The organism is Arthrobacter sp. AG367 (assembly GCF_007828995.1).
In the GTDB taxonomy this organism is placed as follows: domain Bacteria; phylum Actinomycetota; class Actinomycetes; order Actinomycetales; family Micrococcaceae; genus Arthrobacter.
Genome location: NZ_VIVE01000006.1, coordinates 57,672 through 172,007, shown reverse-complemented (window position 1 = coordinate 172,007; position 114,336 = coordinate 57,672). Strand labels below are relative to the sequence as shown.

Below are 114,336 nucleotides of genomic sequence, written 5' to 3'. Positions count from 1 at the left end.
GTGGGCGGAAACCCTGCAGTGGGCCGTGGAACCGCAGGACGCCGGGTTCATCCGCTCCATGGTCGACCAGGGCTTCGCCTCGGAGGACCAGACCATGACGCACCGCGGGAACCTGGTGTGGAAGGACGGCGCTGCCATCCGGCCGCCGGAGGAGATCGAGGCCAAGGCGCCTGCGCGGCGCATGCTGTTCCAGTCGGTCCCGGAGGGAAAGACGGTGAAGAACCGGGTGCACTGGGACGTCAGGCTGGACGGCCGGGACAAGGACGAAGTGCGGCGCGAGCTTGAGGCCCGCGGCGCGTCCTTCCTGTGGTCGGCGCGGCAGGGGCCCCATTCCTGGCACACCATGGCGGACCCCGAGGGCAACGAGTTCTGCATCAGCTGATGCCGATTACTAGACTTGGACAGTGAGCAACCAGATCCCCGCCCCGGTGTCCGACGTCTTCGATCCCACGCGCTGGCGGGTGGTCTCCGGCTTCGAGGACTTCCAGGACATGACCTACCACCGGCAGGTGGAGCGGGATTCCGACGGCGGCTGGGTGCGTGACCTGCCCACGGTCCGCATCGCATTCAACCGGCCCGAGGTCCGCAACGCGTTCCGGCCGGGTACCGTGGACGAGCTCTACCGCGCCATGGACCACGCCCGGATGACCCCCGACGTGGCCACCGTGCTCCTCACCGGCAACGGCCCCTCCCCCAAGGACGGCGGCCACTCCTTCTGCTCCGGCGGCGACCAGCGGATCCGGGGCCGGGACGGCTACCGGTACGCCGACGGCGAGACGCAGGAAACCATCGACCCCGCCCGCGCCGGCCGGCTCCACATCCTGGAAGTCCAGCGGCTCATGCGCACCATGCCCAAGGTGGTCATCGCGGTGGTCAACGGCTGGGCCGCCGGCGGCGGACATTCACTGCACGTGGTCAGCGACCTCACCATCGCCTCCCGGCAGCACGGCAAGTTCAAGCAGACAGACGCCACCGTGGGAAGTTTCGACGCCGGCTACGGCTCCGCGCTGCTGGCCCGCCAGGTGGGGCAAAAGACAGCCCGGGAGATCTTCTTCCTGGCCCGCGAATATTCCGCAGAGGACATGGTTCGCATGGGTGCAGTGAATGAGGCCGTGGACCACGCGCGGCTCGAGGAAGTGGCGCTGGAGTACGCCGCGGACATCGCCCGCCAGTCCCCGCAGGCCATCCGCATGCTGAAGTTCGCCTTCAACCTCGCGGACGACGGCCTGGCCGGCCAGCAGGTGTTCGCCGGCGAAGCCACCCGCCTGGCGTACATGACGGATGAAGCCGTGGAGGGCAAGGAGGCCTTCCTGCAAAAACGCGACCCCGACTGGTCACGCTTCCCGCACTACTTCTAAGGCAGGACGGCAATGAACAGCGAAGCAACACCGGCGCCCGTCCCCACCGGGCCGCTGAATATCGAACCCGCCCTGAAAGCCCTCGCGGCCGCCCTCCATGGTGAGGGCCCCGCCGTCGAACTGTCCCTGGGCCCGGACGGCAGCCTGGTCGTGGGCCACGTGGAGACGCCGGGCTGCGACGACGCCGTAGCCGTGGTCCGCACGTCAGGTTCCACCGGCACACCCAAGGCAACAGTGCTGACCGTGGAATCCCTGGCGGCCTCCTCCATGGCCACCGCCCTGCGGCTCAAGGGCGAGGGCCAGTGGCTGCTGGCGCTGCCCGTTCAGTTCGTGGCCGGCATCCAGGTGCTGGTGCGCTCCCTGTTCGCCGGCACCCGGCCCTGGGTCATGGACATGTCCGGCGGCTTCACCCCGGAGGCGTTCACGGCCGCCGCGCTGGAACTGACGGACAAAATCCGGTTCACCTCCCTTGTTCCCACCCAGCTGCAGCGGCTCCTGGACCACCCGTCACCGGACACGCTCGCCGTGCTGCGCCGCTTCAATGCCATCCTGCTGGGCGGCGCCCCGGCCCCGCCGGCCCTGCTGGCAGCCGCCCGGGACGCCGGGGCCAGGGTCATCACCACCTACGGTTCCGCAGAGACCTCCGGCGGCTGCGTCTACGACGGCTACCCCCTTGAAGGCGTCTCGGTCCGCGTGGCGGAGGACGGCCGGATCCTGCTGGGCGGGGACACGGTGGCCGCAGGCTACATCGAGGCGCCGGACGAGGAAACCGGGACGTTCTTCGAGGAGGCCGGCGTGCGCTGGTACCGCACCAGCGACCTGGGCTCCATTGACGACGACGGCCGGCTCACCGTGCTGGGCCGGGCCGACGACGTCATCATCACCGGCGGCGTGAAGGTCTCCGCCGGTCACGTCCAGGAGCAGCTGGAACAATCCGACGCCGTCGCCGCGGCTTTCGTGGCCGGTGTGCCGTCCGCGGAGTGGGGGCAGGCCGTGGCCGCCTACGTGGCGCTCACCCCCGAAGGCGCGTCCGGGCAGGAAGCCGGGGACGCCGCCGTCGTGCTCCAACAACTGTGGCAGCAGCAACTGGGCGTCCTGGCGCCCAAGACCGTCCTCACCGCACCGGCCCTGCGGATGCTGCCCAACGGCAAACCGGACCGGCTCGCCATGACCGCCGAACTCAGCGCCCTGCACGGGGGAAAGTAGAGTTGGACCTGCACCACCGCGGCGGGTGCGCACGTTCCATCCTGCCGTCTTACCGAAACAACACGAGGTACTAACCGTGGCAACAGCCGCCCAATGGATCCAAGGCGCCCGACTCCGGACGCTGCCGGCAGCGATCGCGCCAGTGCTGATCGGCACCGCCGCCGCCTACGAAATGGACTCGTTCCTCCTGCCCAACGCCATCCTTGCGGCTCTGGTGGCGCTCCTGCTCCAAGTGGGCGTGAACTATGCCAACGACTACTCGGACGGCATCCGCGGGACCGACGACGACCGCGTGGGTCCGCTGCGGCTGGTGGGCTCGGGCGCCGCCAAGCCTGAACACGTCAAGTGGGCGGCGCTGGGAACGTTCGCCCTGGCCATGGTGTTAGGCCTGGTCCTGGTGGTCCTCACCCAGGCCTGGTGGCTGATCCTGGTGGGGCTCGGCTGTGTGATGGCCGCCTGGGGCTACACCGGCGGCAAGAACCCCTACGGCTACATGGGCCTGGGCGACCTGTTCGTCTTCGTCTTCTTCGGCCTGGTGGCCACCCTGGGCACCACCTACACGCAGGCGGGCCACATCAGCCTGTCCGCGGTCATCGGAGCGATCGGCACCGGCCTGATCGCCACGGCGCTGCTCATGGCCAACAACGTCCGGGACATCCCCACCGACATGCAGGCCGGCAAGAAGACCCTGGCGGTGCGGCTGGGCGACAAGCATGCGCGGGAAAGCTACGTGCTGATGCTCGCCGTCGCCATCCTGCTGGTGGTGATCCTGGCACCGGGCCGGCCGTGGATCCTGATCGTGCTGCTGCTCATTCCGGCCTGCCTGATGCCGGCCTGGCTGATGATCAACGGGCGCAAGCGCAAAAGCCTGATCCCGGTCCTGAAGCAGACCGGCCTGATCAACCTTGGCTACAGCGTGCTGTTCTCACTGGGGCTGATCCTCAGCCACGGGTTCTAGCGCTTGTTGTTGTTGCTGCCCTTGGCGTTGTTGATGGTGATGTCCGGGTTGGCGTCCAGCAGGGCGTCCTCGGCGTTGGCGTCCTGGACTTCGCCGGCGGAGCGCAGCGGCTTGGCCTTCCCGGAGAAGCGGTGCTGCAGGGCCGCGGCGGCAGCGTCGCGCTGCTTCTGGAAGAACAGGTAGCTGATGGCAAAGGCAATGAGCGCGGCGCAGATCACGGACATCAGCACCCCCACCTGCAGAAGCGCGAACAGGGCAAACAGGGGCACGAAGATTGCCAGCCGGATCAGGGAATATTTCAAAAAGGCCACTATTCAAGTTTAGCCGCCTCCGCCAGCGGCCCCTGCGCGTCCTGACGATAGACTTAATGGCATGCTCTTCCGTGTGGCTTTGGCCGTCGCAGTCCTCGTCATCTTCGTGTATGGCCTGGTGGACGTGATTCGCACTGAGGGCCGACTGACCCGCGGGATTTCCAAACCGGCCTGGATCATCGTCCAGATTGTCCTGCCCGTCCTGGGAGCCATCCTGTGGCTGCTGATTGGCAGACCGCGCGGTACTGAGCAGCCCCGGCCCAGCTACCCGCATCCCGTGGCTCCGGACGATGACCCGGACTTCCTCCGCAACCTTGAGGCACGGCGCCGCAAGCAGGCCGAAACGGAGCGCCTCAAGAAACTCCGGGACGAGCTGGACGCAAAAGCCAAGGAGGACGGCGGCAAAGGCCAGCGCGGCACCGATGAACACGATACCGACGGACTGAAATAACGCTTATGGCGTTCCAACCCGGCGGAGAAGAGCGGCGCGTGCCGGCTCCCCCACCGAGGCCCGGCCTGTCCTACTCCGCGCCGCCGCCCATCCCCGTCACTCCCCCGGTACCCCAGGTTGTCCGGACGGCCCGCACGCTCTGGATCTTGAGCTTCGTGGCGGGCCTGGCCGTCCTGCTGGGATCCTTCGTGGCCCGGGATTCCAACCTGCAGCGGCTCCGTGGCGTAGTGGCGGACATGGCTGCGGGCAGCGACGCCGGGTCGGTAGGGACCGCGGCGGAGATCGTCTTCTGGGGGAGCATCGGCGCCCTGTTGCTGGTGACCGTGCTTGAAGCTGCTGTCCTGGCCGCGGCGCTGGGCCGCAAAAACTGGGCCCGCTGGGTCCTGGTCCTGCTGCTGGCCGCCCACCTTCCCGTCCTGCTCCTGGCATCCGCCTTCCTGGTCCCAAACGGCGCCGACGGCAGCTACGTGGTGATGCTGTGGGGTGCCGGCCTGCTCCTGGCGTTCGCCGGGCTGGTGCTTCTGTTCCTGCCGTCCGCCGGCTCCTGGCTGAAGCGGGAGGCCACGCAGGCCTGAGCCCTACGCTGACTGCGCCTGGGCGTCCCTGGCTGCGAAATCCGCAAGGACACCCTCGCAACTGCGGATCACCACCCGGCACGTTTCAACAGCGGACCTGGCCGTCAGCGGGCTTTCAGCGACCCTGCGCCACCGCGCCAGGCAGCGCCGCGCCTCAGCGGCCAGCACGTCCGGACCGGAGTCAGGCGCCATGCCGAGCCGCAGGGATGCCGCCGCGCCGCGGCCGCCAATGAGCCGTTCAGCTTCCGCCGCCAGTTCGGGAGCCAGGTCCACTCCGGCAGTGCGCAGGGCCGCCAGCAGCCGGAGTTCGCGGAACTCATGCGCGTTGGCCTGGACGCGCTCCAGGGACGCCGCCAACTCTTGCGTTCCCTCGCGGGGGCGGCTGTCCAGGAGGTTCCCCACCGCCACCAGCACGGTCCTGGCCTTCAACGCTTCCGCCCGCGCCTGGAACTGCCGGTCCAGCACCTCCAACAGCGGATCCAGGCCGCTGCGCCGGGCCAGCTCATGGGCCAGGGGCGTTGGCTCGGGGTAGCCATTGCGGATAAGGACCACGGCCAGCCGGATACCGAAAAGCCCATAGCGCTCCAGCAGTGAGGACCGTGCCTCTTCCGTCAGTGCCACGGGTTCCCCGGACCGGCGGAACCTGTCGGCGGACAGCAACATCCGTTCGCGCGCGGCCCGGTCCAGGGTGGCCAGCAACTGGAGGGCCTCAAAGTCCGGCTGGCGCAGGGTGCGGGCACTTTGGGCCAGGAGTCCGGCCACCGGGACAACGCCCAGTGCCAGCTTCCGGAGGTTGGGGTCCCGGCTGTACCTTTCCGCGATGCTGCCGGCGGACAACAGGGAGTCGATCCGTCCGGCTCCCACCTCGTCGGCACGGGACAGCACCGCGATGGCGTTGACCGTACCCGAGCGGCCCGCCGCGGTGTCGCGGAAGGATTCCAGGAACCTCAGATCGGACGCGTGCATGTGGCGCATCAGGTAGATGACGGCATCAGCTTCCGACGCCGAATCCTCCGGAGTCAGGAAACGTATGGACCGTGCGGACACGTCCTGGGACACGGAAGCGATGCCGGGGGTGTCGATCAGCGTCATGGCCTGCAGGGCCGGCGCAGGCCATTCGACGTCGAGCCGTTCCACTTCCTCCGCCTCGACGCCGTCGAGGGCGAAGACCAGGCGCCCGTCCACGCGTTTCAACGGCAGGTTCCGGGGCTCCCCAGTGACGGGGTGGAGCGTGATGCGGGGAGTGTGGCCGTGCCGGTACCAGGTGACGATCCGCGTGCATTCGCCGGTGTCCGTCGGCGCGATCTCCTCACCAATGATGGCGTTGAGGAGCGTAGACTTTCCTGCCTTCACCATGCCGGCAATGGCAATCCGCAATGGCTCGGCAAGCCGCCGCGCGTAGCCGCGCAGCGCTTCGGCAGCCTGGGTGTCGTCGCCGTAGACCTCCAGCGCTTCCCGGATCAGTCCGGCTGCCCCGGCCGTGGTGGACGGCGTCATCCAACGCCCGCCCCGGCACGGGTCCCGGCGGCCATGACCTCCGCGGCCACGGCTTCCGCGGCCCGGTGCAGCGCATCCACTTTTTTGAGTTCGGCCCTGATCTCCCGGATCCGCCCTTCCCTCTCCTCGGCATACGATTTGGCGGCCTTCTGGGCCGCGGCCACCGAATCCGACAATGACCTGTGGTACTCGTCCGCGATGTCGGTGAAGTGGTCCCGGATGGTCCGCTGGACCAGGCGCAGCCTGTCCTTGAGCTGCTTTCCCACCTGGAACGTCACGTCGTCGAGCTGGCGCCTCACCAGCGCCTTGGCCTCGCCCTGGCGCCGCTTGAGCCGCGTTTCCTTGTCCTCCCGGTAGGCCTTGCGCCCCAGCAGCAGTCCGGCGCCCACCGACAGGGGATTTATCAGGGCCATCCCGAAAATACCTGTGAGGAGGCCAAACATCAGAACGCCGCCATAGGAGCCGCGCATGCCGATCAGGACTTTCTGGATTGGGTTGACCCGGCCCGGGTCCAGTTCCGCCATCTGGTCGACCGGATCCAGCGCGTCCCCTGAATCGGCAACGTGCAGGACGGGCAGCGATACTTCGTCGGCAGCGAAATGTTCCGCCACCTGCGCCGCCAGCCACTGCGACCGCTCGCTGGTCCAGACAAAGGTGTCCGACACCGCCGCGGCGGCGCAATCTTCGAGCCACTGGGAAAATTCCGTCCAGACCGGCCCGGGATCGCCCTGGTCGATGGCCGACTCGGCTTCCCGTTGGATCCGGCGCAGGCGGTCCCGGAGGTCGTATTCCATGTCGGCAATGAGGTCGTTGATGCCGTCGCTGAGGGTCAGCTGCCAGCGCGCAGACCGTTTCCGCATGTCGTCCGCCTCTGTTTTCGCCTGCTCAAGGTCCGCGAGCATCTGCGGCGTACCCGCAGGGTTCTCCAGGGCCTCAAGCTCGGACTGCAGGGACAGCCGCAGGTTGTCCGTCACGGACAGCAGGTCCTGGCTGACGGAGCGGCGCTGGATGCGCTGCGCCTTGCCCACCACATCGTTGCGCAGATGGGCCACCAGGCCGGGAAAGCCCGATTCCGCGTTGAGCTCGCTGTCCTGGAGCCGGGAGGCCTCAAGGCGGAGGTCCGCGGAGACGGGAAACAGGGGAATGTCCGGTGCCACCTGGTCCAGGTGTGTCCTGTCCAGTTCCCCTACGCGGCGCCAGTCCGGGTAGAGGTCCGTCTTGGAAAGGACGGCTGCAACGCTGGGCGTAATCCGCATGGCCTGGCGCAGGAACCGCAGTTCCGGTTCCGTGTATTCCTGGGAGGCGTCCGAGACCAGCAGCATGGCATCCGCGGTGGGAAGGGCGGTAAGGGTGGTGAGGGTGTGGGTGGAGCCCATGCCGCCCACCCCAGGGGAATCGATGATGGTGAGCCCACCGGTGAGGATCCGTCGGGGCAGGCAGACCTCCGCGGCCGCAAGCTTCAGGCTGTTTCCCGGATTGCCCTGCTCCGAGACGAGGGCCGGCAGTTCTGCCAGGTCGACGGGCCGGCGCTCAACGTTTCCTTCCCGGCCGTCGGCGGCAGCCTCCCCGGGCGCCTTTTCAGCTGCCGGGACCAGCACGGCGGCCGAGGCCGGTTCACCATAGCGGACGATGGTGGGAACCGAGGTGGCAATATCGTCATCCACCGGGCACACCGGCGCGTTCACCAGGGCATTGATGAGCTTGCTCTTCCCCTGTTTGAACTCCCCCACCACAATCACCCGGATGCTGGGATCCTGCAGCCGTGCCATGGCCTGCTCCAGCCTCCTGCGCAGGTCCGCACGCTCCCCGCCGCCCACCAGCTGCAGGCCCTCGTCAACAAGCCTCACCAGCTGGCCGGCCGTCATGGGCCCCGCTGCCCTTGCCGGTCCTGCTTCTGCCACAGCGTGCCCCTCGTTCCAGTGCGGAAAATGTGTCCAGTGCGCCTTCGGTAATACGGGAAGAGCCCGGCAGAAGGTGGGATGCCTCCTGCCGGGCGGTTCGCCTCCCGGAAACAGCGTGTTACAGGACGGTGGAGTCGTCAACCACTGAATCGTCGATGGTGGTGTGGTTGTCCTGGTCGATATCGGTGTGGCTGGAATTGTCCTCCGTGAAATCGAACTGGTTGTCTGCCACCACCACGTTGTCCTCCACGATGCTCGTGGCCGAATTGTCCTGGAAGGAGTCCTCCACGTTGACATCCACTGTGCTGGCGGTGGAGTTGTCCTGGTTGAACGAATCTTCCAGCGTCGTGGTGCTGGAGCTGTCCTGGTTGAAGGAGTCCTCCACCTCCACCGAGGCCTGGGTGGAGTTGTCGGAATTGTCGTTGAACGAGTCGCGGACATCGAGGTCAGTATCGGTGCTGACGGAGTGGTCCGAATGGTCCGAGTAGTCGGAGTTGTCCGAGTTGTCGTTGAAGGAGTCGTCAACATCCAGGCCGACGTCGGTGTTGAAGGAGTCCGAGATGTCAGTCTCCTCATTGCCGATGCCGACGTCCCCGCCGGCGTGGATGGAGTTGTCCGTGGAGTTATCCGTGGAGTTATCGGTGTTGTAGGAATCCCTGATGTTGTTCGAGTCCCTGAGATCGGCGTCATCGCCGGCGGCGACTGCCCGGTCCCCGGTGGCCACCACGGCGTCGTTGTCGAACCACTGCTCCACGTCTCCGTGCGCCCAGATGTTCTGGTTGACGGACTGGTCGGTCATGGTGTCCCGGTCGTCAACCGTGGTGGTGCTGGTGGTGTAGGAGAAGTGGTTTATCACGTTGTGCAGTTGCTGTACTGCGTGGGCGTGGTCGTCCTGGTCGTAGTTCGGGATGCCATGTACCATTCCTTGGCTTCCGGCGTGGATGGCTGTTGCGCCCCCCACAGAACCCGCTGACACAGAGCCAGCCGACGCACCTGCGCCCGCCCATGCGCTGCTGCCGCCTGTGTTGTATTCGCGTTCGAACGACGAGGCGTTGACGGTGATGGGAGCGTAGTCGAGGACAACAGGCATTGCAGCGTCAACGTCGGCCAAGCACACGTTGCCCAGGCCGTGTTCGGCCAGCGTCTTCTCCGGGTTGTCCAGGAACGCCTGGATTGCCTTGCGGCTGCCAAAGAGGTGCATCAGGAATTGAACAAGGTCGTTTGCGAGTGTTGGCATATGAGTGGTCCTCACATCTTCGTCGAGTTGCGGATCATCCGGCGGAACGTGTCTGGCTGCTTCAAAACTAGGTTCGCTGCCGGAGACTGGGCATCGGGCGCATTCCCCCTACCGGTGGAAGCCGTACCGGGGTGCTCCCGGGTCCGCGGCTAGGGGCATTAGGGACTACTCCTGTTGCGGGTTCATGTGCTGGGAATTCTCAACGCCCAAGGCCACCCGTAAACGGGCCAGCAGGTCAGACCGGTTTTCAGCGCCCAGGCGGCGGCGTATCCGGGCAATGTGGTGTTCTGCCGTCCTGGGCGAGATGTAGATGGCCTCACCGATTTCCCGGTAGGTTTTGCCCTCAAGCACCAGCCTGGCAACTTCCTTTTCCCGCTCACTCAGTCCGGAGCCGTCCGGCTGGTGCGCCCTGCCGCCGTTGTCGGCGGGGGTTCCTGCCTGGATGGCGGCCCCTGACGCGGCACCGGCCGGGTTGCCCTGCGGGTGGAGGTCCCGGGCGCAGGACAGCAGGCGCATCATGTCCCGCCGCTCGTCAGCACGTGCGGCAGCGTGGCCGGCCAGCCTTGCACCCTCCCAGGGCATTCCTACAGCGCCCAGCAGCCGGGCCGCGCCCTCCACGTCGGCAGTACGGAAGCGGCCGGCGAGCACCGAAACCCAGGCCTTTCCCGCGGTGGCCAAGACTGCGGCAAGCTGGCTGTGGACGGAGGCCCGGGCCAGTGCAGTGGCATGCGGAGCAAGATCGGCGGGGCTTTCATTCAGCAGTGCGGCCTGGACGCCGGCCCAGTGCAGGGGAACGGCCCACAGCGCGGGTTCGTCCAGGCGCCCCAGCAGCTTCCAGGCTTCTTCCAGGTAGTGCGCCACGCGCCGCGTTTCGCGCAGGCGGGCAGCAGCAATCAGCATTTCCCCCCACGGCAGGAGGTTGTAGAGGTCCACCGAGGTATGGAGCATGGCCTCGCGGGCCCGCTCCCACGCCCTGAGGAGCTCCGGCACGTCACCGTTCCGCCGGGCTAGCCCCACCTCAAGTGCAGCGCACATGAACTCGTCGCGCGGGACCAGCGGCCAATGGTTGGCCTTGGCGGCTTCCGTGGCGGCAAGCCGGGCATCCTCGAGTTTGTCCTGCATCATGTCCGCCCAGGCCTGCAGCAGCAGCAGCCTGGGTTGTGCGGCATTGCCTCCCTGCCCGGCAGCGGCCGCTGCCCGGCAGACGGTTTCCGCCAGGTGCGGCTCACCGGTGTGCAGGGCCAGCAAGGCTGCCAGCGCAGCCGGCGTTTCCGGCAGCGGAAGCGATATGCCTGCCGAGTTCAGCATGTCCGAGGCATGGATCAGCACGGAGATGCCCTGTTGTGGTTTCTCCCCCAGGGATGCGAAGACCCCCTGCCCCGTCTGGACCAGCGTGGCGGCAAGAAGGGTGGGGGAAGCTGCCGGCGCGGCGGGCTGGAAGAACGCCTCCGCCCCAGACCGGTCTCCGACTCCTATCAGGACAACGGCGGCGAGGGGCGCTGATACGCCCACACGCTCGGGGCCCAACCAGTTGTAAACATCGGCCCCGCGGGCCAGCATGCCCCTTTGCGCCCACACGGAGGCGGCCACATCCGCACCCCGGCGCACATCCCGCGGGTCGGCGCTGACCAGGAGGGTGTCAATGATGCGCGCAGCCGCATCAAGCTCACCATCACCGGCCGCCGCCTGCGCGCGGCGGGCTGCCGTCGCTACCGGATCGGCGCCCGCCAGGAGGGCCTCCTCGTAAAGCTGCGATGCGAGCCGGGGGTTATGCTCCAACGCACTGTCCGCGGCCAGCTCCAGTTCAGCAGCCACCCGGGGGTCGGTGAGCCCGCCGCGGGCAAGCTCGCGGGCAAGGTTACCCAACCGCTGTCCGGCGGCCGTGTAGACGCCCACGAGCTCACGCTGGAGCGCGTGCACCTTGGCAATGGGTGTGGCAGCCAGCAGTGCGTGTTGCGCGGTCCCCACCACGGTGCCGTCCGGCCCAAGCAGTCCCGCGGCCTCGGCCCGGTCCACCAGGACATCCAGGTCCTCCGCCCCGCCGCTGCCGAACTTTTGCTGCAGGTCCGCAGGCAGCGGCCCCGGCAGTGCGAAGCCCACCGAGAGCGCCAGCAGCAGTTCCCGCACCACGGCGTTGGCACCCTTCAGCTGCTTGGCCATCTGCTCGGCAGCGTGCAGCGGGTGCCCCTGGTGGTCCGGTCCCGTAGACGCCGCCCCGGGTTGTTCCTCCCGTTGGAATTGTCCGTCCTGAAGCTGCCCGTCCATCTCAGGCCCCCGGAGCGGCGGTCGTGGCCGTTTCAACGGCGGCTGCGGCGGACGTGGTTTCGGGTTCAAGCGGTGTTACTTGCGGCGCTGGGCTGCCGGTAGCTTCCACGGCCACCTCCGTTGGTGTCATCGAGGGATCCGGGGCAGTTGTGGCACTTGGGCTCTCTGTCTGCGTGGGCTGGCTGGTGTCGTCCTGTGTAGGCGATTCAGTTGCCGTGGGCGAATCAGTCGCCGCAGGAGTCGTCGGGTCAGCCGTCCCGGAGTCGGTGGGCGTTGGGGTGCCTTCACTCTGTGTGGGGTCGGCGGAACCGCCCGCCTGCGGGGTGTCGGAAGCGGGCGTGGGAACCACCGTAACGGCCTCGGGAGCAACGCCTGACCCACCCGTTGTCCCCCCGGAGCCGGCAAGCGCATCGGGGACTGCCGCCGCTGCGACGACAGGCCCGTCAGCAATCGCGCTGCTTCCAGCCGCCGGCCCGTCGTTGCCGGCCGCCTGCCCGCCGGGGGGCGTGGCAGATGCTTCCAGTCCGGTCCCTGGAGCAAGGGGTTTCCTGGCGCTGGCCTCGATGCCCGCGAGTGGTTGGGCCACCGCGGCCGGGGTTGCTGACTCCCCTGCACCGGCGGCGTCCGAACCGCCCGCATCGGTGCCGGCGGAGCCTCCCGTGGTACTGGCACCGGCCTGCGGCACGAACATGGCAGTCAGGCTTCCGAAACCGTCCGGGCTTTGCGCGGCCGTTGCCGTGAGGACCGTCAGGACCGCAGCAGCCGCGGCCACGGCGGTCACGCGGACGGTGGGCTTCGGCGCGTGCGCGCCCCGCGCCCCGCGCCGGGCACCGCGGACGGCGACTGGCCCTGCCGGGGCGCCTGCCGCCGTCGTATATTTCCGCGACCAACTGGGCCTGCCCGGGCCGGTTGGAGCGGGCGGCACGTCGGAGGGTACGACGGCGGCCGGCGCCTCCCGGGCGGCCGCTTCAGTTTCTGCCGGGTCAGCTGCTGCCGCCACTGCGGCCGTGCGGGCGAGGACGGCTGCCACTGCCGCCCCCAGGCAGATGGAGGACTTGGGATCGGCATCCACAGCGATAGGCCGGTCCAGCTCCTCCGACACCACCTGGGCCACCAGGGGGATCCGGGACGATCCCCCGATCAACAGCACCGTGGACAAGTCTGCCGGAACCAGGTGGAGCTGGGCCAGGGAGTGCTCCAGCGCCTCCACTGTTTCCCGTACAGGCTCTTCGATCAGCGCCTCGAATTCCGAACGGACCAGCCGGATCTGCTGCTGGATGCCGGGCAGGAGCACCGGAATGGTGGATTCGCTGTCCGCGGAGAGTGCTTCCTTGGCCTCGACGCATTCGCGGCGGAGCCGGGTGAGGGCCCCCAGCACCGCCGGGTCACCAGTGTCCAGATCGTCCAGGGCGTTCCCGGTGTGCGCAGCCACGTACCGGAACACTGCGGCATCAAAGTCGGCGCCGCCCAGGTCCTCGATGCCCTCCGGGTGCCCCAGGAGCTCAAAGCGGCTGCTGCCGCACTTCCTCAGCACGGCGGTGTCGAACGTGCCGCCGCCGAGGTCGTACACGGCGATGGTGCTGCCTTCCTCCACGCGCACCTGGGAGGCGTAATGCAGGGCTGCGGCCTCGGGTTCGGCAAGGAGCGTGACGTTCTCCAGGCCATGCGCGGCGAGGGCGTCGCGGACGACGGAAAGCCGGTGGTTGCCCCAGGCTGCGGGGTGGGTCAGGAAAATGGCCGACGCCGGGCCCCCCTCACGCTCGGTGGCCCGGTCCGCCACCCAGCGGGCAACGGTGGCATAGACGTCCTCCGGCCGCAGGACCAGGGTGCCCAGGACGAAGGGTACGTCGTCGCCAATCCGGCGCTTGAATTCCCGGACCACGCGTTCCGGAGAGTCCAGTCCTCGGCGTTCTGCCGCCTCCCCCACCAGGACCGCGCCTTCCTCCGGGTAGTACACCACGGAGGGCACAGACGCTCCACGCGTGCCCAGGGGCAGGCATTCGGGCACGGCGTTGGGACCTTGGTTAAAGCGCACAACGGCAGCTGCCGTGTAACTGGTCCCGACGTCAACGGCGAGAGCGTAGCTCATTGGGGTACCTCGAAAGGCTGGTGGTCCACCTGCAAGCTTCATCACAGGGAACGTCACCAACGTAGCATTTCCGAAGGACCGGGGAACACCCCTGTTGCTACATCGAATGGTTATTTATCGGACCGTTGCCGTCTCTCGACTGCGCCCCCGGTTTTAGGACCCGGAAACCCCCGTTTTAGGGGCCGAAAGGCCCTTGTTTAAAGGCCGGAGTAGGAGTGGAGTCCGTTGAAGAACTGGTTGACGATGGTGAAGTTGAAGATCACGCAAAGGTAGCCCACGATCGACAGCCAGGCGGCCCGTGTTCCGGTCCAGCCGCGGGTGGCCCGGGCGTGCAGGTAGCCGGCGTAGACAACCCAGATCACGAAGGTCCAGACCTCCTTGGTGTCCCACCCCCAGAACCGGCCCCAGGCCTTTTCCGCCCAGATGGCACCGAACATGAGGGTGAAGGTCCAGCCGATGAAGGCGATGGCGTTGATGCGGTAGGACAGGTTTTCCAGGCTCAGCGCGGAGGGCACCAGGCGCATGAAGCCGAGCTTGTCGGCACCGCCGGCGGCCACGGTCTTCTGCCGGTGGGTCTGCACCAGCTGCAGTGCGGACATCGCGAAGGTCAGGGTGAACAGCGCCGAGGAGAGCACGGCGATGGAAACGTGGATGACCAGCCAGTAGCTCTGCAGGGCGGGAACCAGGTGTCCCACGGGGGTCCAGAACGCCACCGAGGCAGCCACCAGCATGATGATCACCAGGCCCACCACGAAGGTGCCCAGGAAGCGGAGGTCGCGGCGGATCAGCGAGAGCAGGAACACGGCCGCCACCAGGAAGGCGCCGGTGGTGAGGAATTCGTACATGTTGCCCCACGGCACCCGGCCTGCGCCCAGGGCCCTGGTGACCACGCCGGCGCCGTGGATGACGACAGCAAGGGTGGTCACGGCCACCGCAACACGCGCCGGAACCCGGCGCTCGGCGGCGTACTTCATGTCGCCGTCGGCAGTCATGAAGCCTCCGGTTCCTGCACCGCTGGCTTTGGCGGCGGACGACGACGGGCGCTCGGCCCGTCCGGCCGGCCCGTCCAGTCGGGCCTCAACACCGCGGGATCCTTCGCGCGCCCCTGCTCCGGCAGCAACGCCGGCGGTTACGGGGACCTTGGCGGCAGCACCGGCCTGCGCGGCCCTGAGGTCCACAGCGCGCAGCGCCTTGCTGCTCTTGGCCAGGTCCCAGGCGAAGGCGATGAAGGCCACCGTGTAGGTACCCGCCGCCAGCAGCATGAAGAGTTCGCTGTACTGGCCCATGGTTTCATTGATTCCAAATGGCATTACTGGTCCTTTTCGGGCCCGGTGGGGCCTGCTGGGGTGGTGACGGAGCCTGCGGCATTAGCGGCGGAGCCTGCGACATTATCGCTCCGCCGGCTGGGAGTTTGCTGGGACTGGCCAGTGTCTTCGGTGTCTTCCGGCAACTGCCACTCGGCGGAGAACAGTTTCCGGAGCGCTGCCGCCTCCCCGGCGAGGCGGTGGTCCTCGCCGCGGGCCAGGAGTCCGTATTCCACCATGGTGCGGCCGTCCGCGGCGGTGCCCGTCCGCACCCAGACGCGCCGGCGGTTGACGTAGAGCGAGAGGATCAGGCCGGCCACGGCCAGCAAAGCGAAGACCAGGGCGTAGACCTGCCCGGGGTTGTGGTGGATGTCCACGCCGATGTACCGCTTCACGCCGTCGAAACTGATGGTGCCCTTGCCGTCCGGCAGTGTGAAGGTGGAGCCGGGTGCCAGCGTAATGCCGCCGGCCGCCAGGTTCCTGGCGTTGAGCGGCGTCAGGTTCTTGACATCCAGTTCGAAGACGTTCTGCGGGGCACCGGTGTTCAGGCCCAGGTCCCCGTAGTAGGAGTTCAGGGTCAGCTGGGGGTTGAACAGTTCGGGGTCGGCACTGAACGAAACGTTCTTGTCCGTCACGAACGCGGTGGGGAGGAAGAAGCCCACGAACCCCAGCTGGTCCGGCTGGGCGTCCGGAACCTTGATCACCACGGACGAGTAGTAGTTATCGCCCTGAAGCTTGGCCACCACCGGGCCCTGCATGGCCACGTTGCCGGCGCCGTCCCGTACGGTCACCACCGGTGCGTAGCCGTTGCCGGTGAGGTAGATGCTGGTGCCGCCCAGGGTCACGGGATCGTTGACCTTCAGGATTTCCTGCTTGGCTGGAGCGTCCGGGTTTTCCTTGGTGGTCACCGTGGCGGCGAAGTCGATGGGCTGGCCGAACTTGCCCTTGGATTCGCGGTCGAACGTGATGTTGAACTTGTCCAGCTGGAGCGAGTACGGCTGCAGCTGGCTGGACTGGAAGTTGGTGCCCGGGTTGAACTGGTCGTAGCCCACCAGGGTGTTCACGAACGTGTCGCCTTCCACCAGGATGCGCTGGCCGCTGTAGCCGAACAGGCCGCCTGCGGCCACGGCCACCAGCACGCCGATGAGCGAGGTGTGGAAGACGAGGTTGCCCACTTCCTTCAGGAAGCCGCGCTCGGCCCCCAGGGACGGGCGGTTGCCGTCGGCGTCCCTGACCTCCACCCGGTAGCCGCGCTTCCGCAGCAGTCCGGCCGCACTGTTGATGGCCTCCGACGCGGGGATGCCGGTGCGGGCGGGAATCACCAGGGTGCCGTATTCCGGCAGCCGGGACAGGCGTTGCGGCGTCCGTGGCGGCTGGGAGCGCATGGCCTTGTAGTGGGCGATGGCACGCGGCACCACGCAGCCGATCAGCGAGATGAACAGCAGGAGGTAGATCGCCGAGAACCAGGCCGAGGAGTAGACGTCATAGAGCTGCAGGGAGTCCAGCAGCTTGCCGTAGTCCGGATGGTCCTTGATGTACTGGGTCACCACGGCCGGGTTGGCGGGCCGCTGCGGGAACAGGGATCCGGGGACGGCGGCGACGGCGAGGAGCAGCAGCAGGAACAGCGCGGTGCGCATGCTGGTCAGCTGGGTCCAGGCCCACCGCAGCATGCCCTTGGGGCCCAGGGCCGGAAGGGCGGCCTGGGCTTTTGCCTCCGCTACGGGGGCGGATTGCTTCTTCTTTACGTTCACACGCTCGCTCATCAGATCGGCAACTTCACGTCGGTTTGGAACCAGTACTGCAGCCCGGTCACCCAGGCTCCCCATACGCCGGTGGCCATCAGCAGGCCCAGCACCACCAGGATTCCGCCGCCGGTCCGCTGGATGGCAACGCGGTGCTTGCGGAAGAACGCCATGACGCCCATTCCGCGGCGCAGGGCCAGCGCGATCACCAGGAACGGAATGCCCAGTCCCAGGCTGTAGACGAATGCCAGGAAGGCGCCCTTGGCGGCCGAGGAGCCGCCGGAAAGGCTGAGGAGCTGCACGGCCGAGTAGGTGGGGCCGATGCACGGCGCCCAGCCCAGGCCGAAGGTCAGGCCCAGCAGCGGTGCTCCCCAGAGCCCGGCGGGCGGCTTGGCGTGGATCTTTGCGTCCCGCTGGAGCCAGCTGAAGCCGCCCATGAAGACAATGCCCATGATGATCACCAGGACCCCCAGGAGCTGGGTGATCCAGGCATTCTGGCTGCCGGTAATGAGGGTGCCCAACTGGCCGAATGCGCCGCCCAGCAGGACGAAGATCACCGAGAATCCCAGGACGAAGAGCCCGATCCCGGCCAGCATCCGGCCGCGCTTCTGCTTTTGCAGGTCCACGCCGCTCAGGCCCGTGACGTAACCCAGGTAGCCAGGAACCAGGGGAAGGACGCAGGGGGAAAGAAAGGAGACCAGTCCGGCAAGCAGTGCCACCGGAATGGCCAGCAGGATGGAGCCGCTGAGGATGGCTTCGGCGAAGGGGCTGTTCATGGTCCCGGCCCGCCCTACTCGGCCACGGCGGCGGTGATGAGGGCTTTCAGGGTGCCCTTCTCGATCTCGCCGAGGACGCGCGAGGCCACCCGTCCCTGCTTGTCCAGGACCAGGGTGGTGGGCACGGCGCCGGGCGGTACCAGGCCGGACACGGACAGCAGGACGCTTCCGTCCTTGTCGTCAAAGCTCGGGTAGGTCAGGTTGAAGGTCTTTTCGAACGCCTCCGCCGTGGGTTTCTCGTCCCGGAGGTTGACGCCGAAGAACTGCACGCCCTGGTCCTTGAACTCCTGGTGCAGCGCTTCCAGGAGGGGAGCTTCCACGCGGCACGGCGCGCAGGCGGCGAACCAGAAATTCAGGACGCTCACCTTGCCCTGGAAGTCGGCCGGGGTTACCGCAGTGCCGTTGAAAAGCGCACCCTGGATCTGCACGGCTTCCTTGCGGTCCCCGGCGGCGAACTCTGTCACGGAGCCGTCGCCGGCCACATAGTTCTTGTTGTCCCCCGCCTTGGCCTGCTTGGCCAGCGCATCCTCCTGGGCACAGCCGGAGAGGCCCAGGGTCAGCGCGGTCAGGGCCATGCCGCCGGCGGCGAGCATGCTGCGGCGGGAGGGGAGGTTGTTGTTGCTCACTTCTAGGCTCCAGGGGTGCTGGCGGCACCGGGAAGAAGGGACGCCGCGGGTTCGCTGTACTCGACCCGCAAAAGCGAGCCGTCGTCGTCGAACACCAGGGACGTGACGGACGTCAGGGTGCACTCGCGCTTGCGTGGGTCGTGCCACAGGGGCCGGCCTTCGGCGCTGAGCCGGGCAGCCCAGATCGGCAGTTGGTGGCTCACCAGGATCGCCTCGGGGCCGTGGGCACCGAAGTCGCCGGCAGCAAGCTCGATGGCCCGCAGCCGGGCGTCCTGCGCCGCGGCCGCCACCCTCGCGGCCTGCTCCTTGTACGGTTCGCCCCAGGAGGGGCGCAGCGGGTTGACCAGGTGCGGCCAGTGCCTGGGCCGGCGGAGTTCGGCCTTGGTGACCTTCATGCCCTCAAAGTAGTTTTCCGCTTCGATGATCCGCTCGTCGGTGTGGACCTGCAGCTGCAGGGCTTCCGACGTCGGCCGCGCCGTTTCCTGCGCGCGGTCCAGTGGGGAGGCGGCCAGGTAGGTGATGCGGGCGCCGCGTTCGGCGCGCTGCCGGAAGTATTCGGCGAGCGTCCGGGCCATCTCCTGCCCCAGTTCGGAGAGGTGGAATTCGGGAAGCCGTCCGTAGAGAACGCCCTCGGGGTTATGGACCTCGCCGTGGCGGAGCAGATGGACAGTGGCTTGGGGCATGTTTACCAGTTTCTCAAAGATGGCGTGCGATCCGAAATCTCGGGCCGCTCCTTCTACAAAGAGTAGAACTTAAGTTTTTGAAGAAATGTTCCGTGGACGGGAACAAAACATGCAAACGCATGTTTATACTGGATGCAGCAAGTTAGTTGAGGCTTCAACAGATGAAGGTTCAACGGCAGGACCTCAGTACATACACCTTTACAAGGAGCAACATCATGGCACTTCCCGCAGACGTCACCACCGGCACCTGGACCCTGGACAACTCCCACAGCGAGATCGGCTTCACTGTCCGGCACGCCGGCATCAGCAAGGTCCGCGGCCAGTTCAAAGAGGCCGCTGCCACGCTGGACCTGGGCCAGGATGTGGCTGAGTCCAGGATCAACGCCACCATCCAGACCGCCAGCTTCGACTCCGGCGACGCCAACCGCGACGGCCACGTCAAGGGCGAGGACTTCTTCGATGTGGAGAAGTTCCCCGAGATCTCCTTCGTATCCAACGGCCTGGTGGCCAAGGGCAACAGCTACGAGCTCACCGGCGACCTGACCATCAAGGGTGTCACCCGCCCGGTGACCCTGGAAACCGAATTCAACGGTGTTGCCGTTGATCCGTTCGGCAACACCCGCGCCGGCGTCTCCGCCGAGACCACCATCAGCCGCAAGGACTTCGGCCTCACCTGGAACGCCGTCCTGGAAGCCGGCGGCGTGCTGGTCAGCGACAAGGTTGCCATCAACCTCGAACTCGCCTTCATCGCGCCCGCAGCGTAGTTCCGCCCGCCAGGGCACAACCCCGGCACCAGGCCTCCCCGGCCTGGCGCCGGGGTTCCCTGTTTAACGGCAACCACCTGCGCCAATACCCGCTGAATCACCCACAACGCCGCCCGCCGGGGGTACGGTGGACTTAAGCCATGCTGGGGGAAGGCAGAGGACTGATTCCCGGCAGCCTACCCGGATCCCGACCTGCAGAAGGAACGCCATGAGTACTCCTCCCGTCCCGCCCCCGTCGCCCCAAGACCCCAGCAACGACCAGCCGGGGCATGAACAGGCCGGCAGCCCCCAGTCCGGAGACCAGCAGCAGCCCCGCTACGGGCAGAATGCGCCGCAGTATGGCCAAAACGCCCCGCAATATGGGCAGAACGCGCCCCAGTACGGCCAGAACCAGCCGCCGGCAGCGCCGCAGTACGGCCAAAACCAGCCCCAGTACGGCCAGAATGCGCCGCAGGCCCCGGGCTACGGCCAGAACCCGCCGCAGTATGGCGCCCAGTTCGGGCAGAATGCACCCCAGTACGGCCAGCCGCCCTACGGGCAGTCCCCCTACGGCCAGTACCCGTCGGAACAGCCGCAGCCGGCCGGAGGCAACGGCGTCCCGCAGCTGGTGAACATCTCGTTCTGGCTGTTGATCGCGTCGGCAGTGATCTTCGTGATCTCCCTGCTGACCGGGCTGACGCAGCTGGATGATCCGGTGTTCCGGCGGACATTCGAGGACCAGATGGCGGCCGGAGGCGCCAGTGGAGTCACCTATGACGACATTAAGGGGGTCATCGCCGGCACCCTGGTGGTGTTCGCGATCATTGGCGTGGCCCTCTACCTGCTGGTGGCCTTCTTCGTCCGAAAGGGCAAGAACTGGGCCCGCATCCTGGGAACGGTCTTCGCTGCACTGTCCGTCTTCGGACTCTTTGGTCCCCCCAGCTTTGCCACCATCGGAACGCTCCTGGGAATTGCGGCCATCGTGCTGCTCTACCTTCCCGCAGCCGCCCCGTACTTCCGGAAGCAGCAGCCTTTCGCCAACCCCTATTCGGGCGGCTTCGGCAACCCCTACGGGCGGTAGCCACTCCGCCCGCTGACACTGCCCGCGGCCCGGGATGCATCATTCGCATCCCGGGCCACCTGCTTTAACGGGTCCGCCAAAACTTGGGCCGGGGGAAAACTTCCAGGGAAACCCTAGGCCGTCTGCCCGGGCGTCTGGGCCCGCTGGGCGTGGTAGGCCAGGATCTGGAGTTCAGTGGCCATGTCCACCTTGCGAAGATTGACCCCTTCGGGAACCTGCAGCATCACGGGTGCAAAGCTCAGCACGCTGCGCACGCCTGCCGCCACCACACGGTCGCAAACGCCCTGCGCGACGGCCGCGGGAAGGGCCAGGACCACCATGTTGGCCCCGGTGCGGTGCAGGACGGTCTCCAGGTCTGCCACGTCGCTGACGCGCAGCCATCCCACCTCGTTGCCCACCACCATCTGGTCTGCGTCGAAGATGGCCACCACATCGAACCCGCGCGACTCAAAGCCGCCGTAGCGTGCCAGCGCCTTGCCCAAGTTGCCGGCGCCCACAATGGCCACTTTCCAGTCGTGGGTCAGTCCGAGCGCGGCGGCGATGTGGCGGCTGAGGTACTGCACCTCATAACCGACGCCCCTGGTGCCATAGGACCCCACATGGGACAGGTCCTTGCGGAGGGTTGAAGAACTGACGCCGGAGGCTTCTGCCAGGGATTCGGAGGAAACGCGCTCCACGCCCTCGGAGAGCAATGTGTTCAGGGCACGGAGGTAGATGGTGAGCCGGGCCACGGCGGCAGGAGGTATCTGCTTGGTCAGTGCGCCCGTGGCATCCGGAAGGTCCGGGACAGACTGGGGCGAAGAACCCAGGGATGTCACCCGCACCTCCCTTGCGTCGCGTTGTGAGTCCACTCTAGGTCCCTGCCGCTCATGCCTTCAAAACCAGGACCATCAGAAACTGCCGCCACTTCCCTACCGGCCCATGGCGCGCTGCAGCACGCGTGCCAGCCGGACCTCGTCGATCTTCCAGAAGTCGCGCTGCACGCCGTCCACCAGGACCACCGGGATCTCTTCGGCGTAGCGCTCCCGCAGTTCAGGCTGGTTGTCCACCAGCTCTTCGCTCCAGGTAAGGCCCAATGAGGCAGTGACCCGGCCGACGGCGTCGCGCGCCTCCTCACAAAGGTGGCAGTCAGCTTTGGTGACCAGGACGACGCGGGGTGTAGCCATGGCTTAACGGTATCGCCGTTCCCGGCGTGAGGCTGACGCCGACGGCGGCGGGCCAGTGGATTGACTAGACTCAACTCCATGCCCCAGGAGAAATACGTCGCCGTAGTCACACGGCCGGTTGCTGCGCCGCAGCCCGGCGAGGCGGCGTTCTTCGATGTGGACAACACCCTGATGCGGGGTGCCAGCCTGTTCCATGTGGCCCGCAAGATGCACCAGCGGGGAGCCTTCACCCTGAGGCAGGCGGCGGGTATGGCCTGGAAGCAGTTCAAGTTTGTGGCCCGCGGCGAGAACATGGACGATGTCCATGCCGTCCGGGACTCGGCCCTGACCCTGGCCGTGGGCATCAGTGTGGATGACATCAAGGCGCTGGGCGAAGAAGTCTATGACGAGATGATCGCGTCCCGGATCTGGCCCGGCACCAAAGCGCTGGCGCAACAGCACCTGAGGGTGGGCCGCCGCGTCTGGCTGGTGACAGCCACCCCCATCGAAGTGGCCACCGTAATCTCCACCCGGCTGGGACTGACCGGAGCCCTGGGGACCGTGGGGGAGGTCTCGGACGGCCTGTACACCGGGCGGCTGGTGGGAGACATCCTGCACGGCTCGGCCAAGGCCGTGGCCGTGCAGGCCATCGCCGACGATGAGGGCCTGGACCTCAAGCGCTGCTGGGCCTACAGCGACTCCTACAACGACGTCCCGCTGCTGTCGCTGGTGGGCCATCCGGTGGCCATCAATCCGGACGCCAGGCTGCGACGCCACGCCCGCGACCGCAACTGGCCGGTTTACGATTTCCGCGCAGGCCGCCGTGCCGCGACATTGGGACTCAAGGCGGCCACCTTCGGCGGGGCCATCTACGGCCTCTGGAAGGGCTTCGCCCGCATCCGCGGCCCGCGGGCATAATTCTTACCTCTTGCCGGTAAACGAAATGCCCGCCGCCTTGGAAGGCGACGGGCATTTCCACGCTGCTTGAAGTATCGCTACTTCTTGTTGCGGCGCTGGTGACGGGTCTTGCGAAGCAGCTTGCGGTGCTTCTTCTTGGCCATACGCTTGCGACGCTTCTTAATAACTGAACCCACGAAAGTTCCTTACAAACTAGATGCAGTACCTGTCTGATGGAGAATGTCCGTGGACAAAGCTACGAACTGAACAACTGACAGATTCTTACAATGACGTAAAACGTTCCTTAACAGGGTACCGCTTATCGGGAGCCGCTCAGGACAGGCAGCCTCAGGCGGTTTCGGTGTGGCCTTCCACGACAGCACCCCTGAGGTACTGTTCGACGGCGTTTTCGGGGACCCGGTAGGAGCGGCCGAAGCGCACCGCCGGCATTTCGCCGGAGTGGACCAGCCGGTAAACAGTCATTTTGGAGACCCGCATGACCTCGGCTACTTCAGCCACGGTCAGGAACTTCGCGTTGGAGAAGTTCTGTTCTGCCGACATTTCCCTATTTTCCTTTGCTGACGGATGGACAACAGTGACCCCAGGTACGTGCCAATGCGGTGTTACGATGCTGAGCCATCCACCAACCACCTAAAAAGATACTCTAGATGTTCATGTGGCAGATGTGAAAGTAGTGCTTCCCCTATTTCAGCCCCTAATCTGACTGCCGCCGCTTCCGTGCCGATGCCGCCAGCTGCTCAAGGACGGACGCGGAAACGTCCCAGTCCATGCACGCATCCGTGACGCTTTGCCCGTACACCAGCTCCGCGCGTCCGGCCGCGTGCTCGGCAACATCCAGGTTTTGCGCGCCGCCCACCAGGAAGCTTTCCAGCATCACGCCGGCCACGGCCCGCGCGGCAGCCCCGCCCTGCTCCAGCTGCGCGCCAATCTCCAGGGCCACCTCAGCCTGCCGGTGGTGGCTCTTGCCGCTGTTGGCATGGCTGGCATCCACGATCAGCCGCGGGTTCAGCCCCTTGCCTGCCAGTTCACCGGAGGCGCGTTCCACATCGGCCGCTGAGTAGTTGGGTCCCTTGCGGCCGCCGCGCAGGATCACGTGGGTGTCCGGGTTTCCAGCCGTTGCCACCAGCGCAGCCCGGCCGTCGCCGTCGATCCCCAGGAAGGCCTGCGCCGCCGCCGCGGCACCGCATGCATCGATGGCCACCTGGAGGCCGCCGTCGGTCCCGTTCTTGAAGCCGATGGGCATGGACAGCCCGGAGGCGAGCTGCCGGTGGATCTGGCTCTCGGTGGTGCGGGCACCGATGGCACCCCATGAGATCAGGTCCGCCATGTACTGGGGGCTGATCGGTTCCAGGAACTCCGTTGCCGTGGGGAGGCCCAGCGCGGTGACCTGCTGCAGGAACAGCCGGGCGGTGCGGAGGCCGGTGACCATGTCATGGGTGCCGTCCAGCCGTGGATCGTTGATCAGGCCCTTCCAGCCCACGGTGGTGCGCGGCTTTTCGAAGTACGTCCGCATGACGATCAGCAGGTCTTCCTTGTGCTTCTCCGCCTGGCTGACCAGCCGGCGGGCGTATTCCAGCCCTGCCTTGGGGTCGTGGATGGAGCAGGGACCCACGATGACCAGCAGGCGGTCGTCCACGCCGTCCATGATGGCGCGCACTTCATCGCGGCCGCGTTCGACGACGGCAGCGGCCCGGGCGTCCAGCGGCAGTTCCGCGAGGAGGTCGGAAGGAGTGGGCAGCGGAGTGAACTCGCTGACGCGCAGGTTGGACGTGGACTTGGTGTCGCTGGCGCGCTGGTTTGAGGTGGTTTGTGCCGGTGCTGTTGCGGTGCTCATGTTCGGGTCCTGTTCCAGATGGGAAGCGGGCCCGGATTTCAGAACCCGCCGGAGAAACGGCGAAGGGCAGAGAATAATCTCTGCCCTGTTGGCTCTGAAGGAATGCTGGATGCGTGTCAGTTAGACGCGGGCCCCTCCAGAGCCAACGAAAAATACGCATACCAACGGTTAGTCATGGAAAAGACCATAAACCCGGGCCGCCGCGGGAGCAAAATCAGCTTCCGTCACATTCCATCCCGGGCTTGTTCGCGGATCCGGACGCACAAGGTGCGGATCCGCGAACAAGCTTAGGCTTTACCGGCCCGCTGCCCGGGCTCAGCCGAGGAGTTTGCGGAGGTACTGGAGCTGCCGGATCCAGTGATGTTCCTGGCCGCCTTCATGGTTGTTGAACCGGTACACCTCGATCTCCTTGTCCGCCCCGCTGGCGGAGGAGGCGCCCGATCCGGAACCGTAGGCGTTGAAGCTGGCGAAAACGGTGGACGGCGGGCAGATGTCGTCCATCAGCGCCGCGGAGTACAGTGCCGGGGCGGTGGCGCGGCGGGCCAGGTTGACGCCGTCGAAGTAGTTGAGGACGGCAAGGGTGGACTCATAGCGGTCCCGGTGGCGTGCCAGGAACTGGGCAATCTCCGGGTACGGCCCGCGCGGGGTGATGTCGATGGCGCGGGGAAAGTCCTGGAGGAAGGGGACGTCGGGCAGCGCGGCGATGACGCCGTCGAGCCGTCCCGCGGTAAGCCCTGCCGTGGCCACCACCAGGCCGCCGCCCTGGCTGACTCCGGCCAGCACCACCTTGGACGGATCGACCGCGGGGTGGGCCTGGGCCGCCTCCACCGCCCGGAAGGCATCCACGTAGACCCGGCGGTAGTAGTAGTCCTCCCGGGCCGCGATGCCCCGGGTCATCAGGCCTGCGTGCGCCACATCCCCCGCCGAGGGGTGGGGATCCGCGGTGTGGCCCAGGGTGCCGCCGTACCCCTGGCCGCGGGTGTCCATGATGAAGTGCGCGTACCCGGCCTGCGCCCAGCGCGTGTCCTGGTTGACCAGGCCGCGGCCACCGGAATAGCCGATGTAGTTCACCACCACCGGTAGCCGGGCCCCCTCGTCCCGGTTGGCGGGAAGGTGCAGCCAGCCCTTGACCGGTGCCCCGCCGAAGCCGGCGAACGTGACGTCGAAGGTGTCGATCAGTGCCAGGTAGTTCTCCACCGGCTCAAACGCGGGGTTCAACGGGAAGGCACGGGCCTCCGCCAGGGTGGCATCCCAGAACGCATCCAGGTCTTCCGGCGGGGTGACGTCGGAGGTGTAGCTGCGGAGCTGGGCCAGGGGTAGGTCGAAGAGGGGCATCGTTGTCCGTCCTGCTTTCGGTTGTTGGCGCCCCAGCGGGACGCTCCTCTATTTCTAGCGCACGATGACGGCATCCTGCCGCCTGGGCCTGTGGACACCCAGGAGTTCAATTCCTGGCGGCGTTCAGTGTCAGCTCCTGGGGTTCGTACCGTCGAAGGTCCGTTCCGGCGGCGATGATTCCGCGCAGGAGTGGCAGGCCCCCGGTGGCAGCCCCGGCGGCGCGGGCCTGGATGAGCACGTTTCCCAGGGCGGTGGCTTCGACCGGACCTGCGATGACCGGGCGGCCGGTGGCGTTGGCGGTGAGCTGGCAGAGCAGGGTGTTCTGCGAGCCGCCGCCCACCACGTGCACCACGTCCACCTCACGGCCTGCCAGGCGTTCGGCCGTGGTGATGGTCCTGGCATAAGCAGCTGCGAGGCTGTCCATGATGCAGCGGGTGATCGCCGCGGGCTCGTTGGGCAGGACGTCCCCGGTTCGCCGGACTGCTGCCCGGATGCGCTCGGGCATATCGCCCGGGGCGATGAAGTAGGGGTCGTCGGCGTTGACCTGGGGACCGCCGGCAGGCAGGGCTGCGGCAGCGGAGAGCAGCGCGGCCAGGTCAGGCTGGAAACCCTCGCCCGCCCAGGTCCGCTGGCACTCGCTCAGGAGCCAGAGTCCGCCCACGTTGCGCAGGTAGCGGATGGTGCCGTCCACGCCGCGTTCGTTGGTGAAGTTCGCTTCCCGGCTGGCCTCGGTCAGGACGGGCTGCTGCAGCTCCAGCCCCACCAGGGACCAGGTGCCGGAGGAGATGTAGGCAAAGTTTTCGCCCTGCGCTGGGACTGCGGCGACGGCGGACGCAGTGTCGTGCGAACCTACCGCCACCACCGTGGTTTCACGCGGCAGTCCCAGGGCCGCGGCGATGTCCGGCAGGAGGTACCCGTAGGGTTCCCCGGGCTGGATCAGCGGCGGGAACAGGTCCTTCCGCAGCCCGAGGGCGGTGAAGAAATCGGTGGCCCACTCCCCCGCGACGGCATCGAACAGCCCTGTGGTGGAGGCGTTGGTGGCCTCGGTCCGGCGCACCCCGGTGAGCAGGAACGCGATCAGGTCCGGGATCAACAGGGCCTTCAGCCCGGCCAGGTTACGCTCGGCGGCCAGCTGGTAGATGGTGTTGAACTGGAGGAACTGCAGCCCGGTGGTCCGGTAGAGCCGTGCAGGGTCCAGCTTGGCGTGCACCGGCGCGACGGCGGCCCTGCTCCGGTCATCGCGGTAGCTGAAGGGCTGTGCCACCAGCTCGCCGGCCTTGTTCACCAGGCCGTAATCCACGGCCCACGTGTCGATGCCGATGCTGGCAATTGTTTCGCCCTGCGCCGCCGCCGCCGTAGCCGCGGCGCGGAGGCCCGCAAGGACCTCCGCGAACAGGGCGTCGAACTCCCAGCGGAGGCCGCCGTCGAGCTCCACTACACCGTTGGGGAACCGGTGGACGGTCTCCAGCGATACCCCCGAGTCCGGGGAGACCCGGCCCAGCATGACCCGCCCGGAGGAGGCACCGATGTCGACGGCGGCAATCACAGCCGCACTCATCGGAGGAAGGCTGCGGCTACTCCGGCGTCCACGGGGATGTGCAGGCCGGTGGTGTGGGACAGTTCGTTGCTGGTGAGGACGGCGGCCGCGTTGGCTACGTGCTCGGGCAGGACTTCACGTTTGAGCAGTGTGCGCTGGGCGTAGTATTCGCCCAGTTTCTCCTCGTCAACGCCATAGACCGCTGCGCGCTTGGCGCCCCAGCCGCCGGCGAAGATGCCGGAGCCGCGGACCACGCCGTCGGGGTTGATGCCGTTGACGCGGATGCCGTGCTCCCCCAGTTCGGCCGCGAGGAGCCGGACCTGGTGGGCCTGGTCTGCTTTGGTGGCGGAGTAGGCGATGTTGTTGGGGCCGGCGAACACGGAGTTCTTGGAGGAGATGTAGATGATGTCCCCGCCCAGGCCCTGGGCGATCATCACCCTGGCGGCGGCCTTGGCCACCAGGAAGGAGCCCTTGGCCATGACGTTGTGCTGCAGGTCCCAGTCTTTTTCGGTGGTTTCCAGCAGCGGCTTGGAGATGGACAGTCCGGCGTTGTTGACTACCAGGTCCACGCCGCCGAAGGCCAGCACGGCGGCGTCGATCGCCGCGGCGACCTGGGCTTCGTCGGTGACGTCGGCCTGGACGCCGACCGCGACATCCGGGCCGCCGAGTTCCTCAGCGACCTTCTGCGCGTTCTCCAGGTTCAGGTCGGCGATGACCACGCACGCGCCTTCCGCGGCGAGGCGCTTGGCGATGGCCTTGCCGATCCCGGATGCCGCGCCGGTCACCAGCGCAATGCGGGTGGCGTGCGACTTGGGCTTGGGCATCCGGGCCAACTTGGCTTCCTCCAGCGCCCAGTATTCGATCCGGAACTTCTCGGATTCCTCGATGGGTGCGTAGGTGGAGATGGCCTCGGCGCCGCGCATGACGTTGATGGCATTGATGTAGAACTCGCCGGCAACCCGGGCGGTCTGTTTGTTGGCACCGAAGGAGAACATCCCCACGCCGGGCACGAGCACGATGGCCGGGTCGGCGCCGCGCAGCGCCGGCGAATCGGCATCCGCGTGGCGGTCGTAGTAGGCCTGGTAGTCCTCGCGGTAGCCGGCGTGGAGCTCCTGCAGCCGGGCAATCGAATCCTCAATGGAGGCGTCGGCCGGAAGGTCCAGGATCAGCGGCTTGACCTTGGTGCGCAGGAAGTGGTCCGGGCAGGAGGTGCCCAGGGCGCCCAGGCGCGGGTGCTCGGCGGCTTCGAGGAAGTCCAGGACGACGGCGTCGTCACTGAAGTGCCCCAGCTGCGGCTTGTCCGTGGAGGCCAGGCCGCGGATCACAGGCGCCAGGGCTGCGGCCTTGGCGCGGCGCTCAGCTTCTGGCAAGGCCGCATATCCGGGCAGCTTGGCGCCGAAGGGCTCGGCCGTGCCGTTCTCTGCGATGTACTTTTCGGCCTGTTCGATGATCCACAAGGAATTGGCTTCCGCTTCTTCGCTGGTAGCGCCCCAGGCGGTGATGCCGTGGCCGCCCAGGATGGTGCCGATGGCCTGCGGGTTGGCGTCCTTGATGGCGGCGATGTCCAAGCCCAGCTGGAATCCGGGACGGCGCCAGGGAACCCAGACCACCTTGTTGCCGAAGATCTTGGTGGTCAGTGCTTCCCCGTCAACGGCGGTGGCAATGGCGATGCCGGAGTCCGGGTGCAGGTGATCCACATGCGCGGCGTCCACCAAACCATGCATCGCCGTATCGATCGACGGAGCGGCGCCGCCCTTGCCGTGCAGGCAATAATCGAAAGCCGCCACCATCTCGTCTTCACGCTCAACACCCGGGTACACGTTCTTCAGGGCGGTCAACCGGTCCAACCGGAGCACCGCCAGGTTCTGTGCCTTCAGCGTGCCCAGGTCACCACCGGAACCCTTGACCCACAAAAGCTGTACATCCTCGCCCGTGACCGGGTCCTTCTCCGTGCCCTTGGCGGAGGTGTTGCCACCGGCGAAGTTGGTGTTCCGTTTGTCCGCACCCAGGCGGTTGGAACGGGAAATCAGGTCTTCAACAGTCTTGTTGCTCATGGCTGGTTATGCGCCCCATCCGGCTTGCTGGCCGCCAAGGCGGTCCTCGTTGATCTGTTTCTGGTAGCCGCTGGCCTTGAAGGCAGCGATCGGGTCCGCGGGCAGGCCGCGGGATTCACGCCACTCGGCAAGGACCGGGCGGACGTCGGTGTAGAACGCATCGTTGAAGATGCCGTTGGCGGCCAGCACATCGCCGGCGCGCTGCGCCTCGGCCAGCGCCGCGGTGTCCACCAGCAGGGCGCGGGCGGTCATTTCCTGGACGTTCAGGACGGAACGGATCTGGCCAGGAATCTTCTCCTCCAGGTTGTGGCACTGGTCCAGCATGAGGGCCACACCGGAATCCTTGCCGAAGCCGCCACCGCGGATCACCTCGCACATGATGCGGAAGAGCTGGAACGGGTCCGCAGCACCCACGATCAGGTCGTCGTCGGCATAGAAGCGCGAGTTGAAGTCGAAGGAACCCAGCTTGCCCAGGCGCAGCAGCTGCATCACGATGAACTCGATGTTGGTGCCCGGCGCGTGGTGGCCGGTGTCGAGGCAGACAAACGCCTTCTCACCCAGGGCCAGGGTCTGGGCGTAGGAAGTGCCCCAGTCCGGAACATCGGTGTGGTAGAAAGCCGGCTCAAAGAACTTGTACTCCAGTACCAGCCGCTGCCCATCCCCCAGGGCCGCGTAGATTTCCTGCAGGGACTCGGCCAGCCGGTCCTGGCGGCCGCGCATGTCGTCCTGGCCCGGGTAGTTGGTGCCGTCCGCCAGCCAGATCTTCAAGTCCTTCGAACCCGTGGCGTGCATGATGTCGATGCAGTCCAGGTGGTGGTCAATGGCCCGGCGGCGGACCGACTCGTTGGAGGAGGTCAGTGAACCGAATTTGTACTCATCATCCTGAAAGGTGTTGGAGTTGATGGTGCCCAGCCCCACCCCCAGTCCGGCGGCGTAATCCTTCAGTGCGGAGTAGTCGTCCACCTTGTCCCACGGGATATGCAGGGCCACGGTGGGAGCCAGCCCGGTCAACTCGTGGACCTTCGCGGCGTCGGCCAGCTTTTCCTGGACCGTCCGCGGCGTACCGGGTGTGCCAAACACCTTGAACCGCGTGCCTGAATTTCCATAAGCCCACGATGGGACCTCGATGGCAAGCTCCCCGAGCCTGCCCAGCGCCTTTGCTACGTCATTCATGATGGTTCTTTCCGGTGTCTGAGCGTCTGTCTGATGCGTTGTGGATGGGTGCCCCGCTGCTGGAGCCGTGCTGGTGGTGGTGCCCGACGGATTCGACGGCGGGCTGCCTGCTTCAGCCCGTCAGCCCGCCGAGGGCTGTGCGGCCAACTGGCTGTCAAGGTTGAAAACTTCTTCCAGGACCTGGAACCCTTCGTCGGGCGCCTGGCCGGAATCTGCAAAGAGGGTTGCCATTTCCGCCTGCCAACGGGCGTTGACTTCGGTCAGGGCCATGCGGGCGCGGACGGCGTCAAAGTCGTCGCACTCCACGTAGCCCACCAGGAGGCCGTCCTCCGCCAGGAAGAGGGAGTAGTTATGCCATCCCGCTTCCTTGAGCGCATGCAGCATCTCCGGCCACACCGCGGCGTGCCGGCGACGGTATTCATCGATCAGCGCCGGCTGCACCGAGGAACGGAAGCACACCCTCATTGGGACTCCTTTTTCAAACGTTGATCTTTGAATCGTTTCATTAATACGATTCAAAGTACTCTTGGACTTGAGCAGCTGTCAAGCAATGACAGGAACTTTTGATCTCCCGCACGGAACCTCCTGCAGCGGGCAAGTCAGCACGGAGAATCGATGAACCGCACAGCCAGTATCAAGGACGTGGCCAACCATGCAAGCGTGGCCGTGGGGACGGTGTCGAACGTCCTGAATTATCCGGACCGGGTGTCGGCACGGACCAAGGAACGGGTCCTGCGCGCCATCGATGAACTTGGCTTTGTCCGAAACGACGCCGCCCGGCAACTCCGCGCGGGCCACAGCCGCACCATCGGACTCATTGTCCTGGACGTCGGCAACCCCTTCTTCACCTCCGTGGTCCGCGCCGCCGAGGACGCCGCCGCACTGCAGGGAAGCGCCGTCCTGCTGGGCGACAGCGGCCACAACGCCGGCCGGGAGGCCAATTACATCGACCTCTTCCAGGAGCAGCGTGTCCAGGGCCTGTTGATTTCGCCGGTGGGGGACATCACGGAGCGGCTGGACCTCCTCCGCGAGCGCGGGGTGCCCACGGTGCTGGTGGACCGGCTGGCTGACGAATCAAAGTTCAGTTCAGTCGCTGTGGATGACGACGCCGGCGGGTACCTCGCAGCCCGGCACCTGCTGGACACCGGCCGCCGCCGGCTCGCCTTCGTTGGCGGCCCCACCTCCATCCGGCAGGTGGCGGACCGCCTCCAGGGTGCCCGGCGGGCCGTGAAGGAGGAGCCGGACGCCACGCTGGAGGTGCTGGATTCAAAGGGGCAGACGGTCCTTGCGGGACGCAGCGTGGGCGACATGCTGGTGCAGCGCGGCCGGGCGGAACTGCCGGACGGGATCTTCTGCGCCAACGATCTTCTGGCCCTGGGTGTCATGCAGTCACTGACCATGACGCACACGTTCCGCATTCCTGAGGACGTAGCCTTGATCGGCTACGACGACATCGATTTTGCCGTCTCCGCCGTGGTGCCGCTCTCCTCCATCCGCCAGCCCACCGAGCTGCTGGGCCGGACAGCCATCGAGCTGCTGGCCGAGGAAGTGGAGTCCCAGAACCCCGTCCACCGGTCAGTGGTCTTCACGCCTGAGCTTGTCATCCGGCAGAGCACGGCACCGACCGCCGGCTGACAACCCCACCGGCCAGGCTAGTTTCCGCCCTGCTGCAGCCACTTCATGGACTCATCCCGCGAAGTGAAAAAGCGGGTGGGGCAGGGTGGAATATGGACTCCCAGGAAGAAGTTGGCGATGATCCGGTCCACCGGACTTGCCCCGAGCAGCGCGATGCGGTTGGCCGCACATGGAATGGAGAAGACCGACCGCGCATCCCTGCTGACGGCCTCCGTGGTGGCCATATCCACCAGCATGGGGTAGCTGCCATCCCCGGCTATCCGGTTCACCGTCGCCATGGCCGCCTGCGCATCCTGGAGTTCTATCCGGACACGAGGTTCCCAAATGAGATGGATGATGCCATCGGTGCGCAATTCCACGGTGCCCTTGCCACCGTCGACCGTTACGGGCTCCATGACGCCGCCTCCCTCCAGTGGGCAGTTGCTGAACCCCTCTATCTTGCCCCACGCATGGACAGCCAGGCGCGCGCCACTCCCCGGACCACGGGCCTGCCCTCCGGCGGGCTTGACTGATCAGCATGCTTACTAATAGGTTGGTCGACGTGCCCGTGGCCTGGATCACCAGTCAAACGCCACGTGTCGCGGCCCGTCGAGGCTGCATTTGAAATGAACTGCATTTGAAATAAACAGTTCCGCCGGGGTTCTCCATGGGGGCGGAGCCTCGGAGGATTCATTGCGCCGCCACCCGGCGCTGAAAGGATTTACCGAAAATGCGAACCAAGGTCTCAGCTTCAATCACCGCTCTCGCCCTCTCCGGCGCCATGCTCTTTGGCATGGCAGGCCCGGCCACGGCAGCAGCACCCGCGGCTCCTTCTGCCGCCTCCCAGTCATCAAAGGTTGCCGGCGTTACGGGCACCATCAACCAGACCATCGAGGGCGTAGGCAGCTTTGCGGGCTCCTTCACTCCCACCGGCTTCGATGCCCAGGACGGCCAGCTCATGGTGACCGGCCTGGTGCAGGGCACCTTCACCGACCTCGCCGGCAAGGCCACCCAGGTGAACCAGACGGTAACCACAACCGCCGCTGCTGCACCCACCACCATGGCCGGCGGTGGCGGCTGCGACGTGGTGAACCTTGTCCTCGGCCCGCTTCACCTCGATGTCCTGGGACTCAACGTCGACCTGAACCAGGTGGTATTGGACATCGTGGCGCAGTCCGGCGCAGGCAAGCTGGTGGGCAACCTCCTGTGCGCCATCACCGGACTCCTGGACGGCGGGACCGGCCTGAGCGGCCTGGCCAACCTGCTCAACCGGGTCCTGGGACTGTAGTCTGCCAGCACTCCAACAACCAGGTATTGCCAAGAGCGGGCGGCCCTTCGAGGCCGTCCGCTTTTGCGCTGTCCCCCCAAGTTTTTGCGCTGTCCCTAAAGCCTCTCCACCACCAGGTTCCGGTAGGCAGCCCGGAGCGGAGCCATCTGCCGGAAGCCGATCCGGCCGCCGCCAAGCACCCTTCCCGAGGGATCGTCCCACTCAAAAAGGAGCAGGCCGTTGATGGAGAATGCCACCCGGGGCCCGTCCTTCACCACCTCCAGCCGGTAGAAGCCGGCGGCATCCTCCGCGGGCGGCAACGGGTCCGCACCCTGCGCCACCAGCTCAAATCCCGCGCTCTTGCGCAGGTTGCAGGTACGGAAGGCACGCTCGGACGGGTGCTTGTGCCGGAAGTAGGAGACGTGCAGGGTGTTGATGTCGCCGGAGTGGTACTGGGGATAGAAGCCCGTCCGGGTCGCAAGGGCCGGGCTGAACAGGTCCAGCCCGGCCTGTCCTGTGGCTGCAAAGAACAGCATGGCCAAGCCGGGCTCCGCGAGCGGCCGGAAGTCCCAGCTGATGCGGATGCCGTCCGGGAAGTCCCGGGGGCACCAGACCGTCCAATGCGCGTGGTCGCCGAACTCCTGGTCGTCCAGTGCGCCGGACAGCTCCAGGGCTCCTTCATGGCTCCCCATCCGCAGCGGCCCTTCCGCCACCCAACCGGCCACGTCATCCGGTCCTGCCAGCGGGTTGCTGTAGAGGATGCCCGTCTCCAAGCCCGTCGTGCCCACCTAGCCGCGTCCCGCCGTCGTACTTAACTCTTTGGAGCCGGCCGCGCCGTATCCCAGCGAACCAAGCTGCCGGGCCACTTCCCCCGCCACCAACGCAGCCCCGGACTGGGAAAAATGGGTGTTGTCCGCCAGGCCGCCAGGCCAATGTGCGTGCTCCCCGGGCCCGAAGTGGCAAAAGAGCTCCCGGGATCTGTCCGGCCCCAGCCGGCGGTACAGGCGCCGGGTCCAGGCGTTCAGGTCCACGACGGGGACCGCCAGCTCCAGGCCGAGTTCGCGGACCACCTCCGGATAGTCCTTCAGGCTTTCCGCCAGGACAGCGTCCGACGACGGCGCGTCCAGGAAGTGCCGCCGCTCCACGGAGGTGCACAGCACCGCAGCCGCGCCCCGGTCCCGGACCTCCCCCACCATGGCGCGCAGGTTGGCCGCGTAGCCGGTCCGGGCGGCCAGGTGCTGCTTCTTCTGGTCGTTGTGGCCGAACTGGATGAGCACCGCGTCGCCTTCACCGGCCTCCGCCAGCAGCGCCGCCCACAGCCCGTCATCGCGGAAGGACTCCGTGCTGGCCCCGCCCTTGGCGAAGTTGTGGACCGCTCCCCACCTGTACGTGAGCGGAGGCAGGTGTGCACCCCAGCCGCTCATGGGGAACTCATGGGTGGGACAGTTGGCCACGGTGGAATCTCCGGCCAGCAGGATCTTCATGGTGTCTTTCCTCAACGGGCGGATCAGCCTTTCACGGAACCGATGAGCATGCCCTTGGCGAAGTGCTTTTGCAGGAACGGATAGAAAATAAGGATGGGCAAAGTAGCCACGACGATCACGGCGAACTTGATGCCCTGTTCCGGCGGAATGTAGTTGGGGTCCACGTTGCCGGTTCCCAGCAGGTCCGAGGCGGCGGTGACCTGGCGGAGGTACATCTGGAGCGTCCACTTGGAGTTGTCGCTGAGGTAGAGCAGGGGCGACATGAAGTCATTCCAGATGCCCACGGCGTAGAACAGCGCGAACGTTGCCAGAACCGGTTTGGACAGCGGCAGCAGGATCCGCCAGAGAATCCCAATCTCGGTGGCGCCGTCCATCTTGGCTGATTCCTCAAGCTCCGCGGGGAGTTCCTGGAAGAAGTTCTTGATAATGATCAGGCTGAACGGGTTGATGGCCGCGGGCAGGATCAGGGCCCAGTAGGTGTTGAGCAGGCCCAGGTCCTTGACCAGCAGGAAGGTAGGGATCATGCCGCCGGAGAAGACCATTGCGAAAACCACCAGGGACAGGATGACGTTCCTGCCGCGGAGGGTTTTCTTGGCCAGCGGGTAGGCCATGGTCACGGTGAAGGCCAGCTGGACCAGGGTGCCCACCGCGGTGACCAGGATGGTGGTCACCAGAGCGCGGATGAACGCCGGGGTGGCAAAGATGTATTCGTAGGAGCCCAGGGTGAACTGCTCCGGCCACACGAAAAAGGCCCGGCGGGTGATCTCGGCTTCGTTGGCGAAGGACCCGGCGAAGACGTAGACGAACGGCAACAGCGTGATGATGCCGATCAGGGACAGGAAGACGTAGTTGACGGCATCGAAGACGCGGCCGCCGCGGGTGTTGTGGATTTTCATGGCTAGAACAGTCCGCTCTGGTTGAATCGCTTGGCCAGGGCGTTGGTGCCGAAGATCAGCAAAATGCCCACCAGGGATTTGAACAGGCCCACCGCGGTGGAGTAGCTGTAGGCACCCTGGGTGATGCCCACGAAGTAGACGTAGGTGTCAAAGACATCCGCCACTTCCCGGTTCAGGGCATTGGTCATCAGGTAGATCTGCTCGAAGCCCGTGTTGAGCATCTGCCCGATGGCCAGGATCAGCATCACGATGATCGTGGAACGGATCGCGGGAAGGGTGATGTGCCAGACCCGCCGAAACCGGCCGGCGCCGTCGATGATCGCCGCCTCATACTGGTCCTGGTCCACGGTGGACAGAGCCGCCAGGAAGATGATGGTCCCCCAGCCCGTGTTTTTCCAGATTTCCTGCAGCACGATCAGGGGCCGGAACCACGCGGGGTCGGACAGGAAATCAATGTGGGTGCCCAGGACGTTGTTCAGGAGCTGGAACAGCGGGCCAATATCCAACGCGAACAGCAGGAAACTCAGCGATGCCACGATGGTCCAGGACAGGAAGTGCGGGATATACACCAGCGTCTGGACCGTACGCTTCAGGATGGACAGCCGGACCTCGTTGAGCAGCAGCGCCAGGATGATGGTCAGCGGGAAGGCCACGCCCAGGTTCAGGAAGGCCAGGATCAGGGTGTTGCCCAGCAGCCGGGGAAAGTCGGGGTTCGCGAAGAAGTCCTCGAAGTTCCGGAACCCCACCCAGGGGCTGCCGTTCACGCCAAGGAACGGGACGTAATCCTTGAACGCGATGGACACCCCGTACATGGGGGCGTAGCGGAACACCGCGAAGTACACCACACCGGGCAGGAGCAGCAGGTACAGCCACTTGTAGTGGGCGAAATGGACAGAGAACCTGCCCCCGGTCCGGGGAGCGGTGGCATTCCCGCGCGTCTGCTCCCCGGCGAGGGTGTCAATGACAGGGGCTGCCATTTACTTGTTGTCCTGCCACAGCTTGTTGATCTCTTCCTTGACCTTGTTGCCGCCGCTGGTGCCCCACAGCTTGATGGCGTCCTTGAGGCCCTGCTCATCGATCTGGCCGGCGAGGTACTTGATGCGCGCATCGGCCACAATGTTGTCCAGCTGCGCACCCTTGGCAACGTAGGTTTCTGAGACGTAGGGGGCGGCCGGGTTGTAGACGGCGCTCTTCAAGTCTTCCGCCATCACTTCGGTGCGCTTGTCGAACACCTGCTGCTCGTAGTCGGTGGGCTGCTTGACCGGGTAGAACTGGTTGCCCGCCACATTCATGCCAAGCTGCGCGTAGCTCTTGATATCGGTGGTCACAGCCTTGCCCTCAGCGGTCTCGGGCTTGATGGTGGCCGCTTTGCCGTCCTCCACCGTGAAGTTCACGCCTTCGATGCCGTTGTTCAGCAGGACGGCCACGTCCTTGCCGTTCATGGTGTTCAGGAACTGCAGGACCTTGTCCAGCTCGGCCTCGCTCTTGACACTGGCCTTGGGAATGGCCAGGAATCCTGAGTAGCCGTCGGTGGGGTGCGCGTGCAGTTCGCCGTCGGGTCCTTCGAGGTTGCCCACGAAGCCCACCTTGTTCTGGAAGTTGTTGGGGTCTGCCTGCTTGAACAGGTTGATCAGCACGCTCACCCGGGAATCGACGTCGACAATGATGCCGCCCTTTCCGTTGAAGAACGGTTCGTTCCACTTGGTGCTGTCAAAGGTGGCGAAGTCCGGGTTGATGAGTTTTTCGTCCACCATCTTCTTGATGAACCGGTCCGCCTCGAGGAATTCGTCCGTTTCGAAGCTGGGGATGAGTTTCCCGTCCCGCTCCGTCCAGCGGTTCCCCGCGCCGTACCACTCCTCAATCACGTCGTAGGGGCTGTTGGTGCCCAGCGCACCCCACTTAGGGATGGTGATGCCGTAGGTGTCGTTCTGGCCGTTGCCGTCCGGGTCCTGTTCGGTGAAGGCCTTGGCCACCTTGTACAGGTCCTCCACGGTCTTGGGCGGCTGGAGACCCAGCTTGTCCAGCCAGTCCTGCCGGAACATGACGGCCGTACGCATGGGGGCGCGGCCCCGGAATACCCCAAAGACCTTGCCGTTGACGCTGGCGTTCTTCTGGATGTCCGGAAGAGTTGTCTTGAGGTTGGGGTACTTGTCCAGCTTGTCCGTGAGGTCCCAGAAGGCGCCGGCCTGGGCGTTCTTCACAAAGCCGGGTGTCTTGCCCTGGATCACCATGACCTGCGGGATGTCGGATCCGGCCAGCGTGATGTTGGTCTTGTCCTCATAGGAGGCGTTGGGGGCCCAGTTGATCTTGACCTGTTTGCCGGTCAGTTCTTCCAGCTTCTTCTGGACCGCGCCGTCCGCTGCTGGCGGCTGCGCCTCCAGGAACGGGGCCATGATGGAGACCGAGGTGAGGTCCGCAGCGGGAGTGTTGCTCCCGCTGCAGGCCGTGAGACTCAGTGCCGTGGCGGTGACGACGGCGGCGGCCAGGGAAAGTTTCCTGCGGATCATATTCTTCCTTTTCCACTTCGTTGGGGTACTTGGGGGTTGTTCCGCCCCTTGTTGATACGTTTCAGTCACATGTCCGGGCAGGTCTGGGCCACATCAATGCAAGCGGCCGGCTGCCCGGGGGAAGTCAGGCAGTCGAGGCCTGCTGGAGGGCTGGCGGGACGGCTGGTTCCGCCACAGCTGCTACGGCCGCGTCATTGGCGGTGAAGAAGCGGTCACACAACCAGCCGGTGAGGTAGAGCCAGACGCCGATACTGAAGAACGGGATCAGGCCCGGAAGGCTGCCGCTGGCGTAAACCACCGCGGCCGAAACAAAGAGCAGGATCACCGTTCCCGCCAGGTGCCGCACCGCAAACCGGGAGGACACCAGGAGGTACTGCGCCATTGGGAGCTCATACCGCGCATACATGGGGAACACGTAGCAGGCGGCACCGGCCACGAAGATCGCCGCAACGAAAATGCCGGCCGCCATGAGCTGCGAAAAGAGGCCTGCGCCCCGGGAGAAGTAGTTCCAGTTCAGGACAAGCGCCGCTGCGATGGCCATGACCGGGAGTGAAAGCATGTTCGCCCTGGGGAAGCTCCGGAAGTATGCGGCGGTGAAGCCACGCAGCAGAGGAGCGGCGTCCCCAGCGGCCCGCTTGCGCACCGCAATCTGGGCGGCGGCAGTAGCCGGTCCAGCACCGAAGACCCCCAGACCCAGAACGGTGAAGGCGATCCACAGCAGATTGAGGCAGGCTATCCATACGAGCGTGTCAAAAAATGAGTAGGCGCGCGCACTCAAGGTTCCGGACAGCATGCCGCAATCCCCCTTCTCCATCGTTGCAGAGGCGAAGCGGAAAGTGGTCCGCATCACGCCAGTAATCGGTTCCTCGAAAATCTAGCCCCCCCTCCACACCCGGGTCAAGCGGAATTTTGAATCGTTACATAGCTGGACGGGGGACGCCTGCATACCGCACACTAAAAGGTGGAAAGCGCTTGCTGGACTGCTGCGCACCTCGATGCTGGTACCCGCAGGCCGGTGCCCGGGCAGAACGGAGAACCATTGGGAACAGCAACGGAAGCCGCCGGCGGCGGCGCCGGGACAGTCGCCGCACCTGCTGCGGCAAGGATTGCCCTGGTGGGGGTGCACGGCTTTGGCACCCATCACCTTCGGAACCTCGAACGCCTCCAGGCGGCCGGGAGCGTTGAACTGGTGGCCGTGGCGGACCCGCAGCCGCCGGCACCCGGCGCCGTCCCGCCGTCGGCCGCTGTTTACCAGGGGCTCGATGACCTCCTCGAGGCGACCCGGGACCTGGACCTGATCATTGTGGCTACGCCCATCCAGACCCATGCCCCGCTGGCCCTGGCCGCCCTCTCAACGGACGCTGAGCTGTACCTGGAGAAGCCTCCCGTGGCCTCCCTCGTGGACTTCAACCGGCTGTGTTCGGCGGCATCGCAACCGCGCCGGGAGGTACAAATCGGCTTTCAAAGCCTCGGCTCGCACGCCCTGAAAGCCATCGAAGAACTGGTTGCCGCCGGAACCATCGGAACCCTGGAAGGCATCTCCGCCACCGGCCGCTGGGTGCGGGACAAGGCCTACTTCAAGCGCTCCGGCTGGGCGGGAAAACGGAGCATCAATGGGGTGGACGTGGTGGATGGTGTTGCCACCAATCCACTTGCGCACGCCGTGGCAACCGCGCTGCGGATTGCCGGGGCGCGCACCACCGCGGACCTCGCTTCCGTGGAGACCGACCTGTACCGTGCCAACGACATCGAGTCGGATGACACGTCCTTGATCCGGATCCGCACCGCTACGGGCCTGCCGATCACCTGCGCCCTGACCATCTGCGCGTCGGAATCCGTGGAGCCCTATGTCACCCTTCAGGGCTCGGCCGGCAGTGCGGTGTTCCACTACACCGAGGACCGGCTCACCATAGAGACGGCGTCCGGGCGCACGGAGGAGACCTACGGCCGCGACGACCTGACGGAGAACCTCCTGGCCCACCGGGCCCACGGCGTTCCGCTGATCAGCAGCCTGGTGGACAGCGGGGCGTTCATGCTGGTGCTTGAGGCCGTCAGGACAGCACCGCGTCCCGTTCCCATCGATCCAGCGCATGTCCGGTGGGAAGGCGAAGGCGATGCAGCCCATGCCGTGGTGGTTGGCATCGAGGACGCCCTGGAGCGCGCGGGCCGGCAGCATGCCACGTTCAGTGAGCTTGGCCTCCCCTGGGCTGCCGCCAAACCAACTTCCTTCGAAATCCCGGCTTCATGAGGGGCGTGGAGGAAGCCCCAGACCGCGAGGCCGCAGCGATTTCGGAAGACGCAGGGCAGCTCCACGCCATCAACCTCCTGACGGACGGGCTTGCCTCGTGCCTGACCGCCGCACTGTCACCTCAGTTCAGCTGGCAGCTGGGGCAGGACGACGACGGCGATCCCGCCCTTGCGCGGCAGACCGGCTACGAGCTTGAGGTCCAGGATGCCCCGGGCGCCGTGCTGTGGAACTCGGGGCAGGTGCCGGCCTCCTCCCAGCGTGGGGTTCCGTACGGCGGTTCCCGCCTTGACGAGGACACCGACTACGCCTGGCGCGTGCGCATCCGGGACGCCACCGGTGTCCCCGGTCCCTGGTCCGCCCTCCAGCCCTTCAGCACCGGCCTCACGGACAGTTCGTGGCGGGCCGGCTGGATGGGACGGGCCCCGGGTGGACGGGCCCCGCTGGAAGTGCTCGACCACGCACTCCGGGTGGCAGGTTCCCCCTTCCTCCCTGTTCCCTGCCCTGCGCTGCCCAGCTTCCGGCTTGAGGCCCGGGTACGCCCCGTGATGGGCCGGGCCGGCCTGCTCCTGCGCAGCAGCTGCCCCGGAACCGGCCTGCTGCTGGAACTGGGTGCCACGGGGGAAGTGGTGCTCCGCCACGCCCCGGCATGGGAGATCCCCTCCCCCGCGGCTCCGGAGACGGCATTAATAGCCAGCGCCCAGGCCACCAACGCGGCGTCCGGCGGCGCCTGGCGGAACCTTGCGGTCAGCGATGATGGCCGGATCATCCGCGTCGCCGTGGACGGCGCCGAACTGCTGGCGGTTGACCTCCCTGTTGACGAAGGCGGCGCAGCCATGCTTGCGCTGCACCAGGGCCCGCGGAGCCAGGCCGAGTACGCCTCCCTGCGCGTCGCCGGGACGGCCGGTGGACGCGAAAACCTGCTGCTGGACCACCGTTTCGACACGGACGCTGACCAGGCCCTGGCATGCCTGGCGCACTGGCCCCGAACCACCCTTCACCGCCAGCCGGATGAGTGGACCCTGTTCCGGACCACCTTCACACTCGGCGGGACCGTGCGGCGTGCCCGGCTCTACGCCGCAGCCCACCATCACGCCCAGTTCTCCGTGGCAGGAACGCACTGCCTCAGCACCACCTCGTTCGGCTACCCCGGCGAGGGCTATTACGACGCCGCCGACCTTACGGAGCTCCTCGCCGGACACCCCACGGACACGCCCGTGCCGGTGACGGCCCTGCTTCACTGGTACGGCCCGGGCCAAGGCCGCGCCGCCGGCATCCCCGGCCTCCTGATCCGGCTCACCGTGGACTACGACGACGGGCGCCGGGAAATCCTTACCTCGGGCCCTGGCTGGTCCGCCGGCGAGGCGCCGTACCGCCAGGCCGGCTACCGCAACGACGAGGGCGATCCCGTCGAGCACCTCGACGGACAGGCAGCCGCGTCCCTTGACGCGGCTTTTGACCTGCCGCCCGCCATCCCCATTGCCGGCCACCCGTCGTCGGACTTTCCCCGGCTGCACCCCCGCAGGACCTTCCTTGCCGGCGGGTTCGTGGCGCCACGGCAGTTCCTGACGGCCGACGACGGCACAATGGTTGCCGACTTTGGCCAGGTCATCGCCGCGCGGCCGGAGGTGGACTTCCTGGACGGGGTGCCCGGGCGCACCGTGATGCTCCGGGCCGGCTACGTCCTGCGCCCCGATGGCAGGGTGGACGCCGGGAAGACCGCCAGCCAGAACACCGACATGTCCTTCCCCTACACCCAGGCTTCCGGGCCCCAGCAGTACCGGGCCTCAGTGCATCTGGGCTTCCGCTACCTGGAGCTTCCCGGCGTGGATGCCGCGGAAGTCTCACGCGTTGGCGCCGCCATCGTCCATGCCAGCCACCCCGCCGAGGGCAGCTTCAGCAGTTCGGACCCAACCCTGGACGCGGTGTTCGGCCTGCTCCGCGATTCTGCGCTGCATGGCATCCAGGAACAGTTCGTGGACACTCCCACCCGGGAAAAAGGCCAGTTCCTGGCCGACGCCGCGAACATTTCCTATGCCACCATGGCGTTGTTCGGCGAACACGCCTATACGGCGCAGGCGCTCCGGGAGTTCGCCTGGTCAGCCTGCCGCTATTGGCATGACGGGGAGGAGAAGGGGCGCTACAACGCTGTCTATCCCAACGGCGACGGGAAGCGCGACATCCCCGATTTCTCCCTGATGCTGCCGGAATGGGCGGAGGAGTATCACCTGCGCACGGGTGACCTTGCCCTGGTCCGGGAGTTGCTGCCGCACCTGCGCGACACGGCCGACTATGCGCTCCGGTACATTCCGGCGGAGGGCCCGACGGCGGGACTGGTCACCAGGCTGGGCGGCGGCTCCGGACCCTACCTGCACGGCATCGTCGACTGGCCGGCGCCCGGCCGGTTCGGCTACGACATGGACTGCGCGGCTAAAACCACCGTCAACGCCCAGGCCTACTCGGCCCTGGTGTCCACCGCCCGGCTCTGCGGCGCGGCCGGCGAACGGGACGCGGCGGCCCACTATGCCGGCATGGCCCGCACCCTGGCCGGCGCGATCCGCAGCCGGCTGCGCGTTGGCGGGGTGATGGTGGACGGGCTCCACGAGGACGGGACACCCAGTTCCCACGCTTCCCAGCACGCCACGTCCTTCCCGCTGTCGCTCGGCATCACTGACCCCGCCTATGCTGCTGCGGATGCCGCCCGGATTGCCGGAATGGGAATGCGGCAGGGACCCATGACGGTCCACCGGCTGGTCCGCGCGCTGGTGGACCAGGGCATGACGGACGCCGTGCTGGACCTGCTCACCGGCGAGGGGCAGCCCGGCTGGGCACGGCTCCTGGACCGCGGGGCCACCTTCACGTGGGAGGCGTGGGACCTGGTTGACGGCAGCGACTACAGCCAGTCGCATGCCTGGTCCGCGTCCGTGCTCAAGGAGATCCTTGAGCACCTGCTCGGCATCCGGTACGCCGTGGCCGGCGGCACCGAAGTAGTGGTCGAACCACCGCTCTGCCGGCTGGAGCATGCCCGCGGCAGCGTCCCTACCGGCAACGGATACGTTCAGGCCGGCTGGCACCGGCGCGGCGGCCTGGTGGAACTGGAATGCACCATTCCACCCGGAACCACGGCAATCGTCCGGCTGCCCGACGGCGCCTACGGGGTGAAGGGGCCCTCCGCGGATGCCGTCGTCGTACCTTCCGTCCCGTTGCTCGCAGCGGCCGGCGCCGCCAGGGAATTCCGCGTGCACACCGGCACCTGGACGTTTACGGCCCGGTAGTTGCCACGGGAGGACGGGTGCGCCGCCCGTGCCGCCAGAGCAGGAAGCCGATGACCACGGCGGACAGCATGCCCAGGCAGCCGGTGACCACCAGCCCGGCCCGGACACCGAACTGCTCGGTCAGCCAGCCGGCCAGGAGGCCGCCGCAGGCATGCCCGCCCAGCAGGAGCGGCAAATACAGGGCCATCACCCGGCCGCGGATAGCGGGACCGGCTTCGAGCTGGACGGCCGTGGCGGCGGAGGTCAGGAACAGCAGCGTCATCACACCCACCACCAGCAGCATCGCCACGAACAGCACCAGGGTGGGCATGAGCGCGGCCACCAGCTGGGACAACCCGAAGAGGGCCGCCGCGGCCACGATGCCCTTTCGGCCCATGCTGCCCAGCCGTGCCGCCAGGAGTGCGCCTGCCAGTGCGCCCAAGGCGCTGACCGTGTTGAACAGGCCAAAGCCTTCCACCCCGTTGTGCCACACCCGCTCGGCAAAGGCGGCAAGGACCACCGGCCCGTTCATGCCAAAGGCGCCCAGCAGCCCGGCCAACACAATAAGGAGCAGCAGGCGCGGCCTCTCCCGGACATACCGGAAGCCGGCAAGGACCTGGCCCCGGCCCCTTTCGGCCGGTGCGCCGGGGTGCAGTTCGTGCAACCGGATGCCGGCAATCAGGCCGAGCACCACAACCCCGATCAACGCATTCAAAGCGAACGCGGCCGCCGGTCCTGCCTGCGCAATCACGATGCCGCCCAGCGCAGGCCCGGCCATGGCGCCCAGTTGGGACAGGGCGTTGTTGAGTCCGATCGCCGGGCGCAGGGCGGCGTCGCCCACCACTTCATTGACGAAGACCTGCCTGGTGGGCTGGTCCACTGCGGCGGTGACGCCCAGGGCGATACAGCTGCCGTAGACCACCCAGACGGTCAGGGTGCCGCTTGCCGCCCATGCCGCCAGCCCAAGGCCCAGGAGCACGATGACGGACTGGCACACCATCATGATCCGGCGCTTGGGGAAGAGGTCCACCACCAGTCCGGCCAGCGGGCCCACCACCAGCATGGGCAGGAACTGCAGGGCGACGGCGGCCCCCACCGCCGCGGGGCTTCCGGTCAGCTGCAGCACCAGCCAGTCCTGCGCCAGCCGCTGCATCCACACGCCAAGGCTCCCGGCCAGCTGCATGGCCAGGAACAGACGGTAATTGTGTTGGCTGAGGGGGTGGTACCAGCGGGCCCGGGTGGTACCGGGACTGGGGGCGGTTCCGGAACGGGTTCGTCGGGAAGGCACAGCTACCGGAGGGTGCGGTGGGAACGGAGTTTGACTGCGGCCGCGGCGAGGATCAGGGTGCCGGGGACTACCACGAAGAGCGCCGCAAGCATCCAGACGAACACCACGGCGCAGAACAGCGCGGCCGCGAGAAGCAGCGAACCGGTCCAGTCGCGCAGGGAGATGTCCTTGCCGGTACGGAGGGCCTGGTGCCACATGTTGTTGCCGGTGGCGCCGGTGGGCTGTCCGTCGGACCAGGCGGAGGCGGTGCGGAGCAGCACGATCGCCGCCCCGGCCGCCAGGACCAGGGTGGCAGGCAGCACCACACCACGGCCGGGAAGCTGCCCCACCCAGGCCAGCAGGAGGTTGAGGACAATCACGACGGCGGCAGCCGCCGTCGTGAGGCCCAGCTTCCAGCTGCCCGGCAGGGCCTCCTTGAAGAGGCTCCAGAGTCCGCGGACCGAATCATCCCGGCCCGCCAGGTGGCGTTTCAGGTGGGCGATGCCGGCGGCGTAGGCGGCGGGGATAGTGACCAGCGGGATGGACAGCACCAGCACCAGCAGTCCTGCCAGGAGGGTTTCGGAGAACAGGGCAAACCTGTTCACCGGGATGGGCTCGTGCTGGTGGGCTGCCGGTGTGGTGCTGTCCATGATGCTCATTTTTCTCTCCGTTGACCGTTAGCCCTTGAGGCCCTGGGTGGAAACGCCTTCGACGATGTACCGCTGGAAGATCAGGAAGAAGATCAGCACGGGGAGCAGGGCCAGGACGGACATGGCGATCATGGCGCCGTAGTCCGAAGACTGGGTTTGGTCCACGAAGAGGCGCAGGGCCAGGGGCAGCGGGTATTTGTCGGGGGTGTTCAAGTAGAGCAGCGGGCCCAGGAAGTCGTTCCAGCTCCAGATGAAGGAGAAGATCGAGGTGGAGATCAGGGCCGGTTTCATCAGGGGCAGCATGATGGAGGTGAAGATCCGGACGTGCCCTGCGCCGTCGATGCGGGCTGCTTCGTCGAGTTCGGAGGGAAGGTTTCGCATGAACTGGACCATGAGGAACACGAAGAACGCGTCTCCGGCGAGGAACTTGCCGATGAGCAGGGGAACGTAGGTGTCCACCAGTCCGAGCTGCTGGAAGATGATGTACTGCGGGATGATCACCACGTGGAACGGCAGCAGCAAGGTGGCGATCATCATGCCGAAGAACACGCTGCGGCCGGGGAACTTGATCCGGGCGAAGGCGTAGGCGGACACGCTCGCTGAGAGGATGGTGCCCACGACGGCGCCGACGGCCAGGATCAGCGAGTTGGTGAAGAACTGCAGGGTGGAGACCCCGCCGATGCCGTCCATCGCGGTGGCGAAGTTGTCAAGGCTGAAGTTGTTGGACCACAGCGAGGTGTTCTGGCCGCCGATTTCCGAGTTGGGTTTGAACGCGGAGGCGATCATCCACAGGGCCGGGTAGAGCACCACGCAGGTCAGCACGAGCGCTGCGGCGTGGAAGATGGTGCTCTTGGCGCGTTTTGCGCTGCTGGATTCGGATTTCGGGTTGTAGGCCGGGGCGGTGGCGCCCGGGGCCGGCTGGACGGGGGTTGCCGTGGTTGTCATTTTGCATCACCGCTGTAGTGGACCCAGGACTTGGACGTGCGGAAGAAGATCAGGGTGATGATGCCTACCACGATCACCAGCAACCACGCCATGGCTGAGGCGTAGCCCATCCGGAAGTCGCTGAAGCCCCGCAGGTACAGGTAGAGGGTGTAGAAGAGGGTGGATCCGGCGGGGCCGCCTTCACCGTTGGAAATGATGTAAGCCGACGCGAAGATCTGGAACGCGTGGATGGTTTCCATCAGGAGGTTGAAGAAGATCACCGGGGAGAGCATGGGCCAGGTGATGTTGAAGAACTTCCGCACCGGACCGGCACCGTCCATCGATGCTGCTTCGTAGAGTTCGCCCGGGATCTGCTTCAGGCCGGCCAGGAAGATCACCATCGGGGCGCCGAACTGCCACACGGTCAGCAGGATCATCATGGGCATGGTCATGGACGGATTCCCCACCCAGCCGCCGATGTTGATCCCGAAGAAGGACAGGCCCTGGTCAACGGGTCCGGAATCGCCGAACATGGCCTTCCAGACGATCGCGATGGACACCGAGGCCCCAATCAGGGACGGGGCGTAGAAAGCCGACCGGTAGAAGCCCTGGCCGCGGCGCTTGCTGTTCAGCAGCATCGCCACCGCCAAGGCCGCGGCGAGCTTGAGCGGGGTGCCGAAGACCACGTAGGACAGGGTCACGCCCACGGACTGCAGGAACCGCTCGTCCTGGAAGAGGGTGGCGTAGTTGTCGAAGCCGATCCACTTGGGCGGCTCGAACAGGTTGTAGTTGGTGAACGACAGGTACAGCGAGGAGATCATCGGCCCGACCGTCAGGGCGATGAAACCCAGCAGCCAGGGCAGCAGGAAGGTGTAACCGGCGCGGGCATCCGCCCCGCGCTGCCGCGACTTGCGCGGCAGCGCGGTACCGGAGTGCCCCTGGCGCCTGCTCAGGGTTGGGCTTTGAGTCACGAGTTCAATCCGTCAGTCGTGAACACTCGATCGGCACTGGCCGGATCAGGCATTCTGCTTGATGAGGTCTTCGGCTTCCTTGAACCACGCGTCGACGGCACCGTCAACGGTGAGCTTGCCGTAGTTGAGGTCGGAGGCGATCCGGCCGAACGACGCTTCGAGCGTGCCGAAACCGACGATGGGCGGCTCGGGTGCGTCCTTGAGGTACTGCTCGATGGACTTCTCGTAATCAACCACCAGCTTGTCGGCGCCATCGAACGTGGTGCCGTCGCGCTGGGTCTTGGAGGCCGGAACGCCGCGGGAGGTCTTGAAGATCTGGCCCACCTCGGGGTCGTTGACCATGAAATCGATGAAGCGTGCGGCAGCGTCCTTGAACTTGGTCTTGGCGCTGGCCACCATCAGCATGGACGGCTTCAGGAACAGGCCCAGGTTGTTCGGGTCGTCCGAGGGTACCGGTACCAGCTTGAGTTGCTTGGCACCGCTGTCGGCCAAGTATCCGGCCATGAAGTTGTCCCAGGTAACCTCGGCGGCACTGACGTTGGAGCCGAACGGCGACTTGGGCTTGAGCTGGGTTACCCGGTCTTCCGGCACGAGGGCCTGGGTGCCGCGCAGCTTCGAGTTGAGGTTCCACCAGGTCTTCAGGTCGTCCTTGCTGAATCCCAGCTTCCCGTCGCTGGTGAAAGCCTGGATGTTCTTCTGCCGGAGCCAAATGTTGAACTGCCACCACACGCCGGTGAAGTCCGTGGAGCCGTACAGGGTGCCGTTGCCTTTGCCCCCAACTTCCTTCAGGAATGCCTGGAATTCGGACCAGGTCCACTTACCGGTGGGTTCGGCGATGCCCAGGGAGGCCAGCTTGGCGGGATCGTAGTAGACCGCGAAGGCGTTGGTGCTGGTGGGGATGCCGTAGGTCTTGCCCTTGATCTGGCCGGACGGCAGGAGTGATTTCTCGAACGCGGAGGTATCGATCTTCACTGTGCCCAGGTCCAGGAGCTGGTTGCGCTGGCCGTAATCGCGCAGGTAGGACAGGTCCCACTGCATCACGTCAGGCAGGCCGCCGCCTGCCGCTTCGGTGGCGCGCTTCTGCCAGTAGCCGGCAAAGTCCGTGAAGTTGCCGTTGACCTTGATGTCCGGGTTCTTCGACTCGAACAGGGCGATGGCTTTGCGGGTCCGCTCGGCGCGGTCGTCGTTGCCCCACCAGGTGTAGTTGATGGTCACGGGTTTTTCAGCGGATCCGGTCTGGCCGGACGAGCTGCCTCCGTTCCCACAGGCTGCCAGGGCTGCGGCAGATGCGGTGCCGATGGCCACGGTTGTGAGGAAATGCCTTCTGTTGATCACGGGAGCCTCCTTGCTCTACGGGTGCCTGGCCTGGCTCGGTCTACAACGTAAGTAGTGAGCTGGCTAACATGGCGTCTGAAACGATACAATAGCTGCATTCGGATCATGGGCAAGCGTTTTCCAGGCCCTCAGGCAAGCGTTTTCCAAGAAAGCGTTTCCTTACTGCAAGGCAGCACCTCAGTCGACAAAGGAGTCCCATGACACAGCAGGAAAGCACCCGCCCGCCCAAAGTTTGGAGCAACGTCGGGGGCATCGCATTCGGGGGCGACTACAACCCCGAGCAATGGCCCGCGGGTGTCCGGCTGGAGGATCTGGAACTCCTGCAGGAAGCGGGCGTGAATTTCCTCAGCGTCGGCATCTTCTCCTGGGCCCTGCTGGAACCCGCGGAAGGGCACTACGAGTTCGGCTGGCTGGACGAAGTCATGGACAACCTCGCCGGGGTCGGCGTTAAAGTGGCCCTGGCCACCGCCACCGCCGCGCCTCCCGCCTGGCTGGTCCGCAAACACCCGGAAATCCTGCCGGTAACGGCTGACGGGACCGTGCTGGGACCAGGCTCACGGCGGCACTACACGCCGTCGTCGGCCGTGTACCGCCGCTACGCCGCCGGGATCACGCGCGCACTCGCCGAACGGTACAAGAACCACCCCGCGCTGGCGCTGTGGCACGTTGATAACGAACTGGGCTGCCACGTCTCGGAGTTCTACGGGGAAGAGGACGCAGCCGCCTTCCGCGCCTGGCTCGAACGCCGGTACGGGAGCATCGATGCCTTGAACGCCTCCTGGGGCACGGCATTCTGGTCCCAGAACTACGGCTCCTTCGACGAAATCCTGCCGCCCGCCGTCGCCCCGTCCACCCTGAACCCGGGCCAGCAACTGGATTTCCAGCGGTTCAACTCGTGGGCGCTGATGGACTACTACCGGGAGCTGGTGGCCGTCCTTCGCGAGGTGACCCCGGACATCCCCTGCACCACCAACCTGATGGCCTCAAGTGCCACCAAATCCATGGACTACTTCAGCTGGGCCAAAGACCTGGACGTCATCGCCAACGACCACTACCTTGTGGCCGCGGACCCGGAACGCCACCTGGAACTCGCGTTCAGCGCGGACCTCACCCGTGGTATCTCGGGGGGCGACCCGTGGATCCTGATGGAGCATTCGACGTCGGCCGTTAACTGGCAGCCGCGCAACCAGCCCAAGATGCCCGGCGAGATGCTGCGCAATTCACTGTCGCACGTGGCACGCGGGGCCGACGCCGTGATGTTCTTCCAGTGGCGGCAGAGCTATGTGGGCTCCGAGAAATTCCATTCAGCGATGGTCCCGCACGGCGGACGGGACACGCGGGTGTGGCGTGAGGTGGTGGAGCTCGGCGCGGCACTGAAACGCCTCGAACCCGTGCGCGGTTCGCGGGTCCAGTCGCGTACCGCCATTGTGTTCGACTACGAGGCCTGGTGGGCCACTGAGATCGACTCCAAGCCGAGCATCGACGTGAAGTACCTGGACCTGCTGCGGGCGTTCCACCGGTCGTTGGTCCTGCGCGGAGTCTCCGTGGACCTGGTGCATCCGTCAACGTCACTGCAAGGCTACGACCTGGTGCTGGTGTGCACGCTGTACGCCGTGTCCGATGAGTCCGCTGACAATGTCGCCGCTGCGGCCGACTCCGGCGCAACGGTGCTGGTCAGCTACTTCAGCGGGATCGTGGACATGCAGGACCATGTGCGGCTGGGCGGCTATCCGGGCGCCTTCCGTGAGCTCCTGGGCGTAAGGGTGGAGGAGTTCCATCCGCTGCTGGCCGGGGCGCAGCTGAAGCTGGGCGACGGCACTGTGTCATCCGTCTGGAGCGAACACCTGCACCTTGCCGGCGCCGAGGCCATCCAGACCTTCACCGAATACCCGCTGGAGGGCGTCCCTTCCCTCACCCGCCGGCCCGTGGGTTCCGGGGCTGCCTGGTACTTGGCCACGTTCCCCGATGCCGACGGGATTGAGGCCCTGGTTGACAAACTGCTGGCCGAATCAGGCGTATCCCCCGTTGCCACTGCCGATCCCGGGGTGGAAGTGGTGCGACGCCGGTCCGCCGACGGGCGCAGCTTCCTCTTCGCGATCAACCACACGCGGGCGGATGCCGCCGTCACAGCCGCCGGTGTGGACCTGCTGACCGGTGAGCAGTTTCCGGGTACTGTTCCTGCCGGCGGCGTCGCAGTGGTGGCTGAAAGCCAGGCGCAGCAAGCCGGCAGCCGTACAACTGCGCTTTAAACAACTCCGCCCCGGAAAGGAACCATCGGTTCCCGCCGGGGCGGAGCTGCCACCCGCCGTCGGACATCTGGGTGGGGAGGCACCCACCCATGTTGTCCGGAGCCGTGTTGGCGGTGTGGAGTCCTACTTGCTGATGGCCGACTTCATCTCGTCGGTGGCCTTCTTGCCGGCATCATCCGGGGACAAGCGCTCGAAGAGGACCTCAGAGGTGTAACGCTTGATGATCTCCTGGATGGCACCGGCTCCCTTCGGCGGCGGCGCCGGCGCCTCGCCGAGCTCGTCTTTGATCTGGTCGATGAACTTGACCACCTTGACATCGGCCGGGGTGAGTTTCGGCTGGATCGCGGCCCGCACGTCGGAGTTGGGGTAGACACCCCGGTCAGCGAGGAGGGCCTCGCCGGCTTTGACATTGTTGGTCAGGAAGTTGATGAACTTGGCCGTTTCCTGCGGGTGCTTGGTGCGCGAGGAAGCTGACCAGAACTGCGACGCTTTGTACCAGAGGCCTGCATCAGCGGCAGAGCCGGTCTTGGTGGGGAACCGCAGGATCTTCAGGTCCCCGCCGCTTGCCTTTTCCAGGGCCGGCGCCTGGTTGGACCACCAGAAGGCCATGCCGTTCTTGCCTGTTGCCAATCCGCTCTGGTCAAGCGGGGCAGCCTCGGCTTCCACTACCTCGGACGCGGATGGGACTGCTTTCTTCTGGCTCAGCTGCTTCAGGAATGCCCACCACTCGGCGATATCGCTCGGCTCGAAGCCCAGCTTTCCATCGGAGGTATACAGGGATTTGCCGTTCTGCCGAAGCCAGACACCCAGGGACGCCTCGTCAGTTCCGTAGGCTGCAGCGCCGTAGGTCCCCTTGGGCGACTTGGCGGTGATCTCAGCGGCAATGCGGCCAAAGTCGTCCCAGGTCCACTTGCTATCGTCCGGGAGCGGAACCCCGGCAGCCTGGAAGACGGCAGGATTGGCCAGGATGGTGGCCGCGTTAATGCCGGCGGCAATCCCCGTCAGCCCCTTCTCGCCCTTGCCTGCGTTGAGTGCTGCCTCGTCCAGCTTGGAGGTGTCGATGTCGTACTTGGACAGGTCAAGAAGGGCGCCGCGGCTGGAGTACTCCGTGATGTACTTCTCGTCCATCTGAATGATGTCCGGGGCATCGTTGGCTGCCACCTGCGTGGCCAACTTGTCCCAGTAGCCGCTCCAGTCCCCAAACTCCGGCTTGATCTTGATCTTGGGATTTTCGGCTTCGAACTGCTTGATGGCTTCCTGCGTCAGTTGGGCGCGTTTGTCGCCGCCCCACCAGGAGAAGCGAAGCTCAACGGTTCCGTCAGCGTTCTGCGGAGCGGCTCCCCCGCCGCAGGCGCTGAGGGCAAGGACGGCGGCGACGGCAGCGGCGACCGCACCTGCTGTACGGGTTCGGCGCAATGGGCGTGAAGGTGGTACCCCTGCCGGCTGCTTGGCAGCGGATGCAGGACGGGGAAATAGCGGCACTGTGTAACTCCGATCTTCTTTGATCCAGGTGCGGTGATGTTGGGGCTGGCCGGTGGCATGGCCGTCGAGGTTTCGAAGGCCGGCCACAGTCCGCGAAAGCGCTTTCTGTACCTAATGCTACAAGTTCATTACTTGTATTACAAGATGCGGACGAAATGCCCCCGTCCCGTGACGCACGAACGGCCCGTCGCTGGCGACGGGCCGTTCGAACAGGTAGTGCAGGGTGGTACCGCGGCGACGGGCGAGGCCTGCCGTTACTTGATTCCGGTGGTGGCGATGCCCTTGATGAGGAACCGCTGGCCGAAGAGGAAGACCAGGAAAACCGGCAGCAGGGACACGATGGACATGGCAAACAGGGAGCCCCAGCTCGTGGCCGACTGCGAATCCACGAAGGCCCGCAGGGCCACCGGAACCGTGAACATGTCCGGGTCCGTGAGGTAGATCAGGGCGCCGAAGAAGTCGTTCCAGGTCCAGATGAAGGTGAAAATGGTGGTGGTGGCCAGGGCCGGCACCATCAGCGGCAGAATCACGCGAAGGAAGATGCGCGGGTGGCCGGCTCCATCGATTCTGGCGGCCTCGTCAAGCTCCTTGGGGATGCCGCGGATGAACTGCACCATGAGGAAGACGAAGAACGCATCCGTGGCGAGCAGTTTGGGGACGATCAACGGCCAGAAGGTGTTCACCCAGCCGATCTGCGAAAACAGGATGTACTGCGGAACGATCACCACGTGGAACGGGAGCATGATGGTCAGCAGCATGATGCCGAAGAACAGCTTCTTGGCGGTGAACTGCAGGCGGGCGAACGCGTAGGCAGCCATCGAGCATGAGACCAGGTTGCCCAGGATCGATCCAATCACGACGATCGCGGAGTTGATCATGTAGTGGCCGAACGGATGGGTCAGGGCCGACCATCCGGACGTGTAGTTGCTCATTTCCAGGCTGTTCAGCCACAGGCCCGGTTCACGGAAGATCATCTCGTTCGGGCGCAGCGAGGACACCACCATCCACAGCAGCGGGTAGATCATCAGCGTGCCGGCGAGGATCAGAATGCCGTGCTTCATCAGCGATTTGCTGCGCTGGGCACGGCTGAAGGCCAGGGTTCCCCGGGACTCGCGGACCCTGGGCTTGCGGTTCGTAGGCTTGCCGGCGCCCCCGGACTTCTTCTCCGGGGTGGGCAGCGTCTCAAGCTTAGTCGTCATAGAAAACCCAATACTTAGAAGCGATGAAGTTGATGGCGGTGAAAACGCCGATGATAAGCAGCAGCACCCACGCCATGGCTGAGGCGTAGCCCATGTCGAACTGGCCGAAGCCCTTTTGGTAGAGGTACAGGGTGAAGAACATCGTCGAGTCGGATGGTCCGCCGTTGCCGCCGGAGACGATGAACGCCTGGGTGAAGGACTGGAACGAACCGATGATCTGCAGCACCAGGTTGAAGAAGATAATCGGGCTCAGCATCGGCATGGTGATCCGCCAGAACTGCTGCAGCGTGGTGGCACCATCCACCCTGGCCGCCTCATAGTACATATTTGGGATCTGTCGCAGCCCCGCGAGGAAGATGATCATGGGAGCGCCAAAGGTCCAGACGTGCAGCAGGATGATGGATCCCAGGGCGGTGCTGGGATCCGAGATCCAGCCGGGACCCTGGATCCCGAACATGGCCAGCACCTGGTTGACCAAGCCCGTGGTACCGAAGATCTGCTTCCACAGGATGGCGACGGCCACCGAACCGCCCAGCAACGACGGAAGGTAGAACACCGAGCGGTAGAACGGAAGGCCGCGGAGCCCCTTATCCAGGACGAGCGCGATCAGCAGTGCAACAGCCAGCTGCAGTGGAACACCCACCAGGACGTACGTGAACGTAACCCGCAACGAGTTGTGCAACCGGGCATCGCTGAGCATCCTGGTGAAGTTGTCCAGCCCCGTCCATTCAGGCGGCTGCAGCAGGTTGTAGTCCGTAAAGGACAGGTAGAGGGACATCAACATGGGGCCGATGGTGATGGCCACCAGGCCCACCAGCCACGGGAGCAGGAAGATGTAGGCGGCCTTGTTGTCCCGCCTGTTGGCCTTCTTCTCCTCAGCGGTGGCTTTGCCCTTCCGCCGGCTCAGCGAAGACAGTTCGCTGATGGCGCTCACGGTTGCTGCTCCGTCACGGACAGCAGGCACGCTGCGGCCGGCAACTGGGCCGGACGGCGCGTCCTGGGAATATGTTTTGCGGCCATGTGGTCTCCTTCGGTCATCGTGGCCTCCACGTTTCGGTCATCGCCAGGCGATGGGGGATCGGGACTCCCTTTGCGGGCCCGCTGCATGCCCGCCAGGGCTGGAGCGGTTCCGCCCGCCGGGAGCGTCGTTTTAGAAAGCGGCTCCGTACCAAAGTAAACGGTTTCTTGACTCCTGTACAGCCCTTTGTTAGTTTTTGAGAAAACGTTTTCTGTTACATGTGGCAGGGGGACGTGACTACCAAATATGAGGGGACAACAATGAGGTTTGGTCTCAGGAAATCGGTAATGGGAATCACCGGCGCCGCCGCCGCACTGGCTATGGTTCTTACCGGCTGCGGCAACAGCCCGCAGGCCGGGAAAGTAGGGACTGCGGAGGATCCCGTCACGATCCGGTTCGCATGGTGGGGCAACGACTCCAGGGCAAAGACCACCATGGAGGTCATCAAAGCCTTCGAAGCCGCCAACCCCACCATCAAGGTCCAGGGCGAGAACACCGAATTCAGTTCCTACTGGGACAAGATGGCCACCCAGATCGCCGGCGGAACCACCCCGGACGTGATCGCCATGAGCGGCGCCTACCCCAGCGAATACTCCAGCCGCGGCGTCCTCCTGGACCTCGACAAGGTCAAGGACCAGATCGACACCTCGAAGTTCGCCGACGGGACCGTTGACCTGGGCAAGATCAACGGAAAGCAGTACACCATTACGGCGGGCGTCAACTCCATGTCCATGGTCCTGGACCCCAAGGTCTTCGAGGCCGCCGGGGTGCCGCTGCCGGACGACGAAACCTGGACCTGGGACGACTACGCGCGGATCGCCGCGGAAATCACCAAAAAGTCGCCCGCCGGCACCTTCGGCACGACCCCCATGGCCAACGACTCCTTCCTTGCCGTCTGGGCGCGCCAGAATGGCCAGGAGCTCTACACGGACGACGGCAAGAAAATGGGCATCAGCGAGGACACGCTCGCCAAGTGGTTTGAGCTCAACAAGAAGCTGATGGAAACCGGAGGCGCCCCCTCCGCGTCCCAGACCGTTGAGGACGGTTCCGCGCAGCCGGAACTGACGCTGATGGGACAGGGGAAACAAGGCATGAAGATTTCCTGGAGCAACCAGATGACGTCCTACTCGGGTGCACCCCTGGTCATGGCCAAGCTGCCGGGTGAGAGCAAACAGCCCGGCGCCTGGCTGCGGTCCTCGATGGAATACGCCATCTCGTCCAAGTCCGCGCAGCCCAAGGAAGCGGCCCTTTTCATCAACTACCTGGTCAACAACATGGATGCAGCGTCCAAGATCAAGAGCGACCGGGGCATGCCTGCCAACACCGAGCTGAAGGCGGGCATCACTCCCCTGCTCAAGGAAACACAGCAGAAGGAGGCAGCGTACCTGGACCGCATCGCCGCCCTGAAGGTCGAGGCCCCCAAGCCGTTCCCGGCAGGATCATCCGCAACCCTGGAAGTTTTGAACCGTTACAACACGGATGTACTCTTCGGGAAGATCTCCCCAAGGGACGCAGCCAAGGGCATGATCTCCGAGGTTAATCAGAACCTCGCGTGAACCGGACCGACCGCGCTGTAATAGCAGAATCACCGCCGAAAGGAGGCAGGCTGGATGACCCCGACAGCACGCCCCAGTGCCATTGCCGGCTATGAAGACTGGCCTGCCTACGTCCGGAACCATCCACGGCATCAGGCCTCCGCCCCTCCTGCGCAGGAGTTCTCGGACGCCTTGGGTGTTCCCGGCGCATGCGCACCTTCCGGACTAACCGTGCACTGGGAGGAAACGCACGACGGCGCCACCACCTCCCAGCTCAGCTGGCAGTTGGGCTTCGGCCCACGGACCACGGGCTGGCTGATCCGGCCGGCCGGAAGCTCCGGGCCCCTGCCGGGGGTCCTGGCGCTGCACTGCCACGGCGGCAACAAGTTCGGCGGCGCCGACCGGCTGGTGGAACTGCCGGACAACCATCCGTCGGCGGCGGCAGCCCGCGCCGGCCACTACGACGGCCACGCCCTGGCCACCGACACCGCTCGCCGCGGCTTCGCTGTGCTGGCCCATGACTCTTTCGCCTGGGGCAGCCGCAAATTCGACCTTTCTGCTCCCCCCTGGCGCACTTCCGCCGCACTGGACGCGCGGCGGGCACAATGGCGGGACGACGGCGTCGTACCTTCCGACGCGGACGATTACAACGCCGCTGCGGGCTTTCACGAGGACACGGTGGCCAAGGCCGCAGGGCTGCTCGGCAGCAGCCTGGCAGGCATGGTGGCACACGACGACCTCGCCGCGCTGGACATCCTGGCGTCCCTGCCGGACGTCGACCAGGACAGGCTGGGCTGCATCGGATTCTCCGGCGGCGGCGGCCGTTCCCTGGCCCTGGCAGTCCTCAGTCCGCGTATCCGGGCCGCCGTGGTGTCCTGCATGATGACCACCTTCGAGTCCCTGCTCCCGGCCTACCTGGACGCCCATTCGTGGCTGCTGCAGACTCCCGGGCTGTGGAAGCTGGGCGACTGGCCCGAACTCACCGCCCGCGCAGGAGCCGCCCGGTTCCTGGTGCAGTACGCCCTGGCCGACGATCTCTTTCCGGAAGACGGAATGCGCCAGGCGCACCGGATACTGGAATCCCTGTACGGGGGCACCGACAGGTACACGGGCAGCTTTTGGCCCGGCGGGCACGTCTTCACCGCGCCCATGCAGGACGAAGCCCTTGAGTTCCTGGCCAAGACGCTGGCCTTCTGACCCTCTTCCACAACCTCCCCAAGGACCCACGTGACCACACAGCATTCGGCGGAATCCACACACCGGCAGCCCCCGTCCACAGACCTCCCCAGGGTGGCCCTGGTGGGCGTGCACGGCTTCGGCGAGCGGCACCTTGCCAACCTGGCCCGCCTTGAACAGGCAGGCGCCCTTGAACTGGTGGCCGTCGCCGATCCCAACCCGCCGCAGCCCGGCAGCCTGGCCGGTTCGGTGGCTGTGTACCCGGACATGGACGGGCTGCTGGCCGCCCAGCCGGGCGTCGACGTCGTCATCATTGCCACCCCCATCCAGACCCATGCTCCCCTGGCCCTCGCCGCCCTGTCAGCGGGCAAGGACGTGTATGTGGAAAAGCCGCCGGTAGCATCCCTCGCCCAGTTCCAGGACGTGCTGGCAGCCGCCGGGAAAGCGGGCCGCCTGGTCCAGGTCGGCTTCCAGAGCCTGGGATCGCACGCCCTGCCCGCCATCAGGGACCTGGTGGCCGCCGGGGACATCGGCACCGTCCTGGGCATCAGCGCCACCGGCCAGTGGCTCCGGACCACGGCATACTTCAAGCGCTCGCGCTGGGCCGGGAAGCGCAGCCTCGACGGCGTGGACGTGGTGGACGGCGTGGCCACCAATGCCCTGGCTCACGCAGTGGCCACCGCCCTGCATCTGGCCGGGGCACACACCCTGGCGGACATTGCCTCCGTGGAAACGGACCTGTACCGGGCCAACCAGACCGAAAGCGACGACACCTCCGTGCTGCGCGTCCGCACTTCCCAGGGAACCACGCTGCTGTGCGCCCTCACGCTCTGCGCCCCGGAACAGCTGGACCCCACCGTGACCGTGCACGGAACCCTGGGTGACATCACCCTTTCCTACACCAGCGATGAGGTGGTCATCACCACGCCCGACGGCGAGCGCCGGGAGACCTACGCGCGGACGGACCTGCTGGAGAACCTGCTCGAGGCCCGGGCCACGGGGGCTCCCCTGCTCTGCGCCCTTGAGGACACCGGCGCGTTCACTGCCGTCCTGGAGGCCATCCGCACCTCTCCGGCACCGGCCCCGATCGACGCCCGGTACGTCTCCTGGGAGGGCGGGGGCGACGACGCCCACCCCGTGGTCCCGGGCATCACCGACCTGATGGCCCGCGCCGTCAAGGCGCAGGCAACCTTCGCCGAACTCGGCGTCCCCTGGGCCCGCCCGCTTCCGCCGGTCCGGACGCTGACCGTTGGGGGCCGACCGGTGGCGGACTACCAGGACGGCAGCCATATCCGGGCAGTATCCTCCCCGCGCCCCTACCTGCACCCGGTGCGCACCCTCAACGGCACCGTGGTGACGGACCACCAGCCGCTGGACCACGTGTGGCACCTGGGGGTTGGGGTGGCGCTGCAGGACGTGGACGGGGTGAATTTCTGGGGCGGCCGCACCTATACCCGGGAAGCCGGGCAGTACGTCTGGCGTCCTGACCATGGCAGCATCGTCCGCACCGCCACCACGGCGGCGCAGGCCGACGCCGGCGAAGGGCGTGCGGGCAAGCTCCAGGAAACCCTGGACTGGAACGGGCCCGACGGTGCCCCCATCCTAGTGGAGGAGCGCTCCTGGGCGTGGTCCGGCGTCGCGCCCTCCATCTGGCGGCTGTCCCTCGACTTCGCGCTGTCCCCCGCCGGTGACAAGCCGGTCAGCCTGGGCAGCCCGGGATCGAACGGACGCTTCGAGGGCGGTTACGGTGGCTTCTTCTGGCGCCTGCCCCCTTGCGGTGACGTCGCGGTCTGGACGCCCGCCGGTTCCGGCGAGGCGGAGACCCACGGAAGCGTCACGCCCTGGCTCGCCTGGTCAGGAAAGTTCGACGGCGGGCCCGCCACCCTGGTGTTCGTCGCACCGGAAGGGTCCACGGATCCCTGGTTTGTCCGGGTGGACGGCTACCCCGGAGTGGGCCAGTCCCTGGCATGGGACGCCCCCGTGACGGCCCGGCCGGGCAGTCCCGTGCGGCGGCGCGTCACCGTCTTTGTGGCCGACGGAATCCTGTCCACAACCGACATCGAAGATTTGACCAACCAGCAGGGGGAGCCGTCATGAGCCAAACAACAACATCAGCCGTTTCCGGGCGGGAGGCGCGGGTGGCTCCCGGCTCCAGGACGGACCGGGCCATCAAGCGCCAGCGTGTCCAGGACATTCTCGACGCCGCCGGGCATGACTCCGTGCTTCTCACCACGAACACCGCTCTGACGTGGTACCTGGACGGCAGCCGCGTCCACATCAGCCTGGCCGGCGATCCCATCGCCGCCCTGCTGGTGGACCGGGACGGCGACCACCTGGTCACGTTCAACAACGAAGCCGGCAGGATCGCGGCCGAGGAGCTTCCCGGCGGCGTCAACCTGCACACCGTGCCCTGGTACGGGAACCTGCACCAGGCCGCGGCCGCCGTCGGAAACGGCTCCCGGCCGCTGGCGGAAGCGGACGTCTCTTCGCAGCTGCGGGCCGCCCGCCAGCGGCTCCTTCCCGCTGAAAGCGCCCGCTATTCCACCCTCAGCGCGGAACTGGCCGCCATGATGACCGATGTCCTGTCTGCCGCCCGCCCCGACACCACGGAATTCGAGCTGGTTTCGGCCCTGGCGGGCCGGGTGGTGGCCGCCGGCGCGGAGCCGCTGGTCCTGCTGTGCAACGGCAGCTCCCGCACCACCTTCCGGCACCCGTTGGCCACGCACTCCCCCCTCGGCAGGCGTGCCATGGCCGTCGTGTGCGCCCGCCGCGACGGCCTGGTTGCCAACATCACCCGCTGGATCAGGTTCGACGCCGGCACCCCGGAAGAGCGCGACGCCGAGGCGCGCATCGCGGCAGTGGAAGCGGATGTTTTTGACGCCACCGTCCCGGGAGTCGGGCTGGACAGGATTTTCGCCGAGATCCAGGCATCCTACGTGCGGCACGGTTTCGGGGCGGACCAGTGGGAGCAGCACCACCAGGGTGGTCCGGCCGGCTACGCGGGCCGTGACCCGCGGGTGACATCCGAAGCCACCGACACTGTGGTGCTGGACCAGGCCTTCACTTGGAACCCTTCCGGCCCCGGCGTCAAGATCGAAGACACGGTACAGCTCACGGAATCCGGACTTCGAGTGCTCACCGTGGACCCGCGCTGGCCTGTGGCCACCGTGAATGGGCTGGACCGGCCGGTGACGCTGCAGCTGTAAGGCGCTTCTGCAGGCATCACGTAAGCCCCGGGACCTTGCGGTCCCGGGGCTTAGTTGATGGTCCTGCCGGCCCTTGGCTTACGGAAGCTGCAGTTCACCGTCCACGCGGCGCGGGATGCCCAGGGGGTTGTCCTCACGCAGTGCCGGGTGCAGCGCTGCCTCCGGGGCGTCCTGGTAGGCCACCGGCCGCTGGAACCTGCGGACCGCCGTCGCGCCCACCGAGGTGAACAGTGACGTGGTGGCCGGGTACGGGCCACCGTGCTGCTGGGCCCAGTTGACGGCCACGCCCGTGGGCCAGCCTTCGAACAGGACGCGTCCTGCAAGTCCGGACAGCTGCTCCACCAGGCCTGCGATGTCCTCACCGGGCTGGGCGTGCAGGGTGCCGGTCAGGCTCCCCGGGACCTTGGCCAGGACGGCGGACAGTTCGTCCTGGCCCGTGTATTCGATGAGGATGGTGGTGGGGCCGAAGCACTCCTCCAGCAGCTGCTCCGGGCGTTCCAGCACCTTGGCGGCGGTGGTGGAGAAGACCACCGGAGCGGCGCCGTTGGCGGCCGCGTCCTGGTCCACTGTGCCGCTGACCACCTCCACGCCGTCGACTGACGCGAAGGCGCGCAACCCGTCCGGGTAGGCTTCCGCGATCCGGCTGGTGAGCATGCCCAGGGCCGGCTTGTCCTTGCTGGCCTCCGCCACGGCCCCGGCAAACTGCGTCCCCGCGGGGATGAACACCAGGCCCGGCTTGGTGCAGAACTGGCCCGCCCCAAGGGTGAAGGAGCCTGCCAGTCCGGCGGCGAGTTCCGCGGAGCGTTCCTCCAGTGCCGCCGCGGTGATGACCACGGGGTTCAGGCTCCCCAGTTCCCCGTAGAACGGGATGGGGTCGGGGCGGGAGGTGGCAAGGTCGAACAGGGCCCGGCCGCCGGGGATGGACCCGGTGAAGCCCACGGCCTTGATGGCGGGGTCCTGGACCAGGGCTGTTCCCACTTCACGGCCGTGGACCAGGGCGAACAGGCCGTCCGGTGCACCCGCGCCGCGAAGCGCCTCCGCCACGATCTCCGCCGTGCGTTCGGACAGCCGCAGGTGGCCTGAGTGTGCCTTGACGATGACCGGGCACCCGACGGCGAGGGCCGAGGCGGTGTCACCGCCTGCCACGGAGAAGGCAAACGGGAAATTGGAGGCGGAAAAGACGGCAACAGGGCCGATGGGCTTGAGGATCCTGCGGAGGTCAGGCCTGGGCGGGGTGGCAGCGGGATCCGCGTGGTCGATGATGGCTTCAAGATAGGAACCCTCGGTGATCACCCGGGCGAACAGGCGCAGCTGGCCGGTGGTGCGGGCCACCTCCCCCGTGAGCCGCGGGGCACCCAGGCTGGTCTCGGCGTCCGCGATGTCCACCAGTTCAGCAGCATTGGCGTCCAGGGCGTCAGCCACCGCGTTCAGCCAGCCGGCGCGCTCTGCGTCAGGGGCTGCGGCCGAGATCCTGGCTGCTGCTGTGGCCGCAGCGGTGAGCTCTGTCAGGGAAAGCGTTGCAGTTGTCACGTCAGGTACCTGTTCGTCGTATGGAAGTTCATGGCTGCGGGGTTTCCCGGAAGCGGAAGCCCAGTCCGGGCCGGTCCGCCAGGGCCACCCTGCTGTTGGCGAACCGCACCGGCGACGGGCCGGCCAGGATCCCCAACTGTTCGAAGGATGCCTCCTCGACGTCCTCCACCATGGTGGGCTCCGCCAGGGTCAGGGCCAGCTGCCCGGACAGTTCGGGCAGCAGGTGCGGCATGACCTTGATGCTGTTGGTCCGTGCCAGCTCAACGATCCGCCGGAACGGGGTAATGCCGCCCACCCGGATGATGTTGGGCTGGATGATGTCCACCGCCTCCGCCTCTATGAAATCGCGGAACCGGTAGATGGTGTGCAGGTTTTCGCCAAGGGCGATGGGCACGGGCGAGTGCTTCCGGAGCCTGCGGTAGGCCCAGAGATCGTCCGCGCGGATGGGTTCCTCCAGCCATTCCAGCCCGAATTCGGCCAGCACATCGAGGGCCCGGAAGGTGGTGGGCAGGTCCCACCGCTGGTTTGCGTCGATCATGAGCCTGCGGTCCGGGCCCAGGACGGAGCGGACGGCGGCAACGCGTTCGCGGTCCTCGCGGAGGTCCGGTTTGCCCACCTTGATCTTCACTGCCTGGTGGCCGGCGGCAACCCAGCGTTCAGCCTGTGCCACCAGCTCGTCCAGGGTGTAGTGCAGGTTCACGCCGGAGCCGTAAACCTCGGCTGATTCCTGCCGCTGGCCCAGCAGGCCGGTGACCGACGTCCCGGCACGGCGGGCCTGCAGGTCCCACAGCGCCAGGTCCACACCAGCCATGGCGATGGTGGTGAGCCCTCCGCCGCCGGCCTCGTGCAGCCGCTTCCAGAGCACGTCCCACACCCCCTCGGGGGTGGCGGGCAGACCGGCGATGAAAGGGGCGATGTCGTGATCAAGCAGCGCCTTGACTGCCTGGGGACCGATGGTGGGCGTCCAGGAGAAACCAAAGCCCGTGCCGCCGTCGTCCGTGTGAACCTCCGTGGCGATCACGTGGTTCTCCGGCGCCTCTGCGCCCCAGCTGCGGCGCAGCGGAACGGTGAGGAGCCGCGTCGACAGGCCGGTGATGCGCGGAACGGTACGGACGGCTTCGGCCGCCGGTGCGCCCATCAGTGCCCGGCCAGCTCGTAACCCTTGGCCAGGATGGCCTTGAGCTCCACGAGCTGTTCCTCCGTGGGGTCCACCAGCGGCGGGCGGACGGAACCCACCGGCATTCCGCCCAGCCGGAGGCCCGCCTTGATCAGGGAAACGCCGAAGCCGGGGGTCTGGTCCCGCAGGCGTACCAGGGGTGCGTAGAAACCCTCAAGGAGGGCGTTGCGCCGTTCCTCGTCTCCGGCAGCGTAGGCGTCATAGTAGGCCTTGGCGATCTCCGGGGCCATGGCGAAAGCCGCCGAGGAGTACAGCGGGATGCCCAGACCGCGGTACGCGCCCTGCGTCAGTTCGGCGGTGAGCAGGCCGTTGAAGAAGGCGAAGTCCTTGCGGCCCGTTGCCTTGACCGCGGACACGATTTCCTGGGCGAGGCCCACGTCGCCAAGACCATCCTTGAAACCGATGACCTTGGGGTTGGCGGCGAGCTTGGCCATTGACGCCGCGGTGAATTTGGCGTTGCCGCGGTGGTACACGATGACCGGCAGGCTGCTGGCGTTGGCCACGGCCTCGATGTAGGCCACCAGCCCGTCCGCGGGGCCGGTGACCAGGTACGGCGGAAGCACCAGCAGCGCGTCGGCGCCTGCTTCCTCGGCAGCCCGGGCGGCTGCGAGGGCGTGGCCCAGGGGTCCGCCCGCACCGGCCACCACAGGGACTCGTCCGGCAACGACCTCGACGGCGGCCGCCACCACGGTGCGGACCTCCCCGATGCTGAGGGCGTGGAATTCGCCGGTGCCGCAGGCGGGGAAGACGCCGCCCGGGCCGAAAGGCAGCCGGGAGCTGATGTGTTCCTTGAGCAGTTCCACGTCAACGGCACCTTCGGCCGTGAACGGGGTGACGGGGAAGAACAGTACGCCGTCAAATTTCATGATGTCTCCTTGCCTCCGGCGCTGGCGGTAACCAGCGTGGAAGCCTCGTCGTTGAGGGTTGGGTGGGACTTGAGTTCTGTGCGCCAGCTGCGCTTCGGCTCCCAGCCGAGCAGTTCCCGGGCCTTGGCAATGGAGAACGCCGGGTTGGTTCCGGTGAGGCCGGCGCTGAGCGCTTCGCTTCCCGGCAGGAATTTTGGCATCAGCTCCGCCAGGGGCGCGGTGGCCAGTGCGTCGGCTGCCCCTACGAAGAAGGTTTCCCCGTTCGGAATGTCTGCCATTTTCTGCAGCAGCAGGTCCAGGAAATCAGCCACATCCCGGGCGTCCACGTAGTTGAACAGCGCCGGAGCGGAGAGGGCGGGGTCGGCCAGGCGTTCGGCGAGCGTGTGCCCCTGCTGGGTGGGGGCACCGTCCCATTCCTCCGGCGAGATGACAAAGCAGGGACGAAACGCCGCGTACCGGATCTTCTCTCCCTGCGCCGTGGCGAACATCTGCATGGTCTGCTCGGCGATGAGCTTGGACAGCGCGTAGGCGTTCCAGGGCTTGGGCGGCGTGCGCTCGTCCAACGGGAACGACGGCGGCAGCCACCCCGCCGGGCATCCGTAGCCCAGGACCGTGGGGCTGCTGGCGGTGACGATTTTGCCAACGCCCAGTTCCGTTGCGGCGCTGATGACCGCGAAGGCGAGCCGGGTGTTGGTGGCGAAAATGACGTCCTCGGGTGCGCTGAACGGTACCGCGATCGCCGCAAGGTGGATGACGGCGTCGGGCCTTGCATCCCGAAGGAGGCGCAGTGCCTCGCCCGGCGCCAGGAGGTCCGCGGTCTCCTGGACGACGCCGGCCGGCAGGAGCCCTGCGGGGACGGCGTCACGGTCAACCGAGACCACCTCATGGCCCGCCTGGGCCAGCCCCGCCACCACGCTGCGGCCAAGGCGGCCCGCGCCGCCGGTCACGAATATCCTGCTCATGGTTTTTCCTCTACTTGGCGCGGCGAAGATCGACGCCGAGGTCCAGGTCCTCGACCCGGACGGGCAGGGACGATTCCAGGGAGCGGTTGCCTGCGATGCCCACGGACACTGAACGCAGGCCGTCCAGGTAACCGGAGGGACGGCCCAGGGGGTCCTCGCCCGGTCCGTTGAAGAGGTCCGACAGCAGCAGTTCGTCACCGCCGCCGTGCCCGCCTTCGCCGTTGACGATCGGCACCTCGTAGGCGGCCTCCCAGTGGCGCTGGACCACCAGCCGCTCGCCGTTGCGGCGCACGGCGTCCTCTTCCTCCACCGGGGTTGCGGAAGGGTCCACGACGGTTTTCTGGTCGGTGCTGTGCAGGACGGCGGCGCGTTCCACCACTTCAAGCTCCGCCCGGCCCTCGGTGCCGTTGACCGCCACCCGGTAGCCTTCCCAGGGGCTGTGCGCGTTCAGCGAGTAGCTCAGGCGCGGCCCACCCTGGTACTCCACCACCAGGGCCAGGTTGTCCTCAATGGTGATGCCGGCGGTGAAGACATCCTGGTCGCGGCGGTAGCGGTCGTAGTGTTCGTTGTCCAGGAACAGTGCCTTGAGCCGCTCGTCCTCGCGCAGGTCCAGCGCGAAGGGGTCCTTCGCGCCGGCGGGGGCATCGGCGTCGGGCGTTCCCCGTTCCGGGCGTGGGCCAAGGCCGCGCTCGGCAGCGTTCTTGTCGCCATAGAACTTCAGGCCACCGGAAGCGAAGACCCGCTCCGGGACGTCGTCGATCCACCAGTTGACCAAGTCAAAGTGGTGCGACGCCTTGTGGATGAGCAGCCCGCCGGAGTTCTTCTTCTCACGGTGCCAGCGGCGGAAGTAGTCCGCGCCGTGGACGGTGTCCAGGACCCAGCTGAAGTCGACGGACGTGACTTTGCCGATCACGCCGCTCTGGATGATTTCCTTGAGCGCGCTGTTGCGGGGCGAGTAGCGGTAGTTGAACGTGACCACCACGTTCCGGCCGGTTTCCTGGACGGCCTGGGTGATGCGGCGGCAGCCTTCGGCATCGATGGTCAGTGGCTTTTCGACCACGACATCCGCTCCGGCACGAAGACCCTCAACAATATAGTCCGCATGGGTGTAGTCCGGGGTGGTGACAATAATCCGGTCGATGCCGTTGGCCTGGATAAACGCTGTCAGGTCCGCGGGATCAAAGGACGCCACCGGTCCCGGCGCGCCCAGTTCCTGGATGAGCTTCTGGTAAAACTCCACACGTCCGGGATTCACGTCGGAGAACGCCACCAGTTCGGCGGTATCGGCGTGCTTGCCGAAGATGGCCCGGATGTACATCTCGGAGCGGCCACCGGTGCCGATCAGGGCGATGCGGGTCTTCCCGCCGTCCTTGGCAGTGGCCTGCGCGGCAGCTGCGGCCGACGTCGTCTCGGCTGTGTTGACCATGGGGGTCCCTTTCGAAAGCTCATTAAACGGCCGTGGGAACGGCGGCTGTGGATCAGCGGCGGCACTCTGCTGCCCCCGTTGGAAAAGCAGGCGAGAAAGCGTTTTCTCGGTTGTCTATAAAAGTTGTACCAACCCCGTGGGGCATTCGTCAACCATTTCCCGCGCTGAGGGAAAGCGCTTTCTTCGCTCCCGGCGCAGGACATCTGCCGGCGGTCCGGGAAAACGGCTGGGAAAAGCATAGAAATCGCTTTCCTGCGCCCGTATATGCTGTCTTTCAAAGCAGGTTGCCATCACGGCCGGCCGCCCGGGCACCAACCGGTCGCGGCAGCTCCGGCGGATGGCGCAAACGAAGGGTTGCCCATGGCCAGGAAATCGGCAAGCGGCAGGATCGGCATCGCAGATGTCGCCGTGAAGGCGGGAGTCTCCCATGCCACCGTTTCGCGTGTCATGAACGGAAACTTCACCGTGGACCCGGACATTGCCGCCAGGGTCCGTGCAGCGGCCGCCGAACTGAAGTACCAGCCCAATCCCGTGGGCCGCAGCCTGGCCCTGGGCAAGACGGACACCATCGGCATTGTGGTGCCGGACCTGGCCAACCCCACCTTCCAGGCGATCCTCCGCGGCCTGAGCCGGGCAGCCGCCCAGGACGGTTACCGCGTGCTCATCGCGGACTCATTCGAAGTGTCCAGCGAGGAGTCCATCCTCGCGGGCGAGGCGCGCCGGCGCTGCGACGGGCTGGTCCTGTGCGCCCCGCGCATGTCCGATGCGGAACTGGAGGAGATCGCACCCTCGCTGCACCCGCTGGTGCTGATCAACCGCACCACCTCCACGCCGAACGTGCCCAGCCTGGTGGTGGACTACGGCCAGGGCGTCCAGGACATCGCGGGGCACCTTGTGGAACTGGGCCACACCCGCCTGGCCTTCCTCGCGGGCCCGCCCCGCAGCGCCTCCAATGAGATGCGGCTCAAGGGCCTGGAGGCCTTCAGGGCCGCCCACCCCGAGGTGGAGGTGACCATGCTGGAGGGCGGCTCCGACTTCGACACCGGGCACGAAGCGGTGGATGCCGTCCTGGCGAGCGGGGCCACAGGCATCCTGGCCTTCAATGACCTGGTGGCAATGGGCCTGATGAGCGGACTGCATGAGCGCGGCCTGGACGTCCCCGGGGACATTTCCGTGACCGGCTTCGATGACATCCCCTTCGCCAGGTACACGACGCCGGCCCTCACCACCGGCGCGGTCCCCATCACCGAACTGGGCGAGCAGGCCTGGCACCAGCTCCGGGCGCTGATCCGGAAGGAAGGCAATGCGTCCACGGGCAGCCGCTACCAGCCGCGGCTGGAAGTGCGGGCCAGCACCGGGCCGGCCAAGGCGCCGCGCAGCACGGTCCACGGCTGAGCCTTTCTGTACGCTCCGCCCAGGCTTATCCCGCGCCCAGCCCGGCCTCTTTGTAGAATCCCTCGATGTGGGCCGCCACGAGTTCCGCGGCCCGGGCGCCGTCGCCATTCCTGACCGCAGCGAGGATGGCGTGGTGTTCGGTGCGCAGGCGCGACGCTGTGGCTTCCCAGTCCGGCAAGGTGGCCGTGAGTTCGGCAGCGTAGCCCTGGATGGCTTCCCGGAGCGACCCCATCATGGCACTGACCACCGCATTGCCGGCGGCGTTGGCCAGGGCCAGGTGGAACCGGACATCGAGGGCCAGGAAATCGCTGGCCGAGAGTCCGTCCGGGGCATCCATGGCCGCCAGGAGCGCGGCCGCCCCGTCAAGTTCGGGTGCGTCCTGCGGGGCTTTCGCCGCAGCCCATGACTCCAGCAGGACCCGCGTTTCCACGATGTCCGCCACGGGCAGGTGCTGGGTGGCCACGTGCAGCCGCAGGGCGGAGCCCAACGCCGCGGTGGGGTCCGAAATCACCACCGTCCCGGCTTCCGGCCCGGACCCGACGCCCGCGCGGACCACTCCCATTGCCTCCAGAATCCGGATCGCCTCGCGGACCGATGTGCGGGAGACCTTGAGCTGTTCGGCCAAGGTGCGCTCCGCCGGCAGCCTTCCGCCCACGGCCAACCGGCCGGCCGAGAGTTGGTCCTCGATCCAGGACAGGACCAGCTGATGGGTACGCATAGGCCAATGGTACTTGATGTGGTTGGACCACATCACCTAGAGTGTGGTTGGACCATAGGAGGACCCATGACGCATACCATCCAGCCCAACAACCCTGAGGCGACCCCGGCGCCGGACACCACCGACATCCCCGCAGCGCCGGCACCCGCCCCGGCACCGTCGTCGTCCGCGCTGCCCGCAGCCCTGAAGCGCCGCATTCCCAAGTACTCGGACCTGGCGCCGCTGATGCAGTTCAAGAAGCCGGAGTTCAGCAAGGAGGCGCGGCTGAAGCGGGCCAGCACCATCTGGGAACTCCGCGACATCGCCAAGCGCCGCACCCCCAAGGCGCCTTTCGACTACACCGACGGCGCGGCTGAAGAGGAGATCACGCTCCGCCGCGCCCGCCAGGCCTTCCTGGACATCGAGTTCCGGCCGGGCATCCTGCGGAACGTCTCCGCCATCGACCTCAGTACGGAGATCCTGGGAAAGCCCTCGCGGCTTCCCGTTGGCATCGCACCGACAGGGTTCACCCGGATGATGCAGTCCGAGGGCGAATACGCAGGGTCGCAGGCAGCGGAGGCCGCAGGCATCCCCTACACCCTGTCCACCATGGGCACCGCCTCGATCGAGGACGTCGCCGCTGCCGCACCCAACGGGCGCAACTGGTTCCAGCTGTACCTGTGGACGGACCGGGACCGGTCGCTGGAACTGATCGAGCGCGCAGCCAGGGCGGGCAACGACACCCTCATGGTGACCGTGGACACTGCCGTGGCCGGCGCCCGCCTGCGCGACGTCCGCAACGGCATGACCATCCCGCCGGCGCTCACGGTGAAGACCGTCCTGGATGCCTCCTACCGGCCGGCCTGGTGGTTCAACTTCCTCACCCACGAGCCGCTCACGTTCGCCTCGCTCTCCCGCTACACCGGCACCGTGGCCGATCTCATCAACTCCATGTTCGATCCCACCCTCACGTTCGAGGACCTGGACTGGCTGCGCGAAACCTGGAAGGGCAAGCTGGTGGTCAAGGGCATCCAGACCGTTGAGGACGCCCGCAAGGTAGTGGACCACGGCGCCGACGGCGTGGTCCTGTCCAACCACGGCGGCCGCCAGCTGGACCGGGCCCCCATCCCGTTCCACCTGCTGCCCGGGGTCAAGGAGGCCTTCACGGCGGACAACACCGACGCCGCCATCATCCTGGACACCGGGATCATGAGCGGCGCGGACATCGTGGCCGCCCTGGCCCTGGGCGCGGACTTCACCCTGATCGGCCGCGCCTACCTCTACGGCCTGATGGCCGGCGGACGGGCGGGAGTGGACCGCACCCTGCAGATCCTCGAGAAGGACATGGCGCGGACCATGGCGCTGCTGGGCGTCAGCAGGGTGTCCGAACTCACCCCGGACCACGTGCGCCTGCTTGCCAAGTAGGCTGCGCTGCGCTTACCGCTCCGCGGGGATTACTTCTTGCGGCCGAACTTAGGGAGGTTGGGCAGGTTCGCCAGCAGGTCGGCGGCCTTGGTGGCAGCGCGGCCGACAGTCCTGCCGATCTGCTGGGGCACGCTGTCATCGCTCAACGGGGCGGCCGTCCCGCCGGGAATCACGACGGCGGGGCTCAGCTCGGCGCCTTCGCGCACCAGGACGGGCGCCGGGACTTCCTCCCGGGTCTGCGACGTGCCTGGCCCGGCAGCGCCGGCGGCCCGGGACAGGGAGGGGGCCGCGGCGGCGACGCCTTCGGTCAGGTGGGCAGCGCCCGCTGTGGCACTGCCCGCCTGGGCCGGGACTGCCTGATCCGGGATTTCCTGATGATGGCCACGCGGTGCCGTGGCGGCTTTGGCTCCAGGGCCGACGTCGAACGTCTCCAGCCAGCTGGCGATGCCCTCCAGCGGCCCGCGGTTCAACGCGTAGTACCGCTTCTGGCCTTGGGCCCGCATGCTGACCAGCTGTGCTTCACGAAGGACTTTCAGGTGCTTGGAAATGGTGGGCTGGCTCGCCGCCAGTTCCTCCACCAGCTCCCCCACGGCTTTGTCTCCTGCCCGGAGGGCCACCAGGATATCCCGCCGGGTGGATTCCGCTATGACGGCAAATACGTCGTCTGTCACCATGCCTCCCACCCTAGCGACATATGCCCCGAAAGGCATCAACTATTTCGGCCGCCAGGGAACCTAGTCGAACCAGGGGTCCAGCCCGTGCAGCGGGAACACTGCCTTGCGGGTGGCCATGACAGTGCGGTCCACGGCGTCGTTGGGGTCGAAGCCCACTTCCCAGGACCGCCACCACAGCTCCACGTCATCCCCCATGAGGGCCGGCGCCTCCCTGCCGAACTTCTCCGTCACATACTGCCGCCAGTCCCCGGGCACGGGCGTCCGCAGCGGCACGGGCCGTCCGGCGGCGATGGCCACCAGGTGGCTCCAGGCCCGCGGCACCACGTCCAGCACGTTGTAGCCGCCGCCGCCGGTGGCGATCCACCGGCCACCGCAGTAGCGCTCGGCCAGATGCCCGACGGCGTTTGCTGCCTCCCGCTGCCCGTCCACGCTGAGATTGAGGTGCGTCAGGGGATCGCTGCGGTGTGAATCGCAGCCGTGCTGGCTCACGACCACCTCGGGCTCGAAGGCGCCCACCAGTTGCGGCACCACGGCGTAGAAGGCGCGGAGCCACCCGGCGTCACCGGTGCCCGCAGGCAAGGCTACATTCACTGCGGTTCCTTCTGCCGCCGGGCCGCCGATCTCGTTGGCGAACCCGGTCCCGGGAAAGAGGGTCAGCCCTGTCTCATGCAGCGAGAGGGTGAGGACCCGGGGATCATCCCAGAAGATGTTCTGGGTGCCGTCCCCGTGGTGGGCGTCGACGTCGATGTAGGCCACTTTGCGTACGCCGCCGTCGAGCAGCTTCTGCACCGCAACCGCTGCGTCGTTGTAGATGCAGAATCCGCTGGCACGGTCCCGGGACGCGTGGTGCATGCCGCCGCCGAAGTTGACGGCGTGGACGGCCGACCCCTCCAGCACGCGCGATGCCGCCAGCAGGGAGCCGCCGGCCAGGCGTGCCGCGGCCTCATGCATGCCGGCGAACGCGGGATCGTCCTCAGTTCCCAGCCCCCGGGACTCGTCCGGCCGGGAGGGGTCCGTGCTGACACGGCGGACCGCCGCCACGTATTCCGGCGAGTGAACGGACTGCAGGTCGGCGTCCGAGGCCACCTCCGGCGCCGCGACGTCAACATGGTCCAGGTCGAACAGACCCAGGCTGCGGGCAAGGCGGGCCGTCAGGTCCATCCGCTCCGGCGCCATGGGGTGGCCCGGACCAAAGTTGTAGGCTGTCATGTCAGGACTCCACGCCACCATCGTTGGCGGCGCGGGCTGGCTGAGGCCGGGCAGGTATGTCATCAATCACAGGCTACCCGAGCCCGCACGGCCGCCCACCCGGCCATGACGCGGGCTTTAGTGGTTTACTACTGGGGGAAGCCGTTACAACCGAGGAAAAGCCACACATGACCCAGAGCCAGTCGAGGCCCCGGACGCCGGCCACCTGGCACCCCCCGGCGCAGGAGCGGGAGGGCCTCCGGGTCCTCACGCGGCTGCGCGACTTCATTGACGACATTGCCAACACCACACCCGCACGGCTGGCGCTGACGGCGTTCGCCGCCGTCTGCACGGTGTTCACGTTCCTGCTGTCCCTGCCGGTCTCCTCAGCTGACGGAACCCCCACGCCTATCCACCAGGCGCTGTTCACCGCGGTCTCTGCGGTGTGCGTCACGGGGCTCACGGTGGTGTCGACGGCGGTCCACTGGTCCTTCTTCGGCCAGCTGGTGATCCTGGTGGGCATCTTCATCGGCGGCTTGGGCACCTTGACGCTGGCGTCGTTGCTGGCACTGATGGTGAGCAAGCGGCTGGGTGTCCGGGGCAAGATCATCGCGGCGGAGTCCATGAACAACGCCGGGCGCCTGGGCGAGGTGGGCACCCTGCTGCGGATCGTCATCACCACGTCCGTGGTCATCGAGGGTGTCCTGGCGCTCGCGCTGGTCCCCCGGTTCCTCACCCTGGGTGAGCCCTTCTGGCAGTCGGTGTGGCACGGTATTTTCTATGCCATCTCGTCGTTCAACAACGCCGGCTTCACGCCGCACTCGGACGGGATCGTGCCCTACGAGACGGACCTCTGGATCCTGATCCCCCTCATGCTGGGGGTCTTCATGGGCAGCCTGGGATTCCCCGTGGTGATGGTCCTGCAGCAGAACGGCCTGAACTGGAAGAAGTGGAATCTCCACACCAAGCTCACCATCCAGGTTTCCCTGATCCTCCTGGCGGCAGGGGCGTTCCTGTGGGCGCTGATGGAGTGGGACAACGCCCGGACCATCGGCACCATGAGCGTGGGCGACAAGATCACCCACGCGCTCTTCGCGTCCGTGATGACGCGTTCGGGCGGATTCAACCTGGTGGACCAGAACCAAATGGACTCCACCACCATGCTGCTGACCGATGCCCTGATGTTTGCCGGCGGCGGCTCCGCCTCCACGGCCGGCGGCATCAAGGTGACCACCATCGCCGTCATGTTCCTGGCCATCGTCGCCGAGGCCCGTGGCGACGCCGACGTCAAGGTCTACGGCCGGACCATCCCGCAGGGCAGCATGCGGGTGGCCATCTCTGTGATCGTCGCCGGCGCCACCCTGGTTTCCGTGTCGGCTTTCCTGCTGTTGCACATCAGCGGCCAGTCACTTGACCGTGTGTTGTTCGAAACCATCTCCGCGTTCGCCACGGTGGGACTCAGCACCAACCTCAGCGCGGAGGTGCCGCCCGCCGGCGTCTACGTCCTCACGGCGCTGATGTTCGCGGGCCGCGTGGGTACCGTTACCCTCGCCGCTGCCCTGGCCCTGCGCCAGCGCAGCCAGTTGTACCACTATCCCGAAGAGAGGCCGATCATTGGCTAGTTCCACAGACGCCCCCCGGCGCCCCGCCCACAATGCCCCTGTACTGGTGATCGGGCTGGGCCGCTTCGGATCATCCACGGCTGAACAGCTGGTGAAGCAGGGCCGGGAAGTCCTCGCGATCGAACGGGACCGGAACCTGGTGCAGAAATGGGCGCCCCTCCTGACCCACGTGGTGGAGGCGGACGCCACCAACATCGATGCGCTCCGCCAGCTCGGCGCCCAGGAGTTCAGCTCCGCCGTCGTGGGTGTGGGCACCTCCATCGAATCCTCCGTGCTGATTACCGTCAACCTGGTGGACCTCGGCATCGAGCACCTGTGGGTGAAGGCCATTACGCCCTCCCACGGCAAGATCCTGACCCGCATCGGCGCCAACCACGTGATCTACCCGGAAGCCGACGCCGGTGTCCGCGCCGCGCACCTGGTCTCCGGGCGCATGCTGGACTTCATCGAGTTCGACGACGACTTTGCCATCGTGAAAATGTACCCGCCGCGCGAAACGGTGGGTTTCACCCTGGACGAGTCAAAGGTCCGTTCCAAGTACGGCGTGACCATTGTGGGCGTGAAGTCCCCCGGCGAGGACTTCACCTATGCCCGGCCCGAGACCAAGGTGTCCTCCCGCGACATGCTCATCGTCTCCGGCCACGTGGACCTGCTCGAACGGTTCGCCGCGCGGCCCTAGCCGAGCTGCCTGGTAATCTCCGCTGCCCGGTCGGCTGCCGCGCGGGCACCGGCCGCAATGATGGCCGGGATGCCCTGTTCGTCGAAGGTGGCGATGGCGCGTTCGGTGGTGCCGTTGGGGCTGGTCACGGCTTTGCGCAGCGCTGCCGGGTCCGCTCCGGGCTGGGCGAGCATGAGGCCCGCACCGGCAACCGTTTCGCGCGCCAGCAACAGGGACAACTCCCGGTCCAGGCCCAGTTCCTCCCCGGCGGACGCCATGGCCTCTGCGAGGTAGAAAGCGTAGGCCGGGCCGGACCCGCTGATGGCGGAGAGCGCGTCCACCTGCTCCTCCGGGACCTCCACCACGGTGCCTGCTCCCTGGAGGATGTCCTTGACCTTCTGGAGCTGCCCAGGGCTGCAGTGGGTTCCGGGCGAGACGGACACGACGCCGCGCCCCAGTTTTGCCGGCGTGTTGGGCATGGTCCGGATGACCGGCTGCCCTTCCGGGAGGGCTGCCTCGAGTTGGGCGATCGAGACCGCGGCGGCGACGCTCACCACCACGGTGTCCGGCGAAAGTGCCGGGCTGATCTCCCGGGCAAGGTCCGCGATGCCCACCGGCTTGACGCCAAGGATGACGACGGCGGACCCCTTGGTTGCTTGCCTGTTGTTGTCAGGTTCCTCCTCGCCGGCAATGGCAGTGATCCCCGGGTAGCGCTCGGCCAGCTCGGATGCACGCTCCGCGCGGCGGACCGTGGCCACCACATCCCCGGGATCCGTCCCTGCCTCCAGCAGGCCGCCAAGAATGGCCTCGTTCATGGATCCACAGCCAAGGAATGCGATTCGGTTGCTCATGCCTCCATCATTGCAGGAGGCATGCATTCACAGGCAACTCCCATCTTCACCGCAGGCAGCACACAACTTGCGGTCCTAACGTAGTTATTACCTCATTGAGGGTGCGAGTGATGCGGCAGGCATGGGGATGCCTGCCAGGGCACCGGCGGCGCGGCGACAGGTTTTCCCCCATTTTCCTGTTGCCCGCCCCGGTGCTTCCGCTTTTAACGGCCGCGGCAGCGGGGGCGTTGGGCCCCTAGACCGGTGCTTCCACCGGCCGGGAAGCGGCCACATGCGGTGCCGGCTCCAGCGGACCGGAAAATACCAGCTGGTCCAGGCGCCGGAGGATGAGGCCTTCACGCAGTGCCCAGGGGCAGATGCGGAGCTTCTTGAACTTGAACATCTCAAGGGCGGCTTCGGCCACCAGCGCGCCGGCCAGGAGCTGATGGGCCCGCGCCTCGGAGACGCCGGGAAGGTGCAGCCTGTCCTCCGAGCTCATGGCCGAGATCCGCTGGGTCCAGATCCCCAGGTCCGAGGCGTGCAGTTCCCGTTTGACGTACGGGCCCTCAGCGCTGGGGGCAGCCCCGGCGATTCGGGCCAGGGAGCGGAAGGTCTTGGAGGTGCCGGCCACCACATTGGCCCGGCCCAGGCCGTCGAACCCGCGGACGGCGGGCTTGAGCGTCGCCCTGATATAGCGCCGGAGTTCCTTGACGCTTTTGGCCGATGGCGGATCCTCGGCGAGCCAGTCCCGGGTGAGGCGGCTTGCGCCGAGCGGCACGGACGTAGCCACTTCGGGGAGCTCGTCCTGGCCGAAAGCCATTTCGAAGGAACCGCCGCCGATGTCCAGGTTCAGGATGGGTCCGGCGCCCCACCCGTGCCAGCGCCGCACCGCGAAGAACGTCATGGACGCTTCCTCGCTTCCGGTGAGTTCCTGGAGGGTCACCGTGGTTTCGTGCTTGACCCGGGCCAGCACTGCCGGGCCGTTGGTGGCCTCGCGGATGGCTGACGTACAGAAGGCCAGCAGGTCCTCGGCCTTGTGCCGGGCAGCAAATTCCCACGCTTCCAGCACGAACTCGGTCAGCTCGTGCTGGCCCTCGTCGCTGATGCTGCCGTCCGGCTCCAGGTACTGGACCAGGGACAGCGGCCGCTTGTGGGACGCGAACGGGACCGGCTGCGCACCGGGGTGGGCATCCACCAGGAGCAGATGGACAGTATTGGAACCGATATCGAGGACGCCTAGACGCATGGGGACATTATTGCTCGTCAGCGCGCTTGAAGTCGCGCCTGATGTTGGCCACGCCTTCGGGGTTGATCTCGAAACCATAGGCAGCACCGGGGTTGATCACCATGCCGAGTTCATCGCCAAGGTTGGCGATGATGGCGGCGCCCTGGGTGCCCAGCACGTTGGGTGCAGCTTCCAGGTACTGCTGTTCCACCCGGCTCGGGTGCGAGAACACGGCAAGGACGGGGTCGCCGTCGGCGTTGGCAAGGACCAGGGGCTCCACCTGGGAGTCGATGCCCTCAACGGTGTCCGAGCTGATGATGTAGACCTCGCTGTTCAGGAACGACAGGATGACGTCCACAGGGTTCGCGTCGGGTTGTCCGCCGGTGGCGAGCTTCTCTTCGAGGTCGTTGAGCGGCTGGAGGTCCGTGTGCGCTGGCTGTTCAGTCATACGACTAGCCGATCACGATCCGGTGGCCGGCGCAAACGCGCCGGCCACGGGCTACTTCTTCGCCGTTGCCTTCTTCTTGGCCGGAGCCTTGCGGGTGGTGGTCCGCTTGACCGGACCCTTGGCGCGTTTCTCGGCCAGGAGTTCCACGGCCTGTTCGCGCGTCAGTTCCTCGAGGGACGTGGCCCGCGGAACCGTGATGTTGGTGATCCCGTCGGTGATGTAGGGGCCGAACCGGCCTTCCTTCACCACGATGTTCTTCTCGGACACCGGGTCCGGGCCGAACTCTGCCAGCGGCGGAACCGCGGCGCGGGCGCCCCGCTGCTTGGGCTGGGAGTAGATCTCCAGCGCCTGCTCCAGCGTGATGGTGAAGATTTCCTCTTCCGAGCCGATGGACCGGGAGTCGGTTCCCTTCTTCAGGTACGGGCCGAACCGGCCGTTCTGCACCGTGATGAGGTTGCCCTCGGCGTCCTCGCCCAGGACGCGGGGCAGGCTCATGAGCTGCAGCGCCTCGTCCAGCGTGACCGATTCGACGGTCATGGATTTGAACAGCGAACCGGTGCGCGGCTTGGCCTTGACCGGCTTCTTGGGCGGCTTGGGCTTGCCGTTCTTGTAGTACTCCACCGGCTGCGCCGCAATTTGTTCCTCGGTCATCTCCGGGATGATTTCGGTGACGTAGGCGCCGTAGCGGCCGTTCTTGGCAACAACGGTGTGGCCCGTGTGCGGGTCGGCGCCCAGCACGCGTTCCTCCGGCGCCGCCGTCTCCATCAGTTCGATGGCCTTGGCGGCGGTGAGCTCGTCGGGGGCCAGGTCCTCGGGCACATTGGCGCGCGCCGATTCGACGATTTCGCCGGTCTTCGGGTCCACCACTGCCGCCGAGCTTTCCAGGTAGGGGCCAAACTTGCCCACCCGGAGGGTGATGTCGTCGGTGATGGGGATCGAGTTGATTTCCCGGGCATCGATCTCGCCCAGGTTGTTCACGATGCTCAGCAGGCCGGGGTCGGAGTCCTCGCCGAAGTAGAAGTGCCGCAGCCATGACGCGCCGGCTTCCTGGCCGTTGGCGATCTTGTCCAAATCGCCTTCCATGTCGGCGGTGAACTCGTAGTCCACGTAGTCGGAGAAGTGCTGCTCCAGGAGCCGGATGACCGAGAAGGCGATCCAGCTGGGCACCAGCGCGGAGCCCTGCTTCCGGACGTAGCCGCGGTCCTGGATGGTGGAGATGGTGGAGGCGTAGGTGGACGGGCGGCCGATGCCCTTCTTTTCCAGTTCCGCGGTCAGGGATGCTTCGGTGTAGCGCGGAGGCGGGGAGGTCTCATGGCCCACGGCCTGGATGTCCGCAGCGGTGAGGGAGTCGCCCTTGGCCACGTTGGGCAGGCGGCGCGCTTCGTCGGAGTCGTCGTCGCCGCGCGTCTCGTCCTTGCCTTCCTCGTAGGCGGCGAGGAAGCCGGGGAAGGTAATCACGGTGCCGGAGGCGGAGAATTCCGCGTCCCGCCCGTCGGTGGCCACGGCACCCAGGCGGATGGTCGCCGTCGAACCCTTGGCGTCGCCCATCTGGGAGGCGACGGTGCGCTTCCAGATCAGTTCGTACAAACGGAATTCGTCGCCCGACAGCTGCTTGGCCACCTGGGCCGGGGTGCGGAACGAGTCGCCGGCGGGGCGGATGGCCTCGTGTGCCTCCTGCGCGTTCGCTGCCTTGCCGGTGTACACGCGCGGTGACTGCGGGATGTACTCGGGGCCGTACAGCTCCGAAGCCTGCCGGCGGGCAGCGGTGATGGCTTCGTCACTCAGCGCGGAGGAGTCCGTACGCATATAGGTGATGTAGCCGTTTTCATACAGCCGCTGGGCGATCTGCATGGTGCTCTTGGAGGAGAAGCGCAGCTTCCGGCCCGCCTCCTGCTGCAGCGTGGAGGTGGTGAACGGCGCCGCGGGACGCCGGGTGTACGGCTTGGTGTCAACGGAGCGGACCCGGAACTCCGCATCCTGCAGCCCTGCCGCCAGGGACGTTGCCAGTTCCTCGTTGAGGTGGGCCACGTTCCGGGAAGTGAGTTCGCCGTTGTCGTTGAAATCGCGGCCCGTGGCCACCTTGGCGCCGTCAACGGCGGCAAGCTTGGCCTTAAAGGAGCCGGAGTCGGCACCGAACTGGCCGGTCAGGTCCCAGTAGGAGGCTGCCTTGAAGGCCATGCGTTCGCGTTCACGGTCCACCACCATGCGGGTGACCACGGACTGCACGCGCCCGGCGGACAGTCCCCGCGCCACCTTGCGCCACAGCACGGGGGAGATTTCGTAGCCGTAGAGCCGGTCAAGCACGCGGCGGGTTTCCTGGGCATCCACCAGGTCCTGGTCCACGTCGCGCAGGTTGCCCATGGCGCGCTGGATGGCTTCCTTGGTGATTTCGCCGAACGTCATCCGGTACACCGGGACCTTGGGCTTCAGCACTTCCAGCAGGTGCCACGCGATGGCTTCGCCTTCGCGGTCCCCATCGGTTGCGAGATAGAGTTCGTCGGCGTCCTTGAGCGCAGCCTTGAGCTCGGTCACCTTTTTCTTCTTGTCCGGGGACACCACGTAGTACGGCTTGAAGTCGTGCTCAATGTCCACGGCGAACTTGCCCACCGAGGTCTTCTTCAGCTCGGCAGGGAGTTCGGACGGCTGCGGCAGGTCGCGGATGTGACCAATGGAGGCCTCAACGATGAAGCCCTCGCCGAGGTACTTGGCGATGGTCTTGCTCTTGGCCGGAGACTCCACAATCACGAGTTTCTTGCCGGTTTTGGCCTTGCTTGGCACTGTGCTCCTACAGAAAAAGGTTGCTGGGGCAGATGAGCCCATGTTCGCCTAGTTCACCATATTTTGGGGAATCGTGCGCATTCATGTGGAAAAGACGGGGTTCCGCCGAGCGTCTTAGGGGCCTCCCGTCAGGCTGGGCTCCCTGCCGGAATGAGGAAGCCGTCGCGGACCAGGTTGGCCACGTCGGCGAGCAGCGCACCCTGGAAGGATCCGGCGTCAAACCCTTGCTCCCCGTCCCCGCCGGCGTCCAGGGCCCCACCCAGGAGGGCCTCCAGGGCACCGGCGATCTGACCGGCGGTGAGGTCGCCGTCGCACGCGGACACGAAGCCCGCCAGCTCGGTGCTCATCAGGTTGGTGCGCCGAAGCCCGGCACCCTGCCGGAGCAGGATCACGCCCGGGTGTTCGGCGCCGGGGCGCTGGTGGCGCTCCTCGGTGACGTCGTCGGCCACCAGCAGGTGCGTGCCGGCAAGATCATGCGCGGCCAGCCAGTCGCTGCGTTCGACGGCGGCACCCAGGTGGGGTCCGATGGGCTGCTCGATGGGGTAGCTGATTTCCTCGAACCGGCTGATGGCGGCCGGGCCGCCGTGTGCGGGGCGCCGCAGCCACACCATGCCGAAACCGATCCCTGCCACGTTCCGGGAGGCGAAGTCGTCAATGTAGGCGGCGTACGCGTCCCGGTAGTGCTGCCGGTCCCGGGATTCCGAGGCGTCCTGCAGCCAGGTTTCGGCATATTGTTCCGGGCTGACCTGCTCGCGCTGGATAAACCATGCGTCAGTTCCCGCCCGCACCCACGACTTTGGCCGCTCGTCCCAGCCAGAGCCGGCCGGGACTTCCCAGTTGCCCAGCATCTGTGCCGAACCGCCGGGGGCCAGGATCCCGGGCAGGTCTGCCACCAGGGAGGCGACGATGTCATCGCCCGGGAGGCCGCCGTCGCGGTAGGTGAACTGGTCCGCGGCATCCTCGCCGGAACTGCGCGGGGTGATGACGAACGGCGGATTGGAGACCACCAGCCCGAATTCCTCACCGGTTACAGGCTCCAGGAGGGAACCCAGGCGCAGGCTCACCCGGTCCTCGAGCCGGTCGGGATCGACGGACAGCGCCTCTGCATTGAGCAGGATGTTGAACCGGGCGTAGGCCAGGGCTCGCTCGGAGATGTCGGTGGCGGTCACGTGCTGGCAGTGGTGGAGCAGGTGGAAGGCCTGGATGCCGCAGCCGGTTCCCAGGTCCAGGGCGCGCTCGGTGTGGCGGCGGATGGTGGTCTGCACCAGGGTGGTGGAGGCCTGCCCGATGCCCAGGACGTGGTCGTGCCGCAGCACCCCGGCCTGCTGGTGGGCGGCAAGGTCGCTGGCCACCCACAGCTCGGCGCCGCCGCTGCCGTCGTCATTCCTGTCCCATCCGTACGGCCGCAGGTCGGCCTTGGCGGTGAGCAGGCCCGAGCCGGGAACGGGCTGTACCAGCCCAAGCTCGAGGAGGCCTTCCACGCCTGTGCCCGGCAGGGCGGCGTCGAGCGTTTCCCGTTCCTGGGGCTCGGCGAGGAGCCACAGACGGACGACGGCGGCAAGCGGCGCTGCTCGGTTGTCCTGCCGCACTGCCCGCTCGGCAGCGAGCAGTGCGGGGATGATCTGGTCCCGGTTCAGTGCCGCGGAGGCGGTGGGGCCAAGCAGCCGGGCGACGCCGTCGAGCGTGTAATCGAGGCGGCGGAGGTCTGCGGCGAGCGCCGCCAGCAGGCCGGGAAGGTCGCTGCGGGGAGCGTCGGGGGTGTTGCCGGCGGTGAACTCGTGAGGGGATCTAGGCACCGCTCAAGTTTAGTCCGGCCTGCCTGCGCGGTACGGTGGAGCCATGCCTTCACGTCCTGCCCTCCTTCCGCGCGCCCGCATGGCAGCCGCTGCGGTGCGCCGGCCGCTGCCGGGGACTCTGTTTGCCGCGGTCCTCGCCCTGGCCGTTGCGGGGTGTTCGCCCGGGACCTCCGTGGAGAATGCGGATGTCCCCAAGTGGCGGGCCACGGCCCTGCCCTCCTCCTCAGCGGCCGTTGTGCTCCAGGACTCGGGCAAGATCCTTAACCGCGACCGGATCGTGCAGGCGGCCGCAAGGGTGCCTGCCGGAAGCTACACGCTGACGGCAGTCTGTGACGGGACGGGGAAGGCCTTCTTCGCGGTGACGCTGGACGGCAAGCCCGTGGCGGAAGCCGGGGCCGCCTGCAACGGCCGGCGCGAGACCACGAAAATCAGCCTGCCGGCTGCCGGACGGGTAGAAATCAGCAGCTCCAGCGTGGACGCTCCGCTGCTTTACGCCTACCAGCTGGTACCGGCCCAATAACGCCCGCTCGGGCTATGGTCCGCCGCCCGCTGCGGGCATAAAGTCTGACTATGCCCAGTGTGCGGAGAATCTCCGCGCCCCTTCCCCGAGGGAGAGCACGGGCGCCGCTGGCACCGAAGCCCGCCGCCGCCGTCGCCCTTGGGCTGGTGCTTGCGGCAGGTGCGCTGGCCGGCTGCGAATATACGTACGACGACGCCCGGACCGGCACCGTGCAGGGCACCGCCAGCGCCGCCCCGGCGCCGGCCTTCACCCGTGACCCGTTGCAGCAGGACCCGGTCAGCGAGGCGGACCTGGGCGATTGGGTGTCGCGGGCGCTCCCCGACGGCACCGGTCCGGTGGTCCAGGCCGATGCCGGGCTCCTGGCCCCCGCGGAAGTGCGGACCATCTCCTCACCGGTCCTGAAGACCGGAACCTACACCCTGGCCATCGCCTGCAGGAGCCAGCGCCGGGTGACCTTCACGGTGCGCACTGATACCCTCACGCTGGTGGACCTGGGCCTGCGGTGCGGCATCAACCGCGAAAACGTCATCTACCTGTCCACGGACAGCGTCCTGACGGTCAGGGTGGAGGCCAGGACCGCGGCCAACTATGCGTTCCGCGTGTACCGGCTCTGACGGCCGGGGTTGTCCCGGCGGGGGCCTCACCCTGGCTTGGCACCTGCGTCCGGGGCGGCACCGTCCTCAGGCGGCGGTGCAGCCTTGGGGGCAGCGCAACGTCTCGGGACTGGCGGCACACTCCGTGCAGTACAGCGTCAGCGTGCGGCAGGTGGGATTGGAACAGTTCTCGAACTTGCTGGTCGGCGCGGAGCAGCGGGCGCACTGGCCAATGGTCTTGGCGTCGTCGCTGAACTCCAGGTGCATGCGCTTGTCAAAGACGTAGAGCGAGCCTTCCCACAGTCCCTGGTCCTTGAAGGCTTCGCCGTAGCGCACGATGCCCCCGTCCAGCTGGTACACCTCTTTAAAGCCGCGGTTCACCATCAGGCTGGAGAGCACCTCGCAGCGGATGCCCCCGGTGCAGTAGGTGACCACCGGCTTGTCCTTCAGGGAGTCGTACTTGCCGGAGTCCAGTTCCTTGATGAAGTCGTGGGTGGTGGCCACGTCCGGGACTACAGCGTCCTTGAACCGGCCTATCTCAGCTTCGAACGCGTTGCGGCCGTCGAAGAAGACGACGTCCTCGCCGTCCTTCTTCCTGGCATCCACCAGTTCATGGAGTTCCTCGGGTTTGAGGTGCTTCCCGCCGCCCACCACGCCGTTGGCGTCGACCTTGAGTTCTCCGGGTGCGCCGAAGGAGACGATCTCGTCCCGCACCTTGACGCTGAGCCGGGGGAAGTCCTCTGCTCCGCCGTCGGACCATTTGACGTCGATGCCGCGGAACCCGGCGTATTCGCGCGTGGTCTTGACGTACTGCTTAACGGCGCCGATTTCCCCGCCCACGGTGGCGTTGATTCCGTCCTTGGAGAGGATGATGCGGCCCGTAAGGCCCAGCTTCTCGCAGAGGGCGCGCTGCCAGAGCCGGACGGCGTCCGGATCGGTGATGGGGGTGAAGCCGTAGAAAAGCACAATTTTGTTCAAAGCCACGCATTTAAGGGTACCGGCTGCAGCGGCGGCCTGGTCCTGCTTCACAACGCCCGGAGGAGGGCCTCATTACGATTGCATAAGCGATTTCCTACCCCCTGTTGCTGGCGATCGGGCTGGAATAGTCTTCTTGCCATGAGTCCGGAAACCGCTGTTGAAGACATCACTGGCCTGCTTGAGGTGTGGGTTGCGGGCTGGGCCGGGTGTCGCGGTTACCAGACCGCCAAGGAGGGCCGCTTCCCGGCAGCACTCCGTGCTGATACCAGCGGCGAGTGGGAAGTCTTCGCCTCAGAACCTACTGATGACGAGTTCGCCACGCTGGCCGCCCGAACCGCAGAAGCCCCCGCGCGGGTGCTGACCATCCTTACCAATGACCCCTCCCGCTATGCGGCAATGGCAGGCCGGCAGGGCCTGAATGTCACCTCGGATTCGCAGGCGATGATGATCGTTGACATGGAAACCCAGGACGCGGAGGACCCGTGGCTTTCCGATGACGACCTGAGACTTTCCACGTACGAAAGGGACGGCGTGTATTACGCCGAAGTCCTTTCGGGGGACGCGGTCGCGGCGGGCGGCCGGGCCTTCGTGGTGGGTGATACCGCCGTCTTTGACAAGATCATCACCCAGCCGGCATTCCAGCGCAGGGGCCTGGGGAGCCTGATCATGCGGGCGCTGGCGGCGCAGGCGTCCGGCCGCGGCATCCGGACCGGCCTCCTGCTGGCGTCCGTGGACGGGCAGAAGCTCTATTCGCACCTCGGCTGGAGCACCATTGCCCGGGTCCTGATGCTTTCGGCATCGCATGACGGATCGGATCTGTCGCTGAGCTGAGCCGGCCCGTCCGGCGGAGCCGGGCTGCGGGGTTCCCGTTGGTGACCCGTGGCCTGCCGCGGTGCATCGGATGAAAGAATGGTGGGGTGAACCCCCATGACTCCCTGATTCCTCTGCTGGGCCGCGGCCCGGACCCGGAACAGCTCCGTCATGTCCGCAGGATCCCGGCGCGGGAGGCAATCCACGCGCCGTGGCCGGCCTGGGTGCACCCGGACATTCTCGGGGCGTACGGGTCGCTTGGCATCCGCGAGCCGTACCGGCACCAGGTGGACGCGGCCAATGCAGCATATGCCGGGGAGCACGTTGTGGTGGCCACCGGAACCGCGTCCGGGAAGTCGCTGGCGTACCAGTTGCCGGCGCTGGATGCGATCCACCGTTCCGAGCTGCGCGTGCTGGCGGAGCCGGGAAAGATTCACGACGACGGTGCCGTCACCCTTTACCTTTCCCCCACCAAAGCGCTGGCGGCCGACCAGCTGAACGCCATCCGGGCCCTGAGGCTGCCCACGGTACGGGCGGAAACGTACGACGGCGACACGGATCCGGCCGCCCGGCGGTGGATCCGGGACCACGCGAATTTCATCCTGGCCAACCCGGACATGCTGCATTTCGGCATCCTTCCCAACCATGCCTGGTGGGCCGGGTTCTTCCGCCGGCTGCGCTACGTCATCGTGGACGAGGCACACAGCTACCGTGGCGTCTTCGGATCGCATGTTGCCAACCTGATGCGCCGGCTCCGCCGGATCTGCGCGTACTACGGCGCGGGCACCTCGTTCCCCGAACCGGTCTTCATCGCCGCTTCCGCCACCGCCTCCGAGCCTGATGTCTCCTTCTCACGCCTCATCGGCGCCCCCGTGAAAGCGGTCTCCGAGGACTGCTCGCCCCACGGGGCCACCACCGTGGCGCTCTGGGAACCGGCGCTGACCGAGGTCCGGGGCGAGAACGGGGCCAAGGAGCGGCGGACGGCAGTGGCCGAAACTTCTGACCTGCTCGCCAACCTGGTGTCCGCCCGGATCCGGACCATTGCCTTCATCAAATCCCGCCGCGGCGCCGAGACCATCTCCGCCATCACCAAGCGGCTCCTTGACGAGGTGGACCCCAGCCTCCCGCAGCGGGTGGCCGCCTACCGCTCCGGATACCTTCCGGAAGAGCGGCGCGCGGTGGAGAAGGCGCTGCGGTCGGGCCAGCTGCTGGGCGTTTCCAGCACGTCCGCCCTGGAGCTGGGAATCGACATTTCCGGTCTCGATGCGGTCTTGGTGGCCGGCTGGCCCGGGACGCGGGCTTCCCTGTTCCAGCAGATTGGCCGCGCCGGCAGGGCGGGCCAGGATGCCATCGCCGCATTTGTGGCCAGCGATGATCCGCTGGACACCTTCCTGGTGAACCACCCGGAGGCGATTTTCGATGTCTCGGTGGAGGCCACGGTCTTCGACCCGTCCAACCCCTATGTGCTGGGACCACACCTCTGCGCCGCGGCAGCGGAACTCCCCCTGGGACCGGCGGAGCTGGACCTTTTTGGCGGAACTGCCGAAAAGCTCCTGGACCGTCTGGTGGCGCAGGGATATTTGCGGCGGCGTCCCGCCGGCTGGTTCTGGACCCACTCGCAAAGCGCCGCGGCCATGGTCAATCTCCGGGCCGACGGCGGCGGTCCGGTCAGCATCGTTGACGCCGAGACCGGCTCGCTGCTGGGGACCATGGACTCGCCCCAGACCCATTACCAGGCCCACACGGGCGCGGTATACGTCCACCAGGGCGACACCTACGTGGTGGAGGACCTGAACGAAGACGACCACTGTGTCATGGTTCGCCGGGCAAACCCCGACTACTACACCACAGCACGGGACGTGACCCAGATCGAGGTCCTGGACACGGTGCGGACCATGCAATGGGGCGATGTAACCGTCCACTTCGGCGATGTGAAGGTCACCACGCAGGTTGTCTCCTTCCAGCGCAAGGCCTTGATTTCCAACGAAGTCCTGGGTGAGGAGCCCCTTGAGCTGGGTGCCCGGGAGCTCTTCACCAAGGCCGTATGGTTCGTGGTGGACAACCGTTCCTTGACGGGGGCCGGCCTCATCGAAGCCCAGTTCCCCGGTGCCCTCCACGCCGCCGAGCACGCCGCGATCGGGCTCCTGCCCCTCGTCGCCTCCAGCGACCGCTGGGACATCGGCGGGGTCTCCACGGCACTGCATGCGGACACCGGGGTGCCCACCATCTTCGTGTATGACGGGCACCCCGGCGGGGCGGGGTTTGCCGAACGGGGCTTCGACAAGGCCATGGTGTGGCTGGCGGCAACCCGGGACGCCATCAAGGCCTGCGAGTGCGAGTCCGGCTGCCCGTCCTGCGTGCAGTCCCCCAAGTGCGGCAACAAGAACAATCCGCTGGACAAGGCCGCCGCGGTGACCCTGCTGGATGTCCTGCTCAAGGATGCCTCCGAGACGTCCCGTGTGGATGTGGAGGCGAGGAGCTGACGCCCGATGCCGGCGTCATCGCTATGGCGGCGGCCCTGCCCGGGCATGTCCGGTTGCGGCTCCCAGCAGCGGGCGCTCGCCGAGCCGGGTCCGCACCTCAATGGTCTGGCCCGCGCCCTCGGTACAGCTAAGGACCGTGGCGGCGTGCCGCGCGGCGACCTCGGCGGCAACACTGCAGGGCTCGCCCGTGGTGATGCCGCGGAGCGCATCCGCTGCGGCAAGGGCCGCCAGGTCCGCAGCCGCTGCCGCCCTGCTGGCCAGCACGGCGGACTGGGCCAGCAGCAGCATGACGGCCATGGCCGTCATGACCACAAGGGCCAGCCCTGCGGCCAGGACTGTGCCCGAACCGCGTTCGCGGCCGTCAGGCCTTCCCGCCCCGCGCCTGCCCTTGGTGGTGTGGCGCCTGGCGGCGGCAGTGTGGGGCCGTCCGGCATCGGCCATCATTTGGCGGCCTGGCCATGCGTGGAGCCCCTGAGGGCACCGGCGCCGATGCCGGCTCCCGTCCCGGCTGTTTCGCTCCTCATTGACGCACGCGCGGTGAGGGTCCACGGGATGGATGCTCCCAATGGCCCAGGCACGCGGTCCGTGACCGTGATGTTGAACCACTCGCCGTCTGCAGCAACTGACGCAGCCGCCGTAACGCCGGCGAGCGTCCGGACCGTCCGTTCCACTGCCACGGTGTCATCGCCCCGGGCCAGCGCCCTGGCACCGGCCCTGGCTCCCTCCTCGATGCGCAGTTGCGTCATCCCCGCGGCGGCTGCTGCAAGCAGCATGGCCAGCAATGCCAGTACGGCAGGCAGTGCCACGGCGAACTCTGCGGTAACCGCGCCGCGGGCGTTTGCACCGGCGTCCGCCGTCTTCCGGTCATCGTTGCCGCCGGCGCTGCTGCCGACGACGGCCGTGAGGGGTCCCTGAATTCGCAGCCCCGCCGGCAGGGGTGTCACGGCAGCGCCAGCGCGGTGCGGATGAGGTTGAGCAGGAAACCACGTACCTCGTCGCTGCGGAGGATGAACACAAGCAGCCCGGCGAACCCGACGGCGGCCAGGGTAGCAATGGCATATTCCGCGGTGGCCATGCCGGCCTGGGAACCCAGCAGCCCCGTGGGGCGCCATGTCTTGGGCCGGAGACTTCCCGAACCAGGGTGGAGTTCGACGATCCTGCCTGCCTCCGGGAGGGAAGTCTTTGGGCCCAAGGCAGGGGCGGAAGCGGATGGGATGCTGCTGGTGCTGCGCGGGGCGCCGTCCTTTTTCGCGGGCGCGGAGGTTCCTGCCGTGTAGTGACGGCGGTGGTGGATGGACATGTGGTTTTCCTTTCCATTGGTTTCCGGTGGTTTCCCGGCTGTCTTGACTCTTCCCCGCCCAGCGGGAGCAGGTAAGGGAGGGGATGCGCTAAGTGGAAAAGGTGGGCCGTCCCGGTGTTGTGGAGGAAGGGATCGGCGTTCGCGGTGGCCACGGCAGCGGCAGGTTACCCGGTGGGAACCAGGGCAAGCAGCACGGGGACGACGCCAAAGCAGATAAAGGCAGGGAGTGAACACAGGCCCAGCGGAACCACCAGCTTCACGCCAAGCGAAGCGGCCCGCTTTTCCGCGGCCCGGAACCGTTCCCGGCGAAGCCTTGCTGCCTGGGCGTAGAGGATTGCAGACGATGGCGCCCCCGTGAGCGCGGCGAAGCCCAGCGCATCCCGGAGCTCCAGGATTTCGGGGAGCCGGACGGCGGAGCTGCGCCACGCTGTTTCCCAGTCGGCCCCGATGGCCAGCGCCGAGACGACCGGCCGCAGTGAGTCCCTGTACTGCGGCGCGGCCGAGGCAGCCACCAGTTCGAGCGATCGCCCGATGCCGGCTCCGGCATCCAGCATCGCCGCCACGAGTTCGAGCATCATGGCAGTGTCCTTCAGGCCTGCGCCGCGGCCCCCTGCGGGCCACTCGGCTTCGGCCACCTGCTGCGCCCCCGGGACGGCATGAAACAGGTGGCGGAGCCGGTGACGCGACCGTTTAAAGCCGGAACAGGCAAGCCAGGCACTTGCGGCGAGCAGCAGGAACAGTGCAAAGCCTGCAGCCAAACCCGGGGTCATGGCACTCCTGTCCCTGCGGCCGCCGCAACAAGCCTGGCGGACCACGCCCTTCCTGCTGCCGTGAGCACCGCGCCACTGAACAATGCGGCCAGTCCCAGGGGTGTTCCCAGCAGGGTGGCCAATGGATCCACGCCCAGGGCAGCACCCAGTCCAAGACCCATCAATGGAAGCCAGGTCAAAAGACGGACCGTGGCTTTGGGGCCGGCGAGGGCGGTCTGCCTGGCTGCATCCGCATCATCCTCCGCTTCCAGCTGGGCCACGAACCGGGTCAGCACGTCGGCGAGCGGACATCCACTGGCTTCGGCTATGTCAAAGCAGGCAGCAAGCTCAGACCAGGTCCTGGCCTCCCGGTCCCTGTGAGGCAACGCCGTGGAAACCGCACGCCGGATGGCCTCCGAGACAGGGGCTCCGGTTGCCGCGGCCGCGCGTGCGGAAGCCAGGACGGCAGTTGAACCCTCTGACAGCGCTGGGGATGGGAGCGCCGCGTGGTCATGCCATTGCCCGTCCTGCGGCGTGCCGTACACGGACCACAGCTCGTCCCACAGCCGCCCGGGTGTCCGGCCGCCCCTGAGCAGCGCCGCCAGCTGCTGCACCACCAGGGTCAGTCCAGGGCCCCGCACTTTCGCCGGGCCCCGTCCGCCTGCGCTGCCCCAGCGCAGTATCCGGCCCTGCCGGGATCCCGGTGCCTTCTGGCTGCTGCCGCCTGCTGCACGCAACCTGGACGCAGCATCCAGGGGCGGCTTCAGGAGCAGCACCACAGCGGCGCCCAGGACTCCGATGAGGAGGATCGTCACAGGGTGACCCCGGAGTCCATTCCCAAACGGGCAGCCAGCGCCGGCCATGCGGGACCCGCCACCCCCGATTCTTCAACCGCCGGCACCACCGTCAGCCCCTCCGGGCCGTCGCCGATAAGTCCGATGCAAAGGACTTCCCTCCCCCGGGACGTCCTGCCCACGTGGATCACAGCGTCAAGGGCGCTGGCAGCCTGGAGCCGAACAGCCTCGGGTCCCAGCCCGGCGAGCGCGCCCAGGGCGTTGAGCCTGGCGGGGACTGCTGCTGCCGTGTTGGCGTGGATGGTTCCTCCACCGCCGCTGTGCCCGGTGTTCATCGCGGTAAGGAGCTCGCGGACTTCCGCGCCCCGGCACTCGCCCACCACCAACCTGTCCGGACGCATGCGAAGTGCCTGCCTGACGAGTTCCCCCAGGTCCACTGTCCCGCCGCCTTCGAGGTTTCCGTGCCGTGATTCCAACGCGACTACGTGCGGGTGGACAGGATTCAGTTCGGACGCATCCTCGATCAGGACCAGCCGCTCCTCCGCCGCACACAATCCCAGGAGCGTAGACAGCAGCGTGGTCTTCCCGGAACCCGTGGCACCGCTGATCAGGAAGCTCAGCCTCCTGTCCACGACCTTCTCAAGCACCGCCTGCACTCCCGGGCCGAACATGCCCCCGGTGAGCAGCTCCTCCATGCTGAAGACCTTCTCCCTGCGGATCCGGACGCTCAGCAGCGTCCCGGACGTGGAAACCGGCGGCAACACGGCATGGACACGGTAGCCGCCGGCGAGCCTGACATCGACACAGGGCGAGCCGTCATCGAGGCGGCGCCCGCCTGCAGCGACGAGCCTGCAGGCCAGCGCCCGCAGCTGTGCCTCGCCGTCGAACAGGACGGGGACCCGCTCGATGCCGCGGCCCCGGTCCACCCAGACGGAGTGGGGAGCGTTGACGAAGATGTCGGTGACGGCGGGATCCCGGGTGAGCTCCTGCAGCGGCCCCAGCCCGTTGAGTTCGGCACTGATCCGCTCTACGGCGGCAAGGGATCCTGCGGTGCCCAACAGCTTGCCGGTGGCCTGGACTGCCGCGGCAACCCGTGACGGCGTCACGGCACCGGCCTCTGCCATCATCGATTCGCGGACGGATTCCAGCAGCCCTGAATCGATGGTCCTGCCGCTGCCGGCGCTTCCCCTGCTGCGCGTCAGGCGGCCGGCCTGGTTTGCTTCCAGGATGCGGACGCTGCGCCGTGAGCCCAGGCCTCCCGGCCCCGCTGCGCTGCCCGCTTTCCCGGCCGGAGCCGACGGATTACCCGGCGCCGGGCTCATGCCAACTCTCCAGCCGGCAGGTCATCGCCAAGCCAATCGAGCACAGATGCAGCGAAGCGCCGGATGTTCCGGCGCTTCCCCAGGTCCAGCAGCCGGCCGGATTCCATGGCTCCGCCGACGCCGCGGACTTCTGGTATCCGGCCCTGGACCGGCAGCCCCACGGCGTCAGCGATCAGCGAACTGTCCAGCGCGGAGCCCGGCCGGCCCCGCACCAGCAGGGCCGCCTCCACCGGCGGAAGCTCCTGCATCAGGCGTACGGCCGCCACTGCTGCCTTCAGTTGTGCGGGTACCACCATCATGATCCGGTCGCAGTCCCAGGCCACCGTATGGAGCGGCTCTGCCCCCCTTCCCACATCGAGCAGGACCAGTTCATAGCCACGGCGCGCAGCATCAAGCACACCTGCTGCGGCTGCGGCGGCGACGGGAAGGGTCTGCTCCCGTGTGGCAGGCCAGGACAGGAAGGAAAAGCCTCCCGCAACGGGTAGGGAATCCGAGAGCTGCAGGGGGTCGATGCTTCCCCTGGCCTCGGCGAGGTCCGGCCATCGGAGCCCGGGGGCTTCCTCTGCTGCGAGCGCCAGCTCCAGGCCGCCACCCCATGGGTCGCCGTCAACCAGCAGGACCCGTACCCCCAGCCCTGCTGCCGCCTGCGCTATCCAGATGGCGGCGGTGGTGGCTCCTGCACCGCCGCAACCGCCCGTGATGCCAAGGACCATTCCGCCCGGGCCCGGCGACCGCGACCGGCTCAGATGGTCAGCCAGCCAGGCGGCGGCATCCGGCAGTACGGCAACACGCTCTGCCCCGAGGGCCGCCGCCAGGTGCCAGAGGCTGTCGCCCTCGCCGTCGAGGCCCACCATGACCGCAGGCGTGCTGCGCCGGGGCGGCAGTTCACGCACGTCACTGCCCACCAGGACGGCAGCTGCCGCCTCCCAGTAGCGGCCTGCCTCCACTGCGTCCGGGACAACGTGCAGGTGCGCGCCGGCGGCTGCCACAATACGCTCCACTTCGGCACGGAGGACGCCGGAGGAGGTCACCAGCAGAACCTCTCCTGCGCCATCCGGCCGCATCCCGGCGGGCATTGAACCCCCAGGCATTGAACCCCTGAGCCCTGAAGCGCCAGGCCTTGAATGCTCCGGCAGCCAGGCGGCCTCGGACGCTTCCCCGCTGTCCGCAACAGGACCCCCGCGGGATGGTGACGCCGTGTTCGTTGGCCGCCACGAGGAGCCGGAGGCCGGTCCCGGACCGGATGTGGATGCGTTCAGCTGGTGCCTGCTCATGGAGCCACTCTGCCGCGGCGGTGCGGCCTGGTTAAGGGAGCAAGTCCCGTATGTGGACAACCTGCAGCGCGGACACCTCAACAAGGCCCAACCCTCCAACGAGGCACAGCCTCCAACAAGGCACAATGGGAACATGTACCTGCTGCTCGCCGCCCACCCCCGCGGCGCGGCGCTCCAGGAACTGACGCAGGCGGGCCTCGCCCAGCCGGCCAATCCCGAACCCCGCGTTGTGGCACTCACCGACCTTGCCGCCGTCGTCCGCGAACTGGAGGCACGGCGCCCCGGTGGCCAACCGCCCCGCTGGATATGGCACCGGACCCAGGACTGGTACCCGGCGCTGCTCGCATCCGAGGTGGAGGTGGAGCGCTGCTACGACCTCACCCTGTGCGGCAACATCCTGGCCTTCTCGCAGTTCAGCGCGCACACCGACTACGCCCGGAACACGGACAGGGTACCGGTGGAGGATCCCGCTCTTACGCCAAAGGCGCTGCAGCCGCCGCGTCCCCCTGCAGACCAGGGCGCGCTGTTCGATGATCCCGCAACCGGGCCGCCGCCGGGGGCGCCGCTCGAGGAACTCCGTTCCGAATACGCAGCCCAACAGAGTGCGCTGGCAGGCGTGGGCACGGAGGAAAACCGCCGGAACCGCCTCCAGCTGCTGCTCGCGGCGGAGTCGGCGGCAGCTATTGTGGCCGCCGAGATGCAGCACGCCGGGGTCCCCTGGCGGGAAGACCTGCACGAACAGATCCTGGCCGGCCATCTGGGACCCCGCCCGCCCGCCGGGCAGCGTCCCGTGAAACTGGAGGCGCTGGCGGCGGAGCTGCGCGTCATGCTCAACTCACCCGGGCTCAACCCGGACTCCCCGCAGGACCTGATGCGCGCCCTGCACCGCAACGGGATCGAGGTCAAAAGCACCCGCAAGTGGGAGCTGAGGGAGTCCAGCCACCCCGCCATCGAGCCGTTGCTGGAGTACAAGAGGCTTTCCCGCCTTCACACCGCCAACGGCTGGTCCTGGCTGGACGCGTGGGTGGACGGCGGCCGGTTCCGCCCGGAATACGTGGTGGGAGGCGTGGTGTCGGGCCGCTGGGCATCCCGCGGCGGCGGGGCGCTGCAGATTCCGCGCCAGGTCCGCGGCGCGGTGCACGCCGACCCTGGCCACAAGCTCATCGTTGCGGACGCCTCGCAGCTGGAGCCGCGCGTCCTGGCGGCCCTGGCGCAGGACTCGGCCATGGCTGAGGCGGCGCGGGACCAGGACCTGTACGCCGGGATCGCCGCCAAGGGATTTGGCGGCGACCGGGCCAAGGCGAAGATGGCCCTGCTGGGCGCCATGTACGGCGCCACCTCCGGCGAGGCCGGCCGCCTCATGCCGCAATTGGCCCGCATCTACCCGCGTGCCGTGGACTTTGTGGAGCGGGCGGCACGGGCGGGCGAAGCGGGCGGGACGGTCACCACCAGGCTGGGCCGCAGCAGCCCTCCGCCGTCCGGGCAGTGGTTCCTCAGCCAGCGCTCGGCCACGGCGGAGGAGCAGCGGAGGGCAGAGTCGATCGCGCGGTCCCGCGGGCGGTTTACCCGGAACTTCGTGGTCCAGGGCTCGGCAGCGGACTGGGCGGCCTGCTGGCTGGCAGAATTGCGACGGCGGCTGCGCGCCTTGCGGCCGGCAGGAACCGGCGGCAGCGGCGGACCTGTGGGGGCCCAACTCGCCTTCTTCCTGCATGACGAAGTCATGGTGCACGCGCCCTCGGACCGCGTCGATGCCTGCATCGCGGCAATCGAGGAATCGGCCAAGGCCGCCAAGGAATTGCTGTTCGGTCCCATCCCCGTGGAGTTCCCCGTCAGCATGGCCGTGGTGGACTCCTACGACCTCGCCAAATAGGGCGGAGGGCATCCCGTGCTGCCTCTTTTACTGTCGTCGAGACGATAAGTAATCTACCCGGCGGTAGCTATGCGCGCCCGGTGACGGACGTTACAGTCGAAGCGGGGCTGATGCAGACCGGTCCACACGCTGATGCAACGACGCATACCAGGGAGGTCCCCGTCCATGGCGGGAAGATTTGAAATTCACCGTGCAGGCGATGAGTCGTACCGGCTGCGGCTGACCGACGCCGAAGGCAATATCGTTGCGGTGTCACCAACCTTCAGGTCCCTCAGCCTGCTCCGCGACGGGATCAACGCCATGCGCGAGAATGCCGCCACCGGAATCGTGGTGGATTTGCGCCACCAGCAGGCCTGAAAACTAGACCCCGATCGGGTGCAGCCTGGTGCGGTCCCATGGAACGGACCAGCCGAGCTGGTCGAAGAGGCCGCTCAGCACAATGCCGGTGAAGCCCCACACCACCACGCCGTTGACAGTGAAGGCAGGGCTGTCGAACGTGCGGCCTGCGCGGTGCACCGTGGCCATCACCCTGTTGTCCGGGTCCAGGAGGTCCCTGACCGGGACGCGGAATACCTGGGCGGATTCGGCGTAGTCCACCACCCGTACCGGCGACGGCGAGTGCCACCATCCGAGCACCGGCGTCACCAGGAAGTTGCTGTGCGCCAGGCCCAGTTCCTGGAGCGTGCCGAGGACTTCCACCCCGCCGGTGTCCAGTCCGGTTTCCTCCTCGGCTTCCCTAAGCGCAGCCGCCACCGGCGTTTCGCCCCGGTCGATGCTGCCGCCGGGAAACGCCACCTGCCCTGGATGCGAACCCAGGGTGTGGGCGCGCTCCAGGAGCAGGACGTCCAGGTCCGCCGGCGCCAGTGGCTTGCCGGACGCGGCCGGGACGTCGTCGAGCACCCCGAAAAGCATCAGGACCGCGGCCCTGCGGGCGCGGGAGGCATCTACTGTCAGTGCAGCCCAGCGTGGATCAGGGGGCCCGGCCGTCCCGGCTTCCGCCCGCTGGACCAGCGCGGCCAGGTCTTCCCTTGCGCTCACGTGGCCCTCGCCTGGGAGGCCATCCGGATCTCCGCAGCCCGCTGCTGTTCAGACAGGTACTGCTCCAGCAACGCCTCGCTGCCGGGCGCAAGTTCATACTTGAGGAGCTTGGCTGCTTTGACGGGGTCGGTCTCCCCCAGGCCATAGCTCGGGCACCAATTAGCCACGGGACAGGCACCACAGGCGGGCTTCCGGGCGTGGCAGACTCGGCGGCCGTGGAAGATCACACGGTGGGACAGCATGGTCCAGTCCCTGCGGTCAAACAACTCCGCCACGTCCTGTTCGATCTGCACAGGGTCCTCGGACTGGGTCCACCCAAACCGCTTGGCCAGCCGGGCGAAATGGGTATCGACGGAGATGCCCGGGATGCCGAAGGCGTTGGCCAGCACCACGTTGGCGGTTTTGCGGCCCACCCCGGGCAAGGTGACCAGGTCTTCCATCCGCCCCGGGACCTCGCCGTCAAAGTCATCCACCAGGCGGGTGCACAGCGCCAGGACGTTCCTCGCTTTGGCGCGGAAGAACCCCGTGGGCTTGAGGATCGTTTCAAGCTCCGTGGGTTCCGCCTCGGCCAGGGACCGGGCATTGGGCCAGCGTGCGAACAGCACTTTGGTGACCTGGTTGACCGTGACGTCGGTGGTCTGGGCGGACAGCACGGTGGCCACCAGCAGTTCGAAGGGGTTGCGGAAGTCCAGTTCCGCGTGGGCGTAGGGATATTTTTCGGCCAGGGCCCGGTGGATGCGCCGTGCCCGCCGTTTCAGCGCCAGGACGGATTCGGACGAGACCACGGGCATCCCCGCGGCCTGCCCGTTCTTGCTGCGTGGCCCGGCCACGGCGTCAGCCGCGCTCGATGTTGCTGAGGTCGCGCAGGACGCCCAGCCGTCCGTCCGTGTGCTGGACCAGGAATTCGTGGCCCCGGTCCTCAAGCGCCAGTACCCAGCCGCCGGGCTCGATCACGAAGGCAGGCGCACCGGTGCGGGGGTCGTAGGCGGTGCGGTGCTGGGCGACGGCGAACCAGAAAGCCTCATGGATGGGCTGCCCGTCGGTCTCGTCATGGCGGGTGGACGGGTCCACCGTCGCGCCGATGGGATGCTCGGAACGGACCTGCTGGTGGACAGCGGTGGCGGCCGGCGGCTCCCACGCTGCCTGCGGAGCGCCCGCGGCGGGGACGGCACCGTGCTGGGTCTCCTCGGCTGCCGGGGCCGGGGTTGAGCCAGGACGGACGACGTCGGCCGCCTGGGTGGGCGGGCCGGCGTCCACATGCGGCGTGCCGGCATCCCGGTCGGCGGCTTCGGGGGCGGTTGATACAGGGGTGGATGATACAGGGCTGGTTGATACAGGGGCGGTTGGCGCCGCGGGGGTCGAGGCAGCCGGACCCGCGACGGTGCCCGCAGCTGGAGCGCCGGCAGCTGGAGCGCCGGCAGCTGCAGCGCCGGTCCCTGCAACGGCAGCCCCGGCATTGGCCACGGGGACGGCGGCAGTGGCGGGCGTGTGGGTGGAACGCGCCGGCGCAGGGTTGGGGCTGGAAGATCCCGGCTCGACGGCGGAGGAACCTGCACCGGCCCCACCGAACAGGGTGGCACCTTTGAAGCCGCCCTTTGACTGGTTGGAGCCGGACTCCGGCTTGGGGGCTTTGGGGGTGCGCGGCTTCCGCAGCGGGACCGCGGCCTCGCGGGCCACAATGTGCGCCGGCGTCTCTGGCCGGTCCTTGAAGTCACCGGAAAGGTACGGCAGGAACCGGCCCAGCACGGTGGCGGCGAAGAGGACGAGCGAGCCGATCAGGCCCACCAGCAGGCTGGTGACGTAGCCGCCTGCAACGGACAGGAAGAAGAAGGCCAGGGCGAAGGAGGCCACAACGGAGGCGAACTGGTCGATCGAGAGCGACCCCACGCGGATCCTCGTGCCGGGTGCCAGGCGGCGCGCCGCGAACAATGCGCTGGCGATCAGCGGCAGGACGATGCCCAGTCCCAGGAAGAACAGGTTGTTGAGGTTCCACAGGTTGTACCGGGCGCCGAAGAGGGGAAGCAGGGACGCGACAAAGAGGATCAGGGTGCCTGCGAAGACGGCCAGGTCGCGCACGGTGAACGGACCGAGGACCGCCTGGTTGGCGTTCGGGTCGATCTTCCCGGAGCCGGCCTTCTGCCCTGCAGCCTGCCCCTTGGCGGCGTTGCCGGCCGGTGTCGCGTGCGCGGATCCTCCCACGGCAGGCCCGGAGGCTCCTGGCCCTGCCTTGGTGTCCGGACCCGTTCGCTGGCCGTAACTCTGCTGGTTCATTCTGCTCTCCTTAGCGTGGCGGCACCGGGCCCGGTCCGGACCCGAAAACTGTGCCGTCTTGACATGCGGTCCGGGCCCGGCAAGGCGCTGTTTGCGCCCGGCCGGAGAGGTCCGAAGTGAAGTCACAATTCCATCTCAGCCTAGTCAACGGCCCGGCCGATCACTAGCTGGGGCAGGCCTCCGGCGGTGCCTGGCGAGTCATGAAGAGACCATTCACCGCATAAAAAATGCCGCTCATGGTCGCCTATGTGACGGGGCACACAGCGGATGCACCGTAAGCATTAGGCTTGGTTGCGGAACAGCTCTTTGCGGTATGCCCGCCCCCGGCTGGAGCCCAATGCCGTGCGATCGGCGGGCCAATGCGGTGGCGGCGTCCCGCGCGGCAAAGATCGATGAATGATGAGGTTCACATGTCCCAGGACACCCCCAGCTCCACGGCTACCGTTCCGTCCGCTTCCGCCCAGCCGGCAGGACAGCAAGGCCACCAGGGCGATGCCTTCGCGAACCTGCTGCATGAGACGCGGGCCTTTCCACCCTCCCCGGAATTCGCGGCCGACGCCGTTGTCACCGCCGCCGAGTACGGGGAGGCGAACGCCGACCGGCCCGCGTTTTGGGCGAAGAAGGCCCGGGAGCTGCTGACGTGGTCCAAGGACTTCACACAGGCGCTGGACTGGTCTGATCCGCCGTTCGCCAAGTGGTTCGTTGGCGGCGAAATCAACGCGGCGTACAACGCGCTGGACCGGCATGTGGAGGCCGGCAACGGCGACCGCGTGGCCATCTACTTCGAGGGCGAGCCCGGCGACACCCGCACCTATACCTACTCCCAGCTGACCGAGGAAGTGAAGAAGGCGGCCAACGCTTTCGAGTCATTGGGCGTTGCCAAGGGTGACCGGGTTGCGGTGTACCTGCCGATGATCCCGGAGGCCGTGATCACGCTGCTGGCCTGCGCACGCATCGGCGCGGTCCACTCGGTGGTGTTCGGTGGATTCTCCGCGGAGGCCCTCCGGTCCCGGATCGACGACGCCGAAGCCAAGCTGGTGGTGACCGCCGACGGCACCTACCGCCGAGGCAAGCCGAGCCCCCTGAAGCCGGCCGTCGATGATGCCCTGGCCCACGATGGCCACACGGTCCAGAACGTGGTGGTGGTCAAGCGCAACGGCCAGGACGTGGACTGGCACGAGGGCCGGGACCACTGGTGGGCGGACACGGTGGGGACGGCCAGCGCAGAGCACACCGCAGTGGGCCACGATTCGGAGCACCCGCTGTACATCCTCTACACGTCCGGTACCACCGGGAAGCCCAAGGGCATCCTGCACACCACCGGCGGCTACCTCACCCAGACCGCCTACACCCACAGGGCGGTCTTTGACCTGCATCCGGAAACGGACGTGTACTGGTGCACGGCCGACGTCGGCTGGGTCACCGGCCACTCCTACGTCGCCTACGCCCCGCTCATCAACGGCGCCACGCAGGTCATGTACGAGGGCACGCCGGACTCCCCGCACCAGGGCCGCTGGTGGGAGATCGTGGAAAAGTACAAGGTCTCCATCCTGTACACCGCTCCCACCGCCATCCGCACCTTCATGAAGTGGGGCTCGGAGATCCCGGCGAAGTACGATCTTTCCTCCCTGCGGGTGCTGGGTTCGGTGGGCGAGCCCATCAACCCCGAGGCCTGGATGTGGTACCGCAAGGTAATCGGCGGCGACAAGGCGCCCATCGTGGACACCTGGTGGCAGACCGAAACCGGCGCACAGATGATCGCCCCGCTTCCCGGGGTCACCGCCACCAAGCCCGGCTCCGCCCAGGTGCCGCTGCCCGGTATCGCCGTGGACGTGGTGGATGAAATGGGCGAGTCCGTCCCCAACGGCCACGGCGGTTTCCTGGTGATCCGCGAACCCTGGCCGGCCATGCTGCGCGGCATCTGGGGCGACCCGCAGCGGTTCAAGGACACCTACTGGTCCCGCTTCGAAAACATGTACTTCGCCGGGGACGGCGCCAAGAAGGACGAAGACGGGGACATCTGGCTGCTGGGCCGCGTGGACGACGTCATGAACGTCTCCGGGCACCGGCTCTCCACCACAGAAATCGAATCCGCCCTGGTGAGCCACCCCGCCGTGGCGGAGGCCGCCGTCGTGGGCGCCACGGACGAAACCACCGGCCAGGCCGTGGTTGCGTTCGTGATCCTCCGCGGCGATGCCGTGAACAACGGCGACGCCACCGTCCAGGAGCTGCGCAACCACGTGGGCAAGGAAATCGGGCCCATTGCCAAGCCCAAGAACATCCTGGTGGTGCCTGAACTGCCCAAGACCCGGTCCGGCAAGATCATGCGCCGGCTCCTCAAGGACGTGGCGGAAGGCCGCGACCCGGGCGACGCCACCACGCTGTCCGACCCCACGATCATGCAGCAGATCGCGGCCAGCCTCCGGAAGTAGCAATACGGCGACGGCGCTTCCCCAGCCGGGGAGGCGCCGTCGCCGTATGCTGGGAGCACCCTTGCCACCCGCGTTGAAGGATCCGCCTCCATGCTGCCTGCCGCCCGACACCAAGCAATCCTGGATGCCGTCCAGCGGGAGCGGGTGGTCCGGGTCTCGGACCTCGCCACCCAGCTTGGCGTCTCGTTGATGACGGTGAGGCGGGACATCGAGCTGCTCGAGGAGGGCGGCAAGCTGGAACGAATCCACGGCGGCGCCAAGCTGCCGGGGGATGCAAGCACGCATGAGCCCGGTTTCGAGCTGAAGTCCACGCAGTTGACCGTGGAGAAGCGCGCCATCGCCGTGGAGGCGGCCGCCCTGGTCCACGAGGGCATGGCGGTCGGCCTGGGTGCCGGCACCACCACGTGGGCATTGGCCAAGGAACTGGTTGGAGGGCCGCGGATCACGGTGGTCACCAACTCTGTCAGGATCGCGGACCTCTTCCACCACGCTGCCTCGTCCGGCTCGGCCCGTTACTCCTCCACCGTGATCCTGGTGGGCGGCGAGCGCACGCCCTCAGACGCCCTGGTGGGGCCCATCGCAACGGGCGCCCTCAAGCAACTGCACCTGGACGTGCTGTTCCTGGGCGTCCACGGGATGGATGCCGAGGCGGGCTTCACCACACCCAACCTGCTCGAAGCCGAAACCGACCGGGCCTTCATGGCAGCAGCGCGCAAGACAGTGGTGCTGGCCGACCACACCAAATGGGGAATGCTGGGCATCAGTTCCATCGCCGCCCTGGATGACGTGGATGAGGTCATCAGCGATTCCGGACTTGGCCCGGAGGCCCGGCGGGTCCTGCAGGAGCGGACCAGGCTGCGCCTGCCCGCCATGCAGTCGGCCGGCTAGGGGCAGCCGCAGGATTGGCGTACGTGCAGTTTGGTGGGAAAGATCCGGTGCCGCGGGGCCTCCCCCCGGCTGGCTCCAACGAGTGCCGCCACGGCAGCCTCCGCCATGGCCGCCACCGGCTGCTCAACGGTGGTCAGCGGCGGCCAGGAGTATTCAGAGTCGGCCGAGCCGTCAAAAGACGCCACGGCAATGTCGCCCGGAACAGACAGTCCCGCTTCATGGATGGCCCGCAGCAGTCCAATCCCCTGCATATCGGACGTGGCGAAGACGGCCGTTGGCCGGTTCACTGACGCCAGGAGGCGTTGCCCGGCCACGTACCCTCCGGGCCGGGTGAAGGCACTGTAGGCAATGGGCCCCTCGGGCAGACCAGCTTCCTGGAGCGCCTGCCGCCAACCTACTTCACGGCCGTCGGTCTCCCCGGAGACGTTGGTTCCCATGGCCAGGCCGATGTTGGTGTGGCCATGGCTGATCAGGTGTTCCACCGCGATCCTGGCTCCGGCCGCCAGGTCCACACCGATGCTGTTGAAGCCCGGGGCGTCACGTTCCTGGTTGAGCAGCACGGACGGGATGTCCGCCGTTTCCAGCGCCTCGAGATCGGGTTCGAAAAGGACGCTGGCCAGCAGGACGCCGTCCACCTGCCGGGCGGCGAGGTTCCGGATGTTGCGGCGTTCCTTGGCCAGGTTTCCGTCCGAGTTGCTCAACACCAGCGCGTACCCCAGGTCTGCGGCGGCATCCTCCACGGCGTGCGAAAACAGTGAGAAGAACGGGTTCGAGATGTCCGGGACGATAAGCCCCAGGGTCTCGCTTGAGCCGAGCTTCAGCGCCCGCGCGGCGGCGTTGGGCCGGTAGCCCAGGACGCGGATGGCGTCCTGGACCTTGGCTTCGGTGGCCGGCGCCACTTTCTTGGGTCCGCCATTGACCACGTAACTGACGACGGCGGTGCTGACGCCGGCATAGCGCGCCACATCCTTGCGGGTCACCGGGCCGCCGCGGGAGGCCTGCGCGGCCGGGGAAGTCATGCTGTCCATGCTAACCACTCATACCCGGCGCATCCCCAAAGTCACGGATGGGAAGCCGTACGCCGTTTTGCAGGGCGGACTGGTGGGCCACGATACCCGGGAGGGTGAAGCGGGCGGCCACCCACGCATTCACGGGCGGCAGTGTGCCGTCATTGACCGCCGTGACGAAGTCGTCCACCAGGAAATGGTGGCTTCCCTCGTGCCCGTTCGGTGCGCCGCGGAACTCCTCAGGCAACCGTCCGGCGTCGTGGACGGGAGCGAGTCCCGACACGAATGCGTCCCGGAGTTCCGGGGCCACGTTGGCCAGTGAGGGATCGTCCAGGGACATGCTGGGCCGGGTTTCCATCTGCTCGGAGATGTCGTGGACATTCTGTTTGTCCTGCCAGACGGTGACCCTGGCGAGCTGTTCAAAGCTTGCCTCCGTGCCAAAAAACCGGAAGCGCGATTCGCGGATGTGGGACGGATAGCCCACGCGGCGCATCTCGTTGGTGCGCATCACGCCGCCGTCGTTCAGTTCAAAGAGCGCCGTGGCGTTGGAGAAGTCATTGCCGAACATGCTGACGTCCTTGTCGAATACCCCGTCGTCCCGCTGGTCCTTGACGCCCACGCAGCTGACGCTGACGGCGTGCGCCGGGATGGCCCCCAGCACCCCGCCGATCGCATGGGTGGGGTAGAGCATTGGCGGGTAGCTTGCCGTCTCCTTCCACCGCTCGCCCCCGCTGTACTGGTAGGCGTCATAAAAGCCGAGGTCCATGTCGTGGACGTAGTCGCCTTCGGAGTAGAAGACCCGGCCAAACCTGCCGGCCGCCTGCTGTTCGCGGGCATACACGGTGGCGGGGTTGTAGTAGCTGGTCTCACCCATCATGTACACCTTGCCGGTGTCCCGGATGGCCTGGATGATGCGGGCGATCTCCTCTTCGGCAACCGCCATGGGCACGGCTGAGTAGACGTGCTTGCCGGCGCGGAGAGCACGCTCCACCAGGGGTCCGTGCGTCCAGCGCTGGGTAAAGACCGCCACGGCGTCGACGTCGGAGGCCAGAAGGGCGTCAAAGTCGGGCACGACGCCGGCAAGATCCAGCCTTCGGACCACGGATTCAGCCCGCTCCGGCAGCTCGTCCACAACATAGACCGCACTGACGCCGGGATGCAGGTTGAACAGGTGTGCGAACTGGCTGCCGAACTGGCCCGCGCCCACGATGCCGATGGAGAACGTCATTGTTTGCCTTCCGATTGAAGTTTCTCCGAGTGTTTCACCCGCATCTACTCGAGTCAATATCCAGTCACTGGCGTAATTGCCCTGGTTTTGAAACATTGAAATAAGCCCTTGCCGTCCAATATCTACTCGTGTAGATTTCTTTCCAGCCTGTTACTTCCATCACACTCAGGAAAGGGTCGACGATGACCACCCTTACCAGGAACGCCAGCCCGGCAGTGCACCCAGCGCACCGGCCGCTGAAGCGCCGGGGACAGAGCGACCTGAAGATCGCATTGTTCTTCATAGCCCCGGCGATGATCGGATTTATCGTTTTCTACCTGGTGCCCACCCTGCGGGGCATCTACCTCAGCTTCACCGAATACAGCATCCTCGGCGACCCGACGTGGATCGGTGCCGCCAACTATGAGGCCATCGCCAAGGACCCCCTGTTCTGGAATGCGCTGGCTGTCACCGGGCAGTACGTCCTGATCAACATCCTCCTCCAGACCACGCTCGCACTGGGGCTTGCCCTGCTGATGCACCGGGTAGCCAAATCAACCGTGATCCGCGGCGCGCTCCTGCTGCCGTACCTGATGGCGAACGTGATCGCCGCCCTCCTCTGGTTCTGGCTCCTGGACTACCAGATCGGCATCGTCAACTACTTCATCGACGCCATCGGCCTGCCCAAGGTGGCATTCTTCGGCAGCGAGGAATGGGCCATCCCCACCCAGGCCCTCATCAACACCTGGCGGCACATGGGCTACACCGCCCTGCTGCTGTTCGCCGGCCTGCAGGCCATTCCCAGCCACGTCTACGAAGTGGCCAACCTGGACGGCGCCTCACCCTGGCAAACATTCCGCAAGATCACCATGCCGCTGCTGCGCCCGGTGCTCGCGCTGGTCCTGATCGTCACCGTCATCGGTTCCTTCCAGGTGTTCGACACCGTTGCCGTCACCACCCTGGGCGGACCCGTCAATGCCAGCCGGGTGCTGCAGTTCTACATCTACCAAAAGGCCTTCACGGAATCGGACTTCGGCTACGGCTCCGCCCTGGCGGTCATCCTCTTCGTCATCCTCGCCCTGGTGGCCTTCATCCAGATGAAGTTCCTCAAGGGCAACGAATCAGACCTGGATTAAGGACACTTCCATGACCACCGCAAAAGTCTCCGCACCCGCCCGGCCCGCCACCCGGCGTCGTCCGTTCAACTGGCGCCGCACCGCCGCCTGGTTCCTTGTGGCCATCGCCGTGGCCGTCTCGGTCCTCCCCTTCTACTGGATCCTCCGGACGGCACTGTCCACCAACGGGGCCCTGGCCGGCAACGCCACCAACCTGCTGCCCGCAGAATTCAGCCTGGGCGCATTCCAGCGCGTCTTCGGCCTGCAGTCCCCCGAAGAGGCAGTGGCCCAGGGCGGATCCGGCGCGCAAATCGACTTCTGGATCTACCTGCGCAACTCCGTGCTCTTTGCCTCCATCACCACCACCGGCGCAGTGTTCTTCAGCGCCATGGCCGCCTACGCCTTCGCCCGGCTGCGGTGGCGGGGACGGAACCTGGTCTTCAGCCTGTTCCTGGCCACCATGATGGTGCCGCCGATCTTCACCGCGCTGCCCAACTTCCTCCTGATCAAGAACCTGGGCCTGCTCAACACCATGGCGGGGCTGGTACTCCCCTACATCTTCATGACCCCGTTCGCCATTTTCTTCCTCCGGCAGTTCTTCCTGAACATGTCCCGCGAGGTGGAGGAAGCGGCAATGCTCGACGGCGCCAAGCACCTTCGGATCTTCTTCCAGATCATCCTGCCAAACGCCGCAGCCCCCATCGCCACCCTGGCCCTGCTCACCTTCATCGGCCAGTGGAACGAGTACTTCTGGCCGCTGCTGGTGGGCCAGGAGGAGTCCGTCCGCGTCCTCACGGTGGGCCTGGGCGTCTTCAAGTCCCAATCGCCGCAGGGAGCGCCGGACTGGTCCGGCCTTATGGCGGCCACGCTGGTCTCCGCCCTTCCCGTCCTGATCCTGTTCGCCGTCTTCGGCAAGAAAATCGTCAACTCCATCGGCTTCTCCGGCATCAAGTAATCACCCCTTCCCTCGAAATTCCCCCTCCCGGCGCGCGCCACGGCGGCCTGCCCGGAAGCACCCTGAAAGGACCCCCATGAACCTGAACAAGAAAGCACTCGGCTCCCTCGCAGCAGCCGCGGCAGCAGTCCTGGCCCTCTCCGCCTGCGGAGGCGGCGGCTCCGCGGAAGCCGGCAAGGGCGAGATCAACTACTGGCTCTGGGACGCCAACCAGCTCCCCGCCTACAAGCAGTGCGCCGACGACTTCCACAAGGCCAACCCGGACATCACCGTCAAGGTCACCCAGCGCGGCTGGGACGATTACTGGGGCACCCTGACCAACGGATTCGTGGCAGGCACCGCCCCGGACGTCTTCACCGACCACCTGGGCAAGTACCCCGAATTCATCAAGAACAAGCAGCTGCTCGCCCTGGACGACGCCGTCAAGAAGGACAACATCGACACCGGCATCTACAACTCCGGCCTGGCGGACCTCTGGGTGGGCCAGGACGGCAAGCGCTACGGACTTCCCAAGGACTGGGACACCATCGCGCTGTTCTACAACACCAAACTTGCCGCGGACGCCGGCGTCACCCCGGAGCAGATGGCCAACCTGACGTGGAATCCGAAGGACGGCGGTTCGTACGAAAAGACCATCGCCCACCTGACCGTGGACAAGAACGGCAAGCGCGGCGACGAGCCCGGCTTCGACAAGAACAACGTTGCCGTCTACGGGCTCGGCCTCAACGGCTCCGGTTCCGGCCAGGGCCAGACCGAATGGAGCTACCTGACCGGCACCACCGGCTGGACGCACACGGACAAGAACCCGTGGGGCAAGCACTTCAACTACGACGACCCCAAGTTCCAGGAAAGCATCGACTGGTTCGCCGGGCTGGTGGAGAAGGGCTACATGCCCAAGCTCGAAACCACGGTGGGCGCCAGCATGGCCGATACCTTCGCCGCCGGCAAGTCCGTCATCAACGCCAACGGCTCCTGGATGATCGGTCAGTACACCGGCTACAAGGACGTCAAGGTGGGCATCGCCCCCACCCCGGTGGGTGTCAACGGCAAGCGCGCCAGCATGTACAACGGCCTGGCGGACTCCATCTACGCCGGCACCAAGAAGCCCGAGGCCGCCATCAAGTGGGTCGAATACCTCGGCTCCGCCGCCTGCCAGGACGTGGTGGCTTCCAAGGCCGTCGTCTTCCCCGCCATCAAGACCTCCGCAGACAAGGCCGTGGAAGCCTTCAAGGCCAAGGGCGTGGACGTCACCCCCTTCAGCCAGCAGGTCAAGGACGGCACCACGTTCCTCTACCCGATCGCTGACAACGCCGCGAAGGTTGACGGCATCATGAAGCCGGCCATGGACTCCGTGGTCTCCGGCAAATCCAAGGCCAGCTCCCTGACGGCCGCCAACGGCCAGGTCAACGCCCTCTTCAAGTAGCCCCCGCACGTGGCTGCGTATGTGGTCGCAGCCACCCGGCCGGGGGGCGCCCGCCCCCCCCCCCCCCCGCCGCCCCCCCCCCCCCCCCCCCCCCGGGGGGGGGGGGGGGGGGCCCCCCCCCCCCCCCGGCCGGGTGCCGCCGTCCCCTCCTCGCGGCGGCGGCACCCGGCCTCCCCTTCCCGTGATTTTCCTTTTGCGCGTTCGTGACGACGCAATCCCTGAACACTGAAAGAGACTTCCCTATGGATCCCTTGCACCTCCGTTCCGCCGGCACCAGCCTGGTGATCAGCTTCGACAGCGGAGAGGCCGAAGTCATCCACTGGGGCGCCGAGCTGGGCGCAGACCTGCCGGACCTGGCCATCCTCACGGCTGCGGTGCCGCCCTCGTCGATCGACGTCCGCGTTCCCGCGGGCCTCCTCCCCCAGGCTTCCTCGGCCTGGCGCGGGCGCCCGGCCCTGCGTGGCCACAGGATCACGGACAGCGGCGCCGGCCTGGACTTCTCCTCGCGCCTCCGCGTCACCTCCGTCAGCACCGAAGGATCCTGCGCCACCATCGTGCAGGCCGACGGCGACACGGGCCTGAGCGTCGCCACGTCCCTTGCGCTTCATGCGGGCGGCCTGCTGGAACTGCGCCACACCATCACCAATGAGGGAACCACGCCTTTCCAGGTGGACGAGCTGGCGACCGTCCTGCCCGTGGCACCGGACGCCGTCGAACTCCTTGACCTGACCGGGCGCTGGTGCCGCGAGCGGCATCCCCAGCGCCGCCCCATCCAGCAGGGCACCTGGGTTCGCACCGGCCGGCACGGCCGCACCGGCCACGATTCCTCCCTGCTGTTCGCCGCCGGCACCAAGGGCTTCGGCAACCGGCACGGCAGGGTGTGGGCCACCCACCTGGCCTGGAGCGGCAACCATGAACAGTTCGCCGACACCATCGGCGACGGCCGGACCATGATCGGCGGTTCCGAGCTGCTGGGTCCCGCCGAAGTCATCCTTGAACCAGGTGCCCGCTACACCACCCCCGCTTTGTTCGCCGCCTACTCCGACCACGGCCTGGACGGCATTACCGAAGCGTTCTACAGCTGGTTCCGCTCCCGTCCCCACCATGTCCTGCCCGCCGCGTCCACCGGCCTGCCCGCCGGCAAGCCGCGGCCCGTCGTCCTCAACGTCTGGGAGGCCGTCTACTTCAACCACAACCTGGACATCCTGACCGAACTGGCGGAATCGGCCGCCGACCTCGGCGTGGAGCGCTTCGTGCTCGACGACGGCTGGTTCCGCGGCCGCCGGGACGACCATGCAGGCCTGGGCGACTGGTACGTGGACGAAACCCTGTGGCCCAACGGCCTGGCCCCCCTCATCGACGCCGTCACCTCCCGCGGCATGGAGTTTGGGCTGTGGGTTGAACCGGAGATGGTCAACCTTGACTCGGACATCGCGCGCGCCCACCCTGACTGGATCGTGGGCCCGTCGGCGAAGGCACACAAGGACGGCGGCCGGCTGCCCCTGGAGTGGCGCAACCAGCACGTCATCGACCTGGTGAACCCGGACGCGTGGCAGTACATCTACGACCGGATCGACGGGCTCCTGTCCGGCAACAACATCAGCTACCTGAAGTGGGACCAGAACCGCGACCTCGTGGAACACGGCCACGCCGGCGCCCCTTCCGTCCACGCGCAGACCCTCGCCGCGTACCGGTTGTTCGACGAGCTCCGCAAGGCACACCCCGGCGTGGAGATTGAAAGCTGCTCCTCCGGCGGCGCGCGCGTGGACCTGGGCATCCTGGAGCGGACCGACCGGATCTGGGCCTCGGACTGCAACGATGCGCTGGAACGGCAGACCATCCAACGCTGGACCGGCGCGGTGGTCCCGCCCGAGCTGGTGGGCAGCCACATCGGCCCCACCACGTCGCACACCACCGCCCGCACGCACGACCTGTCCTTCCGGGCCATCACCGCCCTGTTCGGCCACTTTGGCATGGAATGGGACGTCCGGAGCGTCCAGGGCAAGGAGCGCGACGAACTTCGGCGCATCGTGGGCCTGTACAAGGAACACCGGGACCTGATCCACAGCGGCCGCCGGGTCCACGCGGACGTCGCCGATGATGCCTTCCTGCTGCACGGCGTGGTGGCGGACGGGTCCATCGCGGACAGCACGACGGCGGCCCTGTTCGCCGTTGTGGGCACGCGCACCTCTGCCGCGGAGCAGCCCGGACGCATGGGCCTCCCCGGCCTGGAGCCGGAGCGGAATTACCGGATTGAGGTCCTCGCCCCCGTCCAGGAGGACGCCGACTACGCGCACACCTTCACCCAGGCGCAACCGCCGGCGTGGCTTGCCGGTGGAGCCGTTGCCAACGGCCGTTTCCTCGCGGAGGTAGGGCTGCCGATGCCGGTGCTGAACCCCGAGCATGCCCTGCTGCTGAAGGCGACGGCCCTCTAAACAGCCATCGGACCCCCTGCCCGCCGCGCATCCGGACGTAAGAATGCGCGGCGGGCAGGGCCAACCGATAGATTTGCAGGCATGACTGAAGCCTCCTCCACCGTCGAAGCCGGCCGCGGCACCATCCTGGTCATCAATGGCCCCAACCTGAACCTGCTGGGTACGCGGGAGCCGGAGAAGTACGGCACCTCCACCCTTGCCGATGTGGAGCGGCTGGCCGCTTCCGCCGGAGAGCGGCACGGTTTCGCAGTGGAGTGCGTCCAGTCCAACCACGAAGGCGTCCTGCTGGACACCATCCACGCCGCCCGGGGCACCGCGGTGGGCATTGTCCTGAACGCCGGCGCCTTCACGCACACGTCCGTGGCTCTTCGTGACGCCCTGGCCGCCGTGCAGGTGCCCACCGTCGAGGTGCACATCACCAACGTGCACCAGCGCGAGGAATTCCGGCACCACTCCTACCTGTCGCCGGTCTGCGCGGCGGTGATCGTTGGTGCCGGGGTGTTCGGCTACAAACTTGCCATCGACTACCTGGCCGAGGTCCTGTAGCCGGGAGCCGCTACTTCTGGATGCACTGCCCGGAGGAGACGGGTGTGGACAATGCGGGTGCCTGCTCCGCGACCGGGTCAAGATCGTTCATGGTGATGGCGAACCCCACCTCGGCGTCAGAGGTTGCCTTGGCAAAGACCACCCCGGCCACCTGGCCGTCAGTGGTCAGCAGCGGGCCGCCCGAGTTTCCCGGCTGCACGTCCCCGGCAAGGCGGTAGATGTCCTCCGGGGACGGGTTGTTCCCGTAGATGTCCGGGACCAGGACCGTGGCAATGTCCTGCACGGTGGCGGGCTTGGACTGGAAAGGCCCGCCGTGCGGGTACCCGGCGAACGCGGCCTGGCTGCCGCCGGGCAGGTCGCGGCTCAGCGGCAGCGGCCGGGACGGCAGGTTGTCCACCGCCAGGACCGCCAGATCCCGCTTGGTGTCGAAGTAGACCACGCGGCCGGGCATCGCACCGCCGTCGGGCATCTCCACTACCGGCTGCGACACGCCCGCAACGACATGGGCGTTGGTCACCACGCGGTCCGGGGAAACCACGAAGCCGCTGCCGGTCTGGTTCTGGCCGCATTCGTAGGCAGTGCCGGCGATCCTCAGGACGGACTGCGCCGCTTTGTTCAGCGCCGGAGTGTTGGTGCTGGTGTTGGGCACCTGGACCGCCTGGCCCTGGTCCAGCCCTTCGATCAACGTGGGAATGCCGTTGCCGATCACGGTGGACCGCAGCTGCGCCATGGTGGCCTTGACGGGGGTGGGGGTGAGCCCGTCGATGAAGCGGATCACCTTGGACTCGGCCAGCTGCTGGGACACGAAAGGCACGCCCAGGGAGCTGACGCTGAACGCCAGCATGGACATGACCAGCGCGGAGACCACCAGGTTCAGCGCCCCGCCCACCAGCCGGTCCACCGCCCGCAAGGGACGGATCCGCACCACGCCGCGCAGTTGCCGCCCGGCCATGGTGCCCAGGCCATGTCCCACGGCCATCAGCACGACGGCGGCAGCGATGATGGCGGTAAGCCTCCACCCGGAGTCCTCGACAAAGGTGCTGACGAGGGGGACGGCAAAGAATGCGGCGATGGCACCGGCAGCAAACCCGGCGAGGCCGCCGACAGTGACCAGGAACCCGTTGCGGAGGCCATAGATCAGGTATGACAGCAGCGCCAGGATCAGGACGATGTCCAGGACAGTCAGGCCGACCACAAAGGCTCCTTATTTACAGTTGAACCCCCATTCTAGTGGCGGACGCTGACAATCTTCTGTGGCGTGCACCGCCCTCCGGCAGACCTGCATTCGGTTGCCCGCAGGCGTTTCGGCTGCCAAGTTCGTCACAGAACGTTGAAAATTCTGAAACAATGGCACAAGCGCCACAGCCGATACTTTTACTCAGGAGATTTCATGGACATCGAGGTACTGCGCCGAGCACCCCTTTTCGCCACGCTCGACGACGACGCATTCCGGCTGCTGACGGACGAGCTCACCGAGGTGGACCTGTCCCGCGGCGCTTCGGTGTTCCGCGAAGGTGACCAGGGTGACCAGCTGTACTTCATCGTCTCCGGCAAGGTAAAGCTTGGCCGCACCTCGCCCGACGGCCGTGAATCGCTCCTGGCCATCCTCGGCCCGGGCGAGCTCTTTGGTGAGATGGCGCTGTTCGACCCCAGCCCCCGCACCGCCACCGCCACCGCGGTCTCCGAAACCCGGCTGGCCGGGCTGAAGAACGAGAGCCTGAACGCCCTGCTGCGCACCCGCCCGGAGGTTTCGGCCCAGCTGCTGCAGGCCCTGGCCCGCCGCCTGCGCCGCACCAACGACTCCCTCTCGGACCTTGTGTTCTCCGACGTCCCCGGCCGCGTGGCAAAGGCGCTGCTGGACCTGGCGGACCGCTTCGGCCGGCCGGCTACCGACGGCGTCCTGGTGGCCCACGAGCTCACGCAGGAAGAACTGGCGCAGCTGGTGGGCGCCTCCCGCGAAACGGTCAACAAGGCCCTGGCCGAGTTCGTCCAGCGCGGCTGGCTGCGCCTCGAAGCCCGCGCGGTGGTCATCCTGGACATGCAGCGCCTCCGCCAGCGCTCCCGCTAGGACCAACAAAAACCAGAACCAAGAAATACCAAGCCCAACAAAAACCAGGCCCAACAGGAAAGGCCGCCCCTCGGGGCGGCCTTTCCTGTGCCTGACCTTTTGTGCCTGACCTTTTGTGCCTGGAACGTGGGTCAGTTCTTCGCCACGTCCAGTTCCACCACAGCCCACGACAGGGCGGGAAGTCCCAGCCGGAGCTCAGATCCGGTTGCCTTGGCTCCCTCAAGCGGCTTCAGGCCCACCCGGTCGGGTTTTTCCTGGTTGTTGATGGTGAAGCGGTCGCCGCCTTCCGGGATCTCGAGCACCTCCGCCCTGACCACCCGCCGTGCGTCGAAGCCCCGCAGGCTGACCTCCACGTCCGCGGCCTCTTCCAGGCCGCGGTTGGCCAGGAACAGGGCCACGCGGCCGGTTTCCTCGTTCCAGGTGGCGCTGACATCCACCAGGTCCGTGTCACCAAACCGGCTGTTGGCGTACTGGTCCGAGTCCACGGACAACCGCAGGATCTGGCCCTTGGCCAGCTCTGCCATCCGGGCGAACGGGTGGAAGATGGTCTGGCGCCAGGCCGGGCCGTTCTCCTCGCTGAAGATCGGGGCGATCACGTTGACCAGCTGCGCCTGGTTGGCGATTTTGACGCGGTCGCCGTGGCGGAGCAGCGAGTTCAGCAGGGTTCCCACCACCACGGCATCCGTCACGTTGTACTTGTCCTCGATAAGCCGGGGGTGCTCGCGCCAGCCGGCCTTGGCGACGTTGCGCAGCTGGTCCTCGGTGTCCCGGCCGCGCTGGTACCAGACATTCCATTCGTCGAAGGAAAGGTTGATGTGTTTCTTGTGCTTTCCCTTCGCCCGGACGGCGTCGGCGGTTGCGATGACTGACTCGATGAAATAGTCGGTGTCGACTGCGCTGGCGAGGAAGCTGCCCACGTCGCCGTCGTGCTCCTGGTAGTAGGCGTGGAGGGAGACGTAGTCCACCTCGTCGTAGGCATGGGTCAGGACAGTCTGCTCCCAGGCGCCGAAGGTGGGCATGCCGGAGTTGGAACTTCCGCAGGCCACCAGTTCAATGTCCGGGTCCACGAAACGCATGGCCTTGGCGGCTTCCTGGGCCAGACGGCCGTATTCCTCTGCGGTCTTGTGGCCGATCTGCCACGGCCCGTCCATCTCGTTGCCCAGGCACCAGAGCTTGATGTTGAACGGATCCTTGTGGCCGTTCTTCGCGCGGAGGTCGGACCAGTAGCTGCCGCCGGGGTGGTTGGCGTACTCGACGATCTCGCGGGCCGCGTCCACTCCCCCGGTGCCCAGGTTGATGGCTTCCATGATTTCCGTGCCGGCCTGGCGGGACCAGTCCACGAATTCGTGGAGGCCGAACGCATTGGTCTCCACGGTGTGCCAGGCGCCGTCCAGCCGGCGGGGCCGGTTTTCGCGGGGGCCGATGCCGTCTTCCCAGTTGTAGCCGGAGATGAAGTTGCCGCCCGGGTAGCGGATGACGGTGGCGCCGAGTTCCTTGACGAGTTTGAGGACGTCCTGCCGGAAGCCGTTTTCATCCGCTTCAGGGTGGCCCGGTTCGTAGATGCCGGTGTAGACGCAGCGGCCCATGTGCTCCACGAAGGAGCCAAAGAGGCGTCGGGGGACTTCGCCGATGGTGAAGTCGCGGTCGAGGGTGATCCGTGCGCGGGACATGTGGGACATCTCCTTGGTTGTGGTTGGTTCGCAGGTGTGGGTCTGGATGGGCGGAAGGTGCCGGCTCAGGTTCCGGCGAGGCCCGTCGTCGCGACGCCCTTGATGATCTGGCGCTGGAAGAAAAGGAACACGAGGATGAGCGGCAGCGCCGCGAGCAGGGCGGACGCCATGTTCTGCGCGTACTGGATGCCGTAGGCGCTCTTGATGGTTTGCAGGCCCACCGGGAGGGTGAGCAGCGAGGCGTCGTTGGTGGCGATGAACGGCCACAGGAAGTTGTTCCATGCGCCGATGAACACAAAGATGGCGACGGCGGCCAGGATGGGCCGGGACAACGGCAGGATGATCTGGGTGAAGATCCTCATGCGGCTGGCACCGTCCATCACCGCGGCCTCCTCAAGTTCGCGGGGAATCTGGTCGAAGAACTTCTTGAGTACGAACACCATGGCCGGGTGGATGACCTGGGGCAGGATGATGGCCCATGAGGTGTCCACCATGTGCAGGGCGAGCATCTGGTAGAAGAGCGGAATGATCAGGACCGGCGGCGGGACGATGATGGAGGCGATGATCACCGTCATCAGCACCTTCTTGCCCTTGAAGTCGATCCGGGACAAGGCGTAGGCCACGAGCGCCGAGATCACCAGGGTGATGGCCGTGATGGCGGCCGAGGTATAGAGGGAATTCCACGTCCAAAGCGGGATGTTTCCGTCCTGGAAGACCTTGACGAATGCGTCGGCAGTAAAGCCCGACGGCGGCAGCCAGCTGACCTTCGGAGCTGCGGCATCCGTCTCGCTCTTGAAGGCGGTGGCGGTGGCC

101 protein-coding genes (2 of these 101 running past the window's edge) are annotated in these 114,336 nt (G+C 66.9%); 36 read left to right on the top strand and 65 right to left on the bottom strand.

Features of this window, described 5'->3' with window-relative positions:
* From FB478_RS15915 to FB478_RS15900, 4 genes are all read left to right on the top strand, one after another.
* On the top strand, nt 1-382 hold the 3' portion of the coding sequence (locus tag FB478_RS15915; RefSeq protein WP_144601098.1) for a VOC family protein. It extends 59 nt beyond the left edge of the window; 382 of the gene's 441 nt are visible here — the last part of the coding sequence; its start codon lies beyond the left edge, outside the window; it ends in the stop codon at nt 380-382.
* A gap of 22 nt (nt 383-404) precedes the next feature.
* Nucleotides 405-1,358 carry a 1,4-dihydroxy-2-naphthoyl-CoA synthase gene (locus FB478_RS15910; RefSeq protein WP_018768880.1) on the top strand — a complete coding sequence of 318 codons (954 nt, stop codon included), beginning with the start codon at nt 405-407 and terminating at the stop codon, nt 1,356-1,358.
* Between the two features lie 12 nt (nt 1,359-1,370).
* Nucleotides 1,371-2,564, top strand: coding sequence for an AMP-binding protein (locus FB478_RS15905; protein WP_186447814.1), 1,194 nt, complete (start codon nt 1,371-1,373; stop codon nt 2,562-2,564).
* A gap of 76 nt (nt 2,565-2,640) precedes the next feature.
* The gene (locus FB478_RS15900) at nt 2,641-3,522 is read left to right on the top strand and encodes a 1,4-dihydroxy-2-naphthoate polyprenyltransferase (protein WP_144601097.1); all 882 of its coding nucleotides are present in this window, start codon (nt 2,641-2,643) and stop codon (nt 3,520-3,522) included.
* Here FB478_RS15900 and FB478_RS15895 read toward each other — a convergent pair.
* Nucleotides 3,519-3,833, bottom strand: a complete 315-nt coding sequence (locus FB478_RS15895; protein ID WP_018768883.1) for a DUF4229 domain-containing protein — start codon at nt 3,831-3,833, stop codon at nt 3,519-3,521. The two genes, FB478_RS15900 and FB478_RS15895, sit on opposite strands and share 4 nt — an antisense overlap.
* A 61-nt stretch (nt 3,834-3,894) precedes the next feature.
* On the opposite strand from FB478_RS15895, the gene FB478_RS15890 reads away from it, so the two are divergent.
* On the top strand, nt 3,895-4,284 hold the full coding sequence (locus FB478_RS15890) for a PLD nuclease N-terminal domain-containing protein (RefSeq protein WP_018768884.1): 390 nt from the start codon (nt 3,895-3,897) through the stop codon (nt 4,282-4,284).
* Between the two features lie 5 nt (nt 4,285-4,289).
* On the top strand, nt 4,290-4,859 hold the full coding sequence (locus FB478_RS15885; RefSeq protein WP_235509832.1) for a hypothetical protein: 570 nt from the start codon (nt 4,290-4,292) through the stop codon (nt 4,857-4,859).
* A 3-nt stretch (nt 4,860-4,862) separates the two neighbouring features.
* Here the strand turns inward: FB478_RS15885 and FB478_RS15880 are convergent, their stop codons facing one another.
* From FB478_RS15880 to FB478_RS15835, 10 genes are all read right to left on the bottom strand, one after another.
* Complete coding sequence (locus tag FB478_RS15880) at nt 4,863-6,356, bottom strand: dynamin family protein (RefSeq protein WP_056392677.1); 1,494 nt, start codon at nt 6,354-6,356, stop codon at nt 4,863-4,865.
* Entirely contained in the window at nt 6,353-8,221 is a 1,869-nt protein-coding gene (locus FB478_RS15875) for a dynamin family protein (protein WP_018768887.1), read from the bottom strand. The genes FB478_RS15880 and FB478_RS15875 overlap by 4 nt, the downstream gene beginning before the upstream one ends.
* 154 nt (nt 8,222-8,375) lie before the next feature.
* Nucleotides 8,376-9,494: an IniB N-terminal domain-containing protein gene (locus FB478_RS15870; RefSeq protein WP_056392675.1), complete on the bottom strand. Its 1,119-nt coding sequence runs from the start codon at nt 9,492-9,494 to the stop codon at nt 8,376-8,378.
* A gap of 165 nt (nt 9,495-9,659) precedes the next feature.
* On the bottom strand, nt 9,660-11,759 hold the full coding sequence (locus tag FB478_RS15865; protein ID WP_144601096.1) for a LuxR C-terminal-related transcriptional regulator: 2,100 nt from the start codon (nt 11,757-11,759) through the stop codon (nt 9,660-9,662).
* Nucleotide 11,760: 1 nt separating this feature from the next.
* The gene (locus FB478_RS15860; RefSeq protein ID WP_144601095.1) at nt 11,761-13,848 is read right to left on the bottom strand and encodes an Hsp70 family protein; all 2,088 of its coding nucleotides are present in this window, start codon (nt 13,846-13,848) and stop codon (nt 11,761-11,763) included.
* A gap of 197 nt (nt 13,849-14,045) precedes the next feature.
* Nucleotides 14,046-15,158 carry a c-type cytochrome biogenesis protein CcsB gene (ccsB, locus tag FB478_RS15855; RefSeq protein WP_018768891.1) on the bottom strand — a complete coding sequence of 371 codons (1,113 nt, stop codon included), beginning with the start codon at nt 15,156-15,158 and terminating at the stop codon, nt 14,046-14,048.
* Nucleotides 15,158-16,915, bottom strand: coding sequence for a cytochrome c biogenesis protein ResB (locus FB478_RS15850; protein WP_144601094.1), 1,758 nt, complete (start codon nt 16,913-16,915; stop codon nt 15,158-15,160). The genes ccsB and FB478_RS15850 overlap by 1 nt, the downstream gene beginning before the upstream one ends.
* Nucleotides 16,915-17,670 (bottom strand): cytochrome c biogenesis CcdA family protein, encoded by a 756-nt coding sequence (locus tag FB478_RS15845; RefSeq protein WP_144601093.1) that lies wholly within the window; start codon nt 17,668-17,670, stop codon nt 16,915-16,917. Before FB478_RS15845 ends, FB478_RS15850 begins: the two co-directional genes overlap by 1 nt.
* A gap of 14 nt (nt 17,671-17,684) precedes the next feature.
* Nucleotides 17,685-18,263, bottom strand: coding sequence for a TlpA disulfide reductase family protein (locus FB478_RS15840; RefSeq protein ID WP_056393113.1), 579 nt, complete (start codon nt 18,261-18,263; stop codon nt 17,685-17,687).
* Nucleotides 18,264-18,298: 35 nt separating this feature from the next.
* Nucleotides 18,299-18,979, bottom strand: a complete 681-nt coding sequence (locus FB478_RS15835; RefSeq protein ID WP_026265708.1) for a histidine phosphatase family protein — start codon at nt 18,977-18,979, stop codon at nt 18,299-18,301.
* 215 nt (nt 18,980-19,194) lie between these two features.
* Between FB478_RS15835 and FB478_RS15830 the strand changes: the two genes are divergently transcribed.
* A complete protein-coding gene (locus FB478_RS15830) occupies nt 19,195-19,743 on the top strand; it encodes a YceI family protein (protein ID WP_018768897.1) in 549 nt (182 codons plus the stop codon).
* A 208-nt stretch (nt 19,744-19,951) separates the two neighbouring features.
* Nucleotides 19,952-20,803 carry a hypothetical protein gene (locus tag FB478_RS15825; RefSeq protein WP_018768898.1) on the top strand — a complete coding sequence of 284 codons (852 nt, stop codon included), beginning with the start codon at nt 19,952-19,954 and terminating at the stop codon, nt 20,801-20,803.
* A 113-nt stretch (nt 20,804-20,916) separates the two neighbouring features.
* Here FB478_RS15825 and FB478_RS15820 read toward each other — a convergent pair whose 3' ends face one another.
* Both FB478_RS15820 and FB478_RS15815 read right to left on the bottom strand, forming a co-directional pair.
* Entirely contained in the window at nt 20,917-21,621 is a 705-nt protein-coding gene (locus tag FB478_RS15820; RefSeq protein WP_018768899.1) for a redox-sensing transcriptional repressor Rex, read from the bottom strand.
* Nucleotides 21,622-21,714: 93 nt separating this feature from the next.
* On the bottom strand, nt 21,715-21,969 hold the full coding sequence (locus FB478_RS15815; RefSeq protein ID WP_018768900.1) for a glutaredoxin family protein: 255 nt from the start codon (nt 21,967-21,969) through the stop codon (nt 21,715-21,717).
* A gap of 78 nt (nt 21,970-22,047) precedes the next feature.
* Between FB478_RS15815 and FB478_RS15810 the strand changes: the two genes are divergently transcribed.
* Entirely contained in the window at nt 22,048-22,866 is an 819-nt protein-coding gene (locus tag FB478_RS15810; protein ID WP_018768901.1) for an HAD family phosphatase, read from the top strand.
* Between the two features lie 77 nt (nt 22,867-22,943).
* On the opposite strand, the gene FB478_RS15805 is transcribed toward FB478_RS15810, so the two are convergent.
* From FB478_RS15805 to FB478_RS15770, 8 genes are all read right to left on the bottom strand, one after another.
* The gene (locus FB478_RS15805; protein WP_003792170.1) at nt 22,944-23,042 is read right to left on the bottom strand and encodes a 30S ribosomal protein bS22; all 99 of its coding nucleotides are present in this window, start codon (nt 23,040-23,042) and stop codon (nt 22,944-22,946) included.
* A 151-nt stretch (nt 23,043-23,193) separates the two neighbouring features.
* A complete protein-coding gene (locus FB478_RS15800) occupies nt 23,194-23,406 on the bottom strand; it encodes a helix-turn-helix domain-containing protein (RefSeq protein WP_018768902.1) in 213 nt (70 codons plus the stop codon).
* A 154-nt stretch (nt 23,407-23,560) separates the two neighbouring features.
* Nucleotides 23,561-24,700 (bottom strand): 3-deoxy-7-phosphoheptulonate synthase, encoded by a 1,140-nt coding sequence (locus FB478_RS15795; protein ID WP_018768903.1) that lies wholly within the window; start codon nt 24,698-24,700, stop codon nt 23,561-23,563.
* A 315-nt stretch (nt 24,701-25,015) separates the two neighbouring features.
* Entirely contained in the window at nt 25,016-26,035 is a 1,020-nt protein-coding gene (locus FB478_RS15790) for an acetylxylan esterase (RefSeq protein ID WP_134164113.1), read from the bottom strand.
* A 106-nt stretch (nt 26,036-26,141) separates the two neighbouring features.
* Entirely contained in the window at nt 26,142-27,593 is a 1,452-nt protein-coding gene (locus FB478_RS15785) for a rhamnulokinase family protein (protein ID WP_144601092.1), read from the bottom strand.
* A complete protein-coding gene (locus FB478_RS15780; protein WP_134164115.1) occupies nt 27,590-29,626 on the bottom strand; it encodes a bifunctional aldolase/short-chain dehydrogenase in 2,037 nt (678 codons plus the stop codon). Before FB478_RS15780 ends, FB478_RS15785 begins: the two co-directional genes overlap by 4 nt.
* Nucleotides 29,627-29,632: 6 nt before the next feature.
* Nucleotides 29,633-30,799, bottom strand: a complete 1,167-nt coding sequence (rhaI, locus tag FB478_RS15775) for an L-rhamnose isomerase (protein WP_144601091.1) — start codon at nt 30,797-30,799, stop codon at nt 29,633-29,635.
* 120 nt (nt 30,800-30,919) lie between these two features.
* On the bottom strand, nt 30,920-31,264 hold the full coding sequence (locus FB478_RS15770; RefSeq protein WP_018768908.1) for an L-rhamnose mutarotase: 345 nt from the start codon (nt 31,262-31,264) through the stop codon (nt 30,920-30,922).
* A gap of 150 nt (nt 31,265-31,414) precedes the next feature.
* On the opposite strand from FB478_RS15770, the gene FB478_RS15765 reads away from it, so the two are divergent.
* A complete protein-coding gene (locus FB478_RS15765) occupies nt 31,415-32,434 on the top strand; it encodes a LacI family DNA-binding transcriptional regulator (RefSeq protein WP_144601090.1) in 1,020 nt (339 codons plus the stop codon).
* 17 nt (nt 32,435-32,451) lie between these two features.
* Here the strand turns inward: FB478_RS15765 and FB478_RS15760 are convergent, their stop codons facing one another.
* Nucleotides 32,452-32,829: an STAS/SEC14 domain-containing protein gene (locus tag FB478_RS15760; protein ID WP_043424831.1), complete on the bottom strand. Its 378-nt coding sequence runs from the start codon at nt 32,827-32,829 to the stop codon at nt 32,452-32,454.
* A gap of 314 nt (nt 32,830-33,143) precedes the next feature.
* Here FB478_RS15760 and FB478_RS15755 point away from each other — a divergent pair, with 314 nt between their 5' ends.
* Nucleotides 33,144-33,701, top strand: a complete 558-nt coding sequence (locus tag FB478_RS15755; protein WP_144601089.1) for an ABC transporter substrate-binding protein — start codon at nt 33,144-33,146, stop codon at nt 33,699-33,701.
* Nucleotides 33,702-33,796: 95 nt separating this feature from the next.
* On the opposite strand, the gene FB478_RS15750 is transcribed toward FB478_RS15755, so the two are convergent.
* The 6 genes from FB478_RS15750 to FB478_RS15725 form a co-directional block, all read right to left on the bottom strand.
* Nucleotides 33,797-34,468, bottom strand: a complete 672-nt coding sequence (locus tag FB478_RS15750; protein WP_144601088.1) for a DUF1961 family protein — start codon at nt 34,466-34,468, stop codon at nt 33,797-33,799.
* Complete coding sequence (locus FB478_RS15745; RefSeq protein WP_144601087.1) at nt 34,469-35,164, bottom strand: rhamnogalacturonan acetylesterase; 696 nt, start codon at nt 35,162-35,164, stop codon at nt 34,469-34,471.
* Nucleotides 35,165-35,187: 23 nt separating this feature from the next.
* Nucleotides 35,188-36,060 (bottom strand): carbohydrate ABC transporter permease, encoded by an 873-nt coding sequence (locus FB478_RS15740; RefSeq protein ID WP_018768915.1) that lies wholly within the window; start codon nt 36,058-36,060, stop codon nt 35,188-35,190.
* A 2-nt stretch (nt 36,061-36,062) separates the two neighbouring features.
* A complete protein-coding gene (locus FB478_RS15735; protein ID WP_018768916.1) occupies nt 36,063-37,037 on the bottom strand; it encodes a sugar ABC transporter permease in 975 nt (324 codons plus the stop codon).
* A complete protein-coding gene (locus tag FB478_RS15730) occupies nt 37,038-38,567 on the bottom strand; it encodes an extracellular solute-binding protein (RefSeq protein WP_144601086.1) in 1,530 nt (509 codons plus the stop codon).
* 124 nt (nt 38,568-38,691) lie between these two features.
* Entirely contained in the window at nt 38,692-39,414 is a 723-nt protein-coding gene (locus FB478_RS15725) for a YesL family protein (protein ID WP_223992630.1), read from the bottom strand.
* Nucleotides 39,415-39,606: 192 nt separating this feature from the next.
* Here FB478_RS15725 and FB478_RS15720 point away from each other — a divergent pair, with 192 nt between their 5' ends.
* Nucleotides 39,607-40,815, top strand: a complete 1,209-nt coding sequence (locus FB478_RS15720) for a Gfo/Idh/MocA family protein (protein ID WP_144601085.1) — start codon at nt 39,607-39,609, stop codon at nt 40,813-40,815.
* Nucleotides 40,812-44,087 (top strand): family 78 glycoside hydrolase catalytic domain, encoded by a 3,276-nt coding sequence (locus FB478_RS15715; protein WP_186447813.1) that lies wholly within the window; start codon nt 40,812-40,814, stop codon nt 44,085-44,087. The genes FB478_RS15720 and FB478_RS15715 overlap by 4 nt, the downstream gene beginning before the upstream one ends.
* On the opposite strand, the gene FB478_RS15710 is transcribed toward FB478_RS15715, so the two are convergent.
* The 5 genes from FB478_RS15710 to FB478_RS15690 are packed head-to-tail and all read right to left on the bottom strand — an operon-like array spanning nt 44,074 to nt 49,213.
* Nucleotides 44,074-45,354: an MFS transporter gene (locus tag FB478_RS15710; protein WP_144601083.1), complete on the bottom strand. Its 1,281-nt coding sequence runs from the start codon at nt 45,352-45,354 to the stop codon at nt 44,074-44,076. The two genes, FB478_RS15715 and FB478_RS15710, sit on opposite strands and share 14 nt — an antisense overlap.
* A gap of 2 nt (nt 45,355-45,356) precedes the next feature.
* Nucleotides 45,357-45,992, bottom strand: a complete 636-nt coding sequence (locus FB478_RS15705; RefSeq protein WP_018768922.1) for a hypothetical protein — start codon at nt 45,990-45,992, stop codon at nt 45,357-45,359.
* Nucleotides 45,993-46,010: 18 nt separating this feature from the next.
* Entirely contained in the window at nt 46,011-46,928 is a 918-nt protein-coding gene (locus FB478_RS15700) for a carbohydrate ABC transporter permease (RefSeq protein ID WP_144601082.1), read from the bottom strand.
* Complete coding sequence (locus FB478_RS15695) at nt 46,925-47,878, bottom strand: carbohydrate ABC transporter permease (RefSeq protein ID WP_018768924.1); 954 nt, start codon at nt 47,876-47,878, stop codon at nt 46,925-46,927. The genes FB478_RS15700 and FB478_RS15695 overlap by 4 nt, the downstream gene beginning before the upstream one ends.
* 45 nt (nt 47,879-47,923) lie before the next feature.
* Nucleotides 47,924-49,213 (bottom strand): ABC transporter substrate-binding protein, encoded by a 1,290-nt coding sequence (locus tag FB478_RS15690; protein ID WP_144601081.1) that lies wholly within the window; start codon nt 49,211-49,213, stop codon nt 47,924-47,926.
* Between the two features lie 197 nt (nt 49,214-49,410).
* Here FB478_RS15690 and FB478_RS15685 point away from each other — a divergent pair, with 197 nt between their 5' ends.
* A complete protein-coding gene (locus FB478_RS15685) occupies nt 49,411-51,462 on the top strand; it encodes a beta-galactosidase (protein WP_144601080.1) in 2,052 nt (683 codons plus the stop codon).
* Between the two features lie 123 nt (nt 51,463-51,585).
* On the opposite strand, the gene FB478_RS15680 is transcribed toward FB478_RS15685, so the two are convergent.
* From FB478_RS15680 to FB478_RS15670, 3 genes are all read right to left on the bottom strand, one after another.
* Nucleotides 51,586-52,944 carry an ABC transporter substrate-binding protein gene (locus FB478_RS15680; RefSeq protein WP_134164126.1) on the bottom strand — a complete coding sequence of 453 codons (1,359 nt, stop codon included), beginning with the start codon at nt 52,942-52,944 and terminating at the stop codon, nt 51,586-51,588.
* Nucleotides 52,945-53,198: 254 nt separating this feature from the next.
* Entirely contained in the window at nt 53,199-54,143 is a 945-nt protein-coding gene (locus FB478_RS15675) for a carbohydrate ABC transporter permease (RefSeq protein ID WP_018768928.1), read from the bottom strand.
* On the bottom strand, nt 54,133-55,077 hold the full coding sequence (locus FB478_RS15670; protein WP_018761806.1) for a carbohydrate ABC transporter permease: 945 nt from the start codon (nt 55,075-55,077) through the stop codon (nt 54,133-54,135). The genes FB478_RS15675 and FB478_RS15670 overlap by 11 nt, the downstream gene beginning before the upstream one ends.
* Nucleotides 55,078-55,448: 371 nt before the next feature.
* Between FB478_RS15670 and FB478_RS15665 the strand changes: the two genes are divergently transcribed.
* Genes FB478_RS15665 through FB478_RS15650 form a run of 4 tightly spaced genes read left to right on the top strand, consistent with a single transcriptional unit; the run spans nt 55,449 to nt 61,078 of the window.
* On the top strand, nt 55,449-56,717 hold the full coding sequence (locus FB478_RS15665) for an ABC transporter substrate-binding protein (RefSeq protein WP_018768929.1): 1,269 nt from the start codon (nt 55,449-55,451) through the stop codon (nt 56,715-56,717).
* 54 nt (nt 56,718-56,771) lie between these two features.
* Entirely contained in the window at nt 56,772-57,893 is a 1,122-nt protein-coding gene (locus tag FB478_RS15660) for an acetylxylan esterase (protein ID WP_144601079.1), read from the top strand.
* A gap of 30 nt (nt 57,894-57,923) precedes the next feature.
* Nucleotides 57,924-59,969: a DUF6807 family protein gene (locus FB478_RS15655; protein ID WP_144601078.1), complete on the top strand. Its 2,046-nt coding sequence runs from the start codon at nt 57,924-57,926 to the stop codon at nt 59,967-59,969.
* A complete protein-coding gene (locus FB478_RS15650) occupies nt 59,966-61,078 on the top strand; it encodes a Xaa-Pro peptidase family protein (protein ID WP_144601077.1) in 1,113 nt (370 codons plus the stop codon). The genes FB478_RS15655 and FB478_RS15650 overlap by 4 nt, the downstream gene beginning before the upstream one ends.
* Before the next feature lie 78 nt (nt 61,079-61,156).
* Here FB478_RS15650 and FB478_RS15645 read toward each other — a convergent pair whose 3' ends face one another.
* Genes FB478_RS15645 through FB478_RS15625 form a run of 5 tightly spaced genes read right to left on the bottom strand, consistent with a single transcriptional unit; the run spans nt 61,157 to nt 67,039 of the window.
* Entirely contained in the window at nt 61,157-62,608 is a 1,452-nt protein-coding gene (locus FB478_RS15645) for an aldehyde dehydrogenase (NADP(+)) (protein ID WP_144601076.1), read from the bottom strand.
* Between the two features lie 28 nt (nt 62,609-62,636).
* Entirely contained in the window at nt 62,637-63,746 is a 1,110-nt protein-coding gene (locus FB478_RS15640) for a mandelate racemase/muconate lactonizing enzyme family protein (RefSeq protein ID WP_144601075.1), read from the bottom strand.
* Nucleotides 63,746-64,651, bottom strand: a complete 906-nt coding sequence (locus FB478_RS15635; RefSeq protein ID WP_056392616.1) for a 5-dehydro-4-deoxyglucarate dehydratase — start codon at nt 64,649-64,651, stop codon at nt 63,746-63,748. The genes FB478_RS15640 and FB478_RS15635 overlap by 1 nt, the downstream gene beginning before the upstream one ends.
* Nucleotides 64,648-65,613, bottom strand: coding sequence for an NAD(P)-dependent oxidoreductase (locus FB478_RS15630; RefSeq protein ID WP_144601074.1), 966 nt, complete (start codon nt 65,611-65,613; stop codon nt 64,648-64,650). Before FB478_RS15630 ends, FB478_RS15635 begins: the two co-directional genes overlap by 4 nt.
* Before the next feature lie 10 nt (nt 65,614-65,623).
* Complete coding sequence (locus tag FB478_RS15625) at nt 65,624-67,039, bottom strand: Gfo/Idh/MocA family protein (RefSeq protein WP_144601073.1); 1,416 nt, start codon at nt 67,037-67,039, stop codon at nt 65,624-65,626.
* Between the two features lie 360 nt (nt 67,040-67,399).
* On the opposite strand from FB478_RS15625, the gene FB478_RS15620 reads away from it, so the two are divergent.
* Complete coding sequence (locus FB478_RS15620; protein ID WP_018768938.1) at nt 67,400-68,434, top strand: LacI family DNA-binding transcriptional regulator; 1,035 nt, start codon at nt 67,400-67,402, stop codon at nt 68,432-68,434.
* Nucleotides 68,435-68,459: 25 nt separating this feature from the next.
* Here FB478_RS15620 and FB478_RS15615 read toward each other — a convergent pair whose 3' ends face one another.
* Nucleotides 68,460-69,152, bottom strand: coding sequence for a FadR/GntR family transcriptional regulator (locus FB478_RS15615; RefSeq protein ID WP_026265711.1), 693 nt, complete (start codon nt 69,150-69,152; stop codon nt 68,460-68,462).
* Between the two features lie 66 nt (nt 69,153-69,218).
* Between FB478_RS15615 and FB478_RS15610 the strand changes: the two genes are divergently transcribed.
* The gene (locus FB478_RS15610) at nt 69,219-70,556 is read left to right on the top strand and encodes an alpha-hydroxy acid oxidase (protein ID WP_144601072.1); all 1,338 of its coding nucleotides are present in this window, start codon (nt 69,219-69,221) and stop codon (nt 70,554-70,556) included.
* A gap of 29 nt (nt 70,557-70,585) precedes the next feature.
* Here the strand turns inward: FB478_RS15610 and FB478_RS15605 are convergent, their stop codons facing one another.
* Together FB478_RS15605 and FB478_RS15600 are read right to left on the bottom strand one after the other, a co-directional pair.
* On the bottom strand, nt 70,586-71,230 hold the full coding sequence (locus tag FB478_RS15605) for a helix-turn-helix transcriptional regulator (RefSeq protein WP_018768941.1): 645 nt from the start codon (nt 71,228-71,230) through the stop codon (nt 70,586-70,588).
* 60 nt (nt 71,231-71,290) lie between these two features.
* A complete protein-coding gene (locus FB478_RS15600) occupies nt 71,291-72,502 on the bottom strand; it encodes an acetoin utilization protein AcuC (RefSeq protein ID WP_144601071.1) in 1,212 nt (403 codons plus the stop codon).
* Nucleotides 72,503-72,606: 104 nt separating this feature from the next.
* On the opposite strand from FB478_RS15600, the gene FB478_RS15595 reads away from it, so the two are divergent.
* Together FB478_RS15595 and FB478_RS15590 are read left to right on the top strand one after the other, a co-directional pair.
* Nucleotides 72,607-74,040, top strand: a complete 1,434-nt coding sequence (locus tag FB478_RS15595) for a TrkH family potassium uptake protein (protein ID WP_144601070.1) — start codon at nt 72,607-72,609, stop codon at nt 74,038-74,040.
* On the top strand, nt 74,033-74,719 hold the full coding sequence (locus tag FB478_RS15590) for a TrkA family potassium uptake protein (protein WP_026265713.1): 687 nt from the start codon (nt 74,033-74,035) through the stop codon (nt 74,717-74,719). The genes FB478_RS15595 and FB478_RS15590 overlap by 8 nt, the downstream gene beginning before the upstream one ends.
* On the opposite strand, the gene proC is transcribed toward FB478_RS15590, so the two are convergent.
* From proC to FB478_RS15565, 5 genes are all read right to left on the bottom strand, one after another.
* Nucleotides 74,716-75,549, bottom strand: a complete 834-nt coding sequence (gene proC / locus FB478_RS15585; RefSeq protein WP_018768945.1) for a pyrroline-5-carboxylate reductase — start codon at nt 75,547-75,549, stop codon at nt 74,716-74,718. The two genes, FB478_RS15590 and proC, sit on opposite strands and share 4 nt — an antisense overlap.
* A gap of 235 nt (nt 75,550-75,784) precedes the next feature.
* Entirely contained in the window at nt 75,785-76,774 is a 990-nt protein-coding gene (locus FB478_RS15580; RefSeq protein WP_018768946.1) for a Ppx/GppA phosphatase family protein, read from the bottom strand.
* 7 nt (nt 76,775-76,781) lie between these two features.
* On the bottom strand, nt 76,782-77,201 hold the full coding sequence (locus FB478_RS15575) for an SseB family protein (RefSeq protein ID WP_144601069.1): 420 nt from the start codon (nt 77,199-77,201) through the stop codon (nt 76,782-76,784).
* 51 nt (nt 77,202-77,252) lie between these two features.
* Nucleotides 77,253-79,979: a type I DNA topoisomerase gene (gene topA, locus FB478_RS15570; protein WP_144601068.1), complete on the bottom strand. Its 2,727-nt coding sequence runs from the start codon at nt 79,977-79,979 to the stop codon at nt 77,253-77,255.
* A gap of 128 nt (nt 79,980-80,107) precedes the next feature.
* Nucleotides 80,108-81,775 (bottom strand): methyltransferase, encoded by a 1,668-nt coding sequence (locus tag FB478_RS15565; protein ID WP_144601067.1) that lies wholly within the window; start codon nt 81,773-81,775, stop codon nt 80,108-80,110.
* Between the two features lie 43 nt (nt 81,776-81,818).
* Between FB478_RS15565 and FB478_RS15560 the strand changes: the two genes are divergently transcribed.
* Nucleotides 81,819-82,295: a hypothetical protein gene (locus FB478_RS15560; protein WP_018768950.1), complete on the top strand. Its 477-nt coding sequence runs from the start codon at nt 81,819-81,821 to the stop codon at nt 82,293-82,295.
* 50 nt (nt 82,296-82,345) lie between these two features.
* Nucleotides 82,346-82,909, top strand: coding sequence for a hypothetical protein (locus tag FB478_RS15555; RefSeq protein WP_261377425.1), 564 nt, complete (start codon nt 82,346-82,348; stop codon nt 82,907-82,909).
* A 66-nt stretch (nt 82,910-82,975) separates the two neighbouring features.
* Here FB478_RS15555 and FB478_RS15550 read toward each other — a convergent pair whose 3' ends face one another.
* Entirely contained in the window at nt 82,976-83,872 is an 897-nt protein-coding gene (locus FB478_RS15550; protein ID WP_026265715.1) for a rhodanese-related sulfurtransferase, read from the bottom strand.
* Nucleotides 83,873-84,004: 132 nt separating this feature from the next.
* Here FB478_RS15550 and FB478_RS15545 point away from each other — a divergent pair, with 132 nt between their 5' ends.
* Both FB478_RS15545 and FB478_RS15540 read left to right on the top strand, forming a co-directional pair.
* Nucleotides 84,005-84,697 carry a GNAT family N-acetyltransferase gene (locus FB478_RS15545; protein ID WP_056392594.1) on the top strand — a complete coding sequence of 231 codons (693 nt, stop codon included), beginning with the start codon at nt 84,005-84,007 and terminating at the stop codon, nt 84,695-84,697.
* An 86-nt stretch (nt 84,698-84,783) separates the two neighbouring features.
* Complete coding sequence (locus FB478_RS15540; protein WP_056392592.1) at nt 84,784-87,159, top strand: DEAD/DEAH box helicase; 2,376 nt, start codon at nt 84,784-84,786, stop codon at nt 87,157-87,159.
* Nucleotides 87,160-87,180: 21 nt separating this feature from the next.
* Here the strand turns inward: FB478_RS15540 and FB478_RS15535 are convergent, their stop codons facing one another.
* The 7 genes from FB478_RS15535 to ssd form a co-directional block, all read right to left on the bottom strand.
* Nucleotides 87,181-87,603, bottom strand: coding sequence for an Rv3654c family TadE-like protein (locus FB478_RS15535; RefSeq protein ID WP_082581797.1), 423 nt, complete (start codon nt 87,601-87,603; stop codon nt 87,181-87,183).
* Nucleotides 87,600-88,103, bottom strand: a complete 504-nt coding sequence (locus FB478_RS15530; RefSeq protein ID WP_144601066.1) for a TadE family type IV pilus minor pilin — start codon at nt 88,101-88,103, stop codon at nt 87,600-87,602. The genes FB478_RS15535 and FB478_RS15530 overlap by 4 nt, the downstream gene beginning before the upstream one ends.
* Nucleotides 88,100-88,459, bottom strand: coding sequence for a DUF4244 domain-containing protein (locus FB478_RS15525; RefSeq protein ID WP_056392590.1), 360 nt, complete (start codon nt 88,457-88,459; stop codon nt 88,100-88,102). The genes FB478_RS15530 and FB478_RS15525 overlap by 4 nt, the downstream gene beginning before the upstream one ends.
* 164 nt (nt 88,460-88,623) lie before the next feature.
* Nucleotides 88,624-89,229: a type II secretion system F family protein gene (locus FB478_RS15520; RefSeq protein WP_056392589.1), complete on the bottom strand. Its 606-nt coding sequence runs from the start codon at nt 89,227-89,229 to the stop codon at nt 88,624-88,626.
* Entirely contained in the window at nt 89,226-90,023 is a 798-nt protein-coding gene (locus FB478_RS15515) for a type II secretion system F family protein (RefSeq protein ID WP_056392587.1), read from the bottom strand. Before FB478_RS15515 ends, FB478_RS15520 begins: the two co-directional genes overlap by 4 nt.
* Nucleotides 90,020-91,324: a TadA family conjugal transfer-associated ATPase gene (locus FB478_RS15510; RefSeq protein ID WP_186447812.1), complete on the bottom strand. Its 1,305-nt coding sequence runs from the start codon at nt 91,322-91,324 to the stop codon at nt 90,020-90,022. Before FB478_RS15510 ends, FB478_RS15515 begins: the two co-directional genes overlap by 4 nt.
* Nucleotides 91,321-92,400 (bottom strand): septum site-determining protein Ssd, encoded by a 1,080-nt coding sequence (gene ssd / locus FB478_RS15505; protein WP_395858354.1) that lies wholly within the window; start codon nt 92,398-92,400, stop codon nt 91,321-91,323. Before ssd ends, FB478_RS15510 begins: the two co-directional genes overlap by 4 nt.
* 331 nt (nt 92,401-92,731) lie before the next feature.
* On the opposite strand from ssd, the gene FB478_RS15500 reads away from it, so the two are divergent.
* Together FB478_RS15500 and FB478_RS15495 are read left to right on the top strand one after the other, a co-directional pair.
* Nucleotides 92,732-94,468 carry a bifunctional 3'-5' exonuclease/DNA polymerase gene (locus FB478_RS15500; RefSeq protein WP_144601065.1) on the top strand — a complete coding sequence of 579 codons (1,737 nt, stop codon included), beginning with the start codon at nt 92,732-92,734 and terminating at the stop codon, nt 94,466-94,468.
* A gap of 165 nt (nt 94,469-94,633) precedes the next feature.
* Complete coding sequence (locus FB478_RS15495) at nt 94,634-94,825, top strand: DUF1508 domain-containing protein (protein ID WP_018768963.1); 192 nt, start codon at nt 94,634-94,636, stop codon at nt 94,823-94,825.
* A 3-nt stretch (nt 94,826-94,828) separates the two neighbouring features.
* Here the strand turns inward: FB478_RS15495 and FB478_RS15490 are convergent, their stop codons facing one another.
* From FB478_RS15490 to FB478_RS15480, 3 genes are read right to left on the bottom strand one after another with little or no spacing between them, the layout of a single operon-like run.
* Nucleotides 94,829-95,506, bottom strand: coding sequence for a CoA pyrophosphatase (locus FB478_RS15490; RefSeq protein WP_056392582.1), 678 nt, complete (start codon nt 95,504-95,506; stop codon nt 94,829-94,831).
* Entirely contained in the window at nt 95,503-96,297 is a 795-nt protein-coding gene (nth, locus tag FB478_RS15485; protein WP_134164194.1) for an endonuclease III, read from the bottom strand. Before nth ends, FB478_RS15490 begins: the two co-directional genes overlap by 4 nt.
* A gap of 43 nt (nt 96,298-96,340) precedes the next feature.
* Nucleotides 96,341-97,777 carry a hypothetical protein gene (locus FB478_RS15480; protein WP_144601064.1) on the bottom strand — a complete coding sequence of 479 codons (1,437 nt, stop codon included), beginning with the start codon at nt 97,775-97,777 and terminating at the stop codon, nt 96,341-96,343.
* A 410-nt stretch (nt 97,778-98,187) separates the two neighbouring features.
* On the opposite strand from FB478_RS15480, the gene acs reads away from it, so the two are divergent.
* Nucleotides 98,188-100,209, top strand: a complete 2,022-nt coding sequence (gene acs, locus FB478_RS15475; protein WP_144601063.1) for an acetate--CoA ligase — start codon at nt 98,188-98,190, stop codon at nt 100,207-100,209.
* Between the two features lie 90 nt (nt 100,210-100,299).
* Complete coding sequence (locus FB478_RS15470; RefSeq protein ID WP_144601062.1) at nt 100,300-101,097, top strand: DeoR/GlpR family DNA-binding transcription regulator; 798 nt, start codon at nt 100,300-100,302, stop codon at nt 101,095-101,097.
* On the opposite strand, the gene FB478_RS15465 is transcribed toward FB478_RS15470, so the two are convergent.
* On the bottom strand, nt 101,094-102,116 hold the full coding sequence (locus FB478_RS15465; RefSeq protein ID WP_144601061.1) for a LacI family DNA-binding transcriptional regulator: 1,023 nt from the start codon (nt 102,114-102,116) through the stop codon (nt 101,094-101,096). The genes FB478_RS15470 and FB478_RS15465 overlap by 4 nt on opposite strands.
* A 10-nt stretch (nt 102,117-102,126) precedes the next feature.
* The gene (locus FB478_RS15460; protein WP_144601060.1) at nt 102,127-103,332 is read right to left on the bottom strand and encodes a Gfo/Idh/MocA family protein; all 1,206 of its coding nucleotides are present in this window, start codon (nt 103,330-103,332) and stop codon (nt 102,127-102,129) included.
* 182 nt (nt 103,333-103,514) lie between these two features.
* Here FB478_RS15460 and FB478_RS15455 point away from each other — a divergent pair, with 182 nt between their 5' ends.
* The 5 genes from FB478_RS15455 (at nt 103,515) to aroQ (ending at nt 109,785) form a co-directional block, all read left to right on the top strand.
* Nucleotides 103,515-104,447: a carbohydrate ABC transporter permease gene (locus FB478_RS15455; protein ID WP_144601059.1), complete on the top strand. Its 933-nt coding sequence runs from the start codon at nt 103,515-103,517 to the stop codon at nt 104,445-104,447.
* 10 nt (nt 104,448-104,457) lie between these two features.
* Entirely contained in the window at nt 104,458-105,381 is a 924-nt protein-coding gene (locus FB478_RS15450; protein WP_018768971.1) for a carbohydrate ABC transporter permease, read from the top strand.
* Nucleotides 105,382-105,457: 76 nt separating this feature from the next.
* Complete coding sequence (locus FB478_RS15445) at nt 105,458-106,804, top strand: sugar ABC transporter substrate-binding protein (protein ID WP_144601058.1); 1,347 nt, start codon at nt 105,458-105,460, stop codon at nt 106,802-106,804.
* Nucleotides 106,805-107,046: 242 nt separating this feature from the next.
* Complete coding sequence (locus FB478_RS15440; RefSeq protein WP_144601057.1) at nt 107,047-109,239, top strand: alpha-galactosidase; 2,193 nt, start codon at nt 107,047-107,049, stop codon at nt 109,237-109,239.
* Between the two features lie 81 nt (nt 109,240-109,320).
* Complete coding sequence (gene aroQ, locus FB478_RS15435) at nt 109,321-109,785, top strand: type II 3-dehydroquinate dehydratase (RefSeq protein ID WP_018768974.1); 465 nt, start codon at nt 109,321-109,323, stop codon at nt 109,783-109,785.
* A 10-nt stretch (nt 109,786-109,795) separates the two neighbouring features.
* On the opposite strand, the gene FB478_RS15430 is transcribed toward aroQ, so the two are convergent.
* The gene (locus FB478_RS15430; protein ID WP_134164154.1) at nt 109,796-110,980 is read right to left on the bottom strand and encodes a MarP family serine protease; all 1,185 of its coding nucleotides are present in this window, start codon (nt 110,978-110,980) and stop codon (nt 109,796-109,798) included.
* Between the two features lie 195 nt (nt 110,981-111,175).
* Here FB478_RS15430 and FB478_RS15425 point away from each other — a divergent pair, with 195 nt between their 5' ends.
* The gene (locus tag FB478_RS15425) at nt 111,176-111,853 is read left to right on the top strand and encodes a Crp/Fnr family transcriptional regulator (RefSeq protein WP_011775987.1); all 678 of its coding nucleotides are present in this window, start codon (nt 111,176-111,178) and stop codon (nt 111,851-111,853) included.
* A 131-nt stretch (nt 111,854-111,984) separates the two neighbouring features.
* On the opposite strand, the gene FB478_RS15420 is transcribed toward FB478_RS15425, so the two are convergent.
* Both FB478_RS15420 and FB478_RS15415 read right to left on the bottom strand, forming a co-directional pair.
* Nucleotides 111,985-113,523: an alpha-N-arabinofuranosidase gene (locus FB478_RS15420; RefSeq protein ID WP_144601056.1), complete on the bottom strand. Its 1,539-nt coding sequence runs from the start codon at nt 113,521-113,523 to the stop codon at nt 111,985-111,987.
* Between the two features lie 65 nt (nt 113,524-113,588).
* Nucleotides 113,589-114,336 carry the 3' portion of a carbohydrate ABC transporter permease gene (locus tag FB478_RS15415; RefSeq protein WP_018768977.1) on the bottom strand. The gene runs 149 nt beyond the window's last position, so only the last 748 of its 897 coding nucleotides appear in the window; its start codon lies off the right edge, out of view — the gene reads right to left on this strand; the stop codon is at nt 113,589-113,591.

What these genes read in the sequence shown, in the direction of transcription:
- FB478_RS15455 (WP_144601059.1), top strand. Translation starts at nt 103,515, where the DNA reads ATGACCACCCTTACCAGGAACGCCAGCCCGGCAGTGCACCCAGCGCAC.
- FB478_RS15810 (WP_018768901.1), top strand. Translation starts at nt 22,048, where the DNA reads ATGCCCCAGGAGAAATACGTCGCCGTAGTCACACGGCCGGTTGCTGCG.
- nth (WP_134164194.1), bottom strand. Translation starts at nt 96,297, where the DNA reads ATGCCCGTGGTCTCGTCCGAATCCGTCCTGGCGCTGAAACGGCGGGCA.
- FB478_RS15715 (WP_186447813.1), top strand. Translation starts at nt 40,812, where the DNA reads ATGAGGGGCGTGGAGGAAGCCCCAGACCGCGAGGCCGCAGCGATTTCG.
- FB478_RS15545 (WP_056392594.1), top strand. Translation starts at nt 84,005, where the DNA reads ATGAGTCCGGAAACCGCTGTTGAAGACATCACTGGCCTGCTTGAGGTG.
- FB478_RS15510 (WP_186447812.1), bottom strand. Translation starts at nt 91,324, where the DNA reads ATGAGCCCGGCGCCGGGTAATCCGTCGGCTCCGGCCGGGAAAGCGGGC.
- ccsB (WP_018768891.1), bottom strand. Translation starts at nt 15,158, where the DNA reads ATGCCATTTGGAATCAATGAAACCATGGGCCAGTACAGCGAACTCTTC.
- FB478_RS15450 (WP_018768971.1), top strand. Translation starts at nt 104,458, where the DNA reads ATGACCACCGCAAAAGTCTCCGCACCCGCCCGGCCCGCCACCCGGCGT.
- FB478_RS15770 (WP_018768908.1), bottom strand. Translation starts at nt 31,264, where the DNA reads ATGAGGGTGTGCTTCCGTTCCTCGGTGCAGCCGGCGCTGATCGATGAA.
- FB478_RS15885 (WP_235509832.1), top strand. Translation starts at nt 4,290, where the DNA reads ATGGCGTTCCAACCCGGCGGAGAAGAGCGGCGCGTGCCGGCTCCCCCA.
- FB478_RS15860 (WP_144601095.1), bottom strand. Translation starts at nt 13,848, where the DNA reads ATGAGCTACGCTCTCGCCGTTGACGTCGGGACCAGTTACACGGCAGCT.
- FB478_RS15870 (WP_056392675.1), bottom strand. Translation starts at nt 9,494, where the DNA reads ATGCCAACACTCGCAAACGACCTTGTTCAATTCCTGATGCACCTCTTT.
- FB478_RS15635 (WP_056392616.1), bottom strand. Translation starts at nt 64,651, where the DNA reads ATGAAATTTGACGGCGTACTGTTCTTCCCCGTCACCCCGTTCACGGCC.
- aroQ (WP_018768974.1), top strand. Translation starts at nt 109,321, where the DNA reads ATGACTGAAGCCTCCTCCACCGTCGAAGCCGGCCGCGGCACCATCCTG.
- FB478_RS15640 (WP_144601075.1), bottom strand. Translation starts at nt 63,746, where the DNA reads ATGGGCGCACCGGCGGCCGAAGCCGTCCGTACCGTTCCGCGCATCACC.
- proC (WP_018768945.1), bottom strand. Translation starts at nt 75,549, where the DNA reads ATGAGCAACCGAATCGCATTCCTTGGCTGTGGATCCATGAACGAGGCC.
- FB478_RS15555 (WP_261377425.1), top strand. Translation starts at nt 82,346, where the DNA reads ATGCCCAGTGTGCGGAGAATCTCCGCGCCCCTTCCCCGAGGGAGAGCA.
- FB478_RS15605 (WP_018768941.1), bottom strand. Translation starts at nt 71,230, where the DNA reads ATGGTGACAGACGACGTATTTGCCGTCATAGCGGAATCCACCCGGCGG.
- FB478_RS15580 (WP_018768946.1), bottom strand. Translation starts at nt 76,774, where the DNA reads ATGCGTCTAGGCGTCCTCGATATCGGTTCCAATACTGTCCATCTGCTC.
- FB478_RS15445 (WP_144601058.1), top strand. Translation starts at nt 105,458, where the DNA reads ATGAACCTGAACAAGAAAGCACTCGGCTCCCTCGCAGCAGCCGCGGCA.
- FB478_RS15665 (WP_018768929.1), top strand. Translation starts at nt 55,449, where the DNA reads ATGGGAATCACCGGCGCCGCCGCCGCACTGGCTATGGTTCTTACCGGC.
- FB478_RS15760 (WP_043424831.1), bottom strand. Translation starts at nt 32,829, where the DNA reads ATGGAGCCCGTAACGGTCGACGGTGGCAAGGGCACCGTGGAATTGCGC.
- acs (WP_144601063.1), top strand. Translation starts at nt 98,188, where the DNA reads ATGTCCCAGGACACCCCCAGCTCCACGGCTACCGTTCCGTCCGCTTCC.
- FB478_RS15440 (WP_144601057.1), top strand. Translation starts at nt 107,047, where the DNA reads ATGGATCCCTTGCACCTCCGTTCCGCCGGCACCAGCCTGGTGATCAGC.
- FB478_RS15735 (WP_018768916.1), bottom strand. Translation starts at nt 37,037, where the DNA reads ATGGCAGCCCCTGTCATTGACACCCTCGCCGGGGAGCAGACGCGCGGG.
- FB478_RS15740 (WP_018768915.1), bottom strand. Translation starts at nt 36,060, where the DNA reads ATGAAAATCCACAACACCCGCGGCGGCCGCGTCTTCGATGCCGTCAAC.
- FB478_RS15575 (WP_144601069.1), bottom strand. Translation starts at nt 77,201, where the DNA reads ATGACTGAACAGCCAGCGCACACGGACCTCCAGCCGCTCAACGACCTC.
- FB478_RS15500 (WP_144601065.1), top strand. Translation starts at nt 92,732, where the DNA reads ATGTACCTGCTGCTCGCCGCCCACCCCCGCGGCGCGGCGCTCCAGGAA.
- FB478_RS15755 (WP_144601089.1), top strand. Translation starts at nt 33,144, where the DNA reads ATGCGAACCAAGGTCTCAGCTTCAATCACCGCTCTCGCCCTCTCCGGC.
- FB478_RS15790 (WP_134164113.1), bottom strand. Translation starts at nt 26,035, where the DNA reads ATGCCCCTCTTCGACCTACCCCTGGCCCAGCTCCGCAGCTACACCTCC.
- FB478_RS15825 (WP_018768898.1), top strand. Translation starts at nt 19,952, where the DNA reads ATGAGTACTCCTCCCGTCCCGCCCCCGTCGCCCCAAGACCCCAGCAAC.
- FB478_RS15705 (WP_018768922.1), bottom strand. Translation starts at nt 45,992, where the DNA reads ATGAGCATCATGGACAGCACCACACCGGCAGCCCACCAGCACGAGCCC.
- FB478_RS15420 (WP_144601056.1), bottom strand. Translation starts at nt 113,523, where the DNA reads ATGTCCCGCGCACGGATCACCCTCGACCGCGACTTCACCATCGGCGAA.
- FB478_RS15465 (WP_144601061.1), bottom strand. Translation starts at nt 102,116, where the DNA reads ATGACTTCCCCGGCCGCGCAGGCCTCCCGCGGCGGCCCGGTGACCCGC.
- FB478_RS15595 (WP_144601070.1), top strand. Translation starts at nt 72,607, where the DNA reads ATGACCCAGAGCCAGTCGAGGCCCCGGACGCCGGCCACCTGGCACCCC.
- FB478_RS15660 (WP_144601079.1), top strand. Translation starts at nt 56,772, where the DNA reads ATGACCCCGACAGCACGCCCCAGTGCCATTGCCGGCTATGAAGACTGG.
- FB478_RS15495 (WP_018768963.1), top strand. Translation starts at nt 94,634, where the DNA reads ATGGCGGGAAGATTTGAAATTCACCGTGCAGGCGATGAGTCGTACCGG.
- FB478_RS15875 (WP_018768887.1), bottom strand. Translation starts at nt 8,221, where the DNA reads ATGACGGCCGGCCAGCTGGTGAGGCTTGTTGACGAGGGCCTGCAGCTG.
- FB478_RS15620 (WP_018768938.1), top strand. Translation starts at nt 67,400, where the DNA reads ATGGCCAGGAAATCGGCAAGCGGCAGGATCGGCATCGCAGATGTCGCC.
- FB478_RS15835 (WP_026265708.1), bottom strand. Translation starts at nt 18,979, where the DNA reads ATGCCCCAAGCCACTGTCCATCTGCTCCGCCACGGCGAGGTCCATAAC.
- FB478_RS15800 (WP_018768902.1), bottom strand. Translation starts at nt 23,406, where the DNA reads ATGTCGGCAGAACAGAACTTCTCCAACGCGAAGTTCCTGACCGTGGCT.
- rhaI (WP_144601091.1), bottom strand. Translation starts at nt 30,799, where the DNA reads ATGAATGACGTAGCAAAGGCGCTGGGCAGGCTCGGGGAGCTTGCCATC.
- FB478_RS15630 (WP_144601074.1), bottom strand. Translation starts at nt 65,613, where the DNA reads ATGAGCAGGATATTCGTGACCGGCGGCGCGGGCCGCCTTGGCCGCAGC.
- FB478_RS15700 (WP_144601082.1), bottom strand. Translation starts at nt 46,928, where the DNA reads ATGACAACCACGGCAACCCCCGTCCAGCCGGCCCCGGGCGCCACCGCC.
- FB478_RS15780 (WP_134164115.1), bottom strand. Translation starts at nt 29,626, where the DNA reads ATGAGCAACAAGACTGTTGAAGACCTGATTTCCCGTTCCAACCGCCTG.
- FB478_RS15470 (WP_144601062.1), top strand. Translation starts at nt 100,300, where the DNA reads ATGCTGCCTGCCGCCCGACACCAAGCAATCCTGGATGCCGTCCAGCGG.
- FB478_RS15520 (WP_056392589.1), bottom strand. Translation starts at nt 89,229, where the DNA reads ATGACCCCGGGTTTGGCTGCAGGCTTTGCACTGTTCCTGCTGCTCGCC.
- FB478_RS15745 (WP_144601087.1), bottom strand. Translation starts at nt 35,164, where the DNA reads ATGAAGATCCTGCTGGCCGGAGATTCCACCGTGGCCAACTGTCCCACC.
- FB478_RS15840 (WP_056393113.1), bottom strand. Translation starts at nt 18,263, where the DNA reads ATGCTCGCCGCCGGCGGCATGGCCCTGACCGCGCTGACCCTGGGCCTC.
- FB478_RS15560 (WP_018768950.1), top strand. Translation starts at nt 81,819, where the DNA reads ATGCCTTCACGTCCTGCCCTCCTTCCGCGCGCCCGCATGGCAGCCGCT.
- FB478_RS15615 (WP_026265711.1), bottom strand. Translation starts at nt 69,152, where the DNA reads ATGCGTACCCATCAGCTGGTCCTGTCCTGGATCGAGGACCAACTCTCG.
- FB478_RS15815 (WP_018768900.1), bottom strand. Translation starts at nt 21,969, where the DNA reads ATGGCTACACCCCGCGTCGTCCTGGTCACCAAAGCTGACTGCCACCTT.
- FB478_RS15845 (WP_144601093.1), bottom strand. Translation starts at nt 17,670, where the DNA reads ATGAACAGCCCCTTCGCCGAAGCCATCCTCAGCGGCTCCATCCTGCTG.
- FB478_RS15600 (WP_144601071.1), bottom strand. Translation starts at nt 72,502, where the DNA reads ATGACATACCTGCCCGGCCTCAGCCAGCCCGCGCCGCCAACGATGGTG.
- FB478_RS15730 (WP_144601086.1), bottom strand. Translation starts at nt 38,567, where the DNA reads ATGATCCGCAGGAAACTTTCCCTGGCCGCCGCCGTCGTCACCGCCACG.
- FB478_RS15625 (WP_144601073.1), bottom strand. Translation starts at nt 67,039, where the DNA reads ATGGTCAACACAGCCGAGACGACGTCGGCCGCAGCTGCCGCGCAGGCC.
- FB478_RS15480 (WP_144601064.1), bottom strand. Translation starts at nt 97,777, where the DNA reads ATGAACCAGCAGAGTTACGGCCAGCGAACGGGTCCGGACACCAAGGCA.
- FB478_RS15460 (WP_144601060.1), bottom strand. Translation starts at nt 103,332, where the DNA reads ATGACGTTCTCCATCGGCATCGTGGGCGCGGGCCAGTTCGGCAGCCAG.
- FB478_RS15425 (WP_011775987.1), top strand. Translation starts at nt 111,176, where the DNA reads ATGGACATCGAGGTACTGCGCCGAGCACCCCTTTTCGCCACGCTCGAC.
- ssd (WP_395858354.1), bottom strand. Translation starts at nt 92,400, where the DNA reads ATGCCCGCCGGGATGCGGCCGGATGGCGCAGGAGAGGTTCTGCTGGTG.
- FB478_RS15795 (WP_018768903.1), bottom strand. Translation starts at nt 24,700, where the DNA reads ATGAGCACCGCAACAGCACCGGCACAAACCACCTCAAACCAGCGCGCC.
- FB478_RS15610 (WP_144601072.1), top strand. Translation starts at nt 69,219, where the DNA reads ATGACGCATACCATCCAGCCCAACAACCCTGAGGCGACCCCGGCGCCG.
- FB478_RS15675 (WP_018768928.1), bottom strand. Translation starts at nt 54,143, where the DNA reads ATGACGACTAAGCTTGAGACGCTGCCCACCCCGGAGAAGAAGTCCGGG.
- FB478_RS15865 (WP_144601096.1), bottom strand. Translation starts at nt 11,759, where the DNA reads ATGGACGGGCAGCTTCAGGACGGACAATTCCAACGGGAGGAACAACCC.
- FB478_RS15685 (WP_144601080.1), top strand. Translation starts at nt 49,411, where the DNA reads ATGACACAGCAGGAAAGCACCCGCCCGCCCAAAGTTTGGAGCAACGTC.
- FB478_RS15850 (WP_144601094.1), bottom strand. Translation starts at nt 16,915, where the DNA reads ATGAGCGAGCGTGTGAACGTAAAGAAGAAGCAATCCGCCCCCGTAGCG.
- FB478_RS15650 (WP_144601077.1), top strand. Translation starts at nt 59,966, where the DNA reads ATGAGCCAAACAACAACATCAGCCGTTTCCGGGCGGGAGGCGCGGGTG.
- FB478_RS15525 (WP_056392590.1), bottom strand. Translation starts at nt 88,459, where the DNA reads ATGTCCATCCACCACCGCCGTCACTACACGGCAGGAACCTCCGCGCCC.
- FB478_RS15890 (WP_018768884.1), top strand. Translation starts at nt 3,895, where the DNA reads ATGCTCTTCCGTGTGGCTTTGGCCGTCGCAGTCCTCGTCATCTTCGTG.
- FB478_RS15880 (WP_056392677.1), bottom strand. Translation starts at nt 6,356, where the DNA reads ATGACGCCGTCCACCACGGCCGGGGCAGCCGGACTGATCCGGGAAGCG.
- FB478_RS15725 (WP_223992630.1), bottom strand. Translation starts at nt 39,414, where the DNA reads ATGCGGACCACTTTCCGCTTCGCCTCTGCAACGATGGAGAAGGGGGAT.
- FB478_RS15765 (WP_144601090.1), top strand. Translation starts at nt 31,415, where the DNA reads ATGAACCGCACAGCCAGTATCAAGGACGTGGCCAACCATGCAAGCGTG.
- FB478_RS15905 (WP_186447814.1), top strand. Translation starts at nt 1,371, where the DNA reads ATGAACAGCGAAGCAACACCGGCGCCCGTCCCCACCGGGCCGCTGAAT.
- FB478_RS15830 (WP_018768897.1), top strand. Translation starts at nt 19,195, where the DNA reads ATGGCACTTCCCGCAGACGTCACCACCGGCACCTGGACCCTGGACAAC.
- FB478_RS15535 (WP_082581797.1), bottom strand. Translation starts at nt 87,603, where the DNA reads ATGATGGCCGATGCCGGACGGCCCCACACTGCCGCCGCCAGGCGCCAC.
- FB478_RS15785 (WP_144601092.1), bottom strand. Translation starts at nt 27,593, where the DNA reads ATGAGTGCGGCTGTGATTGCCGCCGTCGACATCGGTGCCTCCTCCGGG.